The organism is Streptomyces alboniger, assembly GCF_008704395.1.
In the GTDB taxonomy this organism is placed as follows: Bacteria; Actinomycetota; Actinomycetes; order Streptomycetales; family Streptomycetaceae; genus Streptomyces; species Streptomyces alboniger.
Window position 1 is genome coordinate 4,497,534 of sequence record NZ_CP023695.1, and the last position, 114,786, is coordinate 4,612,319.

Genomic DNA, 114,786 nt, shown 5'->3' on the forward strand with positions numbered 1-114,786 from the left:
CGGGGCGTACATGATCACGGCCATGCCCGCGAGGCAGATCAGCGCGCCGACGACGTCCCAGCGGTCGGGGCGGTAGCCGTCCGCGACCATGCCCCAGGCGATCGAGCCCGCGACGAAGACCCCGCCGTACGCGGCGAGGATGCGGCCGAACTCGGCGTCGGGCTGGAGCGTGGCCACGAAGCCGTAGACACCGAGCGCGACGACGCCGGCGCCGATCCAGGCCCAGCCGCGGTGTTCGCGAACGCCCTGCCAGACGAGCCAGGCACCGCCGATCTCGAAGAGGGCGGCGAGGACGAAGAGGAGGGCGGAGCGGGCGATGAGCATGGGCGACAGGGTGGCATGTTCTGGCGGGGCGCCTTGGGGCTCGGTCTCGCCTTGGCTTCGTCTGCGGGGCGGGGCCGCGGGGGTATGTGCGTGCTCGCCATCTTGGTGCGGGACCTTGTTGGTTGTGGGGCTCGGTTAGATGGATCCACTGTGCTGCGCTCGCACATACCCCCACGTCCCCTCACGAGCGTGCGCGGCTGCGGACCGGTGGGGGTGCCCCGGGCGTGCCCGTCCGGATGCTCGCTTCTTCTCCATGCCGGCCGACGGCGGCCCGGTCGGAACCTTCAACGGCCGGCAGGTACGCCAGGGCGGGCCGCGCCGCCTCCGGGACGCGGTCGAGTGGGCCGTAAGCACGTGGAAGGAGCACGGATCACCGAGCACCGCCGCGTTCAGGGCCACACAAGGCAATACGCCTGATGCCCCGCATCATGCAACCGGTGGCTGAAGTCCTGCCACTCGTGGAGGAGTTGGTAGACGTTGAAGGCGTCGCGCGGGCCGCCGCGGTCCGGGACCGTGGACCATATGAAGGCGGCGGCGCCCACCGACTCCTCGCCGATGCCGCGCAGCGGGTCGACGACGGTCATGGGGAGCTTCACCACGGCGTAGTCCGGGTGGAGGACGACCAGCTCCAGTGGGGGGACCTGGTGCAGGGGTATGCCCTCGATGCCGGTCAGGACCATCGCGGCCATCGTCTCCGGCTTGATCTTCGTGAACATGCCGCCCATGCCCAGCTCGTCGCCGCCCAGCTCCTCGGGCCGCATCGAGATGGGCACGCGGGCGGCGGTCGCGCCGTTCGGAGCCCCGAAGTACTTGTAGGTCACCCCCACCCCGCCACTCCTGCTGCTCACCCGGTCCCGCCCCGGCTCAGTGGTCTCGCCGTGCACCTGGTCGGGCGCCTGCGCCGGCTGCGGATCCGTCTCGCGTCGGTGCCTGCCCCGCCGGGCACGCCGCGGGCCCAGGCCGTCGGTCCCCTCGCCCAGTCCGCCACCGCGCTGCATATCTCCACCCGACTGCTTTCCAGGGCGGCACGGCCCTGTCTTTTCTAGGCCTCGCGGCCCCCGCCACGCAACCCGATCATCGTGTCAGTGACCTCCCCCACGGTCACCCTCTAAAACGTGGAGTGAAACACCTGTCCGCAGGATGCCCGGACGCTCTGACACCATGGCTCGTGTGAGCTTCCCGTATAGCGCCCCAGTTTCGCAGACTCTTTTCGACCGTGCGGCGGCCGTGACGCCCGGCGGTGTGAACTCTCCCGTGCGCGCGTTCCGCGCTGTGGGTGGTACGCCCCGTTTCATGGTGTCCGGTACCGGTCCGTACCTGACTGACGCCGACGGCCGCGAGTACGTCGACCTCGTGTGTTCGTGGGGTCCGATGATCCTCGGGCACTCCCACCCCGAGGTGATCGCCGCCGTGCAGGAGGCCGTCTCGCGCGGCACCTCCTTCGGTACGCCCGGCGAGGGCGAGGTCGCGCTCGCCGAGGAGATCGTGGCCCGTATCGAGCCCGTCGAGCAGGTGCGGCTCGTCTCCAGCGGCACCGAGGCGACCATGTCCGCCATCCGCCTCGCCCGCGGCTTCACCGGCCGCGCCAAGGTGATCAAGTTCGCCGGGTGCTACCACGGGCACGTCGACGCCCTGCTGGCCGCCGCCGGTTCGGGCGTGGCGACCCTCGGGCTCCCCGACACCCCGGGCGTCACCGGCGCCCAGGCGGGCGACACCATCGTCGTCCCGTACAACGACCTGGACGCCGTGCGCGCCGCGTTCGCCGCGAACGAGGGTCAGGTCGCCTGCGTCATCACCGAGGCCTCACCGGGCAACATGGGCGTCGTACCGCCGGGTGAGGGCTTCAACCAGGGGCTCGCGGACCTGTGCCGCCAGAACGGCGCGCTGTACATCTCCGACGAGGTCATGACCGGCTTCCGCACGTCGAGGGCCGGTTGGTACGGCGTCGACGGTGTGCGGCCCGACCTGATGACCTTCGGCAAGGTCATGGGTGGCGGTTTCCCCGCCGCGGCCTTCGGCGGGCGCGCCGACGTCATGGCGCACCTCGCCCCGGCCGGCCCTGTCTACCAGGCGGGCACGCTCTCCGGGAACCCCGTCGCCACGGCCGCGGGCCTGGCGCAGCTGCGGCTCCTGGACGATGCCGCGTACGAGAAGGTCGACGCGGTCTCGGAGCAGTTGCGGGGCCTGGTGAGTGAGTCGCTGGGCAAGGAGGGCGTCGCACACACCGTGCAGAACGCCTCCAACATGTTCTCCGTCTTCTTCACCGCGAACGAAGTGAGGAACTACGACGACGCCAAGGCGCAGGAGTCCTTCCGCTTCACCGCCTTCTTCCACTCGATGCTGTCGCAGGGCGTCTATCTGCCGCCCTCGGCCTTCGAGTCCTGGTTCGTCTCCACCGCCCACGACGAGCGGGCCGTCGAGCGGATCGCCGCCGCCCTGCCGGCCGCCGCCCGCGCCGCCGCCGAAGCGACGGAGGCCACCGCATGAGCGCCACCGCGGCGGGCGACGAGCTGACCGTCGTCCATCTGATGCGCCACGGCGAGGTGCACAACCCCGACGGGATCCTGTACGGGCGGCTGCCCGACTACCACCTCTCGGAGCTGGGCCGGCAGATGGCCGACCGGGTCGCCGAGCACCTCTCCCAGCGTGACGTCACGCACGTCGTCGCGTCCCCGCTCGACCGCGCCCAGGAGACGGCCACGCCGATCGCCAAGGTGCACGGCCTGGACCTCGCCACCGACGCCCGGCTCATCGAGGCGGGCAACGTCTTCGAGGGCAAGACCTTCGGAGTCGGCGACGGCGCCCTCAAGAACCCCGACAACTGGCGGCATCTGGTCAACCCCTTCAAGCCGTCCTGGGGCGAGCCGTACATCGAGCAGGTCGTACGGATGATGGGCGCCCTGGACGCGGCCAAGGACGCGGCCCGGGGGCACGAGGCGGTCTGCGTCAGCCACCAGCTGCCGATCTGGATCGTGCGCAGCTTCGTGGAGAAGCGGCGCCTGTGGCACGACCCGCGCAAGCGGCAGTGCACGCTCGCCTCGCTGACGACGTTCACCTACCGCGGCGACAAAATCGTTTCGGTCGGTTACTCGGAACCGGCCCGGGACCTTGTCCCCGCGCATCTCCTCGCGGGCGCCAAGCCGGTGAAGGGCAAGGGCAAGGCCTTCGGGGCCTGAGTAGCCCGAGCAGCCCGATTTCAATTGCGCTGATTGACGTCGTGTGATCGCGTCGCGACTGTAAGTCCCTTTCGGGTAAAGCGCGGCAAATAATCCGCGATGTGCAGGAACCCCGTTGTTCGTCGCGCCCTCTAACAGGGCGTCCCTCTTGCCGGGTCAGATACGGCAGGACGGGAGCCAAGGGCGCGACGAAATGGGGATTGGCAATGCGCGACTTCAGCCGCCGGGGAATGCTCGGACTCGGGGCAGGTGCCGCGGCCGCTTTCGGACTCGCGGCATGCGGCACCGGGGGCGACGGGGATTCCTCGGGGCCCGCGGACAAGGCCAGGGACGGGCAGGCCGACGCCGGCAAGCGCCCGGCGAAGCCGATCGGCGACGGGTCGACCTCCTACACCGGCAAGCAGCCCAACCAGCCGGGCAAGCCGGTTCCGCTGGAGCCCGGCGAGACGCCCCCGCAGTTCGTGGTCTTCTCCTGGGACGGTGCGGGCGAGGTCGGGAACGGACTGTTCCCGCGCTTTCTGAAGCTGGCCGAGGACCACAACGCGCACATGACGTTCTTCCTCTCCGGGCTTTATCTGCTTCCTGAATCGAAGAAGCGCATGTACCGCCCGCCGAACAATGCGGTCGGCGCCTCCGACATCGGTTATCTCACCGACGGTCACATCAAGGACACGCTGAAGTACGTCCGTCAGGCCTGGCTCGAAGGCCATGAAATCGGCACGCACTTCAACGGGCACTTCTGCACGGGCTCGGGAACCGTCGCCAAGTGGACGCCCGCGCAATGGCAGGACGAGATCGACCAGGCCAAGTCCTTTGTGAAGAAGTGGCGTACGAACACCGGCTGGACCGATCTGCCGTCGCTGCCCTTCGACTACGACAAGGAACTCGTCGGCGGCCGCACGCCCTGTCTGCTCGGCCAGAACAATCTGCTGCCGACCGCGAAGAAGCTCGGCTGGCGCTACGACGCGTCCTCGCCGGGCGGCCGCCAGCGCTGGCCCGAGAAGAAGATGGGCGTGTGGGACCTGCCGCTCCAGGCGGTGCCCTTCCCCGGTCACTCCTTCGAGGTCCTGTCGATGGACTACAACATCCTCGCCAACCAGTCGCAGAACTCCACGAAGGCGCCGCCCCACAACTACCCGGGTTGGCGCAAGCAGGCCACCGAGGCCTACATAGCCGGGTTCAAGCGGGCCTACGAGACCAACCGCGCCCCGTTCTTCATAGGCAACCACTTCGAGGAGTGGAACGGCGGCATCTACATGGACGCCGTCGAGGAGGCCCTGAAGCACATCGCCGGCAAGAAGGACGTCCGTCTGGTCTCCTTCCGGCAGTTCGTCGACTGGCTCGACGTGCAGGACCCCAAGGTGCTCAAGCAGCTCCAGGGCCTCGATGTCGGCCAGCAGCCCGCGGGTGGCTGGAAGGGGCTCGGAAGGGCCGCCTGAAATGGGGCTTTCCGCAACCGCGGGGGGTGCGGAAGATCCCTGAAACAGACATGCGAAACTTTTCACATGAGTGCCGCCTGCCGTGCCCCACACCGCGTTGACAGCAGCAGTCGCCGTCGCAGCCGTGCTGCCCTGCTCGCCGCAGGCGCCGCGGTCGCGGCGCTGACTCTGTCCGCTTGCGGCTCCGGCGGCATGTCGGGCGGTTCCGGGAACACCAACTTCGTCGCCGGGAAAGACGGCATCGCCACCGTCAAGAAGGGCGACCGCAAGCCGAACCCGTCGCTCGACGGGGAGACCCTCGACGGCAAGAAGCTGGACATCACCAAGGACTACAAGGGCAAGATCGTGGTCATCAACGTCTGGGGTTCCTGGTGCGCTCCGTGCCGGGCCGAGGCGCCGAACTTCGTGAAGCTCGCGAAGGAGACCAAGTCCAAGGGCGTCGAGTTCGTCGGGATCAACACGCGTGACCCCGAGCGCAGCCCCGCGATCCAGTTCGAGAAGCACCACGAGGTTCCCTACCCGAGCCTCTACGACCCGACGGGCAAGCTCATGCTGCGCTTCCCCCCGGGCTCGCTCAACCCGAACGCCATCCCCTCCACGCTCGTCGTCGACCGGGACGGGAAGATCGCGGCCCGCGCGCAGACGCCACTGAGCGAGGAGAAGCTGCGGAAGATGATCGACCCCGTACTCGCGGAGAAGTGATGTCCACGCTCGCGGCCGTCGTCGGTCCGAACGAGACCGTGCTGAGCGGGGCCCTGCTCCTCGCGATCCCGATCGCCGTGCTCGGCGGGCTCGTCTCCTTCTTCTCGCCGTGCGTCCTGCCGCTCGTGCCCGGCTATCTGTCGTACGTGACCGGGGTCAGCGGCCAGGACCTCGGGGAGGCGCGGCGCGGCCGGATGGCCGCCGGGGCCGGTCTCTTCGTGGCCGGGTTCACCGTCGTCTTCGTCACCGTCACGACCTCCTTCGGTGCCATCGGCCGCACGCTCAAGCTGCACCAGGGCACCATCAACACCACGCTCGGCGTGGTGATGATCGTGCTCGGGCTGTTCTTCATGGGGCTCATGCCGTGGCTCACCCAGCGCGAGTTCCGCTTCCACAAGCGGCCCGCCATCGGGCTGGCCGGCGCACCGATAGTCGGCGCTCTCTTCGCGGTGGGCTGGACGCCGTGCGTGGGCCCGACCCTCGCCTCGGTCCTCGCCCTGTCCGCCGAGGACGCCGACCCGCAGCGCGGCGCGATCCTCGGTGTCGCGTACTCCCTGGGGCTCGGCCTTCCGTTCATCCTCGCCGCCGTCGCCTTCCGCAAGGCGCTCGGCGCCTTCGGCTGGGTGAAGCGGCACTATGTCTGGGTGATGCGCGTCGGCGGCACCATGATGATCGTGACCGGGCTGCTCCTGGTCACCGGCGTGTGGGACAGCATCGTGCAGGACATGCAGGTCTGGACCAGCAGTTACAGCGTGGGGATCTGATCCATGAGCAAGACCGAAGCCCCCGAGGGACAGTCCGACCTCGGCGCCGCGGGCGAGCAGCTTTCGACCGCCCCCCGGGAGGAGTCGCCGAACCTCCCCTCCCTCGGCGTCATCGGCTGGCTCCGCTGGTTCTGGCGGCAGCTCACCTCGATGCGGGTCGCGCTGATCCTGCTCCTGCTGCTGTCGCTCGGCGCGATCCCCGGCTCGCTGATCCCGCAGAGCAACGTGGACGAGCTGAAGGTCCAGGACTTCATGGACCGGCACACCACGCTCGGCCCGCTCTACGACAAGCTCCAGCTCTTCGACGTCTACAGCTCGGTGTGGTTCTCCGCGATCTACATCCTGCTCTTCGTCTCCCTCATCGGCTGCATCGTGCCCCGCACCTGGCAGTTCGTCGGCCAGCTCCGCGGCCGCCCGCCGGGCGCCCCCAAGAAGCTGACGCGCCTGCCCGCGTACACGACCTGGCGCACCGGGGCCGAGCCCGAGCAGGTGCACGAGGCCGCGCTCGCACTGCTCAAGCAGCGGCGCTTCCGGGCGGACCTCACCGCGAACTCGGTCGCCGCCGAGAAGGGCTATCTGCGCGAGGCCGGCAACCTCGTCTTCCACGTCGCGCTGATCGTGATGCTGATCGCCTTCGCCGCCGGGCAGCTCCTCAAGTCCGAGGGCGGCAAGCTGATCATGGAGGGTGACGGCTTCTCCAACACCCTCAGCCAGTACGACGACTTCAAGTCCGGCAGCCTCTTCGACACCGACGACCTGGCGCCGTTCAGCTTCAAGCTCGACGACTTCGAGGGGACGTACGAGAAGTCGGGCCCCAACCGCGGCACGCCCCGCACCTACCGGGCGAACGTCACCTACAGCGAGGGCGCCGACGGCCCCGAGAAGAAGCAGGCCATCGAGGTCAACAAGCCGCTGGAGGTCGACGGCTCGAAGGTCTACCTCATCGGCCACGGCTACGCCCCCAAGGTCACCGTCAGGGACCCCAAGGGCGAGGTCATCTACGAGGCCGCCGTGCCGCTGCTGCCCATCGACCAGAACGGCACCGCGACCGGCGCCATCAAGGTCCTGGACAACTACAAGAACAAGAGCGGCAAGAAGGAGCAGCTCGGCTTCAACGCCTTCTTCGTGCCGACCTTCGCGGGCGAGGGCAAGGGCCAGATGTTCTCGCAGTTCCCCGCGCCCGACTTCCCGGTGCTCGCGCTGTCCGCGTACCACGGCAGCCTGGGCGTCGACTCCGGTGTCCCGCAGAACGTGTACCAGCTGGACACCCGGAAGATGACCAAGTTCAAGGACGCCCAGGGCGAGCTGTTCAAGAAGCGGCTGCTGCCCGGCGAGACCATGAAGCTGCCGAACGGCGCCGGGTCGATCACCTTCGAGAAGGACCTCAAGGAGTGGGCGACCTTCCAGATCTCGCAGGAGCCCGGCTCCGTGTGGGCGCTGGGCGGCGCGGTCGCCGCGATCGCGGGCCTCGCCGGATCGCTGTTCATCCAGCGCCGCCGCGTGTGGGTGCGCGCGGTGCGGGGCGCCGACGGCGTCACCGTCGTCGAGATGGCGGGGCTCGGCCGCAGCGAGTCCTCGAAGCTCCCCGAGGAACTGTCCGACCTCGCCGCCCACCTGCACGAGAAGGCGCCGAGCGCGCCCGATGCGGACCCAGACCCGGACGCGGAAGCCGCCTCCGACGCCGACCCCGATGTTGTTCCTGCCGAAGGGGCTGAGAAGTGAATCTCGCCACCACCCTGGCCGCCGAACCGAATGAGGACCTCGCGCACATCAGCAATGTGCTGATCTACTCCGCGATGGCCGTCTACCTCCTGGCCTTCTTCGCACACATGGCGGAGTGGCTCTTCGGCAGCCGCAGCAAGGTCGCCCGCACCGCAGCCGCGCTCACCCCGAGCAAGACCGCGGCGGCGGCGCCCGCGGTGACCACCAAGGCCAAGGGCGGTACCGCCACCCTGGAGCGGCCCCAGGTCGTCACGCGGTCGGTCACCGGTGCGCGCGACGTGCCGGACGGGCCCGGCGCCGCGGCGGGCGACGAGAAGGGCGACCTGTACGGCCGTATCGCGGTCTCCCTCACCGTCCTCGCGTTCCTGCTGGAGTTCGGCGGTGTGCTCACCCGCGCCCTGTCGGTGCAGCGGGCGCCGTGGGGCAACATGTACGAGTTCAGCATCACCTTCTCCACGGTCGCCGTCGGCGTCTACCTGGTGCTGATGGCGCTGAAGAAGAACATCGCCTGGCTCGGCCTGCCCCTGGTGACGACGATCCTGCTCGACCTCGGTCTCGCCGTCACCGTCCTGTACACCTCCAGCGACCAGCTGGTCCCGGCCCTGCACTCGTACTGGCTGTGGATCCACGTCTCCACGGCGATCTTCTGCGGCGCGGTCTTCTACGTCGGCTTCGTCGCGACGATGCTCTACCTCTTCCGGGACAGCTACGAGGCGAAGCTCCAGAGCGGCGGGCGGCCCGGCAAGTTCGCCACGTCCGTGCTGGAGCGGCTGCCGGCCGCCGCCTCGCTCGACAAGTTCTCGTACCGCCTGAACGCGGCGATCTTCCCGCTGTGGACGTTCACGATCATCGCGGGCGCGATCTGGGCGGGCGACGCCTGGGGCCGCTACTGGGGCTGGGACCCCAAGGAGGTCTGGTCCTTCATCACCTGGGTCGCCTACGCCTGCTACCTGCACGCCCGCGCGACGGCCGGCTGGAAGGGCCGCAAGGCCGCCTACCTGGCCCTGATCGCCTTCGGCTGCTGGCTCTTCAACTACTACGGCGTGAACATCTTCGTCACCGGCAAGCACTCGTACGCCGGGGTCTGACACACGTTCCGCACCCCGCCGCGTGCACAAGGGGTGCGGAATGGCCCCCACCGGGCCACGCTGGAGCCATGACCGCGACGATCGGGCAGGGCACAGGACGGGCCGAGGGCTCCACCCAGCACCTGCACTACGAGCTGCACCTTCCCCACCCTGTGGACAAGGTCTGGGCGGCGGTGGCCACCCCCGGCGGTCTGCCGGGGTGGCTGGCCGCCGCCGACGTGTTCGAGCCCCGGCTCGGCGGCGCCATCACGCTGCGCTGGCTGAACGGCGCGCAGGACCCCGAGCACTCCGTGCACTCCGGGCACATCACGGCCTGGGACCCGGACGTCGTCGCCGAGTACACGATCGACCTGCACGGCCGGTGCCGCTTCCACCTCGAACCGGCGGCCGGAGACGAAGGCACCACGCTGCGCTTCACCAACGAGTTCGACGGCGACGACGCGCTGCGCCTCGACTGCCTCGCCGGCTGGCACGACCACTTCGAGCTGCTCGTCGAGGCGCTCCAAGGCCGCCCCGAGGACTGGCCGACGTGGACCCCGGACCGCTGGCGTGAGCTGCGCGAGGGGTACGCCGCCGCGGAGGCCGCACCTAAGGATTGACCCCCGTGCCGTCCTCCACCGCGATCGCGTCGAGCTGCTTGCGCAGATACGTGTGCGAGTCGATGCCCCGGACGTCCGTGCCCGGGTCGCACTCGTAGAAGTACACGAGGGACATCAGCTCCTCGGCGGGCGGTTCGGCGGGCGGCGGCAGTACGCGATGCCGGCCGGACTGCCAGCGGCCGCCGGTCCAGCGCGCCATCAGGTCGCCGATGTTGACCGTGAGCGCCGCCGGGTCGAACGGCGCGTCCTGCCAGCCGCCCTCGTCCGTGAACACCTGGAGCCCGCCCCGGCCGGCCTGCCGGTCGAGGACCGTCACCGTGCCGAAGTCGGTGTGCGGGCCGATGCGGAACTGGCCCGGCTCGGGCTCGCCCACGGTGTCCCGCCCCGGATACCAGTTGATGTTGAAGCCCCAGGTCGGGTGCCCGGTGTGACGGGTGAAGAAGTCCTCGTCCTCGCCGAGCGCGACGGCGAGCAGTTCGAGGAGGCGGTCGGCGAGCGACCGCGTCTGCCGCAGGTACGTCTCCACGAGGCCCCGCAGCCCGGGGACCTCGCCCGGCCAGGTGTTCGGCGCGAACCACTCGGCGTCGACCGCCGCGTCCCCGGTCGGCTCGTCGGCGGCGAAGGACAGCGACTCCTTGAGGTCCGGGGGAGCGGCCGTGCCCTCCGCGTAGCTGTTGGCCTCCGCGCCGGGCCCGAGCCAGCCGCGCCCGCCGACCTTCACCGCGTAGGGCCGCTTCACCTCGGCGGGCAGCAGGAAGAAGCCGCGGGCCGACTCCCTGATCGCCGTACGCAGGCCGGGGTCGACACCGTGCCCGGTCACCAGGAGGAAACCGGCGGTGCGCAGGGCCGCGTCGACGGTGCGCGCCGTCCGCGCACGGGCCTCGGGGTCGCCGGACAGCCACGGCCGCAGGTCGACGGTGGGGATACGGGGGGTGCCCGATGCGCTGCTCATGACTCCCATCGTGCCCACGCGAGCCGTCGGTCAGGCGTCATCGACAGCGCCGATCGGCCCATCGGAAGGACGCCCCGGCACCGCGTGGACCTGCGCCTTCGCCCGCTCGTACGTTCCTGCCATGACCTCAAGGAACGCTTCCGAGAACAAGGGCACGGCCCAGCTCACCGCCGCCATGATGCTCTCCGGCACCCTCGGCGTCTTCGTCGTCGAGTCCGGCGCCAGCGCCTTCAACGTCGTCTTCTTCCGCGTCCTGTTCGGCGCCCTCGCCCTCGGCGCGTACGCCGTCGCCCGCGGCTACTTCCGCGACCACGGGCTCACGCCCAAGAGGCTCGGACTCGCCGCGCTCGGCGGCCTGTTCATCGTCTTCAACTGGGTGTTCCTCTTCAAGGCGTACGAGGCCACCTCGATCTCCCTGGCCACCGTCGTCTACCACACGCAGCCCTTCTTCCTGGTGCTGCTCAGCGCCCTCGTCCTGCGCGAGCGCCTGACCCGGTCCCAACTGGGCTGGCTGGCCGCCGCGTTCGCCGGCCTCGTGCTGGTCTCGGGGGTGCGCCCCGGCGACACCGGTTCCCTCGCGGGCATCGGGCTCGCGCTCCTCGCCGCCGTCCTCTACGCCCTCTCCACCCTCGTCACCAAGCGCGTCACGGGCGTACGCCCCCACCTGATCGCCCTGGTCCAGGTCCTGGTCGGCATCCCGCTGCTCCTGCCCTTCACCGACTTCGGCGCGATGCGCGGCACCGGCACCGGCTGGGCCTGGCTCGTCGGCCTCGGGGTGATCCACACCGGTCTGATGTACGTCCTGATGTACGCGGCGTACGCGAAGCTCCCCACGCCCAAGATCGCCGTACTCGCCTTCACCTACCCGGCGGTCGCGATGGTCGCCGACTGGGCGGTCTACGGCCGCCACATCGGGCTCGTCCAGGCGCTCGGCGTCCCGCTGATCGTCCTGGCGAGCCTCAAGGTGACCCTGGCGCCGGGGACGCGCTCTGCTCCCGCACGAGCCGCACGGCCTGCTCCACGAACAGCCGGACATGCACCGGAAGCCGCTTCCCCGACCGCCACGCGAGCTGCGTCCACAACGTGAACGGCGGCTCCCAGGGCAGCCGCACGAGGGTGCCCGCAGCCAGCTCCCGCGCCACCGCCACGGCCGGCAGCAGCGCCACTCCGAGCCCGCCCGCCACGCCCTGCTTGGTCGCCTCGATCGTGCCGAACTCCATGAACGGCGGGGGCTGACCGGTCCGCTCCCGCAGCTCCGCCTCGAACAGATCCCGGTAGGGGCAGCCCGGCTCGGTGCCGACGAGCTGCACCGCCGTCAGATCGGCCGTGGCGAGCGCGCCCGCCGCGCCCGCCGCGCGCGTCGCCAGCGGATGACCGGGGGCGCAGACCAGGACCAGCGGCTCCTCGGCGAGGACCTCGCTCTCCAGGCCCTGGTGCTCGGTCCCCGGCTCCATCAGGAAGCCCACGTCGTACGTCCCCTGCCGCAGCGCCTGCCGGGTCTCGTCGCCCAGCGTGGGGCGCAGCGAGAGCCGCACCTTCGGGTAGCGGTGGTGGAAGAGTTCGAGGAGCGGCGGCAGCCGGTAGGAGGTCAGGGACTCCATGGTGCCGACCGCGATCGCCCCGGACGGTTCGCCGGCGCCGACGACCGCGGCCCGCGCCTCGTCGGTCAGCTCGATGATCTGCCGGGCGTAGGGCAGCAGTCGCGTCCCCGCCTCGGTCAGGCGGATGCGGCTGCCGAGCCGGTCGAAGAGTTCCGTGCCGAGGGAGGACTCCAGGGAGCGGATCTGACTGGTCACGCTGGACTGCGCGTACGCCAGTTCGGTGGCGGCCCGGGTGAAGCTGAGGACGGTGGCGACCTTCTCGAAGGTCACGAGCAGCCGTAGCTCCATCAGCCGTCGGTGCCCTTGTCCTTCTTGTCCTCGCCCGGGTCCTTGTCCTCGTCCCTGAGGGACTTCAGGAACTCGGGGTTGTCGTCGGGCGCGACCCAGCGCGTGCGGCCCGTACGTCCCCGCGCGGTACCGGTGCCCGGCGCGTGCCGCACCTTGCCCGTGACGAACCAGGCGATCGGGCCGAGCAGCACCTCGCCGAAGAGCAGCACGATGATGACCCACACCACCTTGGGCAGATGCCTGACCTCCTTCTCGGGAGTGTTCAGGACATCGATGAAGGCGTAGATCCACACTGCCAGGACCAGCAGGAACGGCAGATACCTGAGCATGGTGGCGCGATCCCCCAAGCGGTGACGGCGGGAGGCGTGCGAGCCCCCGGTGACGGGGCCAGGGTAGCCGGTGCCGGATACTGGAACGCATGGCTTACGACGATCTTCGCTCCCTGCTCCGTGCACTGGAGCGCGAGGGCGATCTCAAGCGCATCAAGGCCGAGGTCGACCCGTACCTGGAGGTCGGTGAGATCGTCGACCGGGTGCAGAAGGCCGGCGGCCCCGCGCTCCTCTTCGAGAACGTCAAGGGCTCCGCGATGCCCCTGGCGATGAACGTGTACGGGACGGACCGGCGCCTGCTGAAGGCGCTCGGCCTGAAGTCGTACGGCGAGATCAGCGAGAAGATCGGCGGTCTGCTCAAGCCGGAGCTGCCGCAGGGCTTCGTCGGCGTCCGCGAGGCGTTCGGGAAGCTCGGCGCGATGACGCACGTACCGCCGAAGAAGGTGAAGTCGGAGAGCGCCCCCGTCCAGGAGGTGGTCCTGACCGGCGACGACGTCGACCTGGAGCAGCTGCCCGCGCTCTTCACCTGGCCCGAGGACGGCGGCTCCTTCTTCAACCTCGGTCTGACCCACACCAAGGACCCCGACACCGGGGTGCGCAACCTCGGCCTGTACCGCCTCCAGCGCCACGACAGGCGCACCATCGGCATGCACTGGCAGATCCACAAGGACAGCCGCAACCACTACCAGGTGGCCGCCCGCAGGGGCGAGAAGCTGCCCGTCGCGATCGCCTTCGGCTGCCCGCCGGCCGTCACGTACGCCTCGACGGCGCCGCTGCCCGGTGACATGGACGAGTACATGCTGGCCGGGTTCATCCAGGGCAAGCGCGTCGAGATGGTCGACTGCAAGACGGTCCCGCTCCAGGTGCCGGCGCACGCGGAGGTCGTCATCGAGGGCTGGCTGGAGCCCGGCGAGATGCTTCCCGAGGGCCCCTTCGGCGACCACACCGGCTTCTACACGCCGCAGGAGCCGTTCCCCGCACTGAAGATCGACTGCGTGACGATGCGGAGGCGGCCGCTGCTCCAGTCGATCGTGGTCGGCCGCCCGCCGACGGAGGACGGCCCGCTGGGCCGCGCGACGGAGAGGTTCTTCCTCCCCCTCCTCAAGGTGATCGTCCCGGACATCGTCGACTACCACCTTCCGGAGTCGGGCGGCTTCCACAACTGCGCGATCGTCTCGATCGACAAGAAGTACCCGAAGCACGCGCAGAAGGTCATGCACGCCATCTGGGGCGCGCACATGATGTCCCTGACGAAGCTGATCGTCGTCGTGGACAAGGACTGTGACGTCCACGACCTGCACGAGGTGTCCTGGCGGGCCCTCGGCAACACCGACTACGCCCGTGACCTCACCGTCGTCGAGGGCCCGGTCGACCACCTCGACCACGCCTCCTACCAGCAGTTCTGGGGCGGCAAGGCGGGCATAGACGCCACGCGGAAGCTGCCCGAGGAGGGCTACACACGGGACGGGGGCTGGCCCGAGATGGTGGTGTCCGATCCGGAGACCGCCTCGAAGGTCGACCGCCGCTGGAAGGAGTACGGACTGTGAGCAGCGCCTCCGCAGCGATCCCCCAGCCGGGGCGCACCAAAGCGTTTCTCAGGCTCGTCATGATCGAGCACTCCGTCTTCGCGCTGCCCTTCGCCTACATCGCCTCCCTGTCCGCGATGTTCCAGCTGGACAAGGACATCCACTGGGGGCGGCTGCTCCTGGTCACCATCTGCATGGTGGGGCTGCGGACGTTCGCCATGGCGGCGAACCGCATCATCGACCGCGAGATCGACGCCCGTAACCCGCGCACCGCCCACCGCGAGCTGGTGACGGGCGCGGTGTCCGTGAAGTCCGCGTGGACGGGCGCGCTGATCGCGCTCGCCGTGTTCCTCGGCGCGGCCGCCCTGCTCAACCCGCTGTGTCTGGCGCTCGCGCCCGTCGCGGTGATCCCGATGGTCGTCTATCCGTACGGCAAGCGGTTCACGAACTTCCCGCAGGCGATCCTCGGCCTCGCCCAGGCGATGGGCCCGGTCGGCGCCTGGATCGCGATCACCGGTGAGTGGTCGTGGCAGGCCGTGATCCTCGGGCTCGCGGTGGGTGTCTGGATCGGCGGGTTCGATCTGATCTACGCCTGTCAGGACGTGGAGACCGACCGCGAGGTCGGCGTGATGTCGGTGCCCGCGCGGTTCGGCATCCCGGCCGCGATTCGGGGCGCGCGCGGCTGCCACCTGGTGACCACGGGCCTCTTCGCCTGGTACGCCGCGTCCACCGGCGCGGGGGTGTTCTTCTGGCTCGGTCTCGCGATCGTGGCGGGTGCCTTCGTGTACGAGCACTCCATCGTGAAGCCGCACGACCTGTCCCGGCTCAACCGCGCCTTCTTCCAGGTGAACGGCTTCATCGGCATCGCCCTCTTCGTCTGTGCGCTGCTCGATCTGCTCGTGCGCGGGCTCACGGTCTAGGCTGCACAGCGTGAAGGCAGGAGATACGCGGCGTAAGCCTTGGATCGTGGGGGTGTCGGGCGCCTCGGGGACCCCGTACGCCGCCTCCGTGCTGCGCGCGCTGCTCGCGGCGGGCGAGGGCGTGGACCTCGTCGTGTCGCGTGCCTCGCGGCTGACGCTGCTCGACGAGACCGGCATCTCCTTCCGGGACGCGCACTGGCGGGACGATCTGCGGCAGTGGCTCGCGCGCGGCGCGGACGGGAAGCCGGACACCTTCGACGTGCCGTCGCGGACGCTGGACGACGTGCGGTACTGGGCGGCCGGTGATCTCGCGGCGGGCCCGTCGTCGGGGTCGTACGCGACGAAGGGGATGCTGATCGTGCCGGCGTCCACGGCGTGCGTGGCCGGGGTGGCGCTCGGTCTCTCGAAGGACCTGCTCCAGCGGTCGGCGAGCGTGACGCTCAAGGAAGGCCGACGGCTCGTGGTCTGCGTACGCGAGACTCCGCTGAACGGTCAGACGCTGAAGCACTTGGTGAGCCTGGACGAGGCGGGCGCGAGTGTGCTGCCCGCCTCTCCGGCGTTCTACGCGGGGGCGACGCACATCCAGGATCTGGTGGACTTCGTCGCCGGGCGGGTGCTGGACGCGGCGGGTGTGCCGCACAGCCTGTACCGCCGGTGGAAAGGGGAGCTGGGGGGCGCTTCCAGTGCCGACTGAGCGTGCCCCCGAAGGGGCGCGGGGAACTGCGCGAGCAACCAGGACGAACCCGCAGTCGGCACCGCCCCTCCACCCCAACGGTGGGACTACCGCTTCTTGGCGCCCCGCAGCTTCCAAGTGGCCTTCCGCGGCGCCGCAACATTCGCACGCGAGCGGTTGGCCATGTCCTGGAGCTCGCGCATACGGGCGTAGGCCATCTCGATCGAGTACACGGTGTGACTCACTCCTGAAGGATCGTCGTTGATCTGCTGAGATTGAGAAAGATTCACAGGGTGTAGACCCTGTTGCGCCTTAGATTCTACACATAGACTCGCGGTATCGCTGAATAATGAAAGGCATCGCACCTATGGACGCCGTGGACAGGCAGCTCATCCAGGCCCTGCGGGAGAACGGCCGGGCCTCGTACGCCGAACTCGGGCGGCTCGTGGGCCTCTCCGGGCCGAGCGTCACGGACCGGATCAACCGCCTCGAAGCGGCCGGTGTCATCACCGGCTACCGCGCGACCGTCGACTCCGCGTCGCTGGGCCTCGGCGTCATCGCCCTCATCGGCATCTCGCTCTCGGACGCCGCCGACCACGAGGACGTGGCGCGACGCCTGAAGGACCTGCACGAGATCGAGGACTGCTGGTTCATCGCGGGCGACGACTCGTACATGCTCAAGGTGCGGGCGAGCGACGTGGACGGCCTGGAGAAGACGATCCGCCGGCTCAGCGGCACGCGGGGCGTCTCCCGGACGCGTACGACCATCGTGCTCTCCACGAAGTGGGAGAACAGGGTCGGGGAGCTGCCCGAGGAGGAGTGAGCGGGAGCGGGGGCGTACGGTTGGCGGGAGTTTGTCGTAGGTCGCTGGAGAGGTAAGGGCGAGGGCATGGACGCAGGTCTCAAGCGCGATCTTGAGCAGAAGGTCCGGGACGGTGAGCGGCTGTCCCGCGAGGACGGCATCGCGCTGTACGAGTCGGACGACCTCGCCTGGCTCGGCGGCCTCGCCCACGAGGTCCGTACGCGCAAGAACGGCGACGTCGTGCACTTTAACGTCAACCGTCACCTCAACATGACGAACGTGTGCACCGCGTCGTGCGCGTACTGCTCGTTCCAGCGCAAGCCGGGCGAGAAGGACGCGTACACGATGCGCATCGAGGAGGCCGTCCGCCTCGCCAAGGCGATGGAGGGCGAGAACCTCACCGAGCTGCACATCGTCAACGGCCTGCACCCGAACCTGCCGTGGCGCTACTACCCGCGTTCGCTGAGCGAGCTGAAGAAGGCCCTCCCGAACGTGTCCCTGAAGGCCTTCACGGCCACGGAGATCCACCACTTCGAGACGATCTCCGGCATGTCGGCCTCCGACATCCTGGACGAGCTGATCGAGGCGGGCCTGGAGTCGCTGACCGGCGGCGGCGCGGAGATCTTCGACTGGGAGGTCCGCCAGCACATCGTCGACCACCGCACCCACTGGGAGGACTGGTCGCGCATCCACCGCCTCGCGCACGAGAAGGGTCTGAAGACCCCGTGCACGATGCTGTACGGCCACATCGAGGAGCCGCGTCACCGCGTCGACCACGTCCTTCGCCTGCGTGAGCTCCAGGACGAGACGAACGGCTTCCAGGTCTTCATCCCGCTGCGCTACCAGCACGACTTCGTGGACATGAAGGACGGCAAGGTCAGGAACCGCCTCCAGGCGCGCACGACCATGGCATCCGGCGCCGAGGCGCTGAAGACCTTCGCGGTCTCGCGCCTCCTCTTCGACAACGTCCCGCACGTCAAGGTCTTCTGGGTCATGCACGGCCTGCACACCACGCAGCTCGCGCTCCAGCACGGCGCGGACGACATGGACGGCTCGGTCGTCGAGTACAAGATCACGCACGACGCGGACAACTTCGGCACGCCGAACAAGCTGACCCGCGAGGACCTCCTCGACCTGATCCGCGAGGCCGGCTTCCGTCCGGTCGAGCGGAACACCCGCTACGAGGCGATCCGGGAGTACGAAGGGCCGGACCCGCTGCTGCGCGAGACGCCGCAGGCGATGCGGGTCTGACCCGATGCGGGTCTGACCCCCTTGCCGGGCGCGGGCCCCTCCATGCTTCACTGGAGAGGCTCGTCCAGCTCGGGCCCATTTCGGAACGGAAGAGTGGATTGCCATGCTCCGCTACACGCTGATGCGCCTCGGGATCTTCGTGGGTTGCCTCTTGGTCGTCGGGGGCCTCGTCTACTCCGGGATCCTGCCGCGCGGACTCGGTGACTCGAACGTGCTGTGGGTACTGCTGCTCGCGCTGGTCGTCTCCGCCCCCATCAGCTTCGTGGTGCTCCGCAAGGAGCGTGACCGCGCCTCGGAGCAGGTCGTCGCCAAGGTCGACCGCGCCAAGGCCACCCTGGAGGCGAACCGCACCCAGGAGGACCTCGCGGACGACCTGGCGCGCGCTCAGCGCTCGTAAGCTTCGTCACTCTCACCGGAACCCCGGTCCGGAGCATCCCGCTCCGGGCCGGGGTTCCGTGCGTTTTCCAAGGGCCGGGCGCGGGCCTACCTCAAACAAGACCTTTGATGTTCTCAAAGCACGAGTGTTAACGTGTTCGACATGAAGACAGCAGCAGCGCACCACCACGCCATGAGCGTCCCGCTCGTGGCGCGCCTGCATGTCGACCTCTGCCGCTGCATGTCCGCGGCCTGTCACGTCTGACCGTGACCCCGCCGCAGCGGCCCGCTGACCCTTCGCGGTCGCCGCTCCCGTATGCCCCCACCCTGACTTTCCTCACCGGAGTGTGTCCGTGTCCGCGAATTCCGCGACGCCCGCCGACAAGGCGGGCGACACCGAGAAGCCCGAGTCCCGCTTCCGGATATCCAAGTACCTCAAGATGCCCTTCTGGGCGCAGATCCTCGGCGGCCTGGTCCTCGGCGTGCTGCTCGGCTGGCTCGCCCGCAGCCAGGACATCTCCTGGCTGGTCACCACCCTCTCCAAGGTCGGCGACACCTTCATCGGTCTGCTGAAGCTCGCGGTCGCCCCGCTCGTCTTCTTCGCCATCCTGGTGTCCATCACCAACCTGCGGAAGGTCAACAACGCCGCGCGTCTGGCCACCCGCACCCTGCTGTGGTTCATGATCACGTCGCTGATCGCGGTGGCCATCGGCCTCGCCATCGGCCTGCTCACCAACCCGGGCTCCGGCACCGGCCTCACCCCGAAGGACGGCAAGGCCCCCGACCACGCGGGCTCCTGGATCGACTTCCTGACCGGGATCATCCCGACGGACGTCATCACGCCCTTCACCGAGCTGAACGTGCTCCAGATCGTCTTCATGGCCGCCGTCGCCGGCGTCGCCGTACTGAAGATCGGCGACAAGGCCCAGCCGATCCTGGAACTCTCCGAATCGGTCCTGGCGCTGCTCCAGAAGGCCCTGTGGTGGGTCATCAAGCTCTCCCCGATCGGCACTGTCGGCCTCATCGGCTTCGCCATCGCGGACTACGGCTGGAACCTCATCAGCAAGTACGCGACGTTCACCGCGGACATCTACATCGGCTGCGCCCTGGTGATGTTCGGCGTCTACCCGCTGCTGCTCGCGTTCGTCGCCAAGGTCAACCCGCTCCAGTTCTTCAAGGGCGCCTGGCCCGCGATCCAGCTGGCGTTCGTCTCCCGGTCCTCGGTCGGCACCATGCCGGTCACCCAGAAGGTCACCGAGCGCCTCGGCGTCCCGAAGGAGTACACGTCCTTCGCGGTGCCCTTCGGCGCCACGACCAAGATGGACGGCTGCGCCGCGATCTACCCGTCGATCGCCGCGATCTTCGTCGCGCAGATCTTCGACGTGAACCTCGGCATCAAGGAGTACCTGCTCATCGCGTTCGTGTCGGTGGTGGGCTCGGCGGCGACGGCCGGTCTGACCGGCGCCACGGTCATGCTGACGCTGACCCTCTCCACGCTCGGTCTGCCGATGGAGGGCGTGGGCCTGCTGCTCGCCATCGACCCCGTCCTGGACATGATGCGCACCGCCACGAACGTGGCCGGGCAGGCGCTGGTCCCCGTGATCGTCGCGGCCCGCGAGAAGATCCTCGACCGGGAGGCGTACGAGAGCGCCTCGGCGTCGCCGATCGACGACTTCGACGAGTCGCCGCGGGCGGTGCCCGCGGCCGCGTGAGTCCGCGCGAGCCCGTGTGGGTGTCGTGCCCCGTCCCGGAGTCGCTCCGGGGCGGGGCACTTTCGCGTCCCTCTCCGGTAATCGCTCGCGCGTTCGCGATGACCGTACGCTGACGGATGAACGGGCGGCGTGGGAGCGGGAAGCGCGGGAACGGGGAGTGCGTGAACGGGGAGGCCGGGGTGGGGGAGAAGCGGACGCGCAAGCGGATGCCGCGGGCCGTGCGCGAGCAGCAGATGCTGGACGCGGCGGTGCGGATCTTCGGGCAGCGGGGGTACCGGGCCGCTTCCATGGACGAGATCGCGGAGCTGGCCGGGGTGTCCAAGCCGCTGGTGTACCTGTATCTCAACTCCAAGGAAGATCTGTTCAGCGCCTGCATACGGCGGGAGGCCGCGGCGCTCGTCGCCGCGGTCCGTGACGGGGTGGGCGCGGCCGAGGGGACGAGTGCCGACCGGCAACTGTGGGACGGCCTGCGGGCGTTCTTCACGCACACCGCGGAGCGCCCGGACGGATGGGCGGTGCTGCACAGCCAGGCGCGGACGCAGGGGGAGCCGTTCGCCGCGCTGGTCACCGCGATGCGGGAGGAGATGCTCGCCTACGTGACATCGCTGATCGCGGCGGCGGCGAGCGAGGCCCACGGGGACCCCGCGCCGTCGCAGAGGCAGGTCGCGGGGCTCGCGCAGGCGCTGGTGGGCGCGGCGGAGTCCCTGGCGGACTGGGCCAACAGGGACGACTCGGTCTCGGCGAAGGAGGCGGCGACGACCCTGATGAACTTCGCGTGGGCGGGGCTCGGGGGGCTGGTGGAGGGGCGGGCCCCTACGGCACCGGGGGCAACCCCGGGCAACAGGTGATTACGCAGAGTGAGGAAGCGAGGGTGAGGGGCGGCGCTTAGGGTGGGCCTGGGGGAGATCCCTGGGAGGTCGCTGTGCGGGGAGCTTGTGCAGTCGCCGGTATAGCCGTACTGGCCGTCATGGGAGCGGGCGCACCCGCCCTCGCCCCGGCGGCGAACGGCCACCCCGACCTGTCGCGGTACTACACCCAGAAGATCAAATGGGGCGCCTGCAAGGGCTCGACCGAGGCCATGGCGGACGCCACGGGCCACGCCAAGGACGTCCGGTGCGGCCACGTGACCGTGCCGCTCGACTACGCGAAGCCGTCCACCGGCACGGTGGACGTGGCGATGATCCGCATGAGGTCGAGCGCGAGCGGCAAACCGCGCGGCTCCCTGCTGCTGAACTTCGGCGGTCCCGGCGGTCCCGGCGTCTCCGCGCTCGCCGGATCACAGAAGGAGTTCGGCTTCCTCAGCAAGGGCTACGACGTCGTCTCCTTCGACCCGCGCGGCGTCGGCCTGAGCGACCCCGTCAGCTGCGGCGACGCCGACGGGGACACCGAGCCCGTGGCCGGCGAGGGGGAGGAACCGGCCGCCGTACTCGCCGAGTTGCGCAAGGTCGCCAAGGAGTGCGAGGCCAAGTCCGGGCCCGTCCTGCCGTACATGGGGACCGTCAACGTCTCGCGCGACCTGGACGTCATGCGTCAGGCCCTCGGCGACAAGAAGCTCAACTACCTCGGCTTCTCCTACGGGACGCGGCTCGGCGCCGTCTACGCCGCCCAGTTTCCCAAGAAGGTCGGCCGGATGGTGCTCGACGGCGTGGACACACTGACCGAGCCCGTCGCCGAGCAGTCCCGCGTGACCGCCGAGGGACGCCAGACCGCCCTCGACAACTTCCTCACCTGGTGCACCGGCAACGCGGGCTGCGTCTTCGGTACCGACGCGCGGGGGGCCCGGCAGGGCATGGTCCAGCTCATCCAGGACCTGGACACGATGCCGCTGCGGTCCATGAGCGGCGAGGAGTTCACCGGGCAGGACGTCGTCGGCGTACTCGGTCAGGCCCTGTACAGCAGGCAGGCGTGGCCCGCACTGTCGCAGGCGCTGGGCGCACTGCTCGCGGACGGCGACCCCCGGGCACTGATCCGGATGAGCGGCGGGCTGGCGGGCGGCGTGGGCGGTGGTACGGGCGCGGTGCGTGGCACGGGCGCGGTCGGCGAGGAGACGCCCATGGACAACATGTCCGCCGCCCTCATGGCGGTGAACTGCGCCGACGACCCCGACCGGCCGGACGCCGCACGCATAGAGAAGGAAGTCGGCAAGCTCCAGAGGGAGTTCGAGGAGGCGTCGCCCGTCTTCGGCAAGTCCATGCTGATGCCGGTGCTGCTCTGCTTCGGCCGGCCCCCGGGGACGAGCTTCATCCGCGAGGACGTACGCGACGTGAAGACGCCGAAGCTGCTGCTCGTGGGCACGCGCGGGGACCCCGCGACGCCCTACCGCTGGACGGAGGAGACCGCGCGGCGCCTCGGCCCGCAGGCCGTCGTCCTGGACAACAAGGGGGACGGGCACACCGGTTACCTGGGGTCGAAGTGCGTACAGGACAAGGTGGACGGGTTCCTGCTGTACGGGGAGACGCCCAAGAGTGGCAGCTCCTGCGCGGCCGAGGCGGACTCGGCGCAGTGATCCGAAGCGGCTCCGGGGTGCCGGGGCGTCACTCCTGGCCGGGCGCCAGCCTCAGCATCGCCGCCTCGTCCGGCGTACCCGGCCTGGCCTGGTAGACCACCATGCGCTGGCCGCCCGTCCGGGCCAGCCTCATCATCTCGTACGTGAGGGTCATGCCGCCGACCCGGGGATGCGCGAAGGACTTGGTGCCGCCGCCTCGCTCCCGTACGTCGTAGCGTTCCCAGATGCGGGCGAAGTCCGGTGATTTGAGGAGGAGTTCACCGACGAGGTTGGCCAGCCGCGGCGAGTCCGTGTCCGTGCCGCCGACCGCGCGCAGGTGCGCGACCGACGTGGCGACCGTCTCCTCCCAGGGCTGGTAGAGGGTGCGGCCCACGGGGTGCAGGAAGAGGTAGCGGGTGACGTTGCGCCGCTCGGCGGGCCAGTCCCACAGGCCGGGGAACAGCCCCTTGCCGGGGGCGTTCGCGGCCAGCATGTAGCTGTGCCTGCTCACCACGTACGCGGGCAGCGGGGCCAGCGCCTCCAGCATGCGCAGGGTGGACTCGCGGACCGTCTCGTCGGCGGTGGGCTGCGGTTCGTTGAGGCGGCCCGAGGCCAGTTCGGCCAGCTCGTGCAGGCGCTCGTGGGCGTCGCCCGTCAGACGCAGGGCGCGGGCCAGGGCGTCGACGACCGCGGGGGAGGGGTTCGTCTCCCGGCCGCGCTCCAGGCGCGTGTAGTAGTCGACGCTCACCCCGGCGAGGGTCGCCAGCTCCTCGCGGCGCAGGCCCGGGGTGCGGCGCAGGCCGGTGCCCGCGGGGAGACCGGCGTCGGCGGGGGTGATGCGGGCCCTGCGGGCGCGGAGGTATCTGCCGAGTTCTGTCCCGGTGGTGCCGGCTGTCGTCATCCCGTCATTGTCGCTGGTCGCGGGGGTGCGTGGGGGGCCCTGTCAGGGCCAGGAACAGGGCGGTCTGGTGGGGGTTCCCGGGTGCGGGCACCGTCGGGGTTCCGCCGCTACCGGGGCGGCTGACCGTCGCTTCGCGACGTCGCTCTCCCACCCACCCGTCCCAGCCGCCCGTTACCCCGCACAAGCCCCCGCCGTAGGAGCCTCATGTCCGCCACCCTCGCCCCCGAGCCCGTCCGCACGGCCGCGCCCCCCTCCCCCCGCACCGGCAGCCCCGTCGCCCTCGTTGCCTCACTCCTCGGCTTCACCGTCATCACCATCGACGTCACCGCGGTGAACATCGCGCTGCCCGACATCCGCGCCACCCTCCACGGCGGCATGGCGGGCCTCCAGTGGGTCGTGGACGCCTACACGCTGATGTTCGCCGCGCTGATGCTCTCCGCGGGGGCGCTGGCCGACCGGGCGGGGGCGCGACGGGCGTACGCATGGGGCGTGGGGCTCTTCACCGCCGCCTCGCTCGCCTGCGCCCTCGCGCCCGGCATCGGCGCGCTGATCGCCGCCCGCGTCGCGCAGGGCGGGGCCGCCGCCATCGTGATGCCCGCCTCGCTCGCGCTGATCCGACAGGCGTACGACGATCCGCGCCGCCGGGCCCGCGCCATCGCGCTGTGGACGGTCGGCGGATCCGCGGCCGTCGCGGTCGGGCCCGTACTCGGCGGCATCCTGACGGAGACCGCGGGCTGGCGTGCGGTCTTCCTGCTCAACCTCCCGGTGGGCGCGGTCATCCTCGCCCTCCTCGCCCGTACCGCCCGCTCCCCGCGCCGCCCCGCCCCGCTCGACATCGCCGGGCAGGTGACCGCCGTCCTCACCCTCGCCGGGCTCGCGTTCGCCGTCATCGAGGGCGGGCACCTGGGCTGGACGAGCGCGCCCGTCCTCGCCGCGTTCGCCGTCGCGGCCGCCTCCGCCCTCGCCTTCCGCGCCGCCGAGAAGCGGCACCGCGCGCCCATGGTCCCGCTCGGGCTGCTGCGGCAGCGGCAGGTCTCCGTCGCCCTCGCGGTCGGCTTCGCGGTGAACGCAGGGTTCTACGGCGTGACCTTCCTTCTCGGCCTCTACTACCAGCAGTTGCGTGGCATGTCGGGCGTCGAGGCGGGCCTGATGTTCGTGCCGCTGGCCGCGTTCATCACCGGCACGAACCTCGTCTCGCCCCGCCTCGCCGAGCGCGTCGGCCGCCGCCGGGTCGTCGTCCTCGGCCAGGCCGTCCTCGCGCTGGCCATGTTCGCCCTGCTCCCGCTGGCGGCGCACACCCCGCTGTGGCTCGTCCTCGTCCTGCTGATCCCGACCGGCATCGGCGGCGCGCTCGCCGTCCCCGCGCTGACGGCACAACTCATGGACAGCGTGCCGGGCGAGCGCGCGGGAACGGCCTCCGGTCTGCTCAACTCCCTGCGCCAGACGGGCGGGGCGATGTCCGTGGCCCTCTTCGGCGCGCTCCTCGCGGGCGAGGGCGCCGGGTTCTCCCTGCCGGGCATGCGGACGGGCCTCCTGGTGGCGGGCCTCACCCTGTGCGCGACGACGGCCCTCGCGGCGAGGCTCCTGCCTCGCGGCTGACCCCCCACGGGAGTTGACCACGAACCGGCAGCGGGACTTCGAGCTGCCCGGCCGTGGAACTTTCGTCCAATACGGGGCCGTCGAAGTCCGCGACGGTGGTGAAGCCCGCCGAACAACCGAAGCAGCATGGAGGGAAACACCCGTGGTGAACGTGAACGCGACCGTGAACGTGAACATGAACGCGCATACCGAAGCCGACGCGGCCGACCGCGACCTGATCGTCCGCATCGCGTTCGGCAGCATGGCCGCGCAGACCCTGCGCGCGGCGGTCCGCATGCGGATCGTCGAGCTGATCGGCGACGCGCGGCGCACCGCCGCCGACGTCGCCGCCGACGCGGGGGCCGAGCCGCAGCCGATGACCCGGCTGCTGCGCGCCCTGACCGGCCTCGGCCTGTTGCGGGAGCACACTCCCGGCACCTTCTCCGTGACGCGGGCGGGCGCGTTCCTCGACTCCACCCGGCCCGGCTCGCTCACCTCGTTCGTGCGGATGTTCACCGAGCCGGTGCTGACCCGCGCCTGGGAGCACCTGGACGGGAGCGTCCGTACTGGAGACATCGCCTTCGACACCGTCTTCGGCACGGACTTCTTCAGCCACCTCGCCCAACACCCGGAGCTGTCCGTCGAGTTCAACGCGGCGATGAGCCAGGCCGCGGGGGAGGCCGCCGCCGCGCTGCCGCGCGCGTACGACTTCGGCCGGTTCACCACGGTCGCCGACGTGGGTGGAGGTGACGGCACGCTGCTGGCCGGGGTGCTCACCGCGTACCCGGCACTGAGCGGTGTCCTCTACGACACGGCGGAGGGGCTCGCCCAGGCCCCGCGGACCCTGGCCGGGCACGGGCTCACGGACCGCTGCTCGGTGGTCGCCGGGGACTTCTTCCGCTCGGTGCCGAAGGGCGCGGACGCCTACCTGGTGAAGAGCATCCTGCACGACTGGACCGACGAACAGGCGGTCACGATCCTCGGCCACTGCCGTGAGGTGCTGCCCCCCGGCGGTCGTGTCCTGATCGTGGAGCCCGTGCTCCCCGAAGTCGTCGACCCCGGCCCCGAACCCGGCCTCACCGACAGCGCGCTCACCTACCTGAGCGACCTCAACATGCTGGTGAACGTGGGTGGCAGGGAGCGCACCCGGCCGGACTTCGAGGACGTGTGCCGACGCGCGGGCCTGCGCGTCACATCGGTCACCCCGCTGCCCGACGCCGAGCCGTTCTCCCTCATCGAGGCAGTGGCCTAGCCGGAGACCCGGAGACCCGGAGACCCGGAGACCCTATTGTTTCGATCATGGGTTTCGACACGAGCTTTCACCCCGTTGACCTGCCGCTCATCGAGAGTCGGTTGCTGCCGTACCTGGCCGGCCAGGGTGGGGACGACGACATCAACGACCTGATCGCCAGGGCGGTGGAGATACGCAAGGTCCGCTTCCGGGCCAAGGCGTGGGCCCTGGGTGTGCAGGCGTACGCACGCGAGCACGAGGGGATTGACTTCGAGCCGCACCTGTACGTATGGGGCCGGCCCTTCTTCCTCGTCGGTGACGGGCCCGAGCGGATCGCGGAGGGCATACGGCGCTACCTCGCGGCGTCCGCCGCCGGCGTGGACGCCATCGCCGCGGAGATGATCGACCGGCTCGACCCGGCGCTCTCCGGGAGGATCGAGCCCGACGCGGGTGGACGACTGCCCGGTGACGACGCGCTCGCCGCGGGGCTCGCCATGCCGCTGCGCATGCTGCGCGGCTCGGCGGTGGCGCTGCGCGGCGGGCAGCGGCACGTCCGGCGTCCCGAGGACGGCAGGGAGTTCGACGCGGCAGAGCTGCTGACCCGCGAGGTCCCGTACTGCGTCCTGGAGTTCGCCGCCGCGCTGATGCCCGGATGGATGTCCAGGGGTTACACCTGGCCCACCCACCTGTGTGCGGAAGCCGGTGTCGGCGCGGAGGGATTCACCGCGCCGACACCCCTGTCCGCGCTGCTGCGGGAGGAGTTCCCCGACCTGGAATGGCCGGCCCCGCCGCCCACGATCGTCGGCAACTACATGGTGGGCGGGCTGGTGCCCGTCGACCGCGTGGCCGATGCCCGTACGCGGCTGGCGGACCACCGCGACAGGCTGAAGTGCGACGCGCTCGACGTACAGAAGATCGACGAGGCGATGGCCGTGGCCGAACGATTCGGCCTCGGTTTCTGCGAGGCCACAGAGATCTACAGCGGCATGGACGGCAACCTCAACTGATCGACTGCCTCGCCAGGAGACAACCAACCGATGACTCGCCGAATACCCCCTTGGGTCAGTGTGTCCAGTGTGACCGTTTCCGCGCTGGCCGTGGTCGCGGTCCTCGCGGTCCAGGCCGAGGGGACCGCTTCTCCTCCTGCCGCCCGGGCCGAGCCGGCGGCAAGCCCCAGTAAGTCGGGGCCCAGTAAGTCAGACCCCAGCGGAGAGAAGCACGACACGCCTCGACTCCCTCCGAGGGGATCGGGTGAAGGCAGGCGGGTCGTCTATTCCCTCGGCCAGGACCGGATATGGCTGGCCGAAGGCAGCGGAGACCGGAATCTCGTCACCTTCACCGCGTGGCCCGGCTCGGTGGATCCGAGGGTCGGCGAGCACAAGGTGACCGGGCGGCGCGATGCCACAACGGGCAGCGACGGTGTGCCGGTTGTGCGCGTCGTCTACTTCGACAATTCCGGGGGTGCGGCGGCGGCCTTCTCCGCCGCTCGGGACGGATCGTCGCCTGAGCCCGCCCCCGGAAAGAAGACCGGCGCCGTTCGCCTCAGGAGCAAGGACTCCCAGAGCCTCTGGAGCTTCGTGGAAGTCGGCACGAGCGTGGTCGTGGTGCGCTGACGATCGGCCGTTCGGCCGGGTTCAGCCCGTGAGGGTGTAGCCGAGCGGGCCGCCGCCGTTGGTCATGCCCTCGCAGTTCGGGTCGTTGGACTCGAACAGCTGGCGCCCGCCGCCGAGGCACCGGTAGAGCGGTGCGCTGGGCACGCCGGGCTGCGGGGCGTCCTGGATCCAGCCGAGACGGGTCACGTACTGCTGGCCCTCGCAGTTGACGTCGGTGGTGAGGAAGTGGTCCCCGCGAACGACACAGAGGTACAGCGGATGGGTGCCGGGCTTCGGCGCGGTGTAGAGGCGGCCCATGCTGCCTTCCCGGTTGTACCCGTCGGGGACGTGCCAGACGCTGCTGAGGTGGTCCTTGCCGGGCTTGAGGTAGCGGTACAGGTCCAGCTGCGCCGCGGCCACCGCCGGTTCCCCGACGCAGGTGATCTCCCGGATCGAGGTCCAGTACCCCCCGACGTGCTCGAAGTCCGTCCCGTTGGTTTCACGGCACTGGGAGGCACTGAATCCGGTAGCCGCCGCCTGGGCCAGAGCCGCCTCGGTGGCGGCGCGCCGCGCGATGTTGAGGGGACCGCCGCCGGTCCCTGTGTAGCGCAGCTGGACCGGTCCGACGCCCGATGCGGCGGCAGCGGAAGCGGAACCCGAAGCGGGGGCGGCTTGGGCTTGGACGGAGCCGGCCAGGGCGGTGGTGCAGACAACGGCCGCGGCCAGGAGTACGGCCCGTAAGCCTCGTTGACGTCTCATGGTGTGCTCCTCCAGGAATCGCTCGGGCGGATGTCCGGGGACTGTCTTGACGCCAAGAAACGTAGCGAGATGCACTGAGTGCTCGGTACCCGTCCATTTAGGGGGGTACCGGTGGGGGTTCTCATCACACGGGGGGCAGGCGAGTGGGGCTTCAGCGTGCACGGGGGTTCGCCGTGAAGGCCGTCGGCCTCTTTCGGATCGCGCACCTGGTGTACGCGGCCGACGTCGTGGCCACCGGCCCGTCCGACTGGCGGAGCGTCGGCCTCCTGGCCGCCGTGGGCGCCGTCACCCTGCTCCTCTACGGGTCGGCCCTCCTGCGCGGCTGGTTTTATCCGCGGTGGGTCTGGGCCGATGTACTGCTGACCGGCTGTGTGTTCCCGTGGGTCGCCGTCGTCGCGATCGGTGAAGGACCGGCGGTGGAACCGCACGGCTGGCTGATGGTGCAGGCCCTCTCCTCGGCAGCGGCCGCCGTGGTGGCGCTCGGCCTGCGAGGTGCCGCTTGGGCGGTCCTGCTCCTGCTGAGCACGTCACTGAGCGTCTACGAGGTGGTAGCGAGACCCACCTTGCCGGCCCTTTTCGATCACTTCACGGCGGTCGTCGAAGCCGCGGCCCTCGCCGGAGCGGGCTGGTGGTACCTCCGGCGTCAGGGGTCCCGGCTGGACCTCGCGCAGGAACGGGCCGTCGTCGCCGAGACCGCGCGGGCGCGGCAGGCGGAGCGGGCGGCGCACCATGCGGCACTGCACGACACCGTGCTCGCCACCCTGACCGCCATCGCCGCCGGCCGAGTGGACGCCAACGCGCCCGCCGTCCGCGACCGCTGCGCCCGCGAAGCGGCCTACCTGCGCCGGCTCGTGCAGGCCTACGAGGAGCCGCACCGGCACAGCGGCCTGCCCGCACCCGGGATGGGTACCTGGGCCGCCCTGGAGGAGGCCGCCCGCGCCGCGGAAAGCCTCGGCCTGAAGGTGACCGCGCAGTACGACGCGGTGCCGGACCTGCCCCGGGAGGTCGCCCACGCCCTGGCCGCCGCGGTGTCCGAAGCGCTGAACAACGTACACAAGCACGCCCAGACCCCGCGGGCCTACCTCACCGTCTTCGGCAACGCCGGTGGCGTCGAGGTGGCCGTGGCCGACCGTGGCATCGGCTTCGACACGTCCGACCGGAGCCACCGCCGTGCCGGGACCGGACTGCGCCGCTCCGTACACGGCAGGATGGCCGCCATCGGAGGCAGGGCGGAAGTGGACAGCCGGCCCGGTGAGGGAACAGTGGTCGAACTGCGGTGGCCGGCATGATCGACATCGCGGTGGTCGACGACGACCGCATGCTCCTCGACGGGCTGCGCGCCTGGCTGTCCGGCCAGCAGCGCCTGCGCCTCGTCGGAACCGTGTCGACGGTCGACGCCCTGCTGGCGGGCCCCGCCCGGACGGCCGCCGTGGTGCTCCTCGACCTCGTACTGGGGGACGGTTCCCGCCCGGAGGCGAACGTGCGCCGTGTGCGGGCGGCCGGGAGCAAGGTCCTGGTCATCAGCACGATCGCCGACCACGCCCGGGTCGTGGCGGCCGTGGCTGCCGGAGCCGACGGCTACCTCACCAAGGACCACGCCCTGGACACCCTGGTGGAGGCCGTCGAGACCGTGGCCGCGGGTGGGACAGCGCATTCTCCTGAACTCGCCTTCGGCTGGGTGAAGGACACCACCCCGACCCGACCGCACCTGGCCCCACGGGAACGTCAGGTGCTGCGCGACTACGCCTCCGGGCTGACCCTGAAAGCCACCGCCCGGCGCGCGGGCATCACCGTCAACACCGCGAAGTACTACCTGGACCAGGTGAAGGAAAAGTACCGACAGGCCGGCCGCCCGGCCTTGACGAAGATCGACCTGGCCCGGCGGCTCGACGAGGACGATGCGTACGGGGGAAGGCTCGGATGAGCACGGTCCGGCGGCACGCCAGTTGGGGCGGCCCCCGTCCGGAGTCGCCCCAACACGTCCGCTTGGGCCATCAGTTGCTTCGCTCAGCTCAGCAGTTGCTCCGCGCCGGCTTCCCCGCGAAGCGGTCCGCCAGCCACTGGGCGGCGAGCGGTGACTGCGTGATCACGCCGCTGACGTGCTCGCCGAGCGCGATGGTGTGCCACTCGACGTTCGCGCCCTTCGCGCACCAGTCGGCGCGGACCTGCTTGCCGACGCCGTACGGGATGAGTTCGTCGGCCAGCGCGTGGTACAGGTACACCGGCGCGTCCGGTTCGACCGAGCCGACCCGCGACTCGCGCAGGCGCCGCTGCCAGTCGGGCTGGTCGAGGGGGTTCTTCGTGGTCATCGAGTCGATCGACTTGAAGGCGCCGAGCACCGCGCCGTCCGCCACGCACGTGTTCTTCATGGCGCCGAGGAGCGTCCTGCCGACCGGGTTCAGGTAGGAGTCGAGGTTCAGCTCGGGGAACGCCGCGTTCTGGCCGATCGCCGCCATGAAGATCAGCCCCGAGCCGTACGACCCGTCGTTGGAGTCCGCCACCTTCATCAGATCGCCGGGGACGCCGCCGGTGGCCGTGCCCTTGACGTCGAGTTCGGGCGCGTACGAGCCGTGCAGCTCGGCCGCCCAGGAGGAGGCCTGGCCGCCCTGCGAGTAGCCCATGATGCCGACCGGGGTGTCCTTCCCGAGGCCCGCCTCGGGATGGCGGATCGCGGCGCGGGCCGCGTCGAGCATGGCCTGGCCGGCCGAGCGGCCCACCGTGTAGGTGTGGTCGCCCGGGGTGCCCAGACCCTCGTAGTCGGTGACGGCCACCGCCCAGCCGCGCAGGGTGAGCTGCTGGATGAGGTTGGCCTCCAGCGCGGTGCCCCTCGGGAAGCCCGCGCTGGGCGCGCAGTGGTCGCCCACGCCGACCGTCCCCACCGCGTACGTGATCAGAGGACGCGGCCCCTTCCTGCCGTCCTGCGGCACGATGACCGTTCCGGAGACGGTGTTGGGTTCGCCCTTGGCCGTCGTCGAGCGGTAGTGGATCTTCCAGGCCTTGGTGCCCGTCGGCTGGCCCGGCAGCGGGTGGAAGCTGCTCGGATCGGAGCTGACGATGTCGCCGGGGGACGCGGCCGCGCCGCGCTCGTCGGCGTGGGCCGTGCCGAGCGGGGTGATGGCCGACAGGCCTATCGCGGCCCCGACGGCCCACGCTCTGACGCTCGTACGGGGGATGTGCATGCGGCTCTCCCAACTGTCCACAGGGGGGTGGGATGTGCGGGCCTCGACCGTAGTGACGCGTGAGTAAGCAGGGGGCTGACCGGGACGCTCACCTTCGTTGACCGCGACTGCCCGCCGGGCCTCAGGGCCGCCGGGCCGCCGGGCCTCAGGGTCCCCGGGAGAAGCGGGCCGAGCCTCACAGGCGCGTGCGGTACGCCCCCGGCGTCGTCCCCGTCCAGCGGCGGAACGCCCGGTGGAAGGCCGTGTCCTCGGAGAATCCGAGCCGCGCCGCCAGCTCGGCGATCGGCTCGTGGCCCTCCGCCAGGCCCGCGATCGCCGCGTCCCGGCGCACCGCGTCCTTCAGCTGCTGGTACGACGTGGACTCCTCGGCCAGGCGGCGCCGCAGCGTCGCCGGGCTCACCGCGAGCCGCGCCGCGATCTCACCGAGCGAGGGGAGGCGGGGCGAGGAGCGCAGGGACCGCGCGAGGGTGCGGCCCACCTGCTCGGCGACCGTCGTGCCGTACTCGCGGCGGGTCAGCAGCTCGAAGGGCGCGCGCCGCAGCATCTCGTCCAGCGCCTCCTCGTCCCTGATCAGCGGCGCGTCGAGCCAGTGCGGGGGGAACCCGGCGCCGGTGCGCTCGGCCCCGAACCGCACGGGGCAGCCGAAGAGCAGCTCGTACTCGTCCTTGTGCGGGGGCGGCGGATGGCCGAACTCCGCCCAGCGCAGCGGTATGCGGCGCCCGACCAGCCAGCTGCACAGGCGGTGCCAGATGATGACCAGGCACTCGGCGAGGAAGTAGTCCTGTTCGAGGTCGCTGCGGACGCCGAACACGGCTTCGTCGCCCCGGCGCTCCAGGACGAGGTCGGGCCCGCCGGGGAAGAGGCCGTAGAAGGTGACGCCCCGCTGCACGGCCGCGCCGAGGTCACGGCAGCCGAGCGAGGCCTGGCACATCATCGCGAACGTGCCCGGCCTGCTGACGGCGGAGCCCAGACCCAGGAACTCGTCCTGCGTGGCGCGGTACAACTCCCTGAAGAGCCGCACGAACTGAGGGGCCGTCACCCGTGCCCGGTCGTCGCCGAGGAGCAGCGGCGGGATCTCGGCGCCCCGCAGCAGCGGGACGGTGTCGATGCCGCGCCGCTCGGCTCCGCGCAGCACGGCCCGCACATGGTGCACGGTGATCGTCCGCCTGGCCATGCCATGACGGTAGCGCCGCGCTGAGCGCCCCGGCCAGCGCCGCTGACGTTTCGCGTCATCCCGCACGCCGGACGCGCTCCCTAGCGTCGTACGCATGCAGCAGACCCGGAAGGACCCCCTGACGGCGGCGGAACTCCCCTCTACCCTGGCCCTGTTGACGGAGTGGGCGGCGGACCGTTACGGCGAACTGCCCGCCCTGCGCTTTCGCCGCGACGGGAAGTGGACCGAACTCTCCTACGCCGGACTGCGGGACCGCGCACGCCACGTGGGCCGCGCCCTGCTCGCGCTGGGCGTCCGCCCCGGCGACCGCGTGGCGATCCTCGCCGAGACCTGCCCCGAGTGGACCCACGCCCACTTCGGCATGCTCGCCGCGGGCGCGGTCGTCGTCCCCGTCTACCCGACGGCGGGCGACGAGGAGATCGCGTGGGTCGTGACGGACTCGGGCGCGACGGTGGTCCTCTGCGAGGACGCGCTCCAGGCCGCGAAGATCGAGCGGCTGCGGGGGGAGGGGCGGCTGGCGGGGGTGCGGGAGGTGGTCCTGATGCCGGCCCTCACCGACCCCGCGGAATCCGGCACCTCCGGCGACGCCCCCGCACTCGACGTGCTGCTGGAGCGTGCCGCCGGCCGGGGCGAGGGAGATCTGGCCACCATCATCTACACGTCCGGGACCACCGGCGCGCCCAAGGGGTGCCTGCTGACGCACGGCAATCTGCTGGCCGTGCAGCGCGCCTCCGTGCCGCTCGTCGGTGGCGGGCCCGGCGACTCCACGTACCTCTATCTGCCGCTCGCCCATCTCCTCGCCCAGCTCATCGAGTTCACGACGCTCCTCCAGGGCGGCACGCTCACCTTCTTCGGCGGGCGCGTCGAGGACGTCGTCGGCGAGCTGGCCGAGGCGCGCCCCACCCATCTGCCGTCCGTGCCCCGCCTCTTCGAGAAGGTGCGGTCGGTCGTGCTGTCGCTCGCGGAGTCGCAGGAGGGCGGGCGCGAACGGTTCGAGGAGGCCGTCCGTATCGGCGTCATGGCCGCCGAAGGCACTCTGCCGCCCGACCTCCGGGACGCGTACGAGGCAGCCGACAAGGCCCTGTACGGTCTGGTCCGGCAGGCGCTCGGTGGCCGGGTCCGCTGGGCGCTCACCGGCGGCGCGCCCATCGCGCCCGACACCGTGGACTTCCTGCGGGCCTGCGGCATCGAGGTCTACGAGGGCTACGGCATGACGGAGTCGGCCGGAGTCCTCACCCTCAACCACCCCGGCGCCGTGCGCTACGGCACGGTGGGCCGCCCGGTCGACGGCGTCGAGATCCGCACCGCGCCCGACGGCGAGGTGCTGGCCCGCGGCGCCATGGTCTTTTCCGGCTACCACAACAACCCCGCCGCCACCAGTGAGGCCATCGACGCCGAAGGCTGGCTGCACACGGGAGACTTGGGCGCGCTCGACGACGACGGCTACCTCACGATCACCGGCCGCAAGAAGGACCTGATCATCACCTCGGGAGGCAAGAACCTCACGCCCTCCCTGAGCGAACTCGCCGTGCAGACCTCGCGGTTCGTCTCCCGCGCGGTCATGGTCGGCGACCGCCGCCCCCACCCGGTCGCGCTGATCACCCTGGACACGGAGGAGGTCACCGGCTGGGCCGCCCGCGAAGGCGTGGAACTGACCGCGCCCCTCTCCCGCGACCCACGCGTCCGCGCCCTCGTCCAGGAGGCCGTGGACGCCGCCAACACCACGGTCTCGCGCCCCGCCCGCATCCGCCGGTTCGCCGTCCTCGATGAGGACTTCACGGTGGCGGACGGCCTTCTGACCCCGAGCCTGAAGGTCCGCAGGCGCGCGGTCACCGAGCGGTACGCGGACGTCGTGGACGCGCTGTACGGGGAGGGGTCCGGCGGCGACGGCGAGGGCTGAGCCGGGGGTGTACGCCGTGTCCCGCGCCCTTCCTGACGTCAGGAGACTCCCGCGAGCCGCAGCAGCGCGGTCGCCGCCGCAGCGCCCACCACGACCACCGCGAACGGCGCCCTGCGCCAGGCGAGGAGCCCGCCGACCAGCACCCCGGCGGGCCTGGCCCATCCCGCGAAGCCCTGGCCCTCCGTGAGAGCGCCCGTGGCGAGCAGCGCGACCAGCAGGACGGTGGCGCTGACGGTCAGCAGTTCCTGGACGCGTACGGGCAGTTCGACGCGGCCGTGCAGCACGGGCCCGGCCAGCCGGAAGACGTACGTTCCCGCGGCGAGGGCGAGGACACAGGCGAGCGTGGCGTTCACGAGGCGCTCCCGGGAGTGGTGGTGCGGGGGCGGCGGCGGAAGGGTCCGCGGCGTGCCGCGAGCAGGCCGAGGAGGGCGAGCAGCACCGGCACCCCCGCGGGCAGCAGCGGCGCCGCGGCGACCGCGATCACCGCGCCGGCCGCCGACGCCCGCCGGGCCGCGCTGTCACCGCGCAGCGCGGGCAGCACCAGGGCGAGCAGCACCACGGGGAACGCCGCGTCGAGCCCGAACCGGTCCGTGTCGCCGAGCGCCGACCCGGCGAGGGCGCCCGCGAGCACGCTGAGGTTCCACACCGCGAACAGTCCGATGCCGGATATCCAGAACGCGGCCTTGCGCTGCCTGCGGCCCTTCTGCGCGAGGACGAAGGCCGCCGTCTCGTCGGTGATCAGGTGCGCGCCGATCAGCCGCGCCGTCCAGGTGCGGCCGATGTCGTCGGCGAGGGCCAGGCTGAACGCCGCCGTACGGGAGTTGAGCAGCAGCCCGGTCGCCGCCGCGGCCACGGGACCGCCGCCGGCGGTGAGGATGCCGACGGCGCTGAACTGGGAGGAGCCCGCGTACACGAGCAGCGACATGACCACGGGCACCCACAGCGGGAGCCCGCCCGCGACGGCGATCGCGCCGAAGGAGACACCGACGACGGCGTCGGCCAGCAGGACGAGGGCGATGTCGCGCAGCACCCCGGGCGGTAGATCGGAGAGACGGACGAGGCCGGGGCCGGCCCCCTCGTCCGTTCGCTGGGCTGGGTCGTCTGTTCGGTGTGGCGAACGCATGCGTCGTAGGATGGGGTGAGTGAAGTGCGTTCGTCAAGGCGAACGATCGGTCCCCTGTGGCGAACGCGACGCGCGGGGAAGGGCAACGGGAGTGAACGTGATGACTGACGGCACCGGCACGGGCGCGGGCATCGGCTCCGGCGGCACCCGCGAGGCCCCGCCCGCCCGCATGCCGCGCGAATGGGTCGCCACCGCGCTGCGCCGCGAGCGCGCGAAGGCCGGGATCTCCCTCTCCGAGCTGGCCAAACGCGCCGGCATCGCCAAGTCCACGCTGTCCCAGCTGGAGGCGGCCACCGGCAACCCCGGCATCGAGACGCTCTGGGCGCTGGCCGTGGCGCTCGGGGTGCCGTTCAGCGTGCTCGTGGAGTCGCCCAGCCCCGCCGTGACGGTGATCCGCGCGGGGGAGGGCCCGTCCATGCGGGCCGAGAACGCGCCGTACGTGGGCACGCTGCTCTCCGCGGGACCGACCGGCGTGCGGCGCGACATCTACCACGGGGCGATGGAGCCCGGCGCGGCCCGCGAGTCCGAGCCGCACATCCCGGGCTCGGTGGAACACATCGTCATCAGCACGGGCCGCCTCCTCGCGGGCCCGCGCGACGAGACGGTGGAGCTGTCCGTCGGGGACTACATGTCGTACCGGGGAGACGTCCCGCATCTGTACGAGGCGCTGGTACCGGGCACGACCTTCGTCCTGGTCATGCAGCACACGTAGGCGGTGCGGCAGCCCTCATGGGTGGTGCGGTGGGTGGTGCGGCGAAAAGGCAGGAGCCCCGCTTCCCCCGCTCGCGCGGAGGAGCAGGGCTCCTTGGGTACTGCATCCATGTCCGGATCAAGCGTCACCGGAGGAATCAACACGCCCCACTCACGTGGGGCGCCCGATTACATCGGGGTGACGTTCTCCGCCTGCGGGCCCTTCGGGCCCTGCGTCACGTCGAAGGAAACGGCCTGGTTCTCCTCAAGGGAGCGGAAGCCGTTCGCGTTGATCGCGGAGTAGTGGACGAAGACGTCCGGGCCGCCGCCTTCCTGGGCGATGAAGCCAAAGCCCTTTTCAGCGTTGAACCACTTCACGGTTCCGGTAGCCATAAGCCCTCCTTGGGCCAAAGGGTTGCCCTGCTCCAGAACCAGCGATTGTTTAAACAACTGCATAAGTCTGAAAAAGACGAGAGCCTACGGGGTCACATGCTCCGCAGGCTCTGTACTGCAAGGGAAACCAAACTGCAACTTGCGGCGAGCTTAGCACGCAGGCAGGGGAATGCAATAGGGGGCAAGATCACGTCACCCGGAGGTTTGACGAGGCTCCCAAGGGGGTTGACGGGACGCGTAAGGGACCCGGCGCCCGCACCGTACCGCATGGGGGCTAGCCTCCCCGATGTGGACAATTCTCCCCTGGACGCCTTCGCGGGGACAGGCGCCGAACAGCTGCCCGACTCCCGTCGCACTCCCCGGCCGCGCGTCGGCCACATCCAGTTCCTGAACTGCATGCCCCTCTACTGGGGGCTCGCGCGGACCGGGACGCTCCTCGACTTCGAGCTGACGAAGGACACCCCCGAACGGCTCAGCGAGCAGCTCGTGCGGGGTGAGCTGGACATCGCGCCCGTCACCCTCGTCGAGTTCCTGAAGAACGCCGACGACCTCGTCGCCTTCCCCGATCTCGCGGTCGGCTGCGACGGGCCGGTCATGTCCTGCGTGATCGTCTCGCAGGTGCCGCTGGACCGCCTCGACGGGGCGCGGGTCGCCCTCGGCTCGACCTCGCGCACGTCCGTGCGCCTCGCCCAGCTGCTGCTCTCGGAGCGGTACGGCGTGCAGCCCGACTACTACGCCTGCCCGCCCGACCTGGGCCTGATGATGCGGGAGGCGGACGCCGCCGTCCTCATCGGCGACGCCGCGCTGCGCGCCAACCTGATCGACGGGCCCCGCCTCGGGCTCGACGTGTACGACCTGGGCGAGATGTGGAAGGAGTGGACGGGCCTGCCGTTCGTCTTCGCCGTCTGGGCCGCCCGGCGCGACTACGCCGAGCGGGAACCGGAGGTCGTGCGCGCGGTGCACAAGGCCTTCCTCGCCTCCCGCGACCTCTCCCTTGAGGAGGTCACGAAGGTCGCCGAGCAGGCCGCGCGCTGGGAGTCCTTCGACGCCGCCGTCCTGGAGCGCTACTTCACGACGCTCGACTTCCGCTTCGGCGCCGCCCAGCTGGAGGGCGTCACCGAGTTCGCGCGCCGGGTCGGCCCGACCACGGGCTTCCCCGCGGACGTGCGGGTGGAACTGCTGAAGCCATAGCGGCTTCGCGGTGCCGGTCTGGAAGGCGGGGCCGAAGGGGCGGGGAATTGGCCCCGCCCCTAATCGGGGACATGACCCATCGCCCGCGTCCGCATTCCCGGCTGCCCGGGGATATCGCCGCCGCCGAATTGCGGACGGAGGAATTGCCGGGGCGGCCGTCGCCGTCCGGCGGGGCTATCGGCAGCGGAAAGCGCGCCGGACGTAAAGGATCAATCCGGTCATTGCTCCCATGTGGCGGGGAATGCGGGCGGAGCCGTTCCGCCGACCGGTTCCGCACTACGCTGACCGGCAGTCGTAAAGCCGCGCACGCCGCGCACCGACAGGGTGCGGGAAGGTCCGGCCGCGCGCCTGGGGGAGGCCAACGTCATGCGTCCGCTCGAAGCCGACGAACCCACCGAGATCGGTCCCTACCGGCTGCTCGGCCGGCTCGGCTCCGGCGGCATGGGCCGGGTCTACCTCGGCCGCAGCGCGGGCGGCCGCACGGTCGCGGTCAAGATCGTGCATCCGCACTTCGCGCTCGACGAGGAGTTCCGCGCCCGCTTCCGGCGCGAGGTCGACGCCGCCCGGCGGGTGGGCGGCGACTGGACCGCGCCGGTCCTTGACGCGGATCCGGACGCCCCCGTGCCATGGGTCGCCACGGGGTACGCGGCCGGGCCCTCGCTCACCGAGGCGGTCCGGGACGGCGCCCCGCTGCCGGCCCACTCCGTACGCGTCCTCGGCGCGGGCCTCGCCGAGGCGCTGGCGCACGTCCACTCCCTGGGGCTCGTCCACCGTGACGTGAAGCCGTCGAACGTCCTGCTCACCCTGGACGGCCCGCGCCTGATCGACTTCGGCATCGCACGCGCCACGGACGGCACGGCCTCGCTCACCTCCACCGGCGTCTCCATCGGCTCGCCCGGCTACATGTCGCCCGAGCAGATCCTCGGCAAGGGCGTCACGGGAGCGGCGGACGTCTTCTCGCTGGGGGCCGTCCTGGTCTACGGCGCGACGGGGCAGTCACCCTTCTCCGGCGACTCGTCGGCCGCGCTGCTCTACAAGGTCGTCCACGAGGAGCCCGAACTGGGCGCGCTGGAAGGCGACCTGAGAACGCTCGCGGCGGCCTGCCTCACCAAGGACCCGTCCGCCCGCCCCACCCCCGCGGACCTGGCTCGCAGCCTCGCCCCCGAGGGCACGCCCCAACTCGTCGCGGCCGGTTGGCTGCCGGGGCCCGTGGTGGAGAGGGTGAGCCGCAGTGCGGTGCGGTTGCTCGATCTGGAGACGGGGGCGGGGCCGGGCGCGCGGCCCGGCGCTCCGACGGGGGACGCGGCATCCGGGCCGGTGGCCTTCAGTGTGCCGTCGGTGTCGGGGGAGTTCGGGCCGTCCGATCCTTCGTACGCGGACTCTGGGGCGGGGACGGGGGCGGGTTCTGCGGTGGGCGCGGGTTCTCCCGGGGATGCGGGCTCCCCGGGGGGTGCGGCCTCTTCCGGGGGTGCGGCCTCTCCTGGGGGTGCGGGCTCTCACGCGGGTGCGGCTTGTCCGGCGGGCGCGGACTCTGCGACGGGCGCGGACTCCACGGTGGGTGCGGGCTCTTCCCGGGGTGCGGGCTCTTCCCGGGGTGCGGGCTCTCCTGGGGGCGTCGCCTCTCCCGCGGGCTCGGCTTCTGCCGTGGACGCGGCCTCTCCGGCGGGCGGGGCCTTTCCCGGGGGCGCGGCCTCTTCGGCGGGCGCCGCCACTCCCGCAGCTGCGGCCTTTTCGGCGGGCGCCGCCACTCCCGCAGGCGCTGTCTCCCCAGACGCGGCCTCCCCGGCGGGTGTCGCCTCCCCCGGTGGCGCCGCCCCTCCCGCGTACGCCGCCGAAGCCGCCGTGCGGCCCGCCCCGGAGGAGACCCGCCCGCCCGGCAGGCTCTCCCTCTCGGTGGCCGCCACCTCCGTGTCCGAGGGGGCGAACGGGCGCGGGCGCAAGGTGAGTTGTACCGTCGCCCTCGCCGTGGCCGGGGCGATGGCCGCCGTCACGGTGGGCTCGGTCTTCGTCTTCGGGGTGTTGCCGAAGGACGACGACGCGGCGGGGGGTTCGGGTGCCGGACAGCGGCCCCCGGCGGCGACCGGCCCGGCAAACCCCTCCGACGGGGACGGCGCGGGACGGATCCCCGAGGCCTACCTCGGCACGTGGCGCGGCAAGGCCGACGCGAGCGGCGGCACGATCCCCCTCGGCACGTTCACGGTCACCCTGCGCCAGGCCGAGCCGGGCGACCGGGTCGGCACGGTCGTGCAGCGCGACCTGATCGGCAACACCTGCACGGACGTACTCACCCTCAAGTCCGCCTCGGCCAAGGAACTCGTGGCGACGGGCAAGGGCGCGAGCAGCAACGGCGGCCAGTGCGCGCAGACGTCCCACACCGTCCATCTGCGCCCCGACGGCAAGGACCTCAGGTACACGTCGGACGATCCGGACGCGGGGGATCCGAGAGCACGGCTGGCACGGGTGGAGTGAGCGAGTACGCGCGTCGGGACCCCGTGGTCCTTGGGCGGTCGTCCTCCCTCCAGCCCTCGTTTCCCCCTTCACTACTGTGTACGCGAACAGGAGCGCGGCGCATACCGAAGTGATGACAGGGGCGGGGAGCATGGAACCACTGCGAGCGGACGACCCGGGAGAACTCGGCAGTTACCGGCTGCTGCGGAGGCTCGGCGCAGGCGGGATGGGCCGTGTCTATCTCGCCCGTTCACCCGGCGGTCGCACAGTCGCGGTGAAGGTCGTGCGCCCTGATCTCGCCGCGGACGAGGACTTCAGGACTCGGTTCCGGCACGAGGTCGAGATCGCCCGCGCGGTGTCCGGCCGCTATACCGCGCCCGTTGTCGACGCGGCTCCGGACGCCCCGCTTCCCTGGCTCGCCACGTCGTACGTGCTGGGGCCCGATCTCACCGAAGTGGTCGACGCCCATGGGGGTCTGCCGGAACGCACCGTGGTGGCGCTGGGGGCCGGACTTGCCGCTGCGCTCACGGAGATCCACGCATCAGGTCTCATCCACCGGGACCTCAAGCCGTCGAATGTCCTGCTCGCCGCGGACGGTCCACGGGTGATCGACTTCGGGATCGCGCGTGCGATCGACGGAAATCGTCTGACGCAGACGGGAGTTGTGGTCGGATCGCCCGGCTACATGCCGCCCGAGCAGGCTATGGGAGGAGACGTCGGAGTTGCCGGGGATGTCTTCTCGCTGGGTGCTGTGCTGGCCTTCGCGGCCACCGGCCGCAATGCCTTCGGGGAGGGCAGCTCACACGCGGCGATGCTCTACCAGGTCGTCCATGCGGAGCCGGATCTCACGGGCGTCCCCCAGCGCCTACAGGGTCTGGTGCGGGCATGCCTGTTGAAGGACCCCGCGCAACGGCCCACTCCCACAGAGGTCGTGGCGGCACTGGCTCCGCACGGAGTGGAGAGTGTGCTGACGGACTGGCTTCCGTCCGCGGTGGCTTCGACGATCGCGACACACGCGGCGGGCATTTTGGACCTGGAAGCGCCCGAGGGACCGACGGCCCGCCCGGCAGCGGCATTCGGGCCGCCCGCGACAGCCGTGGACGCCTCGGGCGGGGGAGCGGGCCCCCTCCCCGGGGGGCCCTCGCAGTACGGGACTCCTGCGCCGGGAACGTTTGGGTCTCCTGCGCCGGCGACCGTTGCGTCGGGTCTTACCCGAAGCGAGCGGGCGATGGCCTCGAGGAGACGGATCTTGGGGGTGGCGGTGGGCGCCCTGGGCGTGGCCGCCGTCGGCGGAGGCTCTGCCTGGTGGCTCCGGAAGGATGACGGGCCGTCCGCTTCACCCGGCGGGGATGTCGGGAGCGGTGCTGAGCCCGAGGCGTTCGCCACGCCCCCCGACGGCGTGGCACCGCAGCCTTTGTGGCACAGATCGACGGCTGAGGACAGCATCAGTTCCACGCGCCGGCTGCTGACGCACGAGGGCATGCTCCTCATCAGCGCCGACCCGTTCATCGCGTACGACGTGAAGAACAAGGGCAAGAAGCGGTGGACCAGCACGACGGATCTGCCTGTCGGATCACCACTGCTGCTGGCCGGGGGCAAGCTGTTCATGGCCAGCACCGAGGGCGACGGCGTCCTCATCGGTCTGAACGCGCGCACGGGCAGGGAGGCCTGGCGCAGCCGCCTGGGCAGGAAACTGCGGGTGGAGAAGACGATCGCCGTGGATGAGAAGAATGTGTACGTCACGGTGACGGACCTCGGTGAGTCGCGCAGTGCTACCGACTTCCGTACGGCTGTCGCCGCCATCAACCACAGCACGGGCCGGCAGACCTGGCTGCGGCGACGGGACTGGGGCACGGACGACTACGACGTCGACGGAACCGTGGTCGGCAAGCGGCTGATCTACACCGACTCCAAGATGAACATCACCGTGCGTGACACCGCCACGGGCGAGCAGCTGTGGAGCAACAAGATCGGTGACGACTGGCAGTGGACGCCCGCGGCCGCGGACGGCCTGATCTTCCTGCCCGGCGAGAACCTGACCGGCGTCGACATCGACTCCGGCGATGTCCGCTGGACGTTGCCTCCCAACGGCCGTCGGGGGTTCGACAGCCCCACGTACATCGATGGTGTGCTCTACGTCCGGGACCACGACGACGGTGTGTGGGCGGTCAATGCCAAGTCTGGTCGCAAGATCTGGCTCTGCGAGGACTCGGGTGCCCGACGGTCCCCGACGGAGTTCCTGCGGGTCGGCTCGACTCTCTACGGCGCTTCGGCGATGGACGAAGGAGGCGTCGTCGCGCTGAAGGCCAAGAACGGCGAGCCTCGCTGGAACTACAACGACACCAAGACTCCCGGTGCGCCGTGGCACTTGGCGGCTTCGGGAAACCGGCTTCTGGTCACGCACGGGTCCGAGATCTACGCCTTGCCGGCCGTCTGACGCGAACCCGGCACCGGCCGACGAGCACCAAGGATTACGATCCGCCCATGCCTGCAGATCGCTCCCCAGCGTATGAAGTCCACTACACCTGGACACCGATCCAGCTCCTGAGCGGCGCTGTGGCGCGCCGCCTCGTCGCGTTCCGCGTCGACCACCAAGGAGTGACCTTGGGGGGCGCGCCCGCGAAGTACGCGCGGCAGACGGCATTCGTTCCCTGGCGGGACATCGAGGCGGTGGTCCTCTGGCAGCAGAAGACCGCCGCGCTCTCGCCCATGAACTACGTGGGTCTGCGACGCCGGCCGGGCGCGCCACAGCTGCCGGGGGCCAACTCCGCACTGAGCCGGGAGCAGACCGGCCGTCTCGCCCCGCACATCGATCACGACGTCTTCCTGGCGAGCAGGCACATCAACCTGTGGAAGCTGGACCGTGGGCGTCTCGCCGAGGCCTTGGAAACGTTTGCACCCGGGGTGGCGGTAGAGGAAGTATCGAACACCTGATGACACGCGAGATACACGACAACTGAGCGGGAGGGGCACGTACCGATGCGAGTGCGGGCGACCGTGGTCCGGGAAGGAGCCGCGCCACAGGAAGCGTTGATCAACATCGACGAGGGAAGCACCGCGGCGGAAGTGGCCGCAGCGGTCGAACGGCTGAGCAACCCGCGGACGCTCACTCCCGTCTCCCCCGGGGTGGTGAACCCACTGCCCGGCCGCGCTCTGTCGTGGGAAGCGCAGAAGGCCGCCACTGGCGCCGGGCTCTGGATCGACGGGCAGTTCTGGGAACCGCGGGCCCGGATCGACGGGGCACTCCGTGACGGAGTGCGCCTGACCACCGACGACGCCATCGGCCCTTTCATGGTCAGCGGCGAGCCTCCGGGCCGGTACGAGATCACGGTCAGCGGTGGTGCGGGTGCGGGGCGCGTGGCCCGTCTGAACGCCGGAGTCAGCACCATCGGCTCCATGCCCGGCGTGACGCTCGCGGTCGATGACCCATATGTGGCGCAGCATGCCGTGCGGGTGACCGTCGACATCAAGGGGCGGGTGGAGATAGCCCCGTACGAAGGCGTCACCCTCACCCTCGACGACGAGGCGGTGACCGGGCCACGCGAGTGGCAGCCGGGCGCACTGATGAAGTGCGGAGAGTCGCTCTTCAGCCTCTCCGAAGTCGGCGCGCCGGACGCCCACTTGTCGCCGGCGGGAGAAGGCGGCCTCGCCTACAACCGCCCACCCCGGCTCACCTCGCCACGGGCCAACCCGCGCCTGCTCGTACCGGTGGAGCCGAAGAAGGACGAGGGACACAGGTTCCAGCTGCTGTCGATGCTCCTGCCGCTCTTCTTCGGTGTGGGCATGTACTTCATGATGAAGTCGGTCTACTTCCTCCTCTTCTGCCTGATGTCGCCGCTCATGATGATCGGCCAGTGGTACAGCGACCGGCGGCACGGCAAGAAGAAATACGGCGCGGCCCTCAAGGAGTACAAGAAGGCCATGGCCGACCACGAGGCCGAGCTGGAGCGGCTCGGCGAGGCCGACCAGCGTCGCCGCCGCGAGGCTTTCCCGGATCCGGGACAGCTCCTCCTGTTCGCCACCGGCCCGCGCCGCCGCCTGTGGGAGCGGCGGATCACCGACCCTGACGCGATGCACCTGCGGGTGGGCTTCGGCGACCTACGCGCTGAGATCGACCTGGCCCATGCCCGCGGCGCCATGGTGGAGGAGGGGGAAGAGCCGCAGCCTCCGGTGGTGACCAATGTCCCGCTGACGCTGCCCTTCGCGGAGCTCGGCGTCGTCGGCGTCGCCGGGGACCGGTCACGAGCCGTGTCCACCACCCGGTGGCTGGCCGCCCAGGCCGCGATCCTGCACAGCCCGCGCGATCTCTCCCTGGTGGTCCTCTCCTCGGAGCAGGACGCGGCGGAGCAGTGGAGCTGGGTCCAGTGGCTCCCGCACACCAGCCCGCAACAGGGCCAGAACTGTCTCGCCCTGGTCGGCACCGACGCCGACTCCATCTCCCGTCGCGTCACCGAACTCCTCAACGAACTCCAGCGCCGCCAGCAGGCGGCCAAGGACCTGGGCGGCTTCAACGCGCTGCGCCCCGACTCCCATGTGCTGCTCGTCCTCGACGGCGCGCGGCTGCTGCGCCGTGTACCCGGTGTCCCGCAGCTGCTTCAGGAAGGTCCGGCGGTAGGGATCTTCGCACTGTGTGTGGACGCCGACGAACGGCTGCTGCCCGAGGAGTGCCGCACCGCGGTCTGCTGGACCCCGGACTCACCGACCCATGTCCACCTGAGGGGATATGGATACGAGGCGGTCGGCCAGGTCCTCGCCGACCAGGTCTCCACCGCCTGGTGCGAACGGGTGTCCCGCGCTCTGGCCCCCGTACGTGACGTGAGCCGTGACGACGCCGACAGTGCCCTGCCCACGGCCGCCCGGCTGCTCAACCTCCTGGAGATGCCGAACCCGACCGGCGAGGACATCGCCCGGATCTGGCAGCGCGGAGGGGCGACCACGTCGGCACCGATCGGCATCGCCGCCGACGGGCCGTTCGTCCTGGACATCCGGCGCGACGGCCCGCACGCCCTGATCGCAGGAACCACCGGTGCCGGTAAGTCGGAGCTGTTGCAGACGATCATCACCTCGCTCGCGGTCGGCAACACCCCGGACGCCCTGAACTTCGTCCTCATCGACTACAAGGGTGGCTCCGCCTTCCTGGACTGTGCGCGGCTCCCCCACACCGTAGGCATGGTCAGCGACCTCGATGCCCACCTCACGGAGCGAGCGCTCGCCTCGCTCGCCGCCGAGTTGAAGCGTCGCGAGGAGATCCTCTTCGAGGCCGAGACCAAGGACATCGAGGACTACAACGACGCCCGCAGGCTGCGTCCCGAACTCGAACCCATGCCGCGACTCATGCTCGTCATCGACGAGTTCGCCTCGCTGGTCGCCGAGCTTCCGGACTTCATCGCGGGCCTCGTCGACATCGCCCGGCGAGGCCGCTCACTCGGCGTGCACCTGATGCTCGCCACACAGCGCCCGGCGGGTGTCGTCAGCGCGGACATCCGCGCCAACACCAACCTGCGCATCGCGCTGCGGGTCACCAATGGCGAGGAGTCACGCGACGTCATCGACGCCGCTGATTCCGGCAGCATCTCCAAGGCGACACCCGGCCGTTGCTATGTGCGATCCGGCGCGCAGTCCCTCGTCGGCGTCCAGACCGCCCGCATCGGTGGACGCCGCCCCGGGCTCGAAGCGGCACCGCAGGTCACAGTGAATCCACTGAACTGGACAGCCTACGGTCATCCGCCTCCCCGCGCGGCTCAGGAAGACGGCGACGACGGCACGCTGGTCACTGACCTCGCGGTGCTCGTGGACGCGATCGCCGACGGCGCGAAGCTGCTGGGCTGTGCCACACCCCGCAGCCCCTGGCTGCCGCCCATCCCCGACCAGGTGCAGCTCGGGGACCTCCCCGAGCTGCCACCGGAGCCCGCAGGCGCCGACACGGTCCGCCCGATCGCCTTCGGCCTCACCGACCTCCCGGCCGAGCAGGCGCGGGCAGCGCTCGCACTCGACCTGGCCGACGGCGAGCACCTGATGATCGCGGGCGGCCCGCGATCCGGACGCTCCACGGCCCTTCGTACGATCGCGGGAGCGGTCGCACGGAACTGCAGCCCCAGTGACGTCCACATCTACGGCATCGACTGCGGCGCCAACGCACTGCTGCCGCTCACCACCCTTCCGCACTGCGGCGCCGTCGTGACCCGCGACCAGACGGCGCGCGTCGACCGGCTCCTCGGCCGGCTGCTCGACGAAATCGGACGACGCCAGCTCCTGCTCGCCGAGAAGGGCCAGTCCAGCGCGGCCGAGCAGCGCGCGTCGGCCGCCCCGGAGGATCGACTGCCATGGATGGTGGTCGCCTTCGACGGCTGGGACGCGTTCAGGCTCGCCTTCGAGAACTACGACTACGGCCGCCTCGTCGAGTCGTCGAAACGGATTTTCCGTGAGGGCGCCGCAGTAGGTGTCAAGGTCGTTCTCGGCGTGGACCGCAGTGGCCTCATGGGCGAGATCTCCAGTTCCTTCGCCGAGCGCCTCGTGCTGCGGCTCGCAGACGCACAGGACTACTCGTACGCGGGGATCATGCCGAAGGACGTGCCCAAGGAAGTGCCGCCGGGCCGGGCGCTCAAAGGGACCGACGAGGGAGTTCAGGAGAGCCAGATCGCGCTCCTCGCCGAGAATCCGAACGGTCAGGCGCAGGTGGCAGCGCTCCAGGAGATCGCCCGGACAGCGGCCCAGACCTGGCCCCGCCCATCCGTCGAGCAGCGCCCGATCCGTGTCGATGTGCTCCCGGCTCGCATCAAGGCGTCGGAGGCCATGGCCCTCCAGCCCGACTTCACCCCGCCGTCACACCTGTGGGCGCTCATCGCGGCCGGCGGGGACGAACTGTCGCCGCTCGGCACGGACTTGGAGGAGTCCGGACCCGGTTTCGTCATCTCCGGGCCGCCGAAGTCCGGTCGCTCCAGCACGCTGATGGCGGCGACGATGTCGCTGTTGCAGCGGGGCACTGAGGTCATCCTCGTGACGCCGAGACGATCTCCCTTGCGGGAACTTGCCTCGGAAGAGGGGGTGTTGGGGTCCCTCAACGCCGAGAGTTCGAGCGACGAGTTGGAGGCGCTGACGCAGAGCGCACGCGGTCCGTATGTGATCGTGGTCGACGACGCCGAGCTGATCTACGACACCCCGCTGGACGAGGCCGTGGAGGAGGAGATCCGCCGCGGCATGGACGGCGGTCTCGGCGTGATCATGGCGGGCGCGGTGGACACTCTGTCCTCGCAGTACCGCGGCTCAGTGGTGCAGGCACGGAAGTCGCGGAACGGCCTGCTTCTGTCGCCGCAGGGATCGGCGGACGGGGAGATGTTCAACATCCGGATCACGTCGAACAGTACGACCGGTGGGCCGACGGGGCGCGGGCTTCTCGTCACGGGCGGCGAAGTGGTGCCTGCGCAGGCGGTATTGCCGGACTGACGGACGAAGGCGCAGGGGCGAAGAAAAGCGGCCGGGCCGCACAGTCGATCGACTGTGCGGCCCGGCCGCTTTTTTTGAGCTTACTTGAGAGCGCGCTCGAAACCAGACTTACTAGTCGTTGGCGTTGTCGTTCGCCTGCGCGGCGTCGTGCGTCTCCTTGCGGGCATTCTCAAGGGAAGTCAGGAAGTTCTTCAGCTGCGGCTTCAGCTTGTCCCATTCCTCCCGGAACCGGTTGGCCCGGGGCCCCTTCCAGAACTCCTCGCTGTTGCTCGTGCCCGACGAAATGGCGCGGATCAGGTCATCGAGATTGCCGTGCTGAGTCTTGAAGGTCCCGGAAAGAGTCCGGAGCCGAGTAGTGTCTGCGCCCTTAATTCCCATGGCGTGCCTCCCCGTGTATCGAAAGCCAGGCGAACAGTCCGCCCGCCGGGGCCGATGCTATCGCAACGCGTGGGCCTCGTCATCTGCCTTGAGGTTGCCGGGAGTTCCCTTGCTCGGGGCGCTCAGGGCTCCGTATTCTCGGCTGCGGTGAACCTGTGAAGATTTGCTAACGACAGCTCGTTGCAACGCTGGAGGGCTAGTGGCGGATGGCGGCAAGGGCAAGGGCAAGGGCAAGGGTGCGGACGAAGAGCCGCAGGTTGAGAACCCCTATGTGACCCGCCTAGAGACATTGAAGACCAATCTCGTAGATGAGGTCAAAGAGCTCAAAAAGTGCCTGAAGACGGCAACGCAGGATGTGGGTGGAGAGGGTAAGACAGGTAAGTCCTGGGTAGGAAAGACGGCTGACAAATGGCACGACGAAGTCCAGGGCAACCGTGGCCGGATGATCCGAGAACTTGACAAGCTCATTCCGGCGGTAGAGGCACGGATCAAGGAGTTGCCTCCCAAAGTCTCCGCATCCACAGCGAGGATGATGAACAAGGAAATGCAGTACATGTACAGGTGACGCGCGGGCGGTGGTCCCAGGAGGACTGATCCAGGGCCAAGTCGGCAGGGCTGCGGGGAGATATTCATGAGTGGCAGTGGCGGTGACGGATTCTCGGGTATTGACCCGGAGAAGCTGGCGAGGACGATCAGCTCGATCAACAGGGACCAGGACAAGCTCAGATCCAGCGTGACGTGGATCAAGGCCAGCTTCCAACAGTACGGTGTGAAGACCGAGATGCTCACCGATATCTCTGCCATCGCGGGATGGGCCGAAAAGCAGCTCCCCATGCTACGGCGCAGACACCACCTTTCCATCGCCGAGGACCAGAAGTACGGCCACGGATACAAGGGAATGGTGCAGATCAAGGAAAGTATGGTCGGCGCGACGAAGAAGTCGCGGGCAGATGGCAAGAAGCTGGGTGAGAAGTTCAAGGAGCAGATGGACAGCGGGGACGGCATCACCCCGGAGGCGTTCGCTGTCTTGCGGGCCAACAAGGCAGACGCGGATTATGTGAAGTCATTCTACGAAGAACTGGGCTCGCAACGCTTGGTGTGGCTGTCCAGCGAGATGGGCGACCGATTCAACGATCAATACAAAGACCATCCCGAACAGCGGGAAAAGGATCGGCAGGTCATCGCGGACACCCTTGGCACGTTCACAAAGGTGGCTTTCGAGGGCAAGTCACCCAAGGTGAAGCGGCAAGCCTGGAACAATTGGTTCGATGACTCCGGAGAGGGTGATCATCAAGGGTTCCGTCCGGATCGACTGTCTCCATTGCTCAAGGGAGGGTCGCACGACAAGGACTTCCTCGTGGCCCTTGGGGATCGAATCTTCAAGAAGGACAACAAGACCAACGAGACGCAGTTCTTCGACGGTGGGCTAGGTGAAGGGGAGTGGGGCAAGGACGGGTACAGTCAGCTCTTCGCTGCCATTGCGCACAACCCGGAGGCTTCCGGCGAGTTCATGGATCAGCATCATGACTTCGTACAGAGTTCTCTCTACCCGGCAGGTCCCTGGCAGGTAGATGAGCCGAAGGAGCGTGGTGAAGCATTTTTCGATCTGCTCAATGCCGGGACGGTAAAACTCAAAAAGCAGAACCCGTTTCTGGCAGAGAAAAATACGGCGCGCATTCTCTTCGACAATTATCAGCACCGGAACGGCAAGGGCACCAAGGGTCAACACCCGATCGACGGCACCCAGGCTTTCTACGCGAGCATCATCACGGCCTACTGGGAGGACCTCGAACACGGAGTCACGTCCCCGACGAGCAACTCGCTTTGGGGGAGCGATGTAAAGGCCAAGGGAGAGCAGAAGTTCGCGAACACCACTGAGTGGAATCTCAAGGACTACCTCAAGGGCCAGGACAGCGGTCGGCCTGGGCTGGAAGCCTCCGAGGGTCTGTGGCGTTCGCTCATGGAGGAAACGGCTCGCGACCCGAAGGCGGCGGGGACACTCAGCGCCCTTTTTCAGGCGTATGACGAAACCGCGCTCGATCACTCCTATGCAACAAGGGAGAGCAACGACAACGCCGGCTCCTATGAAGCCATGAAGCGCGGCATGATGCAGCAATTCTATGTGACGACTTTCAAGCAGGCGACGACCGAGCTTGAGGGCGATATCGATAAATGGGTCACGGATACCAATAACGCGAGGGCGAAAGTCATCGGAATGATGAGTGATGTGGCTGTGGGTGCGACAGGTGGAGCGGGCCTCGCCGGCGCCAAGGGAGCGGCTATCGGGGTCGCGTATGGCTTTGGCCAGAGTGTTATTACAGGTTGGGCCCAGCAAATGTATAGGGTCGACGAAAACGATGCACCGAAAGGCCTGAAAGAGGCATTCAAGGGCGTCAAAGAGAATACGGCTGATTTCTCGTGGCAGATCGACTACCAGAACAATGCAGATGCGGCCAGGGAGTACGATCGGATCAAGCCCGTAACAGTCGAGAGCAAAAGCGAGAAGGGTGAAGGGTGGGTAGTCAAGGAGTACACGGGAGACCCCAAGCGGTACGCGAAGGGTGACGGCAACTTTTTGGATGGGAAGAGTAATATCAAGGACGTCTCCGATATGACCACCGCCGAGCGTACCGCCTACAGCAAATGGTTGCAGGACCCGGCTGTCGTCGCTGCGGTTTGGCCGGAATACTCGAAGGGGCGAAACAGCCGGGACTACCCAGGCCAAGAAGGATAATTGGTGCGCAGAATTTGCTCACTCATTGGCAAGGGAACCGAGACGACTGGAGTTTGTCTGATGGTAGCTTTCGGAAATAGGGCCACTGTTGCCATCTCGATGACCGCGTTGCTGCTGACGACGGCAGCATGCGGTGAAGACGGGGGTACGGGGTCGGCGGAAGGAAACCCGTTGAGCAAAGCACAACTCTCCGACGCGGTTCTGACGACCCAGAGGGATCTCCCCGGTTACGCAATTCGCGAAGTGTCCGGTTCCGGTGCCGAAGGTTCGGCCCGGGCCATCAAGAAGGTCTGTCAGCCCATTATCGATGTGACCCAACCGGGAGCGACGGCTTACCAGAAGCGGCTGATCATGCGGAGCATAGCCAAGAAGCCCACAGGCTCCCGAAACCCTGCTGCGGTGTATCTGCTGGCACTGCTGAGCACGGAGTCGGAGGCGGCTGCCGAAGAGTTCGTGAAGGACCTGAAGAGCGCGATCAATGCCTGCGATTCTGGTTTTAGAACCACGTCTACCGGGATTCACAATAAGATTCGCAGTGTGACGGCTAATAAGGTCCGATTCGGGGAGGGCGGCGTTGATTTCTCGCTGGAATACCGGACAGGCGTGAAGATCCGCTACGTAGTGGTCCAGGACGGCGCCGCTCTGACCAACATCTCGGCTCAGGACCAGTTCGCGCACACGTACATGCCCGTACCGGAGGAGATCGTCGACGCGCAGCGGCGGAGGCTTGAAAAGGTGACGGGGTGAACTGGCCTGTGGCAGGGGGCAGTTCGCGAATAAGCCCGGACGAGCCACGAATCACTCGGGAAGCTGCACCCGGACCAATGCTGTGTCCCAATCCTCTGGACCTCTTCTGTATTCGCCGTCAGTCGTGACGGCGACGTACAAGCTGTCCTTCGATGCCGCGATGGCCTGCACGCCGGCGATGACCGGGGCCAGCGTTCCGTCGGCCACGCGGTAGACGAAACTCCCGGCTTCGGCCGATTCCAAGAGATTTTTCTGTGAATCGGATGTGACTCCCCCCCAGCGGAAGTCGCCTTCGAGCGCAGGGTATGTCTTCTCGCCCGCGTCTCCGTAATAGACCTCATCCCGGTCCGGGACGGCGGCCAGGCCTCCTGCGCCGTCCAGGACACGGCGCGGAATCTTTGCATCCAGAGCTTGGCCCACACTGGCGAAGGGTCTATCCACGTCGCCGATCTTGTCGGGTGCCTTTGACGCCACGAACGGGGTCAGGATGCCATCGCTATTGATGCGGACGATCCCGGGGCCGGTCCTCCAGTAGAGCCCGCCCTTTGCGAAGGAGAGATTTCCGGAGTTCCTGTGATCGGGAACGAAGACATCGGTCGCCTTTGTTCCGGCAGAGGGGGCGAACCCGTTCCGCACGGCCGGATCGGAGGGTGTTGCCGACTCGTTGGCCTTGGAGGGGCGGCCCGCCACACGCTCAACCGAATCGCCCTTGAGCCGGTGGACGTAAGAGCCGTACGGCGGTGTTACGGTCAGGCTGTCACCGATGTAGACGGTGCCGTCCTCGGAGACGGCGACCCCCGAGACGTCTTCGGTGCAGAATTCGCTGATCGACGTGGCGCGAGGATTGGCCTTCTTGCAGTCACGGGTGCTGAGGACTTCTGTTGCCTTGCCGTCCGGTCGGACTTTCCACAGGCCGTCGTCACCACCCGCGAGATACACCGATCCATCGGGTGCGGCAGCTGCCTGCTCCGCCTTGACCCCGTCCATTCCGGATACGGTGATTCGCTCAACGGCGCCGGAATCCCTCGTGCGCCACATAACCATTCCGTTGGCCGATTTGTCGTCTTCCTGTGTGAACAGATAGACGGTGTTATCGGGGGATGTGGCGAGCCCACTGAAGATTCCTTTGATCGCCAACTGGTCGCCCTTACCTGTGACGTCGCTGCCACCACCCAGGACGAAGTCGACGTTCAGGACCGTCTTGTCATCGGAAGTGGCGCAATAGACCGTGCCCCCGGCGACAACCGCAATCGCCACTCCCGTACCTACCATGGCCTGACGCTGCCTACGGGACCAGGAACTCAAGCCGCGCACCTGCTGCCGCCTCTCCGACTCATGGATCAGGAACAGACATCTAACGCCGCCGTACGAACGCCGGTCAACGACTGAGCGACTGGGCCGTACGCGTTCGTGTCAGGTAAGGACCGCGCCCCGCCCCACCACCCGCAGCCCCACCGCGTCCTGCTGTTTCACGTCGCTGTCCGCGGCCACATGGAGGGGGACGAACACCACCATCCAGTAGAGGCCGAAGAGCCAGCGGCCGACCAGGCGGAGGAAGGTGGGCCGGCCGCCGTCGGAGGAGCGGACGACCCTCACGCCCGTGAGGAGCTTTCCGAGGCTTGCGCGGGTCGTAAGGGTGAGCAGGACGTGGTTGAGGAAGGACAGCCCGAACGCCGCACCCAGGGCAGCGGTCCACACCGTGGGGGACTGCGGGCGGATCTCGACGACTCCGTCCACCACCTTCACTCCTGCCGCGGCACCGGCTGCGAGGCCGCAGAGGAGAGCCAGGAGGGCGTCCAGGCAGGCGGCGGTGACTCTGCGGGTTTGCGTGGGGGTGCGCTGGCGGTCGGCCACGATGCGGTCTACTTTCCGGCTCCGGACTTCTTCTTCTCTTCCTCTTCCTTCTCCACGCGCTTGAGCGCCCTGTCGATCGCGGCGCGGGCGTTGGCGACCGCGTCCTTGATCTGCTTCTTGTGGCCGGCGAACTCACGCCGGAAGCGCTCGCTCTTGGGGCCCTTCCAGGTGTCCGTGCCACAAAGGGTCTGGACGTTGTCCAGGGAGCGCTCGAGTTCATCTGCGTACTGCTTGAGTTTGCGTACATCCTCACGGCAGTCGCTCTCGCGTGACATCTTGTGGGTTTCCTCAGCCTTGAGTGATCAAATTGGTCATCATCTTGCGAAGGGTGTTCTTTCCGACCGGGCGCGCCTGGATGCCGGTGGGTGCGTTGGGCTTCTCGACGTATACCGTCCACAGGGACTGCTGCGTGGCATACGTGGTCAGCAACGGACCGGGGGTGTCGGACAACAGGACAGTCTGGCCGACCACCAGAGCATTGTTGATGGCATCGGAGAGCGCGGTGCCGACGTCGTCCGTGCTGATCTGCTCCGGAGTCAGCTCCAGGAGTCGGCCGTCCTTGTCGGCGACCTCGAAGGGGTCGACGAACAGCAGCACCATGTCCGCCGCGTCCTTGGCGGAGGCGGCCAGGGTGAACATGTGCAGGCCGCCCGAGGTGACGCGCTCCACCAGGTAGAGGTCATCGCTGTGCACGTACACCAGCATGTGCGTGGTGCCGTTGGAGGTGTGCTGTTCAACAGCCAGTGCGCGGGCAGCGGTTCGGCGCAGGGTCAGAGCGAGACTGACCTCGGGGGTGATCCGCAGGTCGGCGTTCACACCGGAGGGGGTGTCCGCGGTCTCCGGGTGCGCCTCAGCGGAGCGCAGGACCGCGTCGAGCTCCTCGATGTTGGCTATCTCCACGGCCTCGCGGGAAACGAGGGAGCGCAGAGCTGTGGCGTACGCCCACTCCCGTTCTTGGGGCGAGAGTTCAGGGAGACGGGGAGTCGGTGCCACACATTCGGTCAGCGAGTCCGGGTCGAGAACCGCGATCTCCTCGTCCGTGAGACGCAGAAGGGGCTGGGTGCCGCCTTCGGCGAGCGCCTCGGCCAGGATTCCGCGGAACTCCTGGAGTTCCATGTCCAGATCGACATTGATGCCGTCGCCGATTCCAGGAGTGTTGTTGTTGTTTTGCATGATGAGGGCGCGTCCGATGCTCGCTGGTTACTGTCTAAGATCTATCGTTACCACAAACTGTATTTTCTGATGGTGCTTGGTACCAGGTTGGTGACCGCGCTCTTGGCACCGTCGACGATTTCCTTACCCTTGTCCTTCACCTTTCCGCCCCAGTCCTTGGTGGCCTTCCAGGCGTCCTTGGCGCCGGACTTGATGTCATCACCCCACTTGTCCCAGGCCCAGCTGCCAAGGAAATAGGTACTGGCCACTCCGAGCGCGACCCACCCCACGACGGGAACCGCGGCCGCCACGGTCGCCGAGGCACCCAGCGCCGTGGCCGCGCCCGCGCCTCCGAGGATGGCCGCTGCGCCGCCGGCCTCCAGGAGGCCCATGCCGCGGTCGGCAACGCCGTAGGCTCCCTTGTGGTCCGGGAGGAACATCTGCTTGACACCGTGGATGACACTCAGCGGCAGGAGGACACGGTTCGCGAGCTTGCTCGCACCCGGTGCGTTCTTGAAGAGTTTCTCCGCGAAGGGGATCTTCAGGCGCATGGCAGTCTTGCGCACCGCCTGCTGCCACTTCCAGGGCTCCTTGTACCAGTTGCGGATCTTCTGATCCTTGAGGAGCTCCTTGAGGAGTTCACCACGCTTCGCCTTGATGCGCTCGGCCGAGGAGCCGAAGTATTTGTTCAACTCCCAAACGGCCCGCGCGCCCGCTACGTTCTGCCCCTGCTGCCAACGTGAGTAGAGGTGCATCGAGGCTTCGATGGCCGTGGGAATCTTGAGGATCTTCAGGGGGGTCTTGATGTCCTTGAGGGTGCCCTCTTGAAACTCTTTCCAGGTTTCAAGGGCGCCCGCGAGACTGGCGAAGGTGAGAACGGCTTCCGGGTCGTCCTTGGCGATTCCGAGGCGGCGCCGGATGTCCTTCGCCTCGTCCGTCGCCCAGGATGCCTTCTTGGGAAAGTCGGAGACTCCTTCGGCTTTGGCGTTCCATTTCTCCAGGATTCCGCTTATCAAGCCGCCCTGGATGGTGAGGGTTCCGCCCATGACGTCGACGGCAGCCGCCAATTTGGGTGCCTGAACGTCGTCCATTCCCTTGAAGCCCACGGGCCTGCTCCTTGGTGGTTCTTGAGCTCGTCGGGGCGAGGATGTCCCCAAGGGCTCGACGTTATCCGGCCAGTTATTGGTTCCGCCAGGCGGAATAGTTGGGCAAAGTCGCACAACTGGGGCACTTGTGCTGGGGGGATGAGGTGAAGAACACGAGCCGGGTGGCTGGTGTGCGCGTCGGAGTATTCGTCTCGGCGGGCTCAGGTGAGCGAGACGGGCTTCGCGTTGGTGGTGGGCGTGGGTGTCCGGGGCGTGCGCCGCGGCGTAGTTCAGGCGCTGCCCGGAAGTCCCGGAACTCGGCGGCTTTCCACTCCGGGGCGTACCCGCGGGCGAGCGGGGTCCAGTTGGGGTCGACGGATGTCACCGGGCCCTTGGTCGCTTCCGCGGTGCCTCGGCCGGGCCCCAGCCCGGCCATGGCCGGGCTGCTCGCCGACCTGATGACCGAGCGGCCCGGAACGCGGTGGAACTCCTGCGTCCCGGGCCGCACACCCGGATCAGGCGACGTGCGCGAAGGTCACCGCCGGTTCAGCACCCGCTTCACCTTCCTGCCCGCCCCCGACTCATCCAGCGTCTTCCACAGCTTCGACGAGCTGAGCGACGTGTAGACGCCGGGGGCACCCTGCGCCCCGCAGCCGTCGCCGTACGAGACGACGCCGATCAGGATGGGGGCCTCGCGGCCGGGGACCTTGCGGAAGATGGGGCCGCCGCTGTCGCCCTGGCAGGAGTCCTTCGTCTCCACGCCGGCGCAGAAGTTGACCTTCGCGTCGTACTCCTCGTAGCTCGTCCGGCACTCGGCATGGGAGAGGACCGGGACCTTCACCTCGCGCAGCCGGTCAGGGGTGTGGGTCAGCTCCGTGTCCGTGTTGCCCCAGCCCGCGACCGTCGCCTTCTGGCCCGGGCGGATCAGCGCGTCGGTGCCCTGCGTGGGGAGCGCCACCTGGGAGATGCCGCGGACCGGCTTCTCCAGCTGGAGGAAGGCCACGTCGTAGGCCTCCTTGCCCTTGAGGTAGCGCGGGTGCACGACCACACCGCCCTTGGCGATGTTCCGTATCTGCCCCTGCCGGGACGACAGCACCGTGCGGCCCACCGCGACCTGGAGCGTCTTCGGCCTGACGGGCTTGCCCGCCTCGTCGACCAGGCAGTGCGCGGCCGTCACGACGACGTCGGGTCCGATCAGGCTCGCCCCGCAGAACTGCCGGTCGAGCGCGCTGCCCGGGCCCTTCTCCAGGACGGCCGTCATGAACGGGTAGGCGTCGTTGGGGACGTCGGTGCCGCCGACGATCGCGTGGGCCGCGGGAGCGGATGTGGCGACCATCGCGAGGGCGGCGGCGGTGGCGGCGAGACCGGTGGCGAGCCCGGCCTTGCGGGTGGGGGTGCTCAGCGGGGACTTAGAGGACTGAGAGGACTGAGAAGAGTGAGAAGGCTGGGGGGATTGGGGGGACTTACGCGTCATGGGGGGTTGCGTCTCTTTCATGCTCTTTCGTGCCGCTGCGTGCAGCACGGGTTAACAGGTCTGCACAGGACGGGCATTGGTCGGCCCATCAGCCTCTTCGCGCCCTCCGTGCGCAGTGTGAGAGGGCAAAGCGCTATGGAGGGTTGCCCTCTCGGAGGCATTCGCGTACGCACACAAATGCCGCGCCCGCGGCCCCCGAACGGCATGGGAACCGACGCGTGCGGATTGCGCGTGGATAACGATGGGGCACGTGGGCTTCGCGAGATCTGACGCGCCTTGAGGGGCTTATATGCTGCTGATACGGTGCGATCACTTGACACTGAGCCTGGGGCTGAATAGCCCGCCCGAGGCGGGGCGTAGAGAGTCGCGAGTGTCACTAATGACGGAAATTGACCGAATCTTCTTGGGTGTGCGGGGAGCAGTTGCGTGAAGATCCAGGAGCGTATGAGGGCGGGCAACAACCGTTCCACCGCGCCGGCTCAGCCGACGGTCGGTGAGCGCCTTCCCGCGCCGCCTCGCGAGCGCAAACCGGCACTGGCCGCACTGGCCGTACTCCTGATCCTGCTCGGCGCGCTCGGCGCCACCGTGCTCGTGCTGCGCGCGGGCGACCGCATCGAGGTCGTCAAGGTGACGAAGGAGATCCCGGCGGGCGAGTCGCCCGCCGAGGGCACGAACATCCAGCCGATGATGGTCGCCGAGGACTCCTCGATCCACTACGTCAAGTGGGAGCAGCGCGAGGCCCTTTCCCGGCTGAAGGCCAAGAGCACCGTACCGGCGGGTGCCGTCGCCGTCGGTGAGATGTTCGGCGCCAAGGAGAGCCTGCCCGCAGGCAAGGCCTCCGTCGGTCTCTCCCTCAAGGAGGGCCAGTACCCCGCCGACCTGAAGCCCGGCGACACCGTCGCCGCCTACCCCGTGGTGTCCGGCACCGCGACCGGCAAGGGCTCCTCCGGAAGCGGCAGCTCCGGCAGCGGGTCGCCCCTGGTCGCCGCCGCCAAGGTGAGCACCGTCACCACCAAGAGCGACGCCACCGTGAGCACCGGCAACCAGACCGTCACCCTCCTCGTCCCGCAGGACGAGGTCGCGGCTCTCGCGAGTGCCGCGTCCGAGAGCAAGGTCGTCGTCGTCCGCGTCACCGGCGACAGCAACTAGAGGCGAGTAGAAGAGACATGGCGCTCATCGCTCTCGCCGCCGACAAAGGGTCGCCCGGCGTCACCACCGCTGCCGTCGCGCTGGCCGCCGTCTGGCCGCGCCGCGTACTGGTCGCGGAGACCGACCCCGCGGGGGGCGACCTCGTCTACCGCAGCGCCGCCGCGCACGGCGGACCGCTCAACCCCAACACCGGCATGCTCTCCATCGCCGCCACGGCCCGCCGCGGCCTCGTGCCCGACCAACTCTGGGACCACACCCAGCCGTTGAGCGGGGGGCTCGAAGTCCTCGTCGGTCTCGGCATCGCCGAGCAGGCCGCCGGTCTCGCCGGGCTCTGGCCGACCCTCGGGCGCGCCTTCTCGCAGCTCGCCGACTCGCCGCACGCGCCCGCCGACGTCATCGCGGACTGCGGACGCGTCAGCGGCGACACCCCGGCCATCGACCTGTTCCCACAGGCCGCCCTCGTCCTGCTCGTCTCGCGCACGGAGCCCGAGTCGCTCGCCCGCGTACGCGACCGTGCCGCGGCCCTCGCCGCCAAACTGCACGGCGGGGCACGGGGCGCCGCCTCGCTGGCGACCCCGCTCATCGGCGTACTCCTGATCGCGGACCCGTCGACATCGGCCAAGCTCGTCCACCAGGTCAACGACATGCTGATGGCCGCGCAGACCGGCGCCCGCGTCGTGGGCACCCTCGCCGACGACCCGTCCGGCGCCGACCAGTTGGCCGGACGCAAGCGCGGGCGGCTCGACAAGTCGCTGCTCATCCGCTCCGCCCGCAAGGTGACCGTCGACCTGTACCAGCAGTACGGCGCCGCCTGGGCCGGCCCCGTCGCCCAGCAGCCCGGAGCGGGCCGATGAGCACGCCCGTCGATCACCAGCTGGTGAAGCGGTTCCGGCAGGACGCCGGCGACCGCATCGCCGAGCAGCGCCGCGTCGACCAGGTCTCCGGCGTCACCCCGATGTCGGGCGAGGACGAGCGGCACTACGCCCGCGCCGTCATCGCGCAGATCCTGGAGGAGTACGCGCGCGCGGAGATCAACGCCGGGCGCACCCCCCTCGACGCGGAGACCGAGGAGCAGTACGCGGCCGCCGTGCACGCCGCCCTCTTCGGCGTCGGACGGCTCCAGCCGCTGCTCGACGACCCCGAGGTCGAGAACATCGACATCAACGGCTGCGACCAGGTCTTCGTCGGATACGCCGACGGCCGCGAGGCCAAGGCCGACCCGGTCGCCGAGACCGACGAGGAACTCGTCGAGCTGATCCAGATCCTCGGCGCCTACTCCGGTCTGTCCTCCCGCCCCTTCGACTCCGCGAACCCCCAGCTCGACCTGCGGCTGCCCGACGGCTCGCGTCTGTCAGCGGTCATGGACGTCACGCGCCGCCCCGCCCTGTCCATCCGCCGCGCCCGCATGGGCAAGGTCTTCATGTCGGACCTCGTCGGCAACGGCACGCTCACCCCGGAGATCGGCCACTTCCTGGCCTGCGCGGTCCGGGCCCGCAAGAACATCATGATCGCGGGCGCGACCAACGCCGGTAAGACCACGCTCCTGCGCGCCCTCGCCAACGAGATCCCGCCGCACGAGCGCCTGGTGACCGTCGAGCGTGCCCTGGAGCTCGGCCTCGACCAGTTCGCCGACCTGCACCCGAACGTCGTGGCGTTCGAGGAGCGGCTGCCCAACTCCGAGGGGCAGGGCGAGATCTCGATGGCGGAGCTGGTACGCCGTTCGCTGCGTATGAACCCCTCCCGCGTCATCGTCGGTGAGGTCCTCGGCGACGAGATCGTGACGATGCTCAACGCGATGTCGCAGGGCAACGACGGCTCGCTCTCCACAATCCACGCCAACAGCTCCAGCGAGGTCTTCAACCGTATTTCCACCTACGCCCTCCAGGCCTCCGAACGCCTCCCCATCGAGGCGAGCCAGATGCTGGTGGCGGGCGCGGTCAACTTCGTCGTCTTCATCCAGCGGCGCAACAACTACCAGTCCGGAGGCAAGCTCCAGCGCATGGTGACCTCGATCCGCGAGGTCAACGGCGTCGACGGCCGCGTCCTGTCCAGCGAGGTCTTCGCGGAGGCCCCCGACGGGCGGGTCGTCGCGCACGCGCCGATCGCCTGCATGGACGACCTGGCCGCGTTCGGCTACCGCCCCGCCGGGCAATGGGGGTGAGCACGACATGAACGGACCTGGCTCCATGGGCGGCCTCTTCTCGCTGCCCGTCCTGTACGCACTGGTCTGCGGCGTCGCCGCGGGCGGCGGAATCGCGCTCCTCGCGATCGCGATCCGCGGCCTGCCCGCCAAGCCCGACCACGAGAAGCACAAGGCGAGCGAGCGCGCGAGTGAACTGCTCCGCTTCGCGGGCCGCCGCGGCTCCCTCGCCGCCGGTGTCGGCCTGGTCGTCCTCCTCCTCACCCGCTGGGCGGTGGCGGGCATCGCGGCCGGCATCCTCGTCTTCTTCTGGGACAAGCTCTTCGGCGGCGCCGCCGAGGAGCGCGCCCAGATGAAGCGCGTCGAGGCGCTGGCCGCCTGGACGGAATCGCTGCGCGACACCATCGCGGGCGCGGTCGGCCTGGAACAGGCCATCCCCGCGTCGGCCCGCGCGGCGGCCCCGGTGCTCCGCCCCCACCTGGACGCCCTGGTGGACCGGCTGCGCGCCCGCACCCCGCTGCCCGAGGCCCTCCAGATCCTGGCCGACGAGATCGACGACGCCTCGGCGGACATCATCGTCGCGGCGCTCATCCTCAACGCCAAGCTGCGCGGCCCCGGCCTGCGCCAAGTGCTCGGCGCGCTCGCCAAGTCGGCGCGCGAAGAGGTCGACATGCGCCAGCGCGTCATGGCGCAGCGCGCCTCGACGCGCCGCTCGGTGCAGATCGTCGTGGCCGTCTCCGTCGCCTTCGTCCTCGGCCTTTCCATCTTCAACCGCGAGTTCGTCGAGCCCTACGGCACGCCCGTCGGCCAGCTCGTGCTCGCCCTGGTCTGCGCCCTGTTCGCGCTGGGCTTCTGGTGGCTGCGGAAGCTGTCGACCGTGGAGACGCCGGACCGCTTCCTGGTCAAGGACGAGCCGGGCGTGCAGTTCGTACGCCCCCGGGGCCCGGCCACCGCTCCCGACCGGTCCCAGCAGCAGTCCCAGCAGGGCCTGCCGGGCTACGCCAACTCTCCCGAGGGGGTACGTCGATGAGCCTGACGCTGCCGATAGTGGTCGGCGCGGTGCTCGGCCTCGGCATCTTCGCCCTCGTACGCGCCCTGATGCCGTCCAGGCAGAGCGCGGTCGCCCAGGTGGCCCGCATCGACGCGATGCGGGCGCGCGGCGCGGCGTACGAGTCGCACCGGGCCACGTCGGACGTGGAGAAGCCGGGCCGCATCGGTTCGGTGCGGACCCGCATCGGCATGCGCGTGGCGGACTTCTACCTCCAGCAGGGGTGGGAGCAGCGGTCGCTGCGGGCCGACCTCGCGGTCCTCGACCGCAGCTGGGAGAAGTTCCTGGCGACGAAGATGCTGCTGGCCGCGGCCGGTGTCTTCTTCGGCCCGTTCCTCTTCGTCATCATCTGGCAGCTCGGCTTCGGCCGCAGCCCGATCATCCCGGTCTGGCTCGCGCTGATGTTCGGCGCGATCTTCTTCTTCCTGCCCGACCTGGAAGTACGCAGGGACGCGGCGGACAAGCGGCGCGATCTGCGCCGCGTCATCGGGGCCTATCTGGACCTGGTGTCGATGAGCCTCGCGGGCGGCCGCGGCCTCCCCGAGGCGCTCATGGCGGCGGCGGAAGTCTCCGACGGATGGGCGACGCGACGTATCCGAAGCGCGCTGGCCGACGCCCGCATCACCGGCGTCAGCCAGTGGCAGGCCCTCGGCACGCTCGGCGAGGAACTGGGCGTCGAGGAGCTGAAGGACCTGTCGGCGTCCCTGGCGCTGGTGGCGGACGACGGCGCGAAGGTACGCGAGTCGCTCGCCTCCCGCGCGGAGACGATGCGGCATCGCGAGCTGGCCGAGATCGAGGGCAGCGCGGGCGAGAAGTCCCAGTCGATGCTGGTGGCCCAGCTGTTGCTCTGTGCGGGATTCCTGGTCTTCCTCATCTTCCCGGCGGCGATGCGCGTGTTCCAGGTGTAGCCGCCCTTCGACGACGGTGCCGGCGACAACGGGGCCCGGTACCTCCTCCCCCCACCACTCTGAGAGGACACACACCATGAACGGACCGAACGGATTCAACGGGCGGGACTTCAGCACCGGCAACCCCGGCCTGGACTTCGTCATCACCTTCCTGCAGGGCCGCGTGCAGCGGGTCAGGTCGGGCGAGCTGGACCGAGGCGCGTCCGCCGTCGAGTGGGTCATCATCTCGGCGGTCGTCGTGGCGATCGTGGGTGCCGTGGCGGCGATCATCAACGCGGCCCTGGACAAGGGCGCGACCAAGGTCGGCGAGTGCATCGAGGGCGCGGACGCGGGCAGCACCTGCTGATCCGGCGGTGAACGGGGACGTACGGGGACGGACAAGGACGGGGACAGGGAGCGGACACACGTGCGCGAGCGTGCAAGACGATGGGTACGTCGCAGGGTGGAGGCCGCCTCCACCCGCGGCGAGTCCGGCATGACCGCGATCGAGTTCGTGCTGCTCACTCCCGTACTGTTCTTCATGATCTTCGCGACGGTGCAGTTCGCGCTGTACTTCTTCGCGGACCATGTGGCGCAGGCGGCGGCCCAGGCGGGTGCGCGGAAGGCCCGCGCGACGGCGGACGAGAACGCGGGCGGCTGGCGCGGCGAGGCACGTGACGTGGCCGACGCCTACATCCGCCAGCTCGGCCCGCAGTTGGTGATCGACCCGAAGGTGCAGACCATCCAGCCGGAGGCGAGCACGGTCGGCGTGGAGATCACGGCGAAGGTGCCGAGGGTCTTCCCCGGGCTCGACTTCACCGTGCACGCGCAGTCGTCCGGGCCGGTGGAGCGGTTCGTGGAGGACGACGGCTGATGTGTGACGCAACCCGGACTCCCCGGCCCTGGCCTCACCGCCGCGACGACCGAGGGCTCTCCACCATCGAGGTCGTGATCCTCGCCCCCGTGATGATCCTCTTCATCCTCGTCCTGGTGGCCTTCGGGCAGCTCGTCGACGGCCGAGGGGCCATCGACGGCGCGGCGCGGGACGCGGCACGCGCGGGCTCCATCCAGAAGGAACACGGCACGGCACTGGCGGAGGCGCGCAAGGCCGCGCGGGCGGACCTCGCGGACGTCTGCTCGGGACCGGTCAGCGTCGTGCAGAAGAGCGCCGGGTTCGACGAGGACGTCGACCCCTTCTTCACGGTCGAAGTCAGCTGCCAGGTGCGGGGCCTGGCCATGCTCGGCCTCGATGTGCCGACCACCCTGAAGGCCAGCTTCAGCTCCCCGCTCGACCCCTACCGGAGGTCGGCGTGACGACGATGTCCCCCGCTGTACGCGCTTGGGCCGCAGCCCGCCGCGAAGCACTGGACGACCGCGGCTCGGGCGCGGGCGCGGTCATCGTCTTCGCGCTCGTCTTCCTCGCCCTCGCCGCGTTCGTGATCGACGGCGGTCTCTCCATCTCCCAACGGGAACGCGCCGCGGACATCGCGGAGCAGGCCGCGCGCTATGCCGCGCAGGACCTCGACACCGAGGGCCTCTACGAGGGCGCCAAGGGCGCCCCCATCAACTTCGAGAACTGTGGCGCCCGCGTCCAGGCGTTCGTCCAGGAGGCCGGATTGAGCGGCGCGGACGCGGCAGCGACACACTGCGTCACGGCCAACGCCCAGCAGGTCGAGGTGGAGGTCCGGATGACGTACAGCCCTGTCTTCACCGGCATGTTCTACGGCGGCGACATCACGGTGACGGGGCGGGCGGTCGCGGAGAACGAGGTGGGCTGACATTCGGCAAGCCGCGGAGTGACCCCACTTGCTTGGACCCGCCCCCGCCCTTGCCGCCCTTCTCCCCGTCCGCCTCCACCGCGTCGGACAGCTCCGCGAGCTACCCCGTCGTGCGGCCGCGCGAATCGAGCCTTTGGCGCGGGCAGTTACCAAACGGGCGGCCCCCCAATCGCACCTCTGTTTGACCTTCGGCACCTTCCGTACCATCGCCTCAGTAGGCTGTTGCGTAAGCATCCACTCCTCCCCACAGGACACCAGGACTCCCGCCATGGCGCGCACCACCTCACGCTCGACGAGCCCGCCTGATCCGCAGTCGCCGCGGAACCGGACCCCGCAGCCGCTGCCGGGGCGTCGGCGTTCCGTCGGAGACTTCGTCAAGGCGTTCCTCGCCTTTGTCGCGCTGGCCGTGCTCCTGGTCGGCGTGCCGGGAGCCCTCGCGGTGTTCGTCGGGTGGCCGCTGCCGGACGGGACGCCCTCGCTGAGCTGGTTGCAGCAGGAGATCACCGTCGGCACGTTCATCAACGTGCTGACCGTCGTCGTCTGGTTCGCCTGGGCGCAGTTCACCGCCTGCGTACTCGTGGAGATAAAGGCCGCGCTCTCCGGAGTCGGCATTCCGAGCCGGGTCCCGGGAGCCGGTGGCAGCCAGCTGCTCGCGCGGCAACTCGTCGCCGCCCTCCTCCTCGTCGGCGCCACCGCCGCCGGCTTCGCGCCCGGCCTCTCGCAGTTCGGGCAGTCGCTGGAGGGGAACCAGAAGCCCGCCTCCGCGGCAAGCGCCCAGCAGACCCCCGGGGGCCTCTTCGGGCAGGAGCGGCAGCAGGCCGCCGGTGCCGCCGACGCGCTCGCCGCGCAGGCCGAGCAGGCCGCCGCGCACGCCGACGGAAGCGCCAAGGACGGCGACACGAAGTACTACCGGATCCAGCCCCCCGAGGGGCGCCACCACGACTCCCTGTGGGAGATCGCCGAGCGGCACCTCGGCGACGGCCGCAGGTACAAGGAGATCTACCAGCTCAACAAGGACCGTGAGCAGCCCGACGGATCGAAGCTCTCCGAGGCCAGCCTCATCCGGCCGGGCTGGATCATGGAGATGCCCGCGGACGCCCACGGCGGCGAGCTGGTCGAGATGCCCGACGAGGCGCCCAAGGTCTCCGAGGACGTCAAGGAGCAGATCTCCGACTACTCCAAGACCGGCGATCAGCGACAGGGCGGCGGCCAGGAGCAGGGCGGCGGCAGCTCCGTCGACCACGACACCGCGCACATCGTCCTTCCCGAGCAGCGCCCCGCCGCGCCCGGGAAGCCCGCCATGCCGCAGGCCCCGGCCACACCCGAGGCCCCCGCCGCCGAAGCCCCTGCCGCCGAAGGAGGCGGCACCGCGTCCGAGGGCTTCGGCTTCGGGCTGCCCGAGGCGCTCCTCGGCGCGCCCCTGCTCGCGGCCGGCCTGCTCGGTGCCCTCGGGCGCCGGCGCCGGCACGCCCTGTGGCAGTCGGCCGTGGGCGCGGTCGGCGGGCGTCGCGGCATGCATCCGCCCACCCCGACCGGGGACGCCGCCGCCGTGCAGGACGCGCTGCTCGTGGGCGCCGACCCCGACGGCGTACGCCTCCTCGACCTGTCGCTGCGCGGCCTCGCCGCCTCGCTCGCCGAGGAGAACCGCGCCCTGCCGACCGTGTACGCGGCCTGGCTCAGCAACGGCGACCTGCACCTCCAGCTCGCCCAGCCCGCCGGACGGCCGCCCGAGCCCTGGCAGCTGGGGCAGGACCAGACGTTCTGGGTGCTGTCCCGCGCCGACGCCGAGCGGTACGAGGACGCGGACACCGCCGCTCCCTACCCGGGGCTCGTCAGCCTCGGCACGCTCGGTGCCCCCGAGGAATCACGGCTGCTCCTCAACCTGGAGTCCGTGCCCGGCATCGTCTCGCTGAGCGGCCCCGCGAGCGACCGCGCCGCCGTCTTCGCCTCGGTCGCCGCCGAACTGGCCACCAACGGCTGGTCGGACCGCATGACCATCACCCTCGTCGGCTTCGGCCAGGACCTCACCCCGCTCGCCCCCAACCGGCTGCGGCACCTGGAGGACGTCGAGGCCCTCCTGGAGACCATGGAGGCCGAGACCCGGCAGCGGCGCGGCGCGCTCGGCGCCGCCGGGCACGACTCCGTGCTCACCGGCCGCACCGGCCCCGCCCAGCACACCCGCTGGGCCCCGCACCTCGTGCTGCTCGCCGCCGAACCGACCGGCGAGGACGCCGTCAAGCTCGCCGAACTGGCCGCCGACGCCAGCCGCCTGGGCATCGGCTATCTGGTCGGTACGGAGTCCGGGGACCTGCCCGGCGCCGCCTGGGAGATGGAGATCACCGGGGACGGCAAGCTGCTCGCGCCGCTGCTCGGCCTCGAACTGGTGGCCCAGACGCTGCCCGAGGCCCAGCAGCGTGCCGTCGTCCGGCTCTTCACCGAAGCCGACCCGGACGGCTCATCCGGCCCCACGGGCCCCGGCGACGGCCCCGCTGCCGCCTCGCCGCCGTTCCTCGTCGACGTCACCGAGCAGGGGCGGCCCGCGGTCTACGCCCGTCTCGTCGGTACGTACGAGATCATCGGCCTCGACACCCCGGACGGCGAGCGCAGCGCGCTGATGCACGAGGCGCTGGCCCTGCTCCTGATGCACCGCGAGGGCGTCCACCCCCGGGTGCTCGCCTCCGCGCTGTGGCCGCGCGGTGTCACCGAGGACGTACGCGACGCGCTCGTCGAGCGGCTGCGCGACTGGCTCGGCACCGACCCCGACGGATCGCACCGCCTGCGGGCCGACCGGAGCGGGCGGCTCACCCTCGCCGAGTCCGTCGTCTCGGACCTGGACGTGCTGCGCTCGCTGTACCACGAGGCCACGCAGGGGCGCGGCTCCGGCAACCGCGCCGTGCGCGGACGGATGCTCACCGACGCGCTGGTGCTCGTCCGCGGACCGCTGCTCGCCGACCGGCCGCAGGGGCGGTACGGATGGCTCACGCACGAGATCATCGACGCGCAGCTGCCGTTGCTCGTCGCCGACATCGGTCTCGCCCTCTCGGAGTTCCATTTGGAGAAGGGGCGGGCGGAGAAGGCGATCGAGGCGCTGAACGCCGCGCTGGGCTCCGCGCCGGGCGATGAGCGGCTCTGGAACGAGTTGCTCCGGGCGACGGCCGCGACGGAGGACCCCGCCCGCTTGCAGCGGGTCGCGGCTGATCTCCTGGCCCGGAGTGGGGCTCGGGGGTTGCCCGCACGTACCGAGGCGTTGCTGGATGAGTTGCTGCCCGCGTGGCGCAGTGGGGTCTCGGCTGCGGGTTAGTGGGGGGCTCTGCCGCCGCTTCGCGGCGATGTTCCCCACCCACCCGCCCGTTTGCCCCGCGTCGAATAGGTGAACGTCTTGATCGCGCTCCTCGTCCTTCTCGGCGCCCTCTGGGGCGCCCTCGCCGGGGTCCTCGTCCCCCGCGCCGCCTACCGCCTCTCCGTCCAGCCGGACGAGAGCTGGCGGCGCGAGTGCCCCGAGGGGCATCCCCTCGGCGCGTGGGTCGGGATCGCGCGGTGCGGGCACGGGGACACGTACGGACCCAGCACCCTCCTTCTCGCCGCCGCCACCGCGGCCGTCTGCGCCGCCCTCGCCGCCGCCACGGGGGCCCGCCCCGAGCTGGGGGCGTGGCTGCTGCTCGCGCCCTTCGGCGTGCTGCTCGCCGTGGTCGACTTCCGCGTGCACCGGCTGCCGGACGTGCTCACCCTGCCGCTCGCCGCGGGCGCGCTCGTGCTGCTCGGGGCCGCCGCGCTGGTGCCCGGGCACGCGGGGGAGTGGACGGTCGCGCTCTACGGGGCGCTCGCGCTGGCCGGCGCGTACTTCGTGCTCTTCCTCATCAACCCCAGCGGCATGGGCTTCGGCGACGTGAAGCTCGCCCTCGCCCTCGGGGCGGTGCTCGGCTGGTACGGGTGGGGCGCGCTGCTGCTCGGCACCTTCGCCGGGTTCGTCCTCGCCGCGCTGTACGGCATCGGGCTCGTCGCCGCCCGCCGCGCCGGGCGGAAGACGGCGATCCCCTTCGGGCCCTTCCTGGTCGGGGGAGCCTTCGTGGGCCTGCTGCTCGGGGCGTACTCCGCCTGACACCGGGATCCGCCTGGCGTCAGGCGTCCGGGAGGCCTGGCGTACGCTGGCTTGGTCCGTCCAGAACCCTTACGAAAGGGACGCCCCGGTGACCGAGAAGGCCGACCTTCAGTCCGTCCTCGACCGTGCCGCCGCAGGTGGCCGGATCACCCCCGAGGAGGCGCTCGCCCTCTACCGGGACGCCCCGCTGCACGCGCTCGGCGCCACCGCCGACGCCGTGCGCCGCCGCCGCTACGCCGGTACGGAGCACATCGCGACGTACATCATCGAGCGGAACATCAACTACACGAACGTCTGCGTGACGGCCTGCAAGTTCTGCGCCTTCTACGCCGCCCCGAAGGACACCAGGAAGGGCTGGAGCCGCGACCTCGACGACATCCTGCGCCGCTGCGCGGAGACGGTCGAGCTGGGCGGCACGCAGATCATGTTCCAGGGCGGACACCACCCGGACTACGGCGTCGAGTACTACGAGAAGCACTTCGCGGCGATCAAGGAGAACTTCCCGCAGCTGGTCATCCACTCCCTCGGCGCGTCCGAGGTCGAGCACATGGCCCGCATCTCCAAGGTCTCCGTCGAGGAGGCCATCCAGCGGATCAACGCCGCCGGGCTCGACTCCTTCGCGGGCGCGGGCGCCGAGCTGCTGCCCGAGCGGCCGCGCAAGGCCATCGCCCCGCTCAAGGAGAGCGGCGAGCGCTGGCTGGAGATCATGGAGATCGCCCACAACCTGGGCGTGGAATCGACGTCCACCATGCTCATGGGCACGGGCGAGACCAACGCCGAGCGCATCGAGCACCTGCGGATGATCCGCGACGTACAGGACCGGACCGGAGGCTTCCGGGCCTTCATCCCGTACACGTACCAGCCCGAGAACAACCACCTCAAGGGCCGTACGCAGGCGACGATCTTCGAGTACATCCGCATGATCGCGATCGCCCGCATCTTCCTCGACAACGTCGCGCACATCCAGGGCTCCTGGCTGACCACCGGCAAGGAGGCGGGCCAACTGACGCTGCACTACGGGGCGGACGACCTCGGCTCGGTCATGCTGGAGGAGAACGTCGTCTCCTCGGCGGGCGCCAAGCACCGCTCGAACCTGCGCGAGATGATCGACATGATCCGTACGGCGGACCGCGTCCCGGCCCAGCGCGCCACCACGTACGAACACCTGGTCGTGCACGACGACCCGGCGAACGACCCGGTCGACGACCGCGTCGCCTCCCACATCTCGTCCACGGCGATCGAGGGCGGCACGGCACATCCCGAGCTGAAGCTCCTCGCCACGAACTGAGCCCGCCGTGCTGACACTTCACGTCGCCGAACGCTCTCCGGAGGCGGCGGTCCTGGCCGACGGGGCAAGCGTCGCCGCCGTCGGCCCGTACGAGGATCTGGCCGCCGCGCACCCGGCGGCCCGGGTCCGCCGCTGGCCCGGCATCCTCACCCCCGGCCTGCTCAATCCGTACGGCCCGGAACTTCTCGAAGCGACCTACCACCCGGACCCGCGCGAGGCCGACAGCCTCGGCACGGAGCCCATCACCGGGGAACGCGCGCGGGCCATCTTCCGCGCCGACCCGGCCCGTCTCGGCGCCAGCGCCCGGCGGGGCGTGCAGCGGATGCTGGCGCACGGCACGGTGGCGGTAGCGGGCGAGCTGCGGGCCCGCCCGGTCCTGGACGCGCTCCGCAGGGCAGGCCTGGCGGTAGCGCAACGCCCGCCACGCCTGCCGGGCCCCCCGTCCCTCTCACCGACCCCGTTGGTCCTCCTGCCCGCACTGACCAGCGGCGGCCCGGCCCGCTTCGCGATCTTCGACGTACCGTCCCGGCCCGAACTGGTAAGACAGGGCCCGCAAACGTGCGTGGCGACGGTGGTGGCCGGCAGACTGGTGTACAGAGCCCGCTGAGGACCCCGCAAGGATGGCCCCGTAAGGGGCGCGGGGAACGGCGCGAGCGACCAAAACCAAACCCGCACGCGCCAGGAGGCGGCATCGGGCAGACGAGAGGCCGAACCGGCCCGCCGCAGGCGTGAAGCCCGCCGCAGGCGAAGAGCCCGCCGCCTGAAGCGAGGACCCGCCTGCCACAATGGCGGGGTGACCCGAGCCACCCTGGAAAAGCAGCCGCACGAAGTCGCCACGATGTTCGACGACGTCGCGGAACGATACGACCTCACCAACGACGTGCTCTCCCTCGGCCAGGCCCGCCTCTGGCGCAAGGAGGTGGCGAAGGCGGTCGACGCGCGCCCCGCGCAGAAGGTCCTGGACCTCGCCGCCGGCACCGCCACGTCCTCGCAGCCCTTCGCCCGGGCCGGCGCGTACGTCGTGCCCTGCGACTTCTCGCTCGGGATGCTCCAGGTGGGCAAGAAGCGTCATCCCTGGATGCCGTTCACGGCCGGCGACGGGACGAAGCTGCCGTTCAAGGACGACACCTTCGACGCCGTCACCATCTCCTTCGGGCTGCGCAACATCCAGGACACCGACGCCGCGCTGCGCGAGCTGTACCGCGTGACGAAGCCCGGCGGCCGGGTCGTGATCTGCGAGTTCTCCAGCCCGACATGGGCGCCGTTCAGGACGGTCTACACCGAGTACCTGATGCGGGCGCTGCCGCCGGTCGCCCGCGCGGTGTCCTCCAACCCCGACGCCTACGTCTACCTCGCCGAGTCGATCCGCTCCTGGCCCGACCAGCCCGCGCTCGCCGCGCGGCTGCGGGACGCGGGCTGGTCGCAGGTGGCCTGGCGGAACCTCACGGGCGGCGTCGTGGCGCTGCACCGGGGCTTCAAGCGGGACTGAACAAGGAACTGGGTCCGGGCGGGAACCGGCCACCGGGCAAGATGTGTCCGTTGATACGACCCGCGCCGAAACTTATGCGGTTCTTATAGGGTCGGTCCTTCCCGCTCATGGGCGGGTTCTCCTGGACTGTGACGGAGCGTTTGATGGCGTCGTACTGCCCGCACTGCGGGGCCGCTGCCCCTGATGAGGCCCGCTTCTGCATGAAGTGCGGCAAGGAACGCCCTTCAGAGCCGACGGCTCCGCAGGCACCATCCGCTCCAACGAAGGCTCCCGAGACGGAGGTTCCCGCTGCCGGTGACGCGGCTCCGGACGGCCGGCCTCCGGAGGACGCCGCTCCCTCGGCGCCCACATCGCCACCCCCACCCGCCTACACCCCGGCCCCCGCCCTCGCCCCCGGTCCCGGCCCCGCCCAACCCTCCGCCGTAGGCGCCTTCTTCGGGCGTACGTTCCGCGGCGACTGGGCCGGATCCGCGCAGGCCGCGCTCTGGCCCCTCGCACTGCTGCTCATCGGCGCCATCGGCATCGCGATCCCCTCGTACGGCCAGGACGACGAGGTGGTCGTCGACTTCACCGACCGGCTGCGGATCGGCCTCGCGCTGCTCCTCCAATCGGTGGGCGGCGGCTTCGAGGTGACGGGCGGTGACCGCCGGCCGGGCCTCGGCGGGTCGGACGGTCTCGGCTCGGACGGCCTGGGATCGGGCGGGCTCGGCTCCGACGGCCTCGGATCGGACGGCCTCGGATCGGGTGGGCTCGGTTCGGACGCCTCCGGGTCCGCCCTCGAAGGCAGCGTCTCCCTCCACTTCGTCCCGCTCACCGTGACCGCGCTGGTGATCGTGGCGCTCTTCATCGGCGTACGCGTTCTCCGCAACCGCCTCGTCGCGCGGGGGCACGGCGGCCAGGGTGGCGGCGGCACGGCCGGGCTGGAAGCGGCCCTGCGCGTCACGCTGTTGGTGACCGCGGGCGTACTGGCGCTCGCGCTCTTCGCGCAGCCCGAGATCGAGAGCTTCGAGCTGTCCTCGTCCCCGGCGCTCGCCGCGCTCGGCGCACTGGTGCTCACGCTCGTCGTCTCCTGTGGCGTGCTGCACCCGTGGGGCGCCGCGCGCCCCGCCGCGCAGACCGCGGTCCGGGCCGTGGGTACCGCGCTGCGCGCCCTCGCCGTCGTCCTCGTGCTCTGCTCGCTCGTCGCCTTCATCAGCCTGGCGCAGGTGGACGACCTGAAGGAGATCACCGACCTCGACGACGCCGACATCTCGCCGCTCCTGGTCGCACTGCTCATCCTGCCGAACCTCGCGATCGCGGCGCTCGGCATCGGCTGGGGCGCGGGCGTCGAGGCCTCCGTGAGCGGCACCAGTTCGCTGTACGGCGGCGGGTCCGAGAGCAGGTCCTTCGGCCTCTCCGAGCTGGGTGACGCCACCAACGACTGGGCGATCGTGGGCGCGTTGGCGCTCGGCCTGGTCTGCGCGCTGACGATCGGCGTCCTCGCCGCACGCCGCTGCGCGAACCGCGGTGAGCAACTGCTGTCCGCCGCCGTCTTCTTCGGCCTCGTCCTGCTGCTCGCCGGGGTCGGCGGGACCGGCTTCGAGGCGTCCGGCGCGGCTGTCGGCGGCGGTTCGGGCTTCGGCGGGCGCAGCGGCAACGGCGAGGTGGGGCTGGGTCTCAGCGTCTCGGAGGTGCTGCTCTTCGGGCTGCTCTGGGTCTCCGCGGCCGCACTGCTCGGCCCGTACCTGCTGCGGATGGCGGGCCAGGGTGGAGCCCCCGCCGCCCCCGCGTACGCACCTGGAGTGCCGCACACCCCGGCCACCCCGCACGCCCCGGCCAACCCAGCCACTCCGGCAGGCCCCGCACCGACGCCCTCGGGGAGCACCCCCACCCCCGCCGAAGCCGCCGCGTACATCACCCAGTCGGCGCCCGGCACGCCCCCGGCGGGAACTCCCACCACCCCCACCCCCGCGTACGCCCCCCAGGCCCCTCACGCCCCTCACACCGTCCACCTCGGCCACCAGCCCCCCGTCGCCAAGCCGCGCGGCCGGGCCGGTGTCTGGGTGGGCACGCTCGCCGGGGCCTTCCTCATCGGCGGCGGTGCCACGGCCGGGGTTCTGATCTGGCAGGACAACGCCGACGACAAGACGGACAGCGCGGGCAAGGACGGCAAACCCGCGGTCAGCCGGTCCGAGGAGCCGAGCCGCGAGCCGAGCCGGGCCCCCGAACCGGCCACCTCGCCGGAGGCCCGGCGGAGTCCGGAGCCGAGCGACGGCGCGGGCCCCGGCGCGGCCGACGAGACCGATGACACCGGCGCCCCCGAGGGCTCCGAGCGGGTGACCGACACCGAGGGGTTCTCCTTCGCGGTCCCGGAGGGCTGGACGCGGCAGCCCGTGAACCCGGAGCGCCCGGGGCAGATCACGTACGGTTCGGCCGGCCGTGAGCAGTTCCTCGTCGGCGTGGTCAAGGACGCGCCCTACACGTCGTACGAGAACTTCACGAAGATCGAGAAGGACACCAAGTCCGCCCCGGACAAGTCGGACTACGACCGGATCCGGCTGGAGCGCAACACCTTCCAGGGGCAGGACGGCGCGGTCTGGGAGTACACGTACACCGACGAGGCGGGCCGCACGATCCACGCCGTCAACCAGAGTTACGTCGCGCAGAACGGCACGGAGTACGCGATCCAGCTCTCCTGGCGCGAGAGCTTCTGGAGCGCGGGCGAGGGCGTGAGGACGCACCGGACCGCGCTGGAGACCTGGCGGCTCACCGACTGACCCCCGCCGCTCCCGCCACGCCCCGCCGCTCCCGCCGCCCGCGCCACGGCCCCGTTACAGCGTGAGCCGGAAGCAGTACGCCACGCGCCGCCCCTCGCCGTCGCCCGGCGTCGACGGCGTGGTGAACGTCTCGCCGAGGTCCATGCCGAGCCGCCGGGTCACCGCGACGGAGCGTTCGTTGCCGGCGTCGACCATCGCCACCACGCTCGGCACGCCACGCTCGCGCAGCCGTTCGACGGTGGCGCGGGCGGCGGCGGTCGCGTATCCCTTGCCCCAGGCCGCGCGGGCCAGCCGCCAGCCCATCTCGATCTCGCCGGCGGGGCCCCACGCGCGGGCCCACGGCTGGGCGCCCGCGAAGCCGATCGGCTCACCGGCCCCGTCGAGCAATGTCCAGAGGCAGTAACCCAGTTCGGCGTCGTGTCTGCGCTGGCGCGCGGTCAGCTCCTCGTACATGGACAGCTCCGCGGGCACGCCGCCGTGGAACTCCATGACCTCGGGATCGTCGAAGAGCCGGTGCCACACGAAGGCGTCCTCATGGGTGGGAACGCGCAGCCGTACGGCGGGAAGCTGTACGGCGGGCAGGGTCTCGGTCTGCTCGGTCACGTGTGGCCCTTCGGCTGGCTGATCGGTACCGCCTCATAGACTGCCCGTATCCCGTGCCGGTCGGCACACAGATTTCGAGCCTTGGGGAGAACCCGCCGTGACCGAGCCCCTCTCCGAACACACAGCGGACGTCATCGTCGTCGGAGCCGGGCCCGCCGGTTCGACCACGGCGTACTACCTGGCGAAGGCCGGGCTCGACGTCCTCCTCCTGGAGAAGACCGCGTTCCCGCGCGAGAAGGTCTGCGGCGACGGACTCACCCCGCGCGCCACCAAGCAGCTCGTGTCCATGGGCATCGACATCTCCGAAGAGGCGGGCTGGCTGCGCAACAAGGGCCTGCGCATCATCGGCGGCGGTGTACGGCTCCAGCTGGACTGGCCCGACCTCGCCTCGTACCCCGACTACGGCCTCGTACGGAAGCGCGACGACTTCGACGAGCAGCTCGCCCGGCAGGCCCAGAAGGCGGGCGCACGGCTGCACGAGCGGTGCAACGTGGGCGAGCCGGTCATCGACGACCGCACCGGCCGCGTCACCGGCGTGCACGCCAAGCTCGGCGAGGAGAAGACCCCGGTCACCTTCCACGCCCCGCTCGTCGTCGCGGCCGACGGCAACTCCTCGCGGATCTCGCTGGCCATGGGCCTGCACCGGCGCGAGGACCGCCCGATGGGCGTCGCCGTGCGGACGTACTTCACCTCGCCCCGCCACGACGACGACTACCTGGAGTCCTGGCTGGAGCTGTGGGACCGCCGCGGGCCCGGCGAGGACCGGCTCCTTCCCGGCTACGGCTGGATCTTCGGCATGGGCGACGGCACGTCCAACGTGGGCCTCGGCATCCTCAACTCCTCCAAGGCCTTCCGCGAGCTGGACTGGCGCGAGGTCCTCAAGGCGTGGTGCGCCTCGATGCCACAGGACTGGGGCTACACCCCCGAGAACATGACGATGCCGATCCGCGGCGCCGCCCTGCCGATGGCCTTCAACCGCCAGCCGCACTACACCAAGGGCCTGCTGCTCGTCGGTGACGCGGGCGGTCTGGTGAACCCCTTCAACGGCGAGGGCATCGCGTACGCCATGGAGTCGGGCCAGATCGCCGCCGACGTCATCGTGCAGGCCCACGCGCGTGCCACCCCCGCCCAGCGCGAACTGGCGCTCCAGAACTACCCGAAGACCCTCAAGGAGACCTACGGCGGCTACTACACGCTGGGCCGCGCCTTCGTGAAGCTCATCGGCAACCCGAAGGTCATGAAGATCGCCACGCAGCGCGGCCTGACGCACCCCATCCTGATGAAGTTCACGCTGAAGATGCTGGCGAACCTCACGGACCCGACGGGCGGCGACGCCATGGACCGCATCATCAACGGACTGAGCAAGGTGGCGCCGAAGGCGTGAGCGACGTGCACGGCGGCCCCGCCTCGGTGGACCGCGCGCTCGATCTCCTGGAGGCGGTCGCCCGGTCCGCGGAGCCGGTCGGTGCCAAGGCCCTCGCGAGGGAGCTGGGCTGTGCCCTCTCGACGGTCTACCACCTGCTGGCTCCGCTGACCGCGCGCGGCCATGTGGCCCGCACCCCGGGCGGGTACGTCCTCGGGCCGCGGGTGCCCTCCCTGTACCGCTCGTTCCAGCGGCACGCGGGGATCGACGCGGGCACCCGGGGGCTGCTGATGGGCGTGCGCCGCGCCGCGGGCGCCCACGCGTATCTGAGCGTGCGTCGCGGTGGGCGGATCGCGGTGATCGACAGCACCACGGCCGTCACGGCCCACGGCGCCGACCCGTTCGAGGTCGGCCTCGACCAGGGCGCGCACGCCACCGCACACGGCAAGGTCCTGCTCGCTTCCCTGCCACGGCGGGCCCGGCGCCGCTATCTCGACGAGTTCGGGCTGCCCCGGCTGACCGAGCACACCATCACGAGCCCGGACCGCTTCGAGGCCGAACTGCGCCGGGTGCGCGCGGCGGGCGTCGCGGTGTCGGTGGGGGAGACGGACCCGGCGTACACCTGCGTGGCGGTACCCCTCGGGGACGGGACACGGGCGCTGTCGGTCTCGCTGCCGACGGCGCACTCCCGCGGGCGCCGCGCGGAGTTGGCGCGGATCCTCACGCGGGCCGCGCGGCACGGCTTTCCGGCAGCGTCGGAATAGCGGGCCCCTCCGGTTGCCGGGCACGGCGGGCGGGCGGACGCTGGCCGCATGATTTTCATCGCCGTCAAGTTCACCGTCCGCCCCGAGCACGCCGACACCTGGCTGGAGCGGACCGCCGAATTCACCCGGGCCACGCGCGCCGAGCCCGGCAACCTCTTCTACGAGTGGTCGCGCAGCGTCGACGACCCCCACCAGTTCGTGCTCCTGGAGGCCTTCGCCTCGCCCGAGGCGGGTGCCGCGCACGTCGAGTCCGACCACTTCAAGGCCGGCATGGAGACGATGGCCGAGGCGATCGCCGAGGTCCCGCGGATCGTGAACACGGAGATTCCGGGCGACGACTGGTCCCGGATGGCCGAGCTTTCCCCGAAGAACGCCTGAGAAGAGGCCTGAGAAGGCGTCTCAGGGCACGCCGAGGGCCGGAACCCCACCCAGGGGGTTCCGGCCCTCGATCGTGTCTCTGTGGGGCCGTCAGAGGACGCGCACGGCGCCCGAGGCCGGGTAACCGGACAGGTCCTGGATGACAACGCCCTTGCTGGGGTTGGCGGCGTCCAGGTACTGGCCGTTACCGATGTACACACCGACGTGGTACGCGGAACCGGCGCCACCCCAGTAAAGGATGTCGCCCACCTGGATGTTGGAGAGCGAGACCGGCGTACCGGCGACCGACTGGTCCTGCGAGACGCGCGGAAGGTCCACGCCCGCCTGCTTGAACGCGGCCTGCACCAGGCTGGAGCAGTCCCAGGCGTTGGGGCCCGAGGCGCCCATCACGTACGCGTCGCCGAGCTGCGCCTTGAGGAAGCTGATGACCGTGCCGACGCTGCCGCTGGCCGGGGCGGCGACCGAGTCCGAGGCGGTGGAGCCGGAACCGGCGCCGGAGCCCGAGGTCGACTGGGTGGAGAGCGAGGTGCGCTCGGTGGCACGGGAGGCGCGCTCCTCCTCGGCCTTCTTCTCCGCGGCGGCCTCGGCCTTGCGCTTGGCCTCGGCCTTCTTCTCGGCCTGCGCCTGGTCTTCCTTGGCCTGCTTGGCGGCCTTGGCGGCGGCGGCGTCCTGCTCGGCGCGCGACTCGTAGGTGTCCGCGGCCTGCTGGGTGAGGTCGGCCGACTGCGCGATCTGCGCGGACAGATCGGTGGTGAGCGTGGGCATTTCGATGGTCTCGGTCACCGGCTCGGCCGCGTTCGCCGTACCGGCCGCCGCGGCCACTGCCAGGGTGCTGAGGACGCCACCGGCAACTCCGGCGCGCAGGGCGAGCTTGGAGGCGCTGCGACGGGGCTTCCGGTGGCTGGGTATGTGAGCGGTGTGGGACATGAGAACAACCGCTATCAGGGACTCGTGGTTCCCTTCAAGAAACGTGTGCTGCGCCACAGTTGCCGCTCACGGCCCTGAATCCCGGGCGTGTCGCTCTTTATTGACGCCGTAACGGGCAATGCGGACACCGGCGATCACGCCTGTGATCATGGGTTTTCTGAGATACGCCCGAATTGCCCACGGTCTACCACCGGTTGAGGCCGTTGGCCAAGCCCGGTTGATTGGGCATAGGGGGTGCTGTGAGGCAGGTCACAGGGGTACCTCCTCGGGGATCTCCCTGAGATCTCGCTGAGACCTCCCTGAGATCTCCCGTACTTTTCGGCTGCCCTACGGGTGGATTCCCAACCGTTCGCGCGGGGGCCGACGGTTCCTCGTGAATCGACGCACGCGTCCACATCTGTCCCCGTCGCTGCCGCCAAAGTGTGAACGCGGCGCCTTTATCAAGGGATCGCGTTCAGCGCCAATTTGCTTGGGATGTCCACCTCTTGATAGAGCAACACGCCTTCGACCAGGCATGACTCGCCGGGATGTCACCTCTAGTGATCACTCAGGCGCTTCGCGTACGAAGATCACCGCTCATCCGACTTCATGATCCTTCGTCAGGTGGTGGAGATCACAAAGCCGTTGTCGCACCCCGTGTCGCAGATCACAGACCGGCGGGCATAAGATGCGGGGCAGTTGGGCTTGTGACCTGCTTCACATGTAAGCGATCTTCAGTGGAGGACGGGCCGGGTCCGACGTAACCGCCAACAGTCAGTGCCGACTGAGAGGAGCGAGGAGCGTGAACGCCTATGCGCCCATCCTCGTGCTGGGAGCCCTCGGGGCAGGCTTTGCGATCTTCTCCGTGGTCATGGCCACGCTTATCGGTCCAAAGCGGTACAACCGCGCGAAGCTAGAGGCCTATGAGTGCGGTATCGAGCCGACGCCGACGCCGGCCGGTGGTGGGCGATTCCCCATCAAGTACTACCTGACGGCGATGCTCTTCATCGTCTTCGACATCGAGATCGTCTTCCTCTACCCCTGGGCCGTCACCTTCGACGCGCTGGGGATTTTCGGGCTCGTGGAGATGCTGCTCTTCGTGCTCACCGTCTTCGTCGCGTACGCGTACGTATGGCGGCGCGGCGGCCTGGAATGGGACTAAAGGTCTGAGGGGCCAAAGAGCATGGGACTCGAAGAGAAACTGCCGAGCGGTTTTCTGCTGACCACCGTCGAACAAGCCGCGGGCTGGGTGCGCAAGTCATCCGTCTTCCCCGCCACGTTCGGCCTCGCGTGCTGCGCCATCGAGATGATGACGACGGGTGCGGGGCGGTACGACCTGGCGCGCTTCGGCATGGAGGTCTTCCGCGGCTCGCCGCGCCAGGCGGATCTGATGATCGTGGCCGGCCGGGTGAGCCAGAAGATGGCGCCGGTCCTGCGGCAGGTCTATGACCAGATGCCCAACCCCAAGTGGGTGATCTCGATGGGGGTTTGTGCTTCATCGGGCGGGATGTTCAACAATTACGCGATTGTGCAAGGTGTGGACCATGTCGTCCCTGTTGACATCTATTTGCCCGGTTGTCCACCGCGGCCCGAGATGCTGATGGACGCGATTCTCAAGCTCCACCAGAAGATCCAGGGCTCCAAGCTCGGCGTGAACGCGGAAGAAGCGGCCCGCGAGGCGGAGGAGGCGGCCCTCAAGGCGCTCCCCACCATTGAGATGAAGGGGCTGCTGCGGTGAGCGACTCGCACGGCACGCACGACTCGCACGACGAGCACCTGAACGGCAACGGCGTCCCCGCCCCGCGCGACGCGGCCGGCGAGGTCATCCGCGTACGCAAGGGCATGTTCGGCGCCGAGGACGGCGGCGACACCTCCGGCTACGGCGGGCTCGTACGGACCATCACGCTGCCCGGCGCCTCCGCGCGCCCCTACGGCGGCTGGTTCGACGAGGTCGCGGACGAGCTGGAGGGCGCCCTGGAGGAACAGGGCCTGCTCCCGGAGAACGCGATCGAGAAGACGGTCGTCGACCGCGGCGAGCTGACCTTCCACATCGCGCGCGAGCACCTCCCGCGCGTCGCCCGGACGCTGCGCGACGACCCCGCCCTGCGCTTCGAACTGTGCACGGGCGTCTCGGGCGTGCACTTCCTGGAGGACAAGGGCCGCGAGCTGCACGCCGTCTACCACCTGCGCTCCCTCACCCACAACCGGTTGATCCGGCTCGAAGTCAGCGCACCCGACGCCGATCCGCACGTCCCCTCGCTCGTCTCCGTCTACCCGACGAACGACTGGCACGAGCGTGAGACGTACGACTTCTTCGGGCTGATCTTCGACGGTCACCCGGCCCTGACGCGGATCATGATGCCGGACGACTGGCAGGGCTTCCCGCAGCGCAAGGACTACCCCCTCGGCGGCATCCCCGTCGAGTACAAGGGCGCCCAGATCCCGGCTCCGGACCAGCGGAGGTCGTACAACTGATGTCTGCTTCTCATGCTTCTGCTCGGGAGACGACCGAGGGGACCGTATATACGGTCACCGGCGGCGACTGGGACGAGGTCGTCCAGTCCGCCGCGAAGGCCGACGACGAGCGCATCATCGTCAACATGGGGCCCCAGCACCCCTCCACGCACGGCGTGCTCCGCCTGATCCTGGAGATCGAGGGCGAGACCGTCTCCGAGGCCCGCTGCGGCATCGGCTATCTGCACACGGGCATCGAGAAGAACCTCGAATACCGCACGTGGACGCAGGGCACGACGTTCGTCACGCGCATGGACTACCTGACGCCGTTCTTCAACGAGACGGCGTACTGCCTCGGGGTCGAGAAGCTCCTCGGCATCGAGGACCAGATCCCGGACCGCGCCTCGGTCATCCGCGTCCTCCTCATGGAGCTGAACCGCCTCTCCTCGCACCTGGTGTGCATCGCCACCGGCGGCATGGAACTGGGCGCGACCACGATCATGATCTACGGCTTCCGTGATCGTGAACTCATTCTCGACATCTACGAGTTGATCACCGGCCTGCGCATGAACCACGCGTACATCCGGCCCGGCGGGCTCGCCCAGGACCTGCCGCCCGGCGCGGTGGACCAGATCCGCGAGTTCGTGAAGAAGATGAACAAGAACCTTCCCGAGTACGACAAGCTCGCCACCGGGAACCCCATCTTCAAGGCCCGCATGCAGGACGTCGGCTACCTCGACCTCGCCGGGTGCATGGCACTCGGCGCCACGGGCCCCGTGCTGCGCTCGGCGGGCCTGCCGCACGACCTGCGCAAGTCCCAGCCCTACTGCGGCTACGAGAACTACGACTTCGACATCCCGACCGCGGACACCTGCGACTCCTACGGGCGCTTCCTCATCCGCCTCGAGGAGATGCGCCAGTCGCTGCGCATCGTCGAGCAGTGCCTGGACCGGCTGCGGCCCGGACCCGTGATGGTCGCCGACAAGAAGATCGCCTGGCCCGCCCAGCTGGCGCTCGGCCCGGACGGCCTCGGCAACTCGCTCGACCACATCAAGAAGATCATGGGCACCTCCATGGAATCCCTGATCCACCACTTCAAGCTGGTGACCGAGGGCTTCCGGGTCCCCGCCGGACAGGCGTACACCGCGGTCGAGTCGCCCAAGGGTGAACTCGGCGTGCACGTCGTCTCCGACGGCGGCACTCGCCCCTACCGGGTCCACTTCCGCGACCCGTCCTTCACCAACCTCCAGGCCATGGCGGCGATGTGCGAGGGCGGCCAGGTCGCCGACGTCATCGTCGCCGTCGCGTCCATCGACCCCGTGATGGGAGGCGTCGACCGGTGACCACCACTCCTTCGGAGCAGGCCACGGGCGTCAGCCTGGGCATGCCCCAACTCCCCGCCCCCGACTACCCGGCCGACGTCCGGGCCCGGCTCGACGCGGACGCCAGGGAGATCATCGCCCGCTATCCGGATTCGCGGTCCGCGCTCCTGCCCCTGCTGCACCTGGTGCAGTCGGAGGAAGGCCACGTCACGCGCACGGGCATGCGGTTCTGCGCCGAGACGCTGGGCCTGACCACCGCTGAGGTCACGGCCGTCGCGACCTTCTACACCATGTACCGGCGCAAGCCCTCCGGCGACTACCAGGTCGGCGTCTGCACCAACACCCTGTGCGCGGTCATGGGCGGCGACGCGATCTTCGACGAACTCAAGGCCCACCTCGGCGTCGGCAACGACGAGACGACCGAGGACGGCAAGATCACCCTTGAGCACATCGAGTGCAACGCCGCCTGCGACTTCGCCCCCGTGGTGATGGTCAACTGGGAGTTCTTCGACAACCAGACCCCCCAGTCCGCCAAGCGCCTCGTCGACGACCTGCGCGCCGGCGTCCCCGTGGAACCCACCCGCGGCGCGCCGATCTGCACCTACAAGGAGACCGCCCGGATCCTGGCGGGCTTCCCCGACGAGCGGCCCGGCGCCGTCGAGGCGAGCGGCGGCGCGGGCCCCGCCTCACTGATCGGACTGCGCCTGGCCAAGGGCGAGGCGCCGCAACGCCGCGTGGTCCACCCGCGCGCGGGAGGCCCGCAGGACGACGGCTCCCACCCGGGCGCGCAGGACGCCGCCGAGCACCTCAGCTCGCACGACGCACCGCAGCAGACCTCGGCATCCGACCCGGCCCACCCGGCCGGACCGACCGCCGAGGAGGGGGAGTGATGACCTTGGCAGCCGAGATCGACAACGAGACCAGCCCCGAGAAACTGCTCTCGCCGGTCCTCTCCGCCTTCTGGGACGAGGAGAAGCCCTGGACGCTGGAGACCTACCGGCGGCACGAGGGGTACGAGGGCCTGCGCAAGGCGCTCGCCATGGCCCCGGACGACCTCATCGCGTACGTGAAGGACGCGGGTCTGCGGGGCCGCGGCGGCGCCGGATTCCCCACCGGGATGAAGTGGCAGTTCATCCCGCAGGGAGACGGCAAGCCGCACTATCTAGTTGTCAACGCCGACGAGTCGGAGCCGGGGACCTGCAAGGACATCCCGCTCCTCTTCGCGAACCCGCATTCCCTCATCGAGGGGATCGTGATCGCCTGCTACGCGATCCGGTCGTCGCATGCCTTCATCTATCTGCGGGGCGAGGTCGTCCCCGTGCTGCGCAGGCTGCACGAAGCCGTCCGCGAGGCCTATGCGGCGGGCTACCTCGGCAAGAACATCCTGGGCAGCGGACTCGATCTGGAACTCACCGTGCACGCGGGCGCGGGCGCGTACATCTGCGGTGAGGAGACCGCGCTGCTCGACTCGCTCGAAGGCCGTCGAGGCCAACCGCGACTGCGTCCCCCCTTCCCTGCCGTCGCGGGCCTTTACGCATGCCCCACTGTCGTGAACAACGTCGAGTCCATCGCGTCGGTTCCCGCGATCCTGAACCGCGGGAAAGACTGGTTCAAGTCGATGGGCAGCGAGAAGTCCCCGGGCTTCACGCTCTACTCGCTGAGCGGCCACGTCACCAACCCCGGCCAGTACGAGGCCCCGCTCGGCATCACGCTGCGCCAGCTGCTCGACATGAGCGGCGGCATGCGCGCCGGACACCGGCTCAAGTTCTGGACGCCCGGCGGCTCCTCGACGCCGATGTTCACCGACGAACACCTCGACGTCCCCCTCGACTACGAGGGCGTGGGCGCCGCCGGATCGATGCTCGGCACCAAGGCGCTCCAGTGCTTCGACGAGACGACGTGCGTCGTACGGGCCGTGACCCGCTGGACCGAGTTCTACGCCCACGAGTCCTGCGGCAAGTGCACGCCCTGCCGTGAAGGGACGTACTGGCTGGTGCAGTTGCTCCGCGACATCGAGGCGGGCAAGGGCGTCATGGCCGACCTCGACAAGCTGAACGACATCGCCGACAACATCAACGGCAAGTCGTTCTGCGCCCTCGGCGACGGCGCGGCCTCGCCGATCTTCTCCTCGCTGAAGTACTTCCGCGAGGAGTACGAGCAGCACATCACCGGCAGGGGCTGCCCCTTCGACCCGGCCAAGTCGACTCTCTGGGCCGACCGGCCCGCCGAAAACTCGGAGGTGAACGCATGACAGTGACCACGAACAGCGCTCCCTCCGGGGGCGGTGAGGCGGCCGTCCCACCGGAGGACCTCGTGTCGCTGACGATCGACGGCATCGACATCAGCGTCCCCAAGGGGACGCTCGTGATCCGCGCCGCCGAGCTCCTCGGCATCGAGATCCCCCGGTTCTGCGACCACCCGCTGCTCGACCCGGCGGGCGCCTGCCGCCAGTGCATCGTGGAGGTGGAGGGCCAGCGCAAGCCGATGGCGTCCTGCACCATCACCTGCACCGACGGCATGGTTGTGAAGTCGCAGCTGACCTCGCCGGTCGCCGAGAAGGCGCAGCGCGGCGTGATGGAGCTGCTGCTCATCAACCACCCGCTGGACTGCCCGGTGTGCGACAAGGGTGGTGAATGCCCGCTTCAGAACCAGGCGATGCAGGTCGGCGACCCGGACTCCCGCTTCGACGGCAAGAAGCGGACCTACGAGAAGCCGGTGCCGATCTCCACGCAGGTACTGCTCGACCGCGAGCGGTGCGTGCTGTGCGCGCGCTGCACCCGGTTCAGCAACCAGATCGCCGGCGACCCGATGATCGAGCTGATCGAGCGCGGCGCCCTCCAGCAGGTCGGCACGGGCGAGGGCGACCCCTTCGAGTCGTACTTCTCCGGGAACACCATCCAGATCTGCCCGGTCGGCGCGCTGACCTCGGCGGCGTACCGCTTCCGCTCGCGCCCCTTCGACCTGGTGTCCTCGCCGTCGGTGTGCGAGCACTGCTCGGGCGGCTGCGCTACCCGCACGGACCACCGCCGCGGCAAGGTCATGCGGCGGCTCGCCGCGGAGGACCCCGAGGTCAACGAGGAGTGGATGTGCGACAAGGGACGCTTCGCCTTCCGCTACGCCCAGCGGCCCGACCGGCTCACCCACCCCCTGGTGCGCAACGCCGCGGGTGAGCTGGAGCCCGCCAGCTGGCCCGAGGCCCTTGCCGCCGCGGCCCGCGGCCTTGCTGCCGCGCGCGGCCGGGCGGGGGTGCTGACCGGCGGCAGGCTGACGGTCGAGGACGCCTACGCGTACAGCAAGTACGCGCGCGTGGCGCTCGACACGAACGACATCGACTTCCGCGCGCGCGTGCACAGCAGCGAGGAGGCCGACTTCCTCGCGGCGCGGGTGGCCGGACGGGGCCTGGACCTCGACGGGACCGGTGTCACGTACGCCGCTCTGGAGAAGGCCCCCGCCGTCCTGCTGGTCGGCCTGGAGTCCGAGGAGGAGGCGCCCGGCGTCTTCCTGCGGCTGCGCAAGGCCTGGCGCAAGCACGGCCAGCGAACCTTCTCCCTCGCCACGCACATGACCCGGGGCCTGGAGAAGGCGGGCGGCACGCTGCTGCCCGCGGCTCCCGGCACCGAGACCGAGTGGCTGGACGCGCTCGCCGGTAGAACGGTCCTCGCGGACGACGGGGCCAAGGCCGCCGAGGCGCTGCGCACTTCAGGCGCTGTCCTCGTCATCGGAGAGCGGCTCGCGGCGGTGCCCGGCGGGCTCACCGCGGCGGCGCGGGCCGCATCCGCGACCGGCGCCCAGCTGGTGTGGATCCCGCGCAGGGCCGGGGAGCGGGCCGCCGTCGAGGTGGGCGCGCTGCCGTCGCTGCTGCCCGGCGGGCGCCCGGCCACCGACCCGCGCGCGCGGGACGAGGTCGCGGCCGCCTGGGGTGTCGCCGAACTCCCGCACCGCTACGGCCGCGACACCGGACAGATCGTCGAGGCCGCCGCGACCGGTGAACTCGGCGCGCTGCTCGTCGCGGGCGTCGAGGTGGCCGACCTGCCCGACCCGGCACGCGCGCGTGAGGCGCTCGACGCGGTGGGCTTCCTGGTCTCGCTGGAGCTGCGGCCCAGCGAGGTGACGGAGCGCGCGGACGTCGTTCTTCCGGTGGCCGCGGTCGCGGAGAAGCCGGGCACGTTCCTCAACTGGGAGGGCCGTGCGCGCATGTTCGACGCCGCGCTCAAGCCGGACCACATGACGCGCAGGCTGGCGCCCACCGACGCGCGTGTGCTCCACATGCTCGCCGACGCCGGCGACATCCACCTCGGACTGCCCGACCTGGTGACGCTCCGCCGCGAGCTGGACCGGCTCGGCGGCTGGGACGGGTCGTACGCGGGCGAGCCCCGCGAGACGGCGGTACAGCCGCCGCGGCCCGCCTCCGGAGAGGCCGTCCTGGCCGGTCACCGGCTGCTGCTGGACCAGGGCCGCCTCCAGGACGGCGACGAGGCGCTGGCCGGTACGCGGCACGCCGCCCACGCGCGCGTGTCGGCGGCCACGGCGGCCGAGGCGGGCGTGAAGGACGGTGATCTCCTCGCGGTCACCGGCCCCGCCGGCTCGACGGCGCTGCCGCTCCAGGTCACGGAAATGCCCGACCGCGTGGTCTGGCTGCCGCTGAACTCGACCGGGGGAGGCGTCACTTCGGACACCGGCGCCCGCCCCGGCGATCTCGTCCGTATCGGCCCGGCGGTCCTGCCGGAGCCCCCCGAGGCCCCGGAGGTGACGTCGTGACGCACACCGTGGTGCCACTTGCGGCGGAAGACCTGTCCATGTTCGGCCGCGACCCCTGGTGGCTGATCGCCCTCAAGGCGGTCTTCTGCTTCGCGTTCCTGATGGTGACGGTCCTCTTCTCCATCGTGTGGGAGCGCAAGGTCGTCGCGTGGATGCAACTGCGCATCGGCCCCAACCGGCATGGCCCGTGGGGCATGCTCCAGTCCCTCGCCGACGGCATCAAGCTGATGCTGAAGGAAGACGTCATCGTCAAGCGCGCGGACAAGGTGGTCTACGTCCTCGCGCCGATCGTCGCGGCGATCCCGGCCTTCATGGCGATCGCCGTGATCCCCTTCGGGCCCGCGGGCAAAGAAGTCTCGATCTTCGGCCAGCGCACCACGATGCAGCTCACCGATCTGCCGATCGCGATGCTGTACATCCTCGCGGTCGCCTCCGTCGGCATCTACGGCATCGTGCTCGCGGGCTGGAGTTCCGGATCCACCTATCCGCTCCTCGGCGGCCTTCGCTCCTGCGCGCAGATGATCTCGTACGAGATCGCGATGGGCGCGGCGTTCGCCTCCGTCTTCCTCTACTCCGGGTCGATGTCGACCTCGGCGATCGTGGAGGCGCAGGCCGACCGCTGGTATGTACTCCTGCTGCCGGTGTCGTTCCTCATCTACATCGTGACGATGATCGGTGAGACCAACCGCGCGCCCTTCGACATGCCGGAGTCCGAGGGCGACCTCGTCGGCGGCTTCAACACCGAGTACTCCTCCATCAAGTTCGCGCTGTTCATGCTCGCCGAGTACGTCAACATGGTCACCGTCTCGGCGGTCTCCGTCACGCTCTTCCTGGGCGGCTGGCGGGCCCCGTATCCGATCAGCACCTTCTGGGAGGGCGCGAACCACGGCTGGTGGCCGATGCTCTGGTTCGTGATCAAGGTCCAGCTGCTGCTGTTCTTCTTCATCTGGCTGCGCGGCACGCTGCCACGCGTCCGCTACGACCAGCTGATGAAGCTCGGCTGGAAGGTCCTCATCCCGGTCTCGGTCGTCTGGCTGATGCTCGTCGCCACGGTGAGGGCGATGCGGAACGAGGACTACGACTTCACCTCGATCGCGCTCTATGTGGGCGGCGGGGTCATCGCGCTTCTGTTGCTCTCCGTGGTCGTCGACATCTTCCGCGACAAGCGGGAGAAGGAGGCCGCCGCCGAGGAGGAGCCGGTCGCCTTCGACCCGATGGCGGGCGGATTCCCGGTGCCGCCACTGCCCGGCCAGAGCCTGCCGCCCGTCCCGCGCCGACGCTCGCGCCAGGAGCGGGAGCTGATTGTCAGTGGTGGGCCGGATACTCAAAGTGACGGAACCCGAAGTGGCGGAACCCCAAGTGACGGAAAGGAGGCGTCCGATGGCTGAGCCGAACAACGAATCACCGGCATCGCCGGATTCACCCCACGAGTCGAACCAATCGAAGCAGGGGTTCCAGAACCCTGTCGCGGGCTTCGGCGTGACCTTCAAGGCCATGTTCAAGAAGCGGCTGACCGAGCAGTATCCGGAGCAGCAGAAGATCACCGCTCCCCGCTTCCACGGCAGGCACCAGCTGAACCGCCATCCGGACGGCCTGGAGAAGTGCGTCGGCTGCGAGCTCTGCGCCTGGGCCTGCCCCGCCGACGCCATCTACGTGGAGGGCGCGGACAACACGGAAGAGGAGCGGTACTCCCCTGGTGAGCGGTACGGCCGCGTCTACCAGATCAACTACGCCCGCTGCATCCTGTGCGGCCTGTGCATCGAGGCGTGCCCCACGCGCGCGTTGACGATGACGAACGAGTTCGAGCTGGCCGACAGCAGCCGCGAGAGCCTCATCTACACAAAGGAGCAGCTGCTCGCCGGGCTTGAGGAGGGCATGGTCGAAAGTCCGCACTCGATCTTCCCGGGCATGGACGAGCAGGACTACTACCGAGGCCTGGTGACCGAGGCCGCTCCCGGGACGGTTCCCCAAGTGGCCCTCTCCAAGGGGGAGACGCCTCAGGAGGCGGCCTCCGACTTCGGGGACGCCGAGCCGGCCTCCGGGAAGGTGGCCGGCCGATGACGCAGCTCGCCGCCTACACCACCTCCACGGGCGAGGCCTTCCAGTTCTGGATCCTCGGCACGGTCGCCGTGATCGGCGCCCTGTGCACGATCCTCATGAAGAAGGCCGTGCACAGCGCGCTCTGCCTCGCCGGGACCATGATCATCCTGGCGGTCTTCTACCTCGCCAACGGCGCGTACTTCCTGGGCATCGTCCAGATCGTCGTCTACACCGGCGCGATCATGATGCTGTTCCTCTTCGTGGTCATGCTCGTCGGCGTCACCGCCGCCGACTCCCTGAAGGAGACCATCAAGGGACAGCGCTGGCTGGCCGCCCTGTGCGGCCTCGGCTTCGCGGTACTGCTCTTCGCGGGCATCGGGAACGCCTCGGTGAAGGAGTTCAACGGCCTCGGCAAGGCGAACGCCGGCGGCAATGTGGAGGGCCTCGCGGGGCTCATCTTCACCAAGTACGTTTTCGCCTTCGAGATCACCGGAGCGCTGCTCATCACCGCCACGGTCGGCGCGATGGTGCTCACCCACCGGGAGCGCACGGAGCGCGCCAAGACCCAGCGCGAGCGGTCCGAGGAGCGCGTGCGCGAGGGCAAGCACCTGCCACCCCTCCCCGCCCCCGGGGTGTACGCCCGGCACAACGCCGTGGACATCGCGGGCCTGCTCCCCGACGGCACCCCGTCGGAGCTGACGGTCAACAAGACCCTGCGCGAGCGCGGCCAGATCCGTGACGTGTCGCGCGAGGCCCTGGACGACCTGCGGGCGCTGGAACAGCGCTCCGCCGACCGCCTGGAGCGGCCCGACCTGCGCGGCACCGGCAGCGGGCGGACCGACATCGGGCGGACCGAGGAGGCGTCGAAGTGAACCCCGTCAACTATCTCTACCTCGCCGCCCTGTTGTTCGCGATCGGCGCGACCGGCGTACTCATCAGGCGGAACGCGATCGTGGTCTTCATGTGCATCGAGCTGATGCTCAACGCCTGCAACCTCGCGTTCGTCGCCTTCTCCCGGATGCACGGCAACCTCGACGGCCAGATCATCGCCTTCTTCACGATGGTCGTCGCCGCCGCGGAGGTCGTGGTCGGGCTCGCGATCATCGTGTCGCTCTTCCGTTCCCGCCACTCGGCCTCGGTCGACGACGCCAGCCTGATGAAGCTGTAAGGGGCTGAAAGTGGAGAACCTGATTGCGCTGCTCGTCGCGGCGCCTCTGCTCGGAGCGGCCGTACTGCTGTGCGGCGGGCGGGCGTTGGACCGCGCGGGCCACTGGCTCGGCACGCTGCTCGCGGCCGCCTCCTTCGTCGTCGCCGTGGTGCTCTTCTCGGACATGCTGGGCAAGGGCACCGAGGAGCGGACCCTGTCGCAGCACCTGTTCAGCTGGATCCCCGTCGAGGGCTTCCAGGCGGACGTCGCCTTCCAGCTCGACCAGCTGTCGATGACGTTCGTCCTGCTGATCTCCGGTGTCGGCACCCTGATCCACATCTACTCCATCGGGTACATGGAGCACGACGAGCGGCGCCGCCGCTTCTTCGGCTACCTGAACCTCTTCCTCGCGGCGATGCTCCTCCTCGTCCTCGCCGACAACTACCTCCTCCTGTACGTCGGCTGGGAGGGCGTCGGTCTCGCCTCGTACCTCCTGATCGGCTTCTGGCAGCACAAGCCCAGCGCCGCCACCGCCGCGAAGAAGGCCTTCCTGGTCAACCGCGTCGGCGACATGGGCCTGTCGATCGCGATCATGCTGATGTTCACCACCTTCGGGACGTTCGCCTTCGAGCCCGTCCTGGAGGCGACGGGTGAGACCAGCGAGGGCAAGCTCACCGCCATCGGCCTGATGCTGCTGCTCGCCGCGTGCGGCAAGTCCGCGCAGGTGCCGCTCCAGTCCTGGCTCGGTGACGCGATGGAGGGCCCGACCCCGGTCTCGGCCCTGATCCACGCGGCCACGATGGTGACCGCCGGTGTCTACCTGATCGTCCGCTCCGGAGCGATCTTCAACGGCGCTCCGGACGCACAGCTCGCCGTCACGGTCGTCGGAGCGGTCACGCTCCTGTTCGGTGCGATCGTCGGTTGCGCGAAGGACGACATCAAGAAGGCCCTCGCCGGCTCGACGATGTCCCAGATCGGCTACATGATCCTGGCCGCCGGCCTCGGACCCATCGGCTACGTCTTCGCGATCATGCACCTGGTGACGCACGGCTTCTTCAAGGCCGGGCTCTTCCTCGGCGCCGGATCGGTCATGCACGGCATGAACGACGAGGTGGACATGAGGAAGTACGGCGGCCTCAGGAAGTACATGCCGGTCACCTTCGTCACCTTCGGGCTCGGCTATCTCGCGATCATCGGCTTCCCCGGCCTGTCCGGCTTCTTCTCCAAGGACAAGATCATCGAGGCGGCGTTCGCCAAGGGCGGCACGGAGGGCTGGATCCTCGGGTCGGTGGCGCTCCTCGGCGCGGCCATCACCGCGTACTACATGACACGCGTGATGCTCATGACCTTCTTCGGGGACAAGCGCTGGCAGCCGGACGCCGACGGCAACGAACCGCACCCGCACGAGTCGCCCACATCCATGACGATCCCGATGATCGTGCTCGCCTTCGGGTCGGTCTTCGCGGGCGGCTTCTTCGGCATCGGCGACCGCTTCCTGCACTGGCTGGAGCCGGTCACCGGCCACAAGCACGGTCACTCCCCGCTCAGCGCCGCCACGGTCACGGGCGCCACCGTGGGCGTCCTGCTCATCGGCGTCGCCCTGGCCTACGTCCAGTACGGGCGCAGGCCCGTCCCGGTCACCGCCCCGCGCGGCTCGCTCCTCACCCGGGCCGCCCGCCGCGACCTCCTCCAGGACGACTTCAACCACGTCGTCCTGGTGCGCGGCGGTGAGCACCTCACGCGCTCCCTGGTGTACGTCGACCACACCCTGGTCGACGGGGTCGTCAACGGCACGGCGGCCTCGATGGGCGGCCTCTCCGGACGGCTGCGCAAACTGCAGAACGGCTACGCCCGCTCCTACGCGGTCTCGATGTTCGGCGGCGCTGCGGTACTCATCGCCGCGACCCTGCTGATGAGGGCGGTCTGATACCGATGTCCTTTCCTCTGCTGACAGCGACGGCGGCCCTGCCCGCGGTCGGCGCGATCGCCACGGCAGCCGTCCCGGCCGCCCGGCGCTCCGCCGCCAAGTGGCTCGCGCTGCTCGTCTCGCTCGCCACGCTGGCCCTGGCCGTGACCGTGCTCGTGCGGTTCGACCCGGACGGCGACCGCTATCAACTGACCGAGTCCCGCGCGTGGATCGCGGACTTCGGGGTGCGGTACGAACTGGGGGTCGACGGCATCGGCGTCGCGCTCATCGGACTCACCGCGCTGCTCATCCCGTTCATCATCCTGGCGGGCTGGCACGACGCCGACCCCCTGGAGACGAAATCGTCGCGGTGGCGTCCCACCCAGGGCTTCTTCGCCCTGATCCTCGCCGTCGAGGCGATGGTGATCATCTCCTTCGAGGCCACCGACGTCTTCCTCTTCTACATCTTCTTCGAAGCCATGCTCATCCCGATGTACTTCCTCATCGGCGGCTTCGGGGACCGCGCCCACGCGGGCAGCGACGAGAACGCCTCGGCGCAACGCTCGTACGCGGCCGTGAAGTTCCTGCTCTACAACCTCGTCGGCGGCCTCATCATGCTGGCCGCCGTGATCGGGCTCTACGTAGTGGCGGGGAACTTCTCGCTCCAGGAGATCGCCGAGGCCCGCGCCAACGGCACGCTCGACATGGCGACCAGCACTGAGCGGTGGCTCTTCCTCGGCTTCTTCTTCGCCTTCGCGGTGAAGGCGCCGCTGTGGCCGCTGCACACCTGGCTGCCGAACGCGATGGGGGAGTCCACGGCCCCGGTCGCCGTGCTGATCACGGCGGTGGTCGACAAGGTCGGCACGTTCGCGATGCTGCGGTTCTGCCTCGGGCTCTTCCCCGAGGCGAGCAAGTGGGCGACGCCCGTCATCGTCGTACTCGCGCTGATCAGCATCATCTACGGCGCGCTGCTCGCGGTCGGCCAGCGCGACATCAAGCGCCTGGTGGCGTACGCGTCGATCTCGCACTTCGGGTTCATCGTGCTCGGCATCTTCGCGATGACCTCGCAGGGCCAGTCGGGCGCGACGCTCTACATGGTCAACCACGGCATCTCGACCGCCGCGCTGATGCTGGTGGCCGGTTTCCTCATCTCGCGGCGCGGCTCGCGTCTGATCGCCGACTACGGAGGGGTGCAGAAAGTCGCCCCGGTGCTCGCGGGCACCTTCCTGATCGGCGGCCTGGCCACGCTCTCGCTGCCGGGGCTCGCGCCCTTCGTGAGTGAATTCCTCGTCCTGGTCGGCGCGTTCGCGCGCTATCCGGTGGCCGGGATCGTCGCGACCCTCGGCATCGTGCTCGCCGCGCTCTACACCCTCGTCCTCTACCAGCGGACGATGACGGGCCCCGTGAAGCCGGAGGTCTCGGCCATGCCGGACCTGCGGGTGCGTGAACTGGTCGTCGTCGCCCCGCTGATCGCGCTCCTGATCGGCCTCGGGGTCTACCCGAAGCCGCTCACCGAGCTGGTGAACCCGGCGGTCAAGCACACCATGTCCGACGTACAGCAGAAGGACCCCGAGCCCGAGGTGGAGGCGGCCAAGTGAGCGCATCAGCCGTCCACAGCCTGTGGACAATGGCCGCCGATCCGATCGACAAGATCGACGCGCCCAAGATCGAGTATGGGCAGTTGTCGCCGACGTTGATCGTCATCGGCGCGGCCGTCCTCGGAGTGCTCATCGAAGCCTTCGTCCCGCGCAAGTCCCGTTACTACGTCCAGTTGTTCGTGACCGTCGTAGCCCTCACCGCGGCCTTCGCCGCCGTGGTGGGGCTCGCGGCCCGCGGATTCGGTACGACGAAGGCGCAGATCGCGGCGATGGGCGCGATCGCGGTCGACGGGCCCGCGCTCTTCCTCCAGGGCACCATCCTGCTCGCCGGGCTCGTCGCCGTCTTCACCTTCGCGGAGCGGCGGCTCGACCCGGTGACGCACGGCAACCGCGTGGACTCGTTCGTCGCGCAGGCCGGGGCCGTGCCGGGCAGCGAGGGCGAACAGGCCGCCACGAAGGCCGGGTTCACCACCACCGAGGTGTTCCCGCTGGCGCTCTTCGCCATCGGCGGCATGCTCGTCTTCCCCGCGGCGAACGACCTCCTGACGCTCTTCATCGCGCTGGAAGTCTTCTCCCTGCCGCTGTACCTGCTGTGCGCGCTCGCCCGCCGCAAGCGCCTCATGTCGCAGGAAGCCGCCGTCAAGTACTTCCTGCTCGGCGCGTTCGCCTCCGCGTTCACGCTCTTCGGCATCGCGCTCCTGTACGGGTACGCGGGCTCGGTGTCGTACGCGACGATCGCGAACGTGGTCGAGGGCAACATCTCGACGATGGACCCGGCCCTCGCCGACACCATGGGCAATGACGCGCTGCTTCTGATCGGCGTCGCGATGGTCGTCATGGGGCTGCTCTTCAAGGTGGGCGCGGTGCCGTTCCACATGTGGACCCCCGACGTCTACCAGGGTGCACCGACTCCGGTCACCGGCTTCATGGCGGCGGCGACGAAGGTGGCCGCGTTCGGCGCCCTCCTGCGCCTGCTGTACGTGGTCCTGCCGGGCCTGCGCTGGGACTGGCGGCCAGTCATGTGGGGCATCGCGATCATCACGATGCTGGGCGGCGCGATCGTCGCCATCACGCAGACCGACATCAAGCGGCTCCTCGCGTACTCGTCCATCGCCCACGCGGGCTTCATCCTCGCCGGTGTCGTCGCCACCACCCCGGACGGCGTCTCCTCGGTGCTCTTCTACCTGGCGGCGTACTCCTTCGTGACGATCGGCGCCTTCGCCGTGGTCACCCTGGTGCGCGACGCGGGGGGCGAGGCCACGCACCTGTCGAAGTGGGCGGGGCTCGGGCGCAGGTCCCCCTTGGTCGCCGCGGTCTTCGCGGTCTTCCTGCTGGCCTTCGCGGGCATCCCGCTGACCTCCGGGTTCACGGGGAAGTTCGCGGTCTTCAAGGCGGCGGCCGAGGGCGGCGCGGGCGCCCTCGTCGTGGTCGGTGTGCTGTCGTCGGCGATCGCCGCGTTCTTCTACATCCGTGTGATCGTGCTCATGTTCTTCAGCGAGCCGAAGGCGGACGGCCCCACGGTCGCCGTGCCGTCGCCGCTGACCATGACGGCGATCGGCGTGGGCGTCGCGGTGACGCTGGTGCTCGGTGTGGCCCCGCAGTACTTCCTGGATCTGGCGGGCCAGGCGGGGGTCTTCGTCCGGTAACCCGCCTGTTCGTATGTGTGTCGCCCGCCCGGCATCCCGATCTGGGGATGCCGGGCGGTGGCCTGTGGATAACTTCTCGGGCTGTCGGTGCGGGGCCCTATCGTGGAGGCAGTGGTCGGGGCAGCGACCGGAGCGGTGACCGAGGCAGGACGTACGGCGGGGGGCAGGGCGATGGATGGGACCAAGGGCATGGGCGAGGTGACGGCTCCGGTATCGGCGCCGGGCGGAGCGACCGGGACGATGACCGGCGGGGTGACGCAGAGCGACGCGCTGCGCACACTCCACCGCGTCTTCGGGTACGACGCCTTCCGCGGCGAGCAGGAAGCGGTCATCGACCACGTGGTGGCCGGCGGCGACGCCGTCGTCCTCATGCCCACCGGCGGCGGCAAGTCCCTCTGCTATCAGATCCCGGCCCTGGTCAGACCGGGCACGGGCGTGGTGGTGTCCCCGCTCATCGCGCTCATGCAGGACCAGGTGGACGCGCTGCGGACGGCCGGTGTCCGCGCCGGGTTCATCAACTCCACGCAGGACTTCGACGAGCGGCGCGTGATGGAGGCCGAGTTCCTCGCGGGCGAGCTGGACGTGCTCTATCTCGCCCCGGAGCGGCTGCGCCTGGACGCCACCCTGGACCTCCTCTCGCGCGGCAAGATCTCCGTCTTCGCCATCGACGAGGCGCACTGTGTCGCGCAGTGGGGGCACGACTTCCGGCCCGACTACCTGGCGCTCTCCGTGCTCGGGCAGCGCTGGCCGGACGTCCCGCGCATCGCCCTGACGGCGACGGCCACGCACGCCACGCACCGGGAGATCACCGAGCGGCTCGGCATGCCGGACGCCAAGCACTTCGTGGCGAGCTTCGACCGGCCCAACATCCAGTACCGCATCGTGCCCAAGGCCGAGCCGAAGAAGCAGCTCCTGTCCTTCCTGAAGGAGGAGCACGCGGGCGACGCCGGCATCGTCTACTGCCTCTCGCGGAACTCGGTGGAGAAGACCGCCGAGTTCCTGTGCCAAAACGGCATCGAGGCGGTCCCGTACCACGCGGGGCTCGACGGCGGCACGCGCGCGCGGCACCAGTCCCGCTTCCTGCGGGAGGAAGGCCTCGTCGTCTGCGCCACGATCGCCTTCGGCATGGGCATCGACAAGCCGGACGTCCGCTTCGTCGCCCACCTCGACCTGCCCAAGTCGGTCGAGGGGTACTACCAGGAGACGGGCCGCGCGGGCCGGGACGGCCTGCCCTCGACGGCCTGGATGGCGTACGGCCTTCAGGACGTCGTCCAGCAGCGCAAGCTGATCCAGGGCGGCGAGGGCGACGAGGCGTTCCGGCGCCGGGCCGCCTCCCACCTGGACTCGATGCTGGCGCTCTGCGAGACCGCGCGGTGCCGCCGGGCCCAGCTGCTCACGTACTTCGGCCAGGAGGCGCCGGAGGCGTGCGGGAACTGCGACACGTGCCTCGCCCCGCCCGAGACCTGGGACGGCACGGTCGCGGCGCAGAAGGTGCTCTCCACGGTGGTGCGCCTTCAGCGTGAGCGCGGCCAGAAGTTCGGCGCGGGCCAGATCATCGACATCCTGCTCGGCAAGAAGACCGCGAAGGTCATCCAGTTCGACCACGACCAGCTCTCGGTCTTCGGTATCGGCGAGGAGCTGGCCGAGGCCGAATGGCGGGGCGTGGTGCGGCAGTTGCTGGCGCAGGGCCTGCTCGCGGTCGAGGGGGAGTACGGCACGCTGGTGCTCACCGAGACGAGCGGATCCGTCCTCGGCCGGGAGCGCGAGGTGCGGCTGCGCAAGGAGCCGAAGCGGGCCCCGGCCGCGCGGGCCGCGAAGGGTGAGCGCAAGGCGAAGGCGGCGGCAGCGGTCGCCGAGCTGGCCCCGGAGGCGGTGCCGGTCTTCGAGGCGCTGCGTGCCTGGCGCGGCGCCCAGGCCAAGGAGCAGGGTGTCCCCGCGTATGTGATCTTCCACGACGCGACGCTGCGCGAGATCGCCACGCTGCGGCCCACGTCCGTGGGGGACCTCGCGGGCATCAGCGGGGTGGGCGAGAAGAAGCGGGCGACGTATGGCGAGGGGGTGGTCGGGGTCGTCGCGGAGTTCGCTGGCTCGGGCGGGGCGCCCGGCGGGGATGTGCCGCCCGCCGAGGAGGCTTCCTCCGGTGGCCCGCAGTCGGCGCCGGGCGGGGACGCCGAGCTGGGCTGGGGTGACGAGGAGGAGCCGGACTGGGCGTCCTGAGGTCAGTCCCGGTAGCCGTCGTGACGGGGCCGCCTGGGCGGGAGGGCCGTGCTGGCCGCGGGGCGGCGCCGGACTCGGCGGCGCCGCCCCGCGACCGGATCGCCGCTCGGTGGCTTTACCGAGCCGCCACGATCCGGCCCGTCACCTCGCCGAGGCCCACCTTGGTGCCGTCCGGCCCCGGGGCCCACGCCGAGAGCGTGACCTCGTCGCCGTCCTCCAGGAACGTCCGCTTGCCGTCGGGGAGTTCGAGGGGGTCCCGGCCGTTCCAGGTGATCTCGATCAGGGAGCCGTACTGACCGGCCGAGGGGCCGCTGACCGTGCCCGAGCCGTACAGGTCACCGGTGCGCAGGGAGGCGCCGTTGACCGTCATGTGCGCGAGCTGCTGCGCGGCCGTCCAATACACGGTGGAGAAGGGCGGCTCGGAGATGACGTGGCCGTTGAGCGTGACCGTCATGCGCAGGTCGTAGCCGCCGGGCTCGTCCGTGGCCGACTCGGCGGAGTCGTCCAGGTAGGGCAGCAGCTGGTGCGTGCGCTCCGGGGGCGCGACCCGGGCCGCGTCCAGTGCGTCGAGGGGGGTGATCCAGGCGGACACCGAGGTGGCGAAGGACTTGCCGAGGAACGGGCCGAGGGGGACGTACTCCCAGGCCTGGATGTCGCGCGCCGACCAGTCGTTGAGGAGCGTGAGGCCGAAGACGTGCTCGCGGAAGTCCGCGAGGGGCACGGGAGTTCCGTGCGTCGAGGGGGCGCCGACCACGAACCCGACCTCCGCCTCGATGTCGAGGCGGACCGAGGGGCCGAAGACGGGGGCGGTGTCGGAGGGTGCCTTGCGCTGGCCCGAGGGGCGCACCACGTCCGTCCCGGAGACCACGACGGTGCCGGACCGGCCGTGGTAACCGATGGGCAGGTGCTTCCAGTTGGGGGTGAGCGGGGTCGGCGAGTCCGGGCGGAACATCTTGCCCAGGTTCGTCGCGTGGTTCTCCGAGGCGTAGAAGTCGACGTAGTCCGCTACCTCGAACGGCAGGTGCAGGGTGACGTCGGAGAGGGGGTGCAGCAGGGGGCGTACGGAATCCCGGTAGGACGGGACGGTCACCCACGCCGTCAGGGCGCGCCGCACGTCGGACCAGGCGGTGCGGCCCGCGGAGAGGAGAGCGTTCAGGGTGGGCCGGGCGAGGAGGGACACATAGGGGGAGCCGAGCGCGGCGGCGGCAGCACCCGCGTCCAGGACGTACGAGCCGAGTCGTACGCCGACCCTGCGCTGGTCGGTGCGCTCCCCGGCCAGGGAGAACACGCCGTAGGGGAGGTTGTGCGGTCCGAAGGGATCGCCCTCGGGCAGGCCGAAGGGGTCGCCCTCGGAGAGGCCGATGGAGTCGCTCTCGGGGAGGCCGGGGGTGTCACCGGCGGCCGGGTCGAGCGGGGTCTGCTCGGACATGCGTACCTGCCTCGCTTTCCATAGGGGTGTGCCACACGTTACGTGTGAAGGCCCCTGTTACGGCAGTGCCTGAAGAGTGCGTGATGTCCGGTAAGTCTTGCCGGGGGTGGTGCGGCTCTCTCCGAGTTCACTCTTCGACGGCCGCGCTGTCCCGGCTCATGGCAGTTCGGTCAGTCATGTCGCGGGTGGCGGAACGGCCCTTGACCGGGGCCCTGTCCGCCACGGACCGGGCGCGCTCCAGCTCGGGTTGGCACTGACGGCTTCAGCTACGTGCCTCGAAGTGAAGGTACGGGTCGTGGCGTACGCGCCTTCTCAGTCCGTTCTGCGGAATGAGAGGTTCCACTTTCTGGTGAACCCTGATGGCTCCCACCTCCCTCCTCCCGCACCGGCCTTGCCAAGCCGCTTCCGGCGCGGCTCAGGATCCGTATTCTCTGGATCATGGCCGCTCCCCTCGCATATGCACTTATCGCCACTGACCTGGACGGGACGCTGCTACGCGGCGACGACACGGTTTCGGACCGGTCGCGGCGGGCGCTGGCCGCCGCGGGTGAGGGGGGCGCGCGGCACCTCGTGGTGACGGGGCGGCCCGCGCCGCGCGTGCGGTCGCTTCTCGGCGATCTCGGCTATGCCGGTCTCGCCGTCTGCGGACAGGGTGCGCAGCTCTACGACGCCGGGGCGCACCGCATGGTGTGGTCGGTGACGCTCGACCGTGAGCTGGCCGAGGTCGCGCTCGGGAAGATCGAGGCGGAGGTCGGGCAGGTCTTCGCGGCCGTCGACCAGGACGGCGTGGACGGCCTCACGCTGATCGAGCCCGGCTACGAGATGCCGCACCCCACGCTCCCCGCGGTCCGCGTACCCGGGCGTGACGTGCTCTGGGAGGTGCCCATCAGCAAGGTGCTTGTCCGGCATCCGGCGTTGACGGACGACGAGTTGGCGGAGGTGGCGCGCGGGGCGGTCGACTCGCTCGCCACGGTCACGATGTCGGGGCCCGGCACCGTGGAGCTGCAACCGTGCGGGGTGACCAAGGCGACCGGCCTCGCGCTGGCCGCCGAGCGCATGGGCCTGACGGCCGCCGACACGGTGGCCTTCGGCGACATGCCGAACGACATCCCCATGTTCCGGTGGGCGGCCCACGGCGTGGCGATGGCCAACGCCCACAGCGAACTCAAGGCAGTGGCGGACGAGTTGACCCGATCGAACGAGGAGGACGGCGTCGCGGTCTTTCTGGAGGGGTTACTCGCGGCCGCCCAGGGCGCCACGGACGCCCGGCTCTGAGAGCGCCCCAAAGGCTCACCCTCGCTGCCAGTGCCTGTTGGCCCCTCAAGTCGCACATGGTCGGGGGCAACCGCGGCGCCCGGTTCGAGTGGTCCGAGTGGTCCGAGGGGACGCCGACCTGCCGATCCGCCGCCCCGCCCGCCCTACCCCGCCGTCCGCGGAATCCGCCGTTCCCACGTGCGGTGGAAGACCACCTCGGTGCCGTCCCGGCAGATGACCTCGTTCGTCGTGATGAAGTCCGCTGCGTCGCAGGCGATCTCCGAGTGCGTCTCGACCCTCGTGTCCCAGGCGAGTTCGGGACGGTGCAGGCGGATCGTCCAGTCGGAGCGGGTGCGGGCGCTCAGTGGGTCGTTCTCGTGGATCGTGTACGTCTCCACGGCGTCCTCGGTGAACTCCAGGCCGTCGGGGTACACGCGCGTACCGCCGTAGCGCGGGTCGACCTCCAGGCGCCACTCGCCCTTGGCCACATCGCGTACGACCAGACGTTCGGGGCTCTCCTCGTCGAGCGTCGCGGGGTGGACCACGCCGAGCGGTTCGGCCTGCTCGGGGGGCTCGAAGGTGATCGTCTGGTCCAAGTCGCCGGTTCGCACCGGCAGTTCCAGGGAGCTGCCGACCGGGTCCAGGGTGAAGCCGGCCGAGTCCGCCTGCGGCCAGATCCACGGCCAGTACGCGGAGGAGACCGCGAGGCGGATGCGGTGGCCCGGAGGGAAGGTGTGGCCGATGCCGTTGAGGTCGAAGGTCACGTCCTCGGTGGCACCGAGCGGCCATGCGTCCGCGCGGTCCCTGCCGTGCCGGGCGGAGAGGTTCAGCACGCCCCGGGTGACGAGCGTGGACGAGCCGTCCGGCGCGATGTCGCACAGGCGGGCGATCGCCTGGCCGAAGGGCACGTCCATCCGCAGCCGCAGGGTCACCTTGGGGCGCCCGAGAATCCGTACCTCCGCAGGGACCTCGAATTCGAAGCACGCCGACTTGGCGTCCTCGTCCCGCTGGTCGGGCGGCAGGTCGGCGTCGTTGCCGAAGGGGAAGAAGCGGCCCGCGTCCAGGCCGGTGTGCTGCGGGGAGTCGACCAGCTGGGGGGTGCCCTGGAGGGCGTAGACAGTGGGGGTGACGTTCGGGGAGGGCCAGGCGGGGTCGCCGACCCAGCCGCCGCGCAGCTCCGGGTAGACCGTCGCCGGCGGGTGCGAGTCGCTGATCCAGGAGCGGAGCTTGGGCTCGGCCATGATGCCCGTGTCGACGCCCTTGAGGTGGTGGTCCCACCAGCGCAGCGTCTCCTGGAGGAAGCCGATCGCCGGGCCGGGCGGCAGTCCCCGGTCGGGGTACTGGTGCGACCACGGGCCGATCAGTCCCCGTACCCGGTCGTCCGGGAGGTGTTCGACCAGGCGCAGGACCGTGTCCCGGTACGGGTCGTGCCAGCCGCCGACCGCGAGGACCGCCGCACCGATCGCGGAGTAGTCCTCGCAGACGCTGCCGTGCCGCCAGTAGTCGTCGCGGGTCTGGTGGCTCAGCCAGGTGTGGAGGAACGGCTCGACGGCTTCGAGACGCGTCAGCCACATCTCGCGCCACGCGTCGCCGACGAAGTACGGGTCCGGCGGGCGCGCGACGAAGGCGAGCATCGTCGCGGCCCAGGCGTGCATGTCCACCGCGAGGACGGAACCGCCCAGGTAGTGCACGTCGTTGTCGTAGCGGTCGTCCGCCGAGCAGACGGTGACGATCGCCTTGAGCGGCTCGGGCGCGAGGGCCGCGATCTGAAGGGAGTTGCAGCCGCCCCAGGAGATGCCGAACATGCCGACCTTGCCGGTCGACCAGTCCTGCGCGGCCAGCCAGTTCACCACCTCCACGCCGTCGGCCAGCTCCTGCGCGGAGTACTCGTCGGTGGGCAGCCCCTCGCTGTTGCCGTGGCCGCGGACGTCGACGCGCACGGAGGCGTAGCCGTGGCCCGCGTACCAGGGGTGGCGCTGCCAGTCGCGGGGCGCCGTCCAGTCGCTGAGTCGGTAGGGGAGGTATTCGAGGAGCACGGGGACGGGCTCGTCGGTCACCGGGCGCCACACGCGCGCGTAGAGCGTGGTCCCGTCGGCGAGGGGTACGCGGATGTCCTCGTGCGTCGTCCCGTACGGGAAGTCGCTTTCGGATCGGATCTTCAGGTGCGTCATGGGAGGTACCTCAGTGGAAGTCCGCGGGGCTGCCCGAAGGAGGCGTGGTCGTCGCCCGGGGGAGGGTCCGCCGGCGGTTCCGGCGACGGCTCGTACTCGGCAGTAGTACGGGACAAAGCGGATGCTCCCGGTCATTGCTCGCTCAGTGGTGCGGGTCGGGCCTATCGGTTGTATGGGCTGATCACGAACATACCGGTGGTGATCGGGGAGTGCCCGGCCGCGTTTGTGCGGGCAGGTGCTCGCTGTGATCGAAACGCGACCGGATACGCTGACTTGAGTGATGGCAGCGACACATCGACAAACCGTGTCATCGACCGAGATCCAATGATCGACCGAGTTCGCCATGTGATCGTCAGCAGACAGGAGAACCTCTCGTGACCGTCGTCGGGCCTTTTGGGCTGAGCGTGCGGGACCAGGCTCTCGAAGCCGATGTCCAGGCAGGATTGGCGGCTGTTGAGGAGGGCCTGCTAGAGGCCACCAAGAGCGAGGTCCCCTTCATCACGGAGGCCGCCCAGCACCTCGTCCGCGCCGGGGGGAAGCGTTTCCGCCCGCTGCTCGTAATGCTCGCCTCCCAGTTCGGCGACCCGTACGCGCCGGGCGTCGTGCCCTCCGCCGTCGTCGTCGAACTGACGCACCTCGCGACGCTCTACCACGACGACGTGATGGACGAGGCGGACGTGCGCCGCGGCGTCGAGAGCGCCAACCAGCGCTGGGGCAACTCCGTGGCCGTGCTGACCGGTGACTTCCTCTTCGCCCGCGCCTCGTACATCCTGGCCGACCTCGGTCCGGAGGCCGTCCGCATCCAGGCCGAGGCGTTCGAACGCCTGGTGACCGGACAGATCCTGGAGACCGCGGGGCCGAGCGAGGGACGCGACCCGGTCGACCACTACCTCGACGTGCTCGGCGGCAAGACGGGCTCGCTGGTCGCCGTGGCCTGCCGGTTCGGCGCGATGATGTCGGGCGCCGACGAGACGGTCGTCGACGTCCTGACGCAGTACGGCGAGCGGCTCGGCGTCGCCTTCCAGCTCGCCGACGACGTGCTCGACATCGCCTCCGACTCGCACGAGTCCGGCAAGACGCCGGGCACGGACCTGCGCGAGGGCATCCCCACCCTGCCCGTCCTGCGGCTGCGCGAGCGCGTCGCGCGGCTCGGCCTGGCCGAGGACATCGCCCTGAGCGAGCTGCTCGACTCCGACCTCACCGACGACGCCCGGCACGCCGAGGCGCTCTCCCTGCTGCGCGCGCACCCCGCCCTGGAGCAGGCCCGCCGGGACACCGTGCGGTACGCGGAGGAGGCGCGGGCCGCGCTGGCGCCGCTGCCGGCGTGCGACGCGAAGATCTCCCTGGTGGAACTCTGCGACCTGGTCGTGCACCGGGCCGGCTGAGTGGTCACGGCCGACTGGGCCGACCAGTACTGACGATCGGCGGCGTCACCCCTACGGGACGGGGGAGGCGCCGCCGCTTCATGTCATCCCTGGGCAGTACGTGGAGTTGAGCCCGGGGTCTGACGCCAATCGTCGGCCGATTTGGTCGGATAGAACCCAGCAAGGACCACCACTCCTGACCAATTCGGGTGAGAATGGCGGCGCGGGGTGGACGATGGCACGTACGCATGTATGCACGTACAAGCACGTACAGGGAAGGCCGCCGCCGACCACGGAGGTAGGGCACACAATGGCACCGTACGAACCGGAACAGGACACCAGTGAGGCCGGGGAGCCGCGCACCGGCCGCCGCAAGGCGGCCCGTTACGTGGTCCCGGTCGCGGTGGCGGGGGTGGCCGCGGCGACCATCGGGCTCGTCCCGGCGCTCGCCACCTCGGGCGACCCGGATCTGCCGAAGGTCACGGCTCAGGAACTCGTCGAGAAGATAGCCGCGTCGGACACGCAGCAGCTCTCCGGCAACGTCAAGATCAGCACGGATCTGGGCCTGCCGTCGCTGGGCGGCGTGCCGGGCGGCCTTGGCGGCGGTGGCGGCGCGGACCGCGGCGGCGACGGCGAGGGCTCGGCCGCCGACCCCAAGGACAAGCTGATGGAGCTGGCCTCGGGCACGCACACCCTGCGGGTCGCGGCCGATGGCCCCGACAAGCAGAAGGTGTCCGTCCTCGGCGACGCCTCCGAGTACAGCCTGATCCACAACGGCGACGAGGTGTGGGCGTACGACAGCGCGTCGAACGAGGCGTACCACGCGAAGGGCTTCCAGGTCTCGGGCGACGAGTCCGGGAAGGGAGAGGTCCCGGAGGACCTTCCCGCCACGCCCAAGGAGTTCGCCGAGCAGGCGCTGAAGGCCGTCGACGACACGACGTCGGTGAAGGTCGACGGGACCGCGCAGGTCGCGGGCCGCGACGCCTACCGCCTGGTCATCGAGCCGAAGCAGACCGGTTCGACGGTCGGCCGGATCACGGTCGCCGTGGACGCGAAGACGGGTACGCCGCTCAAGTTCACCCTCACCCCGGCCGCCGGGGGTGCCGCGGTGATCGACGCGGGCTTCACGAAGGTCGACTTCGGGAAGCCGTCGGCGGACACGTTCGACTTCGCGCCGCCCAAGGGCGCGAAGGTCACCGAGGCCGACGAACACGCCAAGGGCGAGCGTGACACCGAGGACAGGAACAAGGGCGGCAAGGAGTTCAAGGAAGAGGACCTGAACGGCCTGGACGACTGGAAGGTCATCGGCAAGGGCTGGAGCTCGATCGCCGAGCTGAAGCTGCCTGGTGGCAAGGGCCTGCCGACGTCCGGTTCGGGCGACGTCCCGCCGGACGCGCAGAAGCTGCTCGATTCGCTGGGCGACCAGGTCAGCGGCAAGTTCGGCTCCGGCACGGTCTTCTCGACCCGCCTGGTCAACGCCCTCATCACCGACGACGGCACGGTGTACGCGGGCGCGGTCACGAAGGACGCGCTGGTCAAGGCGGCGAACGCGGCCCACTAGGCGTGGGGCCTGAGCGGTGTTCGACGGTGGCGCCGGGCGGCGGCACCGTCGAACACCGGGAGCGGGGAGCCGGGAGTCGGGTGACGGGAGGAAGCGGTGCCGGACACCATCGGGGGACGGCCCACGCCGGGCGAGGCGCGGGCGGAGGGTGACGAGGAGCCGTGTGGGGGTGGAGCGCCGGCCGGTGGCGGGGAGCCGCGTGACGGGGGGCCGGTGCGCGGTGCCGACGCGCTCGACGGGCATCTGGAGCCGGGCGGCCGGGATGGACATCTGGAGCCGGACGGCCGGGACGGCGCGGCGTACGTCATCGAGACCCGCGGGCTCACCAAGCGCTACGGCAGGCATCTCGCCGTCGACCGGCTGGACCTCACCGTCCCCGAAGGCAGCGTCTTCGGGTTCCTCGGGCCGAACGGCTCGGGCAAGACGACCACCATCCGCATGCTGATGGGCCTCATCGAGCCGACCTCGGGCACCGCCCGGGTCCTCGGCAGGCCCATGCCGGGCGCCACCCGCGCCGTGCTCCCGCACGTGGGCGCGCTGATCGAGGGCCCCGCCCTCTACGGCTTCCTCTCGGGCCGCGACAACCTCCTGCGGTACGACTCCGCCGACCCGGCCGCCGACCCCCGCACCCGGCGGGCGCGGGCCGATGCCGCCCTTGACCGGGTGGGCCTCACCGCGGCCGCCGGCAAGAAGGCGAAGGCGTACTCGCTGGGTATGAAGCAGCGGCTCGGCCTCGCGGCCGCCCTCCTCCAGCCCCGCAGACTCCTCGTCCTGGACGAGCCGACGAACGGCCTCGACCCGCAGGGCATGCGCGAGATCCGCACCCTCGTGCGGGAGCTGGCGTCCGAGGGCACGACCGTCTTCCTCTCCTCGCACCTCCTCGACGAGATCGAGCAGGTCTGCACGCACGCCGCCGTGATGACCCGCGGCCGCCTGATCACCCAGGGCCCGGTCGCCGAGCTGGCGGCGGGCGCGCGCGGCAGGCTGGTCGTGACGACACCGGACCCGGGCGAGGCGGCCCGCGTCCTGAAGGAGCACGGCGTGCGCGACCTCGTCCTGGCGGAGGACCGCGTGACGGGCGAGCCGCCGGGCGAGGACGACTCGGGCCGGGAGACGGACCTCGCCGATCTGAACGCCGCGCTGGTCGGCGCGGGCGTACGCGTCCGCGGCTTCGGGCTCGAACGGGCCTCGCTGGAGGACGCGTTCGTGGCGCTCACCGGGGAGGGCTTCGATGTCGCGGGCTGAGGTCGTGGACGTATCAAGGGCGGGCGCCCCGAGGGAGCCGCGGTGGATCTGGACGCTCGGCCTCTTCCGCAGCGAGCTGGCGATCACCTTCCGCCGCTGGCGGACCATCGCGCTGCTCGGCGTGCTCGCGGCGGTGCCGGTGCTCGTCGGCGTCGCCGTCAGGATCGAGACGAGCGACGGTTCGACGGTCGGCGGGGGCGGTGAGGGCGGCGGCCCCGCGTTCATCGCGCAGGTCACCAACAACGGCCTGTTCCTGGTCTTCACCGCGCTCGCCGCGACGCTGCCGTTCTTCCTGCCGATGGCGATCGGCGTGGTCGCGGGCGACGCCATCGCGGGCGAGGCGAACGCGGGCACCCTGCGCTATCTGCTGGTCGCGCCCGCGGGACGCACCCGGCTGCTCCTCGTCAAGTACGCGACCACGCTGACGTTCTGCCTGGTCGCGACGTTGGTCGTCGCCGTGTCCGCGCTCGCGACGGGCGCGCTGCTGTTCCCGCTGGGCGAGGTCACGACGATCTCCGGTACGCGCATGGGCTTCGGCGAGGGGCTGGTGCGGGCCCTGCTCATCGCGCTCGTCGTCGCCGCGTCACTGATCGGAGTGGCGGCGCTCGGCCTGTTCGTCTCGACGCTCACCAGCAGCGGCATCGCGGCGATGGCGACGACGGTCGGGCTCTTGATCACCGTCCAGATCCTCGACCAGATCCCGCAACTGGACGCCCTGCACCCCTACTTCTTCTCCCACTACTGGCTGTCCTTCGCCGATCTGATGCGCGAGCCCGTCTACTGGGACGACCTCATCAAGAACTTCCAGATCCAGGGGCTCTACGCCGCCGTCTTCGGCTCGGCGGCGTGGGCGCGGTTCGGGGCGAAGGACATCATGGCGTGAGCCGGGCGCCCGCCGTCCTCACGCCTTGTCGTAGGGGTAGCGGGCCAGCGGCGGCTCCTGCGCGAAGAACGTCTTGGCGCGCAGCAGCGCCTGCTCGTCGTCCAGGACGTTGCCGGGGCGGCTGCCGTTGCCGAGCAGGACCCCGCCGAAGCGCATGGGGAAGAACGCGGCGGTGTGGTTCAGCGTGCCGATCAGCGGCTCGGCCACCTCCTCCTCGGAGTGCGCGAGCGCGGTCACGCCCCACAGGGTGCGGTCCTTCAGCGACTCCTGGAACGCGATCTCGGGGGTCTCCAGCCAGGCGTCCCAGTAGTCGAGGTAGCGCTTGACGGTCGCCGACACCGAGTACCAGTACAGCGGCGAGACGATGACGATGTCCGTGGCCGCGAGGGTGGCGTCGAGGAGCAGCGCCTCCTGATCGCCTTCGGGGCGGGTCCGGGCGCGGGGGCGGGTGGCGTCGTGCCGCAGGTCCTCGAAGTCGGGGAGCGGGTGGTCGGCGAGGTGGATCCAGCGCTGCTCGACCTCCGCGGGCAGCTGCTCGGCGGCCTTGCGGGCCAGGATCTCGGTGTTGCCCTCGCGGCGGGCGCTGCCGACGACGAAGAGGAACGAGCGGGTCATGGGTATCCCCCTGGGTGTGGCCCGGTGCGACCGGGCGCGGCAATTACTTGCACGCGCACTATATGCATGCGCAAGCAATGTCGTCCAGGGGGTGGGCGGGGGGGGCGGGCACGGACCGGGCGAGGCCGGTGTCAGCGCCCCGGGTTCTCGGGGCGCGGGGGCTTGAACCCTTACGGGCGTACGTGGATGACCCACCCGGAGGCGTACGTGCCGGGCACGGCGTGGTGGGGCCAGTCGCGCGCCCAGTGCGGGGGCGCCGCCCTGCGCAGCACGAGGGCGTCCGGCGCACGCGGATCGCCCGCCGGGCCGCCGGGCGCGCATCCGGCGACGTGGGCGAGCGGGATGACGGCGGTGTTGCCGTCCAGCACGCAGGGTTCGTCGGCGTCGCTGCCGCTCCGGGAGCCGTTGCCGACGCCGTGCCGCTCGAGCGCCTCGGCGATCCGCGTCCAGTCGCCTCGGGCGCCCGCCTGGATCGTGGCGTTGCCGTGAGCGAGGAGGACCTGCACGGCCAGGTGTCCGCCGAGCACGAGGCCCGGCACGACGACACCGGCCCACCGCGGCCGGGACGCCCGTGCGTAGCCCAGCAGGGTGAGGAGGCCCAGGGCGGCGGTGGGGGCGAGCAGGGCGTGGGTGGGGAGGAGGAAACGGGGGGCGGCGTAGGGGACGAGGAGGAGATAGGGCAGGGCGATGGCGAGGGCGGTGAGGAGGGGGAGGGCGGTGGTGGGGGTGCGTGGGCCATCGGGCTGACGGAGGGACTGATGGGCTCCGGGCCCGCTCCCGCTCTTGACCACGGAGTCGCGGCGCAGGGCCCACAGGCCGACGGCCACCAGGAAGCACAGCAGGAGCCACCACTCCGCCGCCACGGGACGGATGCCGTCGTTGTCGCAGGGGCGGCAGAGCAGGGGCCCGTCCATGACCGTGAGGTGGTGGACGAACGAGAGCAGCGGGCGCAGATCGCCCTGCACCTCGCTGGCCTCCGTCAGGCGTTCGCGGACGCCGCCGAAACGGACGTACGCCTCGACGACCCAGGGCAGCGCGCCCGCCGCGAGCCCTGCGAGCACGGCCGTGACGCGGCCGCGCTCCCGCCAGGCGGGCACCAGCAGGACGGCGAGGAGCAGGGGCAGCCCTATGGCGAAGCCGTCGTTGGGCCGCATCAGGGTGGCGAGGGCGACGCCCGTCGCGACCCCCGCGTACGTGAGGGGCGTCTGCCGCGACCTGAGGAAGAGGCCGACCGCGCCTACGGCGCCCATGGCGGTGTAGTGGTTGGGCATCGCCGCGCTCGCGTAGAAGAGCGTGATCCACAGCCCGCCGTAGAGCGCGGCGGCGACCGGGGCCACCGAGGGTCGGTACGCGGCGCGCAGCCAGGGCCGAAACCCCAGGTACAGGGCGGCGGTCGAGAGCAGCGTCAGCCACACCCGCAGGAGTACGACGGAGTCGCTCCAGAGGGCCACGGGCGCGATGAGGAACGGCACTCCGCGGGTGCGGGGCGCGCTGAAGGGGGTGGCGGGCCCGTAAGGGGAGTACCGGCTGGCGTAGACGAGTTCGTCCCAGCCGAGAGGCAGGGTGAGCGGTACGAGGACCGCCGACAGCAGGGCGAAGGCGCAGCAGACGCCGAGCAGGAGCCGGTGGGCCCGGAGCACGGCTCCGTCACGGGCTCCGGCATGCCCTGCGGCCCCCTCGCCGACCGCGGGCTCCTCACCGGCCGCGCCCCCCGCGCCCCTCCTGACGCTCACCCGCTCCTCGGCGCTCACCGTGTCCTCGCCGACGCGATCTCCACGAGCCGACCGTTCATGGCCATAGGGGACGGCCTCCTCGCTGGCAGAGATGGCGGAGATGGCAGAGATGGCGGGCGCCTCGCTGACGTCAGGTCAGGGAGGAAACGTCACCGCAAGCTTGCCATCGCCGACCCGTCACCCCTAGTGGACACAGAATTCGTTCCCCTCCGGGTCCCGCATGATCACCCACTCGCCGCCCGGTTCCTCGACGTGCCGCTCGACGGCCGCGCCGAGTCCTTCCAGGCGGGCCACCTCCTCGTCCCGGCGCCCGGGTGCGGAGTGCACATCGAGGTGCAGCCGGTTCTTGCCGGTCTTGGTCTCCGGGACGCGCTGGAAGAGGATCCGGCGGCCGAGGCCCACCCCCGTCTCCTCCTCGTAGGGGTCATCGGGGTGCCGTACGGCGATGAGGTCGCGCCAGGCGCGGCGGCCGCGGAAGTCGACGGCCGCCTCCTCGGGCACCGCGCCGAAACCGAGGAGACGCTCGATCAGCGCGCTGTTGTCCTCGACCTCGTACCCCAACGTCTCGCCCCAGAAGGCGGCCTGGGCATGCGGGTCGGTCGCGTCGATGACTAGCTTCCAGTGCAGGGTGGTCATGTAACTAGTTATACCGGTTACGCGGGAGGCGGGTCACGCGGAGCGCGCGCTCAGAGCGCGTGGGTTCTCGCCGCGGGACGTCGCCAGCGAGGCGCGGTAGCCGCTCGGAGCGATGCCCCGGATCCGCTTGAAGGCGTCGCTGAAGCCGAACCCGTCGGCGTACCCCACCTGCCCCGCCACCGAGGCGACCGTCGCGCCGGGCTCGGCGAGCAGTTCGGCGGCGAGCGTCATGCGCCACTCGGTGAGGTAGGCCATCGGGGGCCTGCCGACCAGGTCGGTGAAGTTCCTGGCGAACGCCGCGCGCGAGACCTGGGCGCGCGCGGCGAGCGCCGCCACCGTCCAGGGCCGGGCCGGCTCGTCGTGCATGGCGTGCAGCGCGGGGCCGACCACGTCGTCGCCGAGCGCGCGGTACCAGGCGGGAGGGCAGGCCTCGGGCAGGTCGAACCACTCGCGCAGAGTGCAGGCCAGCATCCAGTCGAGCATCCGGTCCATCACGTACTGCCGTCCCGGCCGGTCGGCGGCGATCTCGGCGGCGATCAGCTCCACGATGGGCATGCACTCCTCGCCGGCCGGCACGGTGAGGAGCGGCGGCAGGGCGCTGATCAGCCGCCGCCCGACGGAACTGTCCAACTGGTAGGCGCCGGTCACCAGTTCGCACCCGGCGCCGGGCTCCGCCGCGCCGGGCTCCGCGGCGGCCAGCGTGAACGGTGCGTTCGTGCACACGATCGCGGCGCCGCCCTCCCGAAGGGTCCGCGGCTCGCCCGCCCCCGCGACGGCGATCCGCGCCACGCCCCGCACCACCGTGATCAGTTCGAGCGCCACCCCCTCGGCACGGCGCGTCTCCCAAGGGCGCGTCAGCACCGTCCGGTTGAACAGCGCGCCGTCCGCGCGCACCCCTCGCAGCAGATCCCCCAGAGCGTCCATGGCCCCACGGTAGACGGACGCCCATGCCGCCAAGACGGATGCCCATGTCGCCGAGACGCCTGGGGCAGTTGGCTGAACGCATGACCGACAACGCGCAGCACCCCACGACCACCGCCGCCGCCCACACCCCCGCTCCCGGCCGCCCCATCCTCGTCCTCGGCGCCACCGGCAAGACCGGCCGCCGCGTGGTGGCCAAGCTCCGCGCGGCGGGCCGCACCGTCCGCGCCGCGTCCCGCACCGCGGAGACCCCCTTCGACTGGACCGACCGCGCCACCTGGGCCCCCGCCCTGGCCGGGGTGGGCGCCCTTTACCTGGTCGGCCCGCCCGACCCCGAGCCGATCGCCGACTTCGTCGCGCAGGCGAAGGCGGCGGGCGTACGCCGCTTCGTGGTCCTGTCCGGCCGGGGCATCGAGGTCTACGGCGACTCCTTCGAACCGTCCATGGCGGAGGCCGAGCGGGTGGTCCGCGAGGCCGGCGTGGACTGGACGGTGATCCGCCCGAACAACTTCTCCCAGAACTTCGACGAGGACGTCTTCCACGCGCCCCTGCTCGAAGGCCGCCTCGCGCTGCCGGTCGGCGACGTGCCGGAGCCGTTCATCGACGTGGAGGACATCGCGGAGGTGGTCGCCGCCCTTCTCACCGAGGACGGGCACACAGGTCGTACGTACGAACTCTCCGGGCCGCGCTCGCTGAGCTTCGCCGAAGCGGTGGCGGAGATGGCGGAGGCGTCGGGGCGGCCGATGCGGTTCGAGGACGTCACGGAGGAGGCGTACGTGGCCGAGCTGATCGGCCGGGGCCTGCCCGAGGAAGCCGCCACGTCACTGGCGGAGGTGCTCGCCTTCCTGGCCGGGGGCCACAACTCCGCACCCGTGTCCGGCGTCCGCGACGTACTCGGCCGCGAGCCCCGCGACTTCACCGAGTACGCGAAGAGGGCCGCAGCGGCGGGCGCGTGGGGTTAGAGCCGGCGGTGGCAGCCGCGACCGTTGGGGCAACTGTGCCCGCTGTGCCCGCTCGCGGGGAGTGCCCCGCGGATCAGGCCGCCGGCTCCCGCTCGCCGTCGACCGCGGGCGGCGCGACCGCCGCGGTCCGCCGGGCGGCGGCGATACGGGCCGCGTTGCGACGGGCCGTTCGCAGCGCGTCCCACGTCAGCAGCGAGAGTGCCAGCCACACCAGCCCGAAGCCCGCCCACCGCTCGGGCGGCATCGCCTCGTGGAAGTACAGGATCCCGAGCAGGAACTGGAAGACGGGCGCGAGGTACTGGAGCAGCCCCAGCGTGGAGAGCGGGACTCGGATCGCCGCCGCCCCGAAGCAGACCAGGGGAGCGGCGGTCACCACGCCGGTCGCGGCCAGCAGCGCCGCGTGCCCGGCGCCCTGCGTGCCGAACGTGGCCTCACCCCGCGAGCCGAGCCACACCAGATAGCCGACGGCGGGCAGGAACTGCACGGCGGTCTCGGCCGTGAGCGACTCCAGACCGCTGAGGTTGACCTTCTTCTTCACCAGGCCGTACGTCGCGAAGGAGAAGGCGAGGCAGAGCGAGATCCACGGCGGCTGTCCGTAGCCGAAGGCCAGCACGAGGACCGCCGCGAACCCGACGGCGACGGCCGCCCACTGCACCGGCCGCAGCCGCTCGCCGAGCAACAGGACGCCCATCGCGATGGTGACCAGGGGATTGATGAAGTATCCGAGGGAGGCCTCGACGACGTGGCCGGTGTTCACGGACCAGATGTAGACGCCCCAGTTGAGGGTGATGACCGCCGCGGCGATCGCCACCAGGCCCAGCCTGCGCGGCTGGCGCACCAGTTCGCGCGCCCAGCCCCAGCGCCGTACGAAGAGCAGCACGACGCCCACCACGACGAGCGACCACGCCATGCGGTGCGCGAGGATCTCGGCGGCCCCGGACGGTTTGAGGAGCGGCCAGAAAAGAGGGACGAGGCCCCACATCCCGTAGGCCGCGAAACCGTTCAGCAGCCCAGTGCGCTGCTCACCCCTGGCCTGTCCGGCTTCCCCGCTGTCCACGGCCCCTCCTCGGCACACGGCAGTCCGACGCTGCCTGCGGGCCCGTGTCGGAACGCGGACCCGCACCGAAGGTAGCGCCGGGAGCCCCCGTCTGTCATGCCTGTATGCCCATGACGCTCCTGACGCGGCCGGGAGCCGCGTGTCAGCCCCGCAGCCCCGCGGACACCGCGTCGGCGAGCGGCGTGGTCGGCCGCCCGATCAGCCGGGCCAGGTCGCCGGTCGTCCCCGCGAGGCGCCCCCGGCCGACGGCCGCGTCGACGTCCACGAGGATCGCCGCCATGGGCTCCGGCACTCCCGCCCCGGTCAGCACCGCGAGATGCCGCTCGGCGGGCACGTCGGTGTAGGAGATGCCCTTGCCGCTCTGCGCCGCGACCTCGGCGGCGTACTCGGCCATGCTCCACGCGACATCGCCGCTCAGCTCGTAGGCCTTGCCCTCGTGGCCCTCGCCGGTCAGGACGGCGACGGCGGCCGCGGCGTAGTCGGCGCGCGCGGCGGAGGCGACCCGGCCCTCGCCCGCGGAGGCGATGACGGTGCCGTGTTCGAGGACCGGGGCCAGGTGCTCGGTGTAGTTCTCGTGGTACCAGCCGTTGCGCAGGAAGGTGTACGGCAGGCCGGACTCGACGATCAGCCGCTCGGTGACCTTGTGCTCGGCCGCCAGGTCGAAGTCGGCGTCGGGCCCGCCGAGGATGCTCGTGTAGGCGAGGAGCGCCACGCCCGCCTCGCGCGCCGCGTCGACCACCGCGCCGTGCTGCGCCACCCGCCGCCCGACCTCACTGCTGGAGACCAGCAGCACGCGGTCGCCCGCGGCGAAGGCGCCGCGCAGGGTCTCGGGGGCGTTGTAGTCGGCCGCCCGCAGCTCGACGCCGCGCTCGGCGAGGTCGGCGGCCCTGTCCTTGTCGCGTACGACGGCGGCGATCTCCCCGGCGGGGACACCGGCGGTGAGCAGGCCCTCGATGACGAGGCGGCCGAGGTGTCCGGTGGCTCCGGTGATGACGAGGCTCATGTCTGAAATCTCCTGTTCGAAGCGGTCTGACACTCACCCTAGGCCCGGCACTAACTATCCGTAAGTACCCACTTTGAAGTAAGGTACTGGTATGTCCGTAAGTAGCTGGAGCCGCGACGGCGAGGAGATGTGCCCCTATCGCCTGGTCCTGGAGCACGTCACCAGCCGCTGGGGTGTCCTCATCCTGATCGCGCTCGAAGAGCGCTCGTACCGCTTCAGCGAGCTGCGCCGCGCCATCGGCCGCGTCAGCGAGAAGATGCTGACCCAGACCCTCCAGACCCTGGAGCGCGACGGCCTGGTGCACCGCGACGCCAAGCCCGTCATCCCGCCCCGCGTCGACTACTCCCTGACGGACCTCGGCCGCGAGGCCGCCGAGCAGGTCAGGACCCTCGCGGCCTGGACGGAACGGCGCATGGACGACGTGGAGAAAGCGCGGCGGGAGTACGACGAAGCCCGGCTCTG

Annotated in this window: 103 protein-coding genes and 1 pseudogene (2 of these 104 running past the window's edge); 74 read left to right on the forward strand and 30 right to left on the reverse strand. The window is 70.3% G+C overall.

The features are described 5' to 3' along the window. Both CP975_RS20095 and CP975_RS20105 read right to left on the reverse strand, forming a co-directional pair. Positions 1-324, reverse strand: the 5' portion of a protein-coding gene (locus tag CP975_RS20095; RefSeq protein ID WP_055526990.1) for a YnfA family protein. The gene continues 12 nt to the left of window position 1, outside the view; the window shows 324 of its 336 coding nt (coding positions 1-324); its start codon is at positions 322-324; its stop codon lies off the left edge, out of view. Positions 325-713: 389 nt separating this feature from the next. Next, positions 714-1,322: a hypothetical protein gene (locus CP975_RS20105; protein ID WP_199782856.1), complete on the reverse strand. Its 609-nt coding sequence runs from the start codon at positions 1,320-1,322 to the stop codon at positions 714-716. 163 nt (positions 1,323-1,485) lie between these two features. Between CP975_RS20105 and hemL the strand changes: the two genes are divergently transcribed. The 8 genes from hemL (at position 1,486) to CP975_RS20145 (ending at position 9,814) form a co-directional block, all read left to right on the forward strand. Beyond that, the gene (hemL, locus tag CP975_RS20110; protein WP_150477196.1) at positions 1,486-2,811 is read left to right on the forward strand and encodes a glutamate-1-semialdehyde 2,1-aminomutase; all 1,326 of its coding nucleotides are present in this window, start codon (positions 1,486-1,488) and stop codon (positions 2,809-2,811) included. Beyond that, positions 2,808-3,500 carry a histidine phosphatase family protein gene (locus CP975_RS20115; protein WP_055526985.1) on the forward strand — a complete coding sequence of 231 codons (693 nt, stop codon included), beginning with the start codon at positions 2,808-2,810 and terminating at the stop codon, positions 3,498-3,500. The genes hemL and CP975_RS20115 overlap by 4 nt, the downstream gene beginning before the upstream one ends. A 206-nt stretch (positions 3,501-3,706) precedes the next feature. Next, positions 3,707-4,939, forward strand: coding sequence for a polysaccharide deacetylase family protein (locus CP975_RS20120; protein WP_055526982.1), 1,233 nt, complete (start codon positions 3,707-3,709; stop codon positions 4,937-4,939). A gap of 66 nt (positions 4,940-5,005) precedes the next feature. Next, entirely contained in the window at positions 5,006-5,641 is a 636-nt protein-coding gene (locus CP975_RS20125; protein WP_055526980.1) for a TlpA family protein disulfide reductase, read from the forward strand. Further along, positions 5,641-6,405, forward strand: a complete 765-nt coding sequence (locus CP975_RS20130; protein WP_055526978.1) for a cytochrome c biogenesis CcdA family protein — start codon at positions 5,641-5,643, stop codon at positions 6,403-6,405. Before CP975_RS20125 ends, CP975_RS20130 begins: the two co-directional genes overlap by 1 nt. Before the next feature lie 3 nt (positions 6,406-6,408). After that, positions 6,409-8,127: a cytochrome c biogenesis protein ResB gene (resB, locus tag CP975_RS20135; RefSeq protein ID WP_055526975.1), complete on the forward strand. Its 1,719-nt coding sequence runs from the start codon at positions 6,409-6,411 to the stop codon at positions 8,125-8,127. Further along, a complete protein-coding gene (gene ccsB / locus CP975_RS20140; RefSeq protein ID WP_055526973.1) occupies positions 8,124-9,215 on the forward strand; it encodes a c-type cytochrome biogenesis protein CcsB in 1,092 nt (363 codons plus the stop codon). The genes resB and ccsB overlap by 4 nt, the downstream gene beginning before the upstream one ends. Positions 9,216-9,283: 68 nt before the next feature. Continuing rightward, a complete protein-coding gene (locus tag CP975_RS20145; protein WP_055526971.1) occupies positions 9,284-9,814 on the forward strand; it encodes an SRPBCC domain-containing protein in 531 nt (176 codons plus the stop codon). Here the strand turns inward: CP975_RS20145 and CP975_RS20150 are convergent. Further along, entirely contained in the window at positions 9,804-10,766 is a 963-nt protein-coding gene (locus CP975_RS20150; RefSeq protein ID WP_055526969.1) for an isopenicillin N synthase family dioxygenase, read from the reverse strand. The genes CP975_RS20145 and CP975_RS20150 overlap by 11 nt on opposite strands. Positions 10,767-10,887: 121 nt before the next feature. On the opposite strand from CP975_RS20150, the gene CP975_RS20155 reads away from it, so the two are divergent. Continuing rightward, on the forward strand, positions 10,888-11,853 hold the full coding sequence (locus tag CP975_RS20155) for a DMT family transporter (RefSeq protein ID WP_055526966.1): 966 nt from the start codon (positions 10,888-10,890) through the stop codon (positions 11,851-11,853). Here the strand turns inward: CP975_RS20155 and CP975_RS20160 are convergent. Both CP975_RS20160 and CP975_RS20165 read right to left on the reverse strand, forming a co-directional pair. After that, positions 11,756-12,655 (reverse strand): annotated as a pseudogene (locus CP975_RS20160) (LysR family transcriptional regulator); the annotation flags it as partial. The gene CP975_RS20155 and the pseudogene CP975_RS20160 sit on opposite strands and share 98 nt — an antisense overlap. Then, on the reverse strand, positions 12,655-12,984 hold the full coding sequence (locus CP975_RS20165) for a PLD nuclease N-terminal domain-containing protein (RefSeq protein WP_055526962.1): 330 nt from the start codon (positions 12,982-12,984) through the stop codon (positions 12,655-12,657). The gene CP975_RS20165 and the pseudogene CP975_RS20160, both read right to left, overlap by 1 nt. Before the next feature lie 89 nt (positions 12,985-13,073). Here CP975_RS20165 and CP975_RS20170 point away from each other — a divergent pair, with 89 nt between their 5' ends. From CP975_RS20170 to CP975_RS20180, 3 genes are read left to right on the forward strand one after another with little or no spacing between them, the layout of a single operon-like run. Then, positions 13,074-14,531 (forward strand): menaquinone biosynthesis decarboxylase, encoded by a 1,458-nt coding sequence (locus CP975_RS20170; protein WP_055526961.1) that lies wholly within the window; start codon positions 13,074-13,076, stop codon positions 14,529-14,531. Next, positions 14,528-15,430 carry a menaquinone biosynthesis prenyltransferase MqnP gene (mqnP, locus tag CP975_RS20175; protein ID WP_055526960.1) on the forward strand — a complete coding sequence of 301 codons (903 nt, stop codon included), beginning with the start codon at positions 14,528-14,530 and terminating at the stop codon, positions 15,428-15,430. Before CP975_RS20170 ends, mqnP begins: the two co-directional genes overlap by 4 nt. Before the next feature lies 1 nt (position 15,431). After that, complete coding sequence (locus tag CP975_RS20180; protein WP_425474326.1) at positions 15,432-16,124, forward strand: UbiX family flavin prenyltransferase; 693 nt, start codon at positions 15,432-15,434, stop codon at positions 16,122-16,124. 86 nt (positions 16,125-16,210) lie between these two features. Here CP975_RS20180 and CP975_RS35085 read toward each other — a convergent pair whose 3' ends face one another. Beyond that, on the reverse strand, positions 16,211-16,348 hold the full coding sequence (locus CP975_RS35085; protein WP_167532711.1) for a hypothetical protein: 138 nt from the start codon (positions 16,346-16,348) through the stop codon (positions 16,211-16,213). A gap of 122 nt (positions 16,349-16,470) precedes the next feature. On the opposite strand from CP975_RS35085, the gene CP975_RS20185 reads away from it, so the two are divergent. From CP975_RS20185 to CP975_RS20210, 6 genes are all read left to right on the forward strand, one after another. Continuing rightward, the gene (locus CP975_RS20185; protein WP_030791839.1) at positions 16,471-16,926 is read left to right on the forward strand and encodes an Lrp/AsnC family transcriptional regulator; all 456 of its coding nucleotides are present in this window, start codon (positions 16,471-16,473) and stop codon (positions 16,924-16,926) included. A gap of 66 nt (positions 16,927-16,992) precedes the next feature. Beyond that, the gene (mqnE, locus tag CP975_RS20190) at positions 16,993-18,156 is read left to right on the forward strand and encodes an aminofutalosine synthase MqnE (RefSeq protein WP_055526955.1); all 1,164 of its coding nucleotides are present in this window, start codon (positions 16,993-16,995) and stop codon (positions 18,154-18,156) included. A gap of 103 nt (positions 18,157-18,259) precedes the next feature. After that, positions 18,260-18,553, forward strand: a complete 294-nt coding sequence (locus CP975_RS20195) for a DUF4229 domain-containing protein (RefSeq protein WP_030791845.1) — start codon at positions 18,260-18,262, stop codon at positions 18,551-18,553. Positions 18,554-18,884: 331 nt separating this feature from the next. Then, positions 18,885-20,243 carry a dicarboxylate/amino acid:cation symporter gene (locus CP975_RS20200; RefSeq protein ID WP_055526953.1) on the forward strand — a complete coding sequence of 453 codons (1,359 nt, stop codon included), beginning with the start codon at positions 18,885-18,887 and terminating at the stop codon, positions 20,241-20,243. Positions 20,244-20,449: 206 nt separating this feature from the next. Beyond that, positions 20,450-21,091, forward strand: a complete 642-nt coding sequence (locus tag CP975_RS20205; RefSeq protein WP_425474327.1) for a TetR/AcrR family transcriptional regulator — start codon at positions 20,450-20,452, stop codon at positions 21,089-21,091. Between the two features lie 119 nt (positions 21,092-21,210). Further along, on the forward strand, positions 21,211-22,749 hold the full coding sequence (locus CP975_RS20210; protein ID WP_150477198.1) for an alpha/beta hydrolase: 1,539 nt from the start codon (positions 21,211-21,213) through the stop codon (positions 22,747-22,749). Positions 22,750-22,777: 28 nt separating this feature from the next. Here CP975_RS20210 and CP975_RS20215 read toward each other — a convergent pair whose 3' ends face one another. After that, positions 22,778-23,629, reverse strand: a complete 852-nt coding sequence (locus tag CP975_RS20215; protein WP_150477199.1) for a helix-turn-helix transcriptional regulator — start codon at positions 23,627-23,629, stop codon at positions 22,778-22,780. Between the two features lie 204 nt (positions 23,630-23,833). Here CP975_RS20215 and CP975_RS20220 point away from each other — a divergent pair, with 204 nt between their 5' ends. From CP975_RS20220 to CP975_RS20235, 4 genes are all read left to right on the forward strand, one after another. Then, a complete protein-coding gene (locus CP975_RS20220; RefSeq protein WP_150477200.1) occupies positions 23,834-25,228 on the forward strand; it encodes an MFS transporter in 1,395 nt (464 codons plus the stop codon). Positions 25,229-25,403: 175 nt separating this feature from the next. Beyond that, a complete protein-coding gene (locus CP975_RS20225) occupies positions 25,404-26,459 on the forward strand; it encodes a methyltransferase (RefSeq protein WP_055536027.1) in 1,056 nt (351 codons plus the stop codon). Between the two features lie 47 nt (positions 26,460-26,506). Then, positions 26,507-27,445: a hypothetical protein gene (locus tag CP975_RS20230; protein WP_055536022.1), complete on the forward strand. Its 939-nt coding sequence runs from the start codon at positions 26,507-26,509 to the stop codon at positions 27,443-27,445. Between the two features lie 69 nt (positions 27,446-27,514). Beyond that, positions 27,515-28,051, forward strand: a complete 537-nt coding sequence (locus CP975_RS20235; RefSeq protein ID WP_246201573.1) for a hypothetical protein — start codon at positions 27,515-27,517, stop codon at positions 28,049-28,051. Positions 28,052-28,072: 21 nt separating this feature from the next. Here the strand turns inward: CP975_RS20235 and CP975_RS20240 are convergent, their stop codons facing one another. Beyond that, the gene (locus CP975_RS20240) at positions 28,073-28,789 is read right to left on the reverse strand and encodes a hypothetical protein (protein ID WP_055536020.1); all 717 of its coding nucleotides are present in this window, start codon (positions 28,787-28,789) and stop codon (positions 28,073-28,075) included. A 173-nt stretch (positions 28,790-28,962) separates the two neighbouring features. On the opposite strand from CP975_RS20240, the gene CP975_RS20245 reads away from it, so the two are divergent. Further along, entirely contained in the window at positions 28,963-30,078 is a 1,116-nt protein-coding gene (locus CP975_RS20245) for a sensor histidine kinase (protein WP_055536019.1), read from the forward strand. Further along, a complete protein-coding gene (locus CP975_RS20250; RefSeq protein WP_055536026.1) occupies positions 30,075-30,713 on the forward strand; it encodes a response regulator transcription factor in 639 nt (212 codons plus the stop codon). The genes CP975_RS20245 and CP975_RS20250 overlap by 4 nt, the downstream gene beginning before the upstream one ends. Positions 30,714-30,801: 88 nt before the next feature. Here CP975_RS20250 and CP975_RS20255 read toward each other — a convergent pair whose 3' ends face one another. Both CP975_RS20255 and CP975_RS20260 read right to left on the reverse strand, forming a co-directional pair. Next, entirely contained in the window at positions 30,802-31,968 is a 1,167-nt protein-coding gene (locus tag CP975_RS20255; RefSeq protein ID WP_055536018.1) for a lipase family protein, read from the reverse strand. Positions 31,969-32,143: 175 nt separating this feature from the next. After that, the gene (locus CP975_RS20260) at positions 32,144-33,142 is read right to left on the reverse strand and encodes an AraC family transcriptional regulator (protein ID WP_055536017.1); all 999 of its coding nucleotides are present in this window, start codon (positions 33,140-33,142) and stop codon (positions 32,144-32,146) included. 94 nt (positions 33,143-33,236) lie between these two features. On the opposite strand from CP975_RS20260, the gene CP975_RS20265 reads away from it, so the two are divergent. Further along, positions 33,237-35,042 (forward strand): AMP-dependent synthetase/ligase, encoded by a 1,806-nt coding sequence (locus tag CP975_RS20265; protein WP_055536016.1) that lies wholly within the window; start codon positions 33,237-33,239, stop codon positions 35,040-35,042. A 38-nt stretch (positions 35,043-35,080) separates the two neighbouring features. Here CP975_RS20265 and CP975_RS20270 read toward each other — a convergent pair whose 3' ends face one another. Together CP975_RS20270 and CP975_RS20275 are read right to left on the reverse strand one after the other, a co-directional pair. Continuing rightward, complete coding sequence (locus CP975_RS20270) at positions 35,081-35,395, reverse strand: AzlD domain-containing protein (RefSeq protein WP_055536015.1); 315 nt, start codon at positions 35,393-35,395, stop codon at positions 35,081-35,083. Beyond that, positions 35,392-36,165 (reverse strand): AzlC family ABC transporter permease, encoded by a 774-nt coding sequence (locus CP975_RS20275; protein ID WP_055536014.1) that lies wholly within the window; start codon positions 36,163-36,165, stop codon positions 35,392-35,394. Before CP975_RS20275 ends, CP975_RS20270 begins: the two co-directional genes overlap by 4 nt. A 100-nt stretch (positions 36,166-36,265) precedes the next feature. Between CP975_RS20275 and CP975_RS20280 the strand changes: the two genes are divergently transcribed. Then, positions 36,266-36,877 (forward strand): helix-turn-helix domain-containing protein, encoded by a 612-nt coding sequence (locus CP975_RS20280; RefSeq protein ID WP_055536025.1) that lies wholly within the window; start codon positions 36,266-36,268, stop codon positions 36,875-36,877. 167 nt (positions 36,878-37,044) lie between these two features. Here the strand turns inward: CP975_RS20280 and CP975_RS20285 are convergent, their stop codons facing one another. Continuing rightward, positions 37,045-37,248 (reverse strand): cold-shock protein, encoded by a 204-nt coding sequence (locus tag CP975_RS20285; protein WP_006138897.1) that lies wholly within the window; start codon positions 37,246-37,248, stop codon positions 37,045-37,047. A 288-nt stretch (positions 37,249-37,536) separates the two neighbouring features. Here CP975_RS20285 and CP975_RS20290 point away from each other — a divergent pair, with 288 nt between their 5' ends. The 5 genes from CP975_RS20290 (at position 37,537) to CP975_RS20310 (ending at position 48,330) form a co-directional block, all read left to right on the forward strand. Beyond that, positions 37,537-38,439 carry a menaquinone biosynthetic enzyme MqnA/MqnD family protein gene (locus CP975_RS20290; RefSeq protein WP_425474263.1) on the forward strand — a complete coding sequence of 301 codons (903 nt, stop codon included), beginning with the start codon at positions 37,537-37,539 and terminating at the stop codon, positions 38,437-38,439. A 366-nt stretch (positions 38,440-38,805) separates the two neighbouring features. Then, positions 38,806-40,908, forward strand: a complete 2,103-nt coding sequence (locus tag CP975_RS20295) for a protein kinase domain-containing protein (protein ID WP_150477202.1) — start codon at positions 38,806-38,808, stop codon at positions 40,906-40,908. A gap of 130 nt (positions 40,909-41,038) precedes the next feature. Further along, complete coding sequence (locus CP975_RS20300; protein ID WP_055529960.1) at positions 41,039-43,324, forward strand: serine/threonine-protein kinase; 2,286 nt, start codon at positions 41,039-41,041, stop codon at positions 43,322-43,324. A 47-nt stretch (positions 43,325-43,371) separates the two neighbouring features. After that, complete coding sequence (locus tag CP975_RS20305) at positions 43,372-43,821, forward strand: hypothetical protein (RefSeq protein WP_055529959.1); 450 nt, start codon at positions 43,372-43,374, stop codon at positions 43,819-43,821. A 45-nt stretch (positions 43,822-43,866) separates the two neighbouring features. Continuing rightward, a complete protein-coding gene (locus CP975_RS20310; RefSeq protein ID WP_055529958.1) occupies positions 43,867-48,330 on the forward strand; it encodes a type VII secretion EssC family protein in 4,464 nt (1,487 codons plus the stop codon). Positions 48,331-48,441: 111 nt separating this feature from the next. Here the strand turns inward: CP975_RS20310 and CP975_RS20315 are convergent, their stop codons facing one another. Then, a complete protein-coding gene (locus CP975_RS20315; protein ID WP_055529957.1) occupies positions 48,442-48,708 on the reverse strand; it encodes a WXG100 family type VII secretion target in 267 nt (88 codons plus the stop codon). Between the two features lie 199 nt (positions 48,709-48,907). Here CP975_RS20315 and CP975_RS20320 point away from each other — a divergent pair, with 199 nt between their 5' ends. From CP975_RS20320 to CP975_RS20330, 3 genes are all read left to right on the forward strand, one after another. Beyond that, positions 48,908-49,273 (forward strand): hypothetical protein, encoded by a 366-nt coding sequence (locus CP975_RS20320; protein WP_246201574.1) that lies wholly within the window; start codon positions 48,908-48,910, stop codon positions 49,271-49,273. Between the two features lie 66 nt (positions 49,274-49,339). Next, positions 49,340-51,442 carry a hypothetical protein gene (locus tag CP975_RS20325; RefSeq protein WP_055529956.1) on the forward strand — a complete coding sequence of 701 codons (2,103 nt, stop codon included), beginning with the start codon at positions 49,340-49,342 and terminating at the stop codon, positions 51,440-51,442. A 99-nt stretch (positions 51,443-51,541) separates the two neighbouring features. After that, entirely contained in the window at positions 51,542-52,189 is a 648-nt protein-coding gene (locus tag CP975_RS20330) for a hypothetical protein (RefSeq protein WP_150477203.1), read from the forward strand. A gap of 51 nt (positions 52,190-52,240) precedes the next feature. Here CP975_RS20330 and CP975_RS20335 read toward each other — a convergent pair whose 3' ends face one another. From CP975_RS20335 to CP975_RS20360, 6 genes are all read right to left on the reverse strand, one after another. Continuing rightward, the gene (locus CP975_RS20335) at positions 52,241-53,446 is read right to left on the reverse strand and encodes a TolB-like translocation protein (RefSeq protein WP_055529954.1); all 1,206 of its coding nucleotides are present in this window, start codon (positions 53,444-53,446) and stop codon (positions 52,241-52,243) included. 156 nt (positions 53,447-53,602) lie between these two features. Further along, a complete protein-coding gene (locus CP975_RS20340; RefSeq protein WP_055529953.1) occupies positions 53,603-54,043 on the reverse strand; it encodes an RDD family protein in 441 nt (146 codons plus the stop codon). 8 nt (positions 54,044-54,051) lie between these two features. After that, on the reverse strand, positions 54,052-54,318 hold the full coding sequence (locus tag CP975_RS20345) for a hypothetical protein (RefSeq protein ID WP_030792443.1): 267 nt from the start codon (positions 54,316-54,318) through the stop codon (positions 54,052-54,054). 13 nt (positions 54,319-54,331) lie between these two features. Then, on the reverse strand, positions 54,332-55,216 hold the full coding sequence (locus tag CP975_RS20350) for a hypothetical protein (RefSeq protein ID WP_055529951.1): 885 nt from the start codon (positions 55,214-55,216) through the stop codon (positions 54,332-54,334). Positions 55,217-55,263: 47 nt separating this feature from the next. Continuing rightward, positions 55,264-56,301: a hypothetical protein gene (locus tag CP975_RS20355; RefSeq protein ID WP_055529949.1), complete on the reverse strand. Its 1,038-nt coding sequence runs from the start codon at positions 56,299-56,301 to the stop codon at positions 55,264-55,266. A 514-nt stretch (positions 56,302-56,815) separates the two neighbouring features. Next, complete coding sequence (locus CP975_RS20360; RefSeq protein ID WP_150477204.1) at positions 56,816-57,754, reverse strand: S1 family peptidase; 939 nt, start codon at positions 57,752-57,754, stop codon at positions 56,816-56,818. A 426-nt stretch (positions 57,755-58,180) separates the two neighbouring features. Between CP975_RS20360 and CP975_RS20365 the strand changes: the two genes are divergently transcribed. The 15 genes from CP975_RS20365 (at position 58,181) to CP975_RS20435 (ending at position 74,388) form a co-directional block, all read left to right on the forward strand. Further along, positions 58,181-58,903: a hypothetical protein gene (locus CP975_RS20365; RefSeq protein ID WP_055529948.1), complete on the forward strand. Its 723-nt coding sequence runs from the start codon at positions 58,181-58,183 to the stop codon at positions 58,901-58,903. Between the two features lie 17 nt (positions 58,904-58,920). Then, positions 58,921-59,757, forward strand: coding sequence for a hypothetical protein (locus CP975_RS20370; RefSeq protein ID WP_055529945.1), 837 nt, complete (start codon positions 58,921-58,923; stop codon positions 59,755-59,757). Continuing rightward, complete coding sequence (locus tag CP975_RS20375; RefSeq protein ID WP_055529943.1) at positions 59,754-61,064, forward strand: TadA family conjugal transfer-associated ATPase; 1,311 nt, start codon at positions 59,754-59,756, stop codon at positions 61,062-61,064. Before CP975_RS20370 ends, CP975_RS20375 begins: the two co-directional genes overlap by 4 nt. 7 nt (positions 61,065-61,071) lie before the next feature. Continuing rightward, a complete protein-coding gene (locus CP975_RS20380; RefSeq protein WP_055529941.1) occupies positions 61,072-62,073 on the forward strand; it encodes a type II secretion system F family protein in 1,002 nt (333 codons plus the stop codon). Continuing rightward, positions 62,070-62,999 carry a type II secretion system F family protein gene (locus CP975_RS20385; RefSeq protein WP_055529939.1) on the forward strand — a complete coding sequence of 310 codons (930 nt, stop codon included), beginning with the start codon at positions 62,070-62,072 and terminating at the stop codon, positions 62,997-62,999. Before CP975_RS20380 ends, CP975_RS20385 begins: the two co-directional genes overlap by 4 nt. 76 nt (positions 63,000-63,075) lie before the next feature. Next, positions 63,076-63,345, forward strand: coding sequence for a hypothetical protein (locus CP975_RS20390; protein ID WP_055529937.1), 270 nt, complete (start codon positions 63,076-63,078; stop codon positions 63,343-63,345). 129 nt (positions 63,346-63,474) lie between these two features. Further along, on the forward strand, positions 63,475-63,852 hold the full coding sequence (locus CP975_RS20395) for a TadE family protein (protein ID WP_055529966.1): 378 nt from the start codon (positions 63,475-63,477) through the stop codon (positions 63,850-63,852). Beyond that, positions 63,852-64,292 carry a TadE/TadG family type IV pilus assembly protein gene (locus CP975_RS20400; RefSeq protein ID WP_055529935.1) on the forward strand — a complete coding sequence of 147 codons (441 nt, stop codon included), beginning with the start codon at positions 63,852-63,854 and terminating at the stop codon, positions 64,290-64,292. The genes CP975_RS20395 and CP975_RS20400 overlap by 1 nt, the downstream gene beginning before the upstream one ends. 5 nt (positions 64,293-64,297) lie before the next feature. Next, positions 64,298-64,756 (forward strand): TadE/TadG family type IV pilus assembly protein, encoded by a 459-nt coding sequence (locus CP975_RS20405; RefSeq protein WP_055529964.1) that lies wholly within the window; start codon positions 64,298-64,300, stop codon positions 64,754-64,756. Positions 64,757-65,024: 268 nt separating this feature from the next. Then, positions 65,025-68,057 carry a bacterial transcriptional activator domain-containing protein gene (locus tag CP975_RS20410; RefSeq protein ID WP_055529933.1) on the forward strand — a complete coding sequence of 1,011 codons (3,033 nt, stop codon included), beginning with the start codon at positions 65,025-65,027 and terminating at the stop codon, positions 68,055-68,057. A 78-nt stretch (positions 68,058-68,135) separates the two neighbouring features. Then, entirely contained in the window at positions 68,136-68,855 is a 720-nt protein-coding gene (locus CP975_RS20415) for a prepilin peptidase (RefSeq protein WP_150477934.1), read from the forward strand. An 88-nt stretch (positions 68,856-68,943) separates the two neighbouring features. Continuing rightward, entirely contained in the window at positions 68,944-70,143 is a 1,200-nt protein-coding gene (gene mqnC, locus CP975_RS20420; protein ID WP_055536482.1) for a cyclic dehypoxanthinyl futalosine synthase, read from the forward strand. Between the two features lie 7 nt (positions 70,144-70,150). Beyond that, positions 70,151-70,750, forward strand: coding sequence for an amidohydrolase family protein (locus CP975_RS20425; RefSeq protein WP_055536481.1), 600 nt, complete (start codon positions 70,151-70,153; stop codon positions 70,748-70,750). A 186-nt stretch (positions 70,751-70,936) separates the two neighbouring features. Further along, positions 70,937-71,632 (forward strand): demethylmenaquinone methyltransferase, encoded by a 696-nt coding sequence (locus CP975_RS20430; protein WP_055536480.1) that lies wholly within the window; start codon positions 70,937-70,939, stop codon positions 71,630-71,632. A gap of 143 nt (positions 71,633-71,775) precedes the next feature. Next, on the forward strand, positions 71,776-74,388 hold the full coding sequence (locus CP975_RS20435) for a zinc-ribbon domain-containing protein (protein ID WP_246201575.1): 2,613 nt from the start codon (positions 71,776-71,778) through the stop codon (positions 74,386-74,388). Positions 74,389-74,442: 54 nt separating this feature from the next. On the opposite strand, the gene CP975_RS20440 is transcribed toward CP975_RS20435, so the two are convergent. After that, on the reverse strand, positions 74,443-74,991 hold the full coding sequence (locus CP975_RS20440) for a GNAT family N-acetyltransferase (protein ID WP_246201576.1): 549 nt from the start codon (positions 74,989-74,991) through the stop codon (positions 74,443-74,445). Positions 74,992-75,088: 97 nt separating this feature from the next. On the opposite strand from CP975_RS20440, the gene CP975_RS20445 reads away from it, so the two are divergent. The 3 genes from CP975_RS20445 to CP975_RS20455 are packed head-to-tail and all read left to right on the forward strand — an operon-like array spanning position 75,089 to position 77,496. Continuing rightward, positions 75,089-76,375: a geranylgeranyl reductase family protein gene (locus CP975_RS20445; RefSeq protein ID WP_055529397.1), complete on the forward strand. Its 1,287-nt coding sequence runs from the start codon at positions 75,089-75,091 to the stop codon at positions 76,373-76,375. After that, the gene (locus tag CP975_RS20450; protein WP_199782937.1) at positions 76,372-77,118 is read left to right on the forward strand and encodes an IclR family transcriptional regulator; all 747 of its coding nucleotides are present in this window, start codon (positions 76,372-76,374) and stop codon (positions 77,116-77,118) included. The genes CP975_RS20445 and CP975_RS20450 overlap by 4 nt, the downstream gene beginning before the upstream one ends. Before the next feature lie 48 nt (positions 77,119-77,166). After that, positions 77,167-77,496: a putative quinol monooxygenase gene (locus CP975_RS20455; protein WP_055529395.1), complete on the forward strand. Its 330-nt coding sequence runs from the start codon at positions 77,167-77,169 to the stop codon at positions 77,494-77,496. A 90-nt stretch (positions 77,497-77,586) separates the two neighbouring features. On the opposite strand, the gene CP975_RS20460 is transcribed toward CP975_RS20455, so the two are convergent. Next, on the reverse strand, positions 77,587-78,423 hold the full coding sequence (locus CP975_RS20460; protein ID WP_070321180.1) for a C40 family peptidase: 837 nt from the start codon (positions 78,421-78,423) through the stop codon (positions 77,587-77,589). Between the two features lie 781 nt (positions 78,424-79,204). Between CP975_RS20460 and CP975_RS20465 the strand changes: the two genes are divergently transcribed. From CP975_RS20465 to recQ, 15 genes are all read left to right on the forward strand, one after another. Then, positions 79,205-79,564 (forward strand): NADH-quinone oxidoreductase subunit A, encoded by a 360-nt coding sequence (locus CP975_RS20465; protein ID WP_003992243.1) that lies wholly within the window; start codon positions 79,205-79,207, stop codon positions 79,562-79,564. Positions 79,565-79,585: 21 nt separating this feature from the next. Further along, a complete protein-coding gene (locus CP975_RS20470; protein ID WP_031035164.1) occupies positions 79,586-80,140 on the forward strand; it encodes a NuoB/complex I 20 kDa subunit family protein in 555 nt (184 codons plus the stop codon). A gap of 38 nt (positions 80,141-80,178) precedes the next feature. After that, a complete protein-coding gene (locus tag CP975_RS20475) occupies positions 80,179-80,877 on the forward strand; it encodes an NADH-quinone oxidoreductase subunit C (protein ID WP_246201802.1) in 699 nt (232 codons plus the stop codon). Continuing rightward, a complete protein-coding gene (locus tag CP975_RS20480) occupies positions 80,877-82,199 on the forward strand; it encodes an NADH-quinone oxidoreductase subunit D (protein WP_055529389.1) in 1,323 nt (440 codons plus the stop codon). The genes CP975_RS20475 and CP975_RS20480 overlap by 1 nt, the downstream gene beginning before the upstream one ends. Beyond that, on the forward strand, positions 82,196-83,068 hold the full coding sequence (nuoE, locus tag CP975_RS20485) for an NADH-quinone oxidoreductase subunit NuoE (RefSeq protein WP_055529387.1): 873 nt from the start codon (positions 82,196-82,198) through the stop codon (positions 83,066-83,068). The genes CP975_RS20480 and nuoE overlap by 4 nt, the downstream gene beginning before the upstream one ends. Next, entirely contained in the window at positions 83,068-84,429 is a 1,362-nt protein-coding gene (gene nuoF / locus CP975_RS20490; RefSeq protein WP_055529385.1) for an NADH-quinone oxidoreductase subunit NuoF, read from the forward strand. The genes nuoE and nuoF overlap by 1 nt, the downstream gene beginning before the upstream one ends. After that, complete coding sequence (locus tag CP975_RS20495; RefSeq protein ID WP_055529383.1) at positions 84,426-86,936, forward strand: NADH-quinone oxidoreductase subunit G; 2,511 nt, start codon at positions 84,426-84,428, stop codon at positions 86,934-86,936. The genes nuoF and CP975_RS20495 overlap by 4 nt, the downstream gene beginning before the upstream one ends. Before the next feature lie 38 nt (positions 86,937-86,974). Next, positions 86,975-88,324 carry an NADH-quinone oxidoreductase subunit NuoH gene (nuoH, locus tag CP975_RS20500; RefSeq protein WP_246201803.1) on the forward strand — a complete coding sequence of 450 codons (1,350 nt, stop codon included), beginning with the start codon at positions 86,975-86,977 and terminating at the stop codon, positions 88,322-88,324. After that, complete coding sequence (gene nuoI / locus CP975_RS20505; protein ID WP_055529381.1) at positions 88,317-88,997, forward strand: NADH-quinone oxidoreductase subunit NuoI; 681 nt, start codon at positions 88,317-88,319, stop codon at positions 88,995-88,997. Before nuoH ends, nuoI begins: the two co-directional genes overlap by 8 nt. Then, complete coding sequence (locus tag CP975_RS20510) at positions 88,994-89,848, forward strand: NADH-quinone oxidoreductase subunit J (RefSeq protein ID WP_055529379.1); 855 nt, start codon at positions 88,994-88,996, stop codon at positions 89,846-89,848. The genes nuoI and CP975_RS20510 overlap by 4 nt, the downstream gene beginning before the upstream one ends. Then, complete coding sequence (gene nuoK, locus CP975_RS20515; protein WP_055529377.1) at positions 89,845-90,144, forward strand: NADH-quinone oxidoreductase subunit NuoK; 300 nt, start codon at positions 89,845-89,847, stop codon at positions 90,142-90,144. The genes CP975_RS20510 and nuoK overlap by 4 nt, the downstream gene beginning before the upstream one ends. 10 nt (positions 90,145-90,154) lie before the next feature. Beyond that, positions 90,155-92,050, forward strand: a complete 1,896-nt coding sequence (gene nuoL / locus CP975_RS20520; protein WP_055529375.1) for an NADH-quinone oxidoreductase subunit L — start codon at positions 90,155-90,157, stop codon at positions 92,048-92,050. 5 nt (positions 92,051-92,055) lie between these two features. Continuing rightward, positions 92,056-93,627, forward strand: coding sequence for an NADH-quinone oxidoreductase subunit M (locus CP975_RS20525; RefSeq protein WP_055529373.1), 1,572 nt, complete (start codon positions 92,056-92,058; stop codon positions 93,625-93,627). Beyond that, entirely contained in the window at positions 93,624-95,273 is a 1,650-nt protein-coding gene (gene nuoN, locus CP975_RS20530; RefSeq protein ID WP_055529371.1) for an NADH-quinone oxidoreductase subunit NuoN, read from the forward strand. Before CP975_RS20525 ends, nuoN begins: the two co-directional genes overlap by 4 nt. 240 nt (positions 95,274-95,513) lie before the next feature. Next, positions 95,514-97,490 (forward strand): DNA helicase RecQ, encoded by a 1,977-nt coding sequence (gene recQ, locus CP975_RS20540; protein ID WP_150477205.1) that lies wholly within the window; start codon positions 95,514-95,516, stop codon positions 97,488-97,490. 115 nt (positions 97,491-97,605) lie between these two features. Here recQ and fahA read toward each other — a convergent pair whose 3' ends face one another. Then, on the reverse strand, positions 97,606-98,919 hold the full coding sequence (gene fahA, locus CP975_RS20545; protein WP_150477206.1) for a fumarylacetoacetase: 1,314 nt from the start codon (positions 98,917-98,919) through the stop codon (positions 97,606-97,608). Between the two features lie 438 nt (positions 98,920-99,357). Here fahA and CP975_RS20550 point away from each other — a divergent pair, with 438 nt between their 5' ends. Beyond that, positions 99,358-100,194, forward strand: a complete 837-nt coding sequence (locus tag CP975_RS20550; protein ID WP_055532506.1) for an HAD family hydrolase — start codon at positions 99,358-99,360, stop codon at positions 100,192-100,194. Between the two features lie 143 nt (positions 100,195-100,337). Here the strand turns inward: CP975_RS20550 and CP975_RS20555 are convergent, their stop codons facing one another. Continuing rightward, on the reverse strand, positions 100,338-102,344 hold the full coding sequence (locus CP975_RS20555; RefSeq protein WP_055532504.1) for a CocE/NonD family hydrolase: 2,007 nt from the start codon (positions 102,342-102,344) through the stop codon (positions 100,338-100,340). A gap of 374 nt (positions 102,345-102,718) precedes the next feature. Here CP975_RS20555 and CP975_RS20560 point away from each other — a divergent pair, with 374 nt between their 5' ends. The 4 genes from CP975_RS20560 to CP975_RS20575 all read left to right on the forward strand — a co-directional run bounded on the left by CP975_RS20560 (position 102,719) and on the right by CP975_RS20575 (position 107,397). Beyond that, on the forward strand, positions 102,719-103,729 hold the full coding sequence (locus CP975_RS20560; protein WP_055532503.1) for a polyprenyl synthetase family protein: 1,011 nt from the start codon (positions 102,719-102,721) through the stop codon (positions 103,727-103,729). Between the two features lie 289 nt (positions 103,730-104,018). Continuing rightward, positions 104,019-105,269, forward strand: coding sequence for a LolA family protein (locus CP975_RS20565; protein WP_055532502.1), 1,251 nt, complete (start codon positions 104,019-104,021; stop codon positions 105,267-105,269). Between the two features lie 270 nt (positions 105,270-105,539). Next, positions 105,540-106,514, forward strand: coding sequence for an ABC transporter ATP-binding protein (locus CP975_RS20570; RefSeq protein WP_150477937.1), 975 nt, complete (start codon positions 105,540-105,542; stop codon positions 106,512-106,514). Then, on the forward strand, positions 106,501-107,397 hold the full coding sequence (locus tag CP975_RS20575) for an ABC transporter permease (RefSeq protein WP_055532501.1): 897 nt from the start codon (positions 106,501-106,503) through the stop codon (positions 107,395-107,397). The genes CP975_RS20570 and CP975_RS20575 overlap by 14 nt, the downstream gene beginning before the upstream one ends. Positions 107,398-107,415: 18 nt before the next feature. On the opposite strand, the gene CP975_RS20580 is transcribed toward CP975_RS20575, so the two are convergent. From CP975_RS20580 to CP975_RS20595, 4 genes are all read right to left on the reverse strand, one after another. Next, positions 107,416-108,012: a flavodoxin family protein gene (locus CP975_RS20580; RefSeq protein ID WP_150477207.1), complete on the reverse strand. Its 597-nt coding sequence runs from the start codon at positions 108,010-108,012 to the stop codon at positions 107,416-107,418. A gap of 170 nt (positions 108,013-108,182) precedes the next feature. Then, the gene (locus CP975_RS20585) at positions 108,183-109,745 is read right to left on the reverse strand and encodes a hypothetical protein (RefSeq protein WP_246201577.1); all 1,563 of its coding nucleotides are present in this window, start codon (positions 109,743-109,745) and stop codon (positions 108,183-108,185) included. 183 nt (positions 109,746-109,928) lie between these two features. Beyond that, complete coding sequence (locus CP975_RS20590; RefSeq protein WP_055528247.1) at positions 109,929-110,381, reverse strand: VOC family protein; 453 nt, start codon at positions 110,379-110,381, stop codon at positions 109,929-109,931. 33 nt (positions 110,382-110,414) lie between these two features. Continuing rightward, entirely contained in the window at positions 110,415-111,305 is an 891-nt protein-coding gene (locus CP975_RS20595) for an AraC family transcriptional regulator (protein ID WP_055528249.1), read from the reverse strand. Between the two features lie 80 nt (positions 111,306-111,385). On the opposite strand from CP975_RS20595, the gene CP975_RS20600 reads away from it, so the two are divergent. Beyond that, on the forward strand, positions 111,386-112,264 hold the full coding sequence (locus CP975_RS20600) for an NAD(P)H-binding protein (RefSeq protein WP_150477208.1): 879 nt from the start codon (positions 111,386-111,388) through the stop codon (positions 112,262-112,264). A gap of 73 nt (positions 112,265-112,337) precedes the next feature. Here the strand turns inward: CP975_RS20600 and rarD are convergent, their stop codons facing one another. Together rarD and CP975_RS20610 are read right to left on the reverse strand one after the other, a co-directional pair. Further along, on the reverse strand, positions 112,338-113,321 hold the full coding sequence (gene rarD / locus CP975_RS20605; protein WP_055528250.1) for an EamA family transporter RarD: 984 nt from the start codon (positions 113,319-113,321) through the stop codon (positions 112,338-112,340). 142 nt (positions 113,322-113,463) lie between these two features. After that, on the reverse strand, positions 113,464-114,324 hold the full coding sequence (locus CP975_RS20610) for an SDR family oxidoreductase (protein ID WP_055528251.1): 861 nt from the start codon (positions 114,322-114,324) through the stop codon (positions 113,464-113,466). A 91-nt stretch (positions 114,325-114,415) separates the two neighbouring features. Between CP975_RS20610 and CP975_RS20615 the strand changes: the two genes are divergently transcribed. Further along, positions 114,416-114,786, forward strand: partial view of a winged helix-turn-helix transcriptional regulator gene (locus tag CP975_RS20615; protein WP_055528252.1) — the 5' portion only. Its footprint extends 1 nt past the window's final position; the window shows 371 of its 372 coding nt (coding positions 1-371); it begins with the start codon at positions 114,416-114,418; only part of the stop codon is in view: it crosses the right edge, with 2 bases visible at positions 114,785-114,786.

Bases quoted from the DNA above. Each gene is read 5' to 3' on its own strand.
- CP975_RS20590 (WP_055528247.1), bottom strand. From the start codon at position 110,381: ATGACCACCCTGCACTGGAAGCTAGTCATCGACGCGACCGACCCGCAT.
- CP975_RS20575 (WP_055532501.1), top strand. From the start codon at position 106,501: ATGTCGCGGGCTGAGGTCGTGGACGTATCAAGGGCGGGCGCCCCGAGG.
- mqnE (WP_055526955.1), top strand. From the start codon at position 16,993: ATGGACGCAGGTCTCAAGCGCGATCTTGAGCAGAAGGTCCGGGACGGT.
- CP975_RS20600 (WP_150477208.1), top strand. From the start codon at position 111,386: ATGACCGACAACGCGCAGCACCCCACGACCACCGCCGCCGCCCACACC.
- CP975_RS20525 (WP_055529373.1), top strand. From the start codon at position 92,056: ATGTCCTTTCCTCTGCTGACAGCGACGGCGGCCCTGCCCGCGGTCGGC.
- CP975_RS20360 (WP_150477204.1), bottom strand. From the start codon at position 57,754: ATGACGCGTAAGTCCCCCCAATCCCCCCAGCCTTCTCACTCTTCTCAG.
- CP975_RS20610 (WP_055528251.1), bottom strand. From the start codon at position 114,324: ATGAGCCTCGTCATCACCGGAGCCACCGGACACCTCGGCCGCCTCGTC.
- CP975_RS20165 (WP_055526962.1), bottom strand. From the start codon at position 12,984: ATGCTCAGGTATCTGCCGTTCCTGCTGGTCCTGGCAGTGTGGATCTAC.
- CP975_RS20550 (WP_055532506.1), top strand. From the start codon at position 99,358: ATGGCCGCTCCCCTCGCATATGCACTTATCGCCACTGACCTGGACGGG.
- CP975_RS20595 (WP_055528249.1), bottom strand. From the start codon at position 111,305: ATGGACGCTCTGGGGGATCTGCTGCGAGGGGTGCGCGCGGACGGCGCG.
- CP975_RS20330 (WP_150477203.1), top strand. From the start codon at position 51,542: ATGACCGCGTTGCTGCTGACGACGGCAGCATGCGGTGAAGACGGGGGT.
- CP975_RS20210 (WP_150477198.1), top strand. From the start codon at position 21,211: ATGGGAGCGGGCGCACCCGCCCTCGCCCCGGCGGCGAACGGCCACCCC.
- CP975_RS20115 (WP_055526985.1), top strand. From the start codon at position 2,808: ATGAGCGCCACCGCGGCGGGCGACGAGCTGACCGTCGTCCATCTGATG.
- CP975_RS20310 (WP_055529958.1), top strand. From the start codon at position 43,867: ATGCGAGTGCGGGCGACCGTGGTCCGGGAAGGAGCCGCGCCACAGGAA.
- CP975_RS20295 (WP_150477202.1), top strand. From the start codon at position 38,806: ATGCGTCCGCTCGAAGCCGACGAACCCACCGAGATCGGTCCCTACCGG.
- CP975_RS20105 (WP_199782856.1), bottom strand. From the start codon at position 1,322: ATGCAGCGCGGTGGCGGACTGGGCGAGGGGACCGACGGCCTGGGCCCG.
- CP975_RS20350 (WP_055529951.1), bottom strand. From the start codon at position 55,216: ATGCAAAACAACAACAACACTCCTGGAATCGGCGACGGCATCAATGTC.
- CP975_RS20150 (WP_055526969.1), bottom strand. From the start codon at position 10,766: ATGAGCAGCGCATCGGGCACCCCCCGTATCCCCACCGTCGACCTGCGG.
- CP975_RS20125 (WP_055526980.1), top strand. From the start codon at position 5,006: ATGAGTGCCGCCTGCCGTGCCCCACACCGCGTTGACAGCAGCAGTCGC.
- CP975_RS20325 (WP_055529956.1), top strand. From the start codon at position 49,340: ATGAGTGGCAGTGGCGGTGACGGATTCTCGGGTATTGACCCGGAGAAG.
- CP975_RS20230 (WP_055536022.1), top strand. From the start codon at position 26,507: ATGGGTTTCGACACGAGCTTTCACCCCGTTGACCTGCCGCTCATCGAG.
- CP975_RS20215 (WP_150477199.1), bottom strand. From the start codon at position 23,629: ATGACGACAGCCGGCACCACCGGGACAGAACTCGGCAGATACCTCCGC.
- CP975_RS20495 (WP_055529383.1), top strand. From the start codon at position 84,426: ATGACAGTGACCACGAACAGCGCTCCCTCCGGGGGCGGTGAGGCGGCC.
- CP975_RS20345 (WP_030792443.1), bottom strand. From the start codon at position 54,318: ATGTCACGCGAGAGCGACTGCCGTGAGGATGTACGCAAACTCAAGCAG.
- CP975_RS20285 (WP_006138897.1), bottom strand. From the start codon at position 37,248: ATGGCTACCGGAACCGTGAAGTGGTTCAACGCTGAAAAGGGCTTTGGC.
- CP975_RS20555 (WP_055532504.1), bottom strand. From the start codon at position 102,344: ATGACGCACCTGAAGATCCGATCCGAAAGCGACTTCCCGTACGGGACG.
- CP975_RS20460 (WP_070321180.1), bottom strand. From the start codon at position 78,423: ATGTCCCACACCGCTCACATACCCAGCCACCGGAAGCCCCGTCGCAGC.
- nuoI (WP_055529381.1), top strand. From the start codon at position 88,317: ATGGCTGAGCCGAACAACGAATCACCGGCATCGCCGGATTCACCCCAC.
- CP975_RS20385 (WP_055529939.1), top strand. From the start codon at position 62,070: ATGAGCCTGACGCTGCCGATAGTGGTCGGCGCGGTGCTCGGCCTCGGC.
- CP975_RS20250 (WP_055536026.1), top strand. From the start codon at position 30,075: ATGATCGACATCGCGGTGGTCGACGACGACCGCATGCTCCTCGACGGG.
- CP975_RS20220 (WP_150477200.1), top strand. From the start codon at position 23,834: ATGTCCGCCACCCTCGCCCCCGAGCCCGTCCGCACGGCCGCGCCCCCC.
- CP975_RS20120 (WP_055526982.1), top strand. From the start codon at position 3,707: ATGCGCGACTTCAGCCGCCGGGGAATGCTCGGACTCGGGGCAGGTGCC.
- CP975_RS20375 (WP_055529943.1), top strand. From the start codon at position 59,754: ATGAGCACGCCCGTCGATCACCAGCTGGTGAAGCGGTTCCGGCAGGAC.
- nuoF (WP_055529385.1), top strand. From the start codon at position 83,068: ATGACCTTGGCAGCCGAGATCGACAACGAGACCAGCCCCGAGAAACTG.
- CP975_RS20400 (WP_055529935.1), top strand. From the start codon at position 63,852: ATGTGTGACGCAACCCGGACTCCCCGGCCCTGGCCTCACCGCCGCGAC.
- CP975_RS20410 (WP_055529933.1), top strand. From the start codon at position 65,025: ATGGCGCGCACCACCTCACGCTCGACGAGCCCGCCTGATCCGCAGTCG.
- CP975_RS20255 (WP_055536018.1), bottom strand. From the start codon at position 31,968: ATGCACATCCCCCGTACGAGCGTCAGAGCGTGGGCCGTCGGGGCCGCG.
- CP975_RS20225 (WP_055536027.1), top strand. From the start codon at position 25,404: ATGAACGCGCATACCGAAGCCGACGCGGCCGACCGCGACCTGATCGTC.
- nuoH (WP_246201803.1), top strand. From the start codon at position 86,975: ATGTTCGGCCGCGACCCCTGGTGGCTGATCGCCCTCAAGGCGGTCTTC.
- CP975_RS20240 (WP_055536020.1), bottom strand. From the start codon at position 28,789: ATGAGACGTCAACGAGGCTTACGGGCCGTACTCCTGGCCGCGGCCGTT.
- CP975_RS20275 (WP_055536014.1), bottom strand. From the start codon at position 36,165: ATGCGTTCGCCACACCGAACAGACGACCCAGCCCAGCGAACGGACGAG.
- fahA (WP_150477206.1), bottom strand. From the start codon at position 98,919: ATGTCCGAGCAGACCCCGCTCGACCCGGCCGCCGGTGACACCCCCGGC.
- CP975_RS20510 (WP_055529379.1), top strand. From the start codon at position 88,994: ATGACGCAGCTCGCCGCCTACACCACCTCCACGGGCGAGGCCTTCCAG.
- CP975_RS20185 (WP_030791839.1), top strand. From the start codon at position 16,471: ATGGACGCCGTGGACAGGCAGCTCATCCAGGCCCTGCGGGAGAACGGC.
- CP975_RS20405 (WP_055529964.1), top strand. From the start codon at position 64,298: ATGTCCCCCGCTGTACGCGCTTGGGCCGCAGCCCGCCGCGAAGCACTG.
- CP975_RS20265 (WP_055536016.1), top strand. From the start codon at position 33,237: ATGCAGCAGACCCGGAAGGACCCCCTGACGGCGGCGGAACTCCCCTCT.
- CP975_RS20280 (WP_055536025.1), top strand. From the start codon at position 36,266: ATGACTGACGGCACCGGCACGGGCGCGGGCATCGGCTCCGGCGGCACC.
- CP975_RS20130 (WP_055526978.1), top strand. From the start codon at position 5,641: ATGTCCACGCTCGCGGCCGTCGTCGGTCCGAACGAGACCGTGCTGAGC.
- CP975_RS20145 (WP_055526971.1), top strand. From the start codon at position 9,284: ATGACCGCGACGATCGGGCAGGGCACAGGACGGGCCGAGGGCTCCACC.
- CP975_RS20565 (WP_055532502.1), top strand. From the start codon at position 104,019: ATGGCACCGTACGAACCGGAACAGGACACCAGTGAGGCCGGGGAGCCG.
- CP975_RS20370 (WP_055529945.1), top strand. From the start codon at position 58,921: ATGGCGCTCATCGCTCTCGCCGCCGACAAAGGGTCGCCCGGCGTCACC.
- CP975_RS20435 (WP_246201575.1), top strand. From the start codon at position 71,776: ATGGCGTCGTACTGCCCGCACTGCGGGGCCGCTGCCCCTGATGAGGCC.
- CP975_RS20195 (WP_030791845.1), top strand. From the start codon at position 18,260: ATGCTCCGCTACACGCTGATGCGCCTCGGGATCTTCGTGGGTTGCCTC.
- resB (WP_055526975.1), top strand. From the start codon at position 6,409: ATGAGCAAGACCGAAGCCCCCGAGGGACAGTCCGACCTCGGCGCCGCG.
- CP975_RS20315 (WP_055529957.1), bottom strand. From the start codon at position 48,708: ATGGGAATTAAGGGCGCAGACACTACTCGGCTCCGGACTCTTTCCGGG.
- CP975_RS20260 (WP_055536017.1), bottom strand. From the start codon at position 33,142: ATGGCCAGGCGGACGATCACCGTGCACCATGTGCGGGCCGTGCTGCGC.
- CP975_RS20480 (WP_055529389.1), top strand. From the start codon at position 80,877: ATGTCTGCTTCTCATGCTTCTGCTCGGGAGACGACCGAGGGGACCGTA.
- hemL (WP_150477196.1), top strand. From the start codon at position 1,486: ATGGCTCGTGTGAGCTTCCCGTATAGCGCCCCAGTTTCGCAGACTCTT.
- CP975_RS20300 (WP_055529960.1), top strand. From the start codon at position 41,039: ATGGAACCACTGCGAGCGGACGACCCGGGAGAACTCGGCAGTTACCGG.
- CP975_RS20390 (WP_055529937.1), top strand. From the start codon at position 63,076: ATGAACGGACCGAACGGATTCAACGGGCGGGACTTCAGCACCGGCAAC.
- CP975_RS20305 (WP_055529959.1), top strand. From the start codon at position 43,372: ATGCCTGCAGATCGCTCCCCAGCGTATGAAGTCCACTACACCTGGACA.
- CP975_RS20455 (WP_055529395.1), top strand. From the start codon at position 77,167: ATGATTTTCATCGCCGTCAAGTTCACCGTCCGCCCCGAGCACGCCGAC.
- CP975_RS20380 (WP_055529941.1), top strand. From the start codon at position 61,072: ATGAACGGACCTGGCTCCATGGGCGGCCTCTTCTCGCTGCCCGTCCTG.
- CP975_RS20205 (WP_425474327.1), top strand. From the start codon at position 20,450: ATGCCGCGGGCCGTGCGCGAGCAGCAGATGCTGGACGCGGCGGTGCGG.
- CP975_RS20395 (WP_055529966.1), top strand. From the start codon at position 63,475: ATGACCGCGATCGAGTTCGTGCTGCTCACTCCCGTACTGTTCTTCATG.
- CP975_RS20580 (WP_150477207.1), bottom strand. From the start codon at position 108,012: ATGACCCGCTCGTTCCTCTTCGTCGTCGGCAGCGCCCGCCGCGAGGGC.
- CP975_RS20170 (WP_055526961.1), top strand. From the start codon at position 13,074: ATGGCTTACGACGATCTTCGCTCCCTGCTCCGTGCACTGGAGCGCGAG.
- CP975_RS20470 (WP_031035164.1), top strand. From the start codon at position 79,586: ATGGGACTCGAAGAGAAACTGCCGAGCGGTTTTCTGCTGACCACCGTC.
- recQ (WP_150477205.1), top strand. From the start codon at position 95,514: ATGACCGGCGGGGTGACGCAGAGCGACGCGCTGCGCACACTCCACCGC.
- CP975_RS20155 (WP_055526966.1), top strand. From the start codon at position 10,888: ATGACCTCAAGGAACGCTTCCGAGAACAAGGGCACGGCCCAGCTCACC.